The 112547-nt window shown below is 64.2% G+C and carries 110 protein-coding genes, 1 tRNA gene and 3 pseudogenes (1 of these 114 running past the window's edge); 50 read left to right on the top strand and 64 right to left on the bottom strand.

Going from position 1 to position 112547, the window contains the following annotated elements; translation table 11 throughout:
* Nucleotides 1-723 carry the 5' portion of a hypothetical protein gene (locus tag CP556_RS00550; protein WP_098723833.1) on the bottom strand. 48 nt of this gene lie to the left of the window's left edge, so the window shows 723 of its 771 coding nt (coding positions 1-723); it begins with the start codon at nucleotides 721-723; its stop codon lies off the left edge, out of view.
* Between the two features lie 100 nt (nucleotides 724-823).
* Complete coding sequence (locus CP556_RS00545) at nucleotides 824-1807, bottom strand: PLP-dependent cysteine synthase family protein (RefSeq protein ID WP_098723832.1); 984 nt, start codon at nucleotides 1805-1807, stop codon at nucleotides 824-826.
* A 410-nt stretch (nucleotides 1808-2217) separates the two neighbouring features.
* Here CP556_RS00545 and CP556_RS00540 point away from each other — a divergent pair, with 410 nt between their 5' ends.
* Nucleotides 2218-2598 (top strand): TlpA family protein disulfide reductase, encoded by a 381-nt coding sequence (locus tag CP556_RS00540; protein WP_098723831.1) that lies wholly within the window; start codon nucleotides 2218-2220, stop codon nucleotides 2596-2598.
* A 54-nt stretch (nucleotides 2599-2652) separates the two neighbouring features.
* On the opposite strand, the gene CP556_RS00535 is transcribed toward CP556_RS00540, so the two are convergent.
* The 8 genes from CP556_RS00535 to thyA form a co-directional block, all read right to left on the bottom strand.
* Nucleotides 2653-4218: an acyl-CoA carboxylase subunit beta gene (locus CP556_RS00535; protein WP_098723830.1), complete on the bottom strand. Its 1566-nt coding sequence runs from the start codon at nucleotides 4216-4218 to the stop codon at nucleotides 2653-2655.
* The gene (locus tag CP556_RS25695) at nucleotides 4215-4385 is read right to left on the bottom strand and encodes a hypothetical protein (RefSeq protein WP_176548077.1); all 171 of its coding nucleotides are present in this window, start codon (nucleotides 4383-4385) and stop codon (nucleotides 4215-4217) included. Before CP556_RS25695 ends, CP556_RS00535 begins: the two co-directional genes overlap by 4 nt.
* Before the next feature lie 199 nt (nucleotides 4386-4584).
* A complete protein-coding gene (locus tag CP556_RS00530; protein WP_098723829.1) occupies nucleotides 4585-6813 on the bottom strand; it encodes a thioredoxin domain-containing protein in 2229 nt (742 codons plus the stop codon).
* Between the two features lie 159 nt (nucleotides 6814-6972).
* Entirely contained in the window at nucleotides 6973-9699 is a 2727-nt protein-coding gene (gene acnA, locus CP556_RS00525) for an aconitate hydratase AcnA (protein ID WP_098723828.1), read from the bottom strand.
* A gap of 242 nt (nucleotides 9700-9941) precedes the next feature.
* On the bottom strand, nucleotides 9942-10379 hold the full coding sequence (locus CP556_RS00520; RefSeq protein ID WP_098723827.1) for a calcium-binding protein: 438 nt from the start codon (nucleotides 10377-10379) through the stop codon (nucleotides 9942-9944).
* A gap of 373 nt (nucleotides 10380-10752) precedes the next feature.
* Nucleotides 10753-11361: a calcium-binding protein gene (locus tag CP556_RS00515; RefSeq protein WP_176548076.1), complete on the bottom strand. Its 609-nt coding sequence runs from the start codon at nucleotides 11359-11361 to the stop codon at nucleotides 10753-10755.
* Nucleotides 11362-11988: 627 nt separating this feature from the next.
* Nucleotides 11989-12546 carry a dihydrofolate reductase gene (locus CP556_RS00510; RefSeq protein WP_098723826.1) on the bottom strand — a complete coding sequence of 186 codons (558 nt, stop codon included), beginning with the start codon at nucleotides 12544-12546 and terminating at the stop codon, nucleotides 11989-11991.
* Nucleotides 12543-13559: a thymidylate synthase gene (gene thyA, locus CP556_RS00505; protein WP_098723825.1), complete on the bottom strand. Its 1017-nt coding sequence runs from the start codon at nucleotides 13557-13559 to the stop codon at nucleotides 12543-12545. Before thyA ends, CP556_RS00510 begins: the two co-directional genes overlap by 4 nt.
* 141 nt (nucleotides 13560-13700) lie before the next feature.
* Between thyA and purD the strand changes: the two genes are divergently transcribed.
* Complete coding sequence (purD, locus tag CP556_RS00500; protein ID WP_098723824.1) at nucleotides 13701-14993, top strand: phosphoribosylamine--glycine ligase; 1293 nt, start codon at nucleotides 13701-13703, stop codon at nucleotides 14991-14993.
* Nucleotides 14994-15033: 40 nt separating this feature from the next.
* On the opposite strand, the gene CP556_RS00495 is transcribed toward purD, so the two are convergent.
* From CP556_RS00495 to CP556_RS00470, 7 genes are all read right to left on the bottom strand, one after another.
* Nucleotides 15034-15462, bottom strand: a complete 429-nt coding sequence (locus tag CP556_RS00495) for a type II toxin-antitoxin system VapC family toxin (protein WP_098723823.1) — start codon at nucleotides 15460-15462, stop codon at nucleotides 15034-15036.
* Nucleotides 15462-15710 carry an AbrB/MazE/SpoVT family DNA-binding domain-containing protein gene (locus tag CP556_RS00490; protein ID WP_098723822.1) on the bottom strand — a complete coding sequence of 83 codons (249 nt, stop codon included), beginning with the start codon at nucleotides 15708-15710 and terminating at the stop codon, nucleotides 15462-15464. The genes CP556_RS00495 and CP556_RS00490 overlap by 1 nt, the downstream gene beginning before the upstream one ends.
* A 103-nt stretch (nucleotides 15711-15813) precedes the next feature.
* A complete protein-coding gene (locus CP556_RS00485; RefSeq protein ID WP_098723821.1) occupies nucleotides 15814-17178 on the bottom strand; it encodes an aminotransferase class III-fold pyridoxal phosphate-dependent enzyme in 1365 nt (454 codons plus the stop codon).
* A gap of 61 nt (nucleotides 17179-17239) precedes the next feature.
* Nucleotides 17240-18538, bottom strand: a complete 1299-nt coding sequence (locus CP556_RS00480) for an MgtC/SapB family protein (protein WP_098723820.1) — start codon at nucleotides 18536-18538, stop codon at nucleotides 17240-17242.
* Between the two features lie 243 nt (nucleotides 18539-18781).
* The gene (locus tag CP556_RS00475; RefSeq protein WP_098723819.1) at nucleotides 18782-19057 is read right to left on the bottom strand and encodes a PadR family transcriptional regulator; all 276 of its coding nucleotides are present in this window, start codon (nucleotides 19055-19057) and stop codon (nucleotides 18782-18784) included.
* A 499-nt stretch (nucleotides 19058-19556) separates the two neighbouring features.
* Nucleotides 19557-19703 (bottom strand): hypothetical protein, encoded by a 147-nt coding sequence (locus tag CP556_RS25690; protein WP_176548075.1) that lies wholly within the window; start codon nucleotides 19701-19703, stop codon nucleotides 19557-19559.
* 398 nt (nucleotides 19704-20101) lie between these two features.
* Nucleotides 20102-20773, bottom strand: a complete 672-nt coding sequence (locus CP556_RS00470) for a hypothetical protein (protein ID WP_098723818.1) — start codon at nucleotides 20771-20773, stop codon at nucleotides 20102-20104.
* Between the two features lie 364 nt (nucleotides 20774-21137).
* On the opposite strand from CP556_RS00470, the gene CP556_RS00465 reads away from it, so the two are divergent.
* On the top strand, nucleotides 21138-21863 hold the full coding sequence (locus tag CP556_RS00465; RefSeq protein ID WP_098723817.1) for a DUF7117 family protein: 726 nt from the start codon (nucleotides 21138-21140) through the stop codon (nucleotides 21861-21863).
* An 85-nt stretch (nucleotides 21864-21948) separates the two neighbouring features.
* On the opposite strand, the gene CP556_RS00460 is transcribed toward CP556_RS00465, so the two are convergent.
* The 4 genes from CP556_RS00460 to CP556_RS00445 form a co-directional block, all read right to left on the bottom strand.
* Nucleotides 21949-22842 carry a bifunctional methylenetetrahydrofolate dehydrogenase/methenyltetrahydrofolate cyclohydrolase gene (locus CP556_RS00460; protein WP_098723816.1) on the bottom strand — a complete coding sequence of 298 codons (894 nt, stop codon included), beginning with the start codon at nucleotides 22840-22842 and terminating at the stop codon, nucleotides 21949-21951.
* Between the two features lie 99 nt (nucleotides 22843-22941).
* Complete coding sequence (locus CP556_RS00455; protein WP_098723815.1) at nucleotides 22942-23754, bottom strand: alpha/beta fold hydrolase; 813 nt, start codon at nucleotides 23752-23754, stop codon at nucleotides 22942-22944.
* A 154-nt stretch (nucleotides 23755-23908) separates the two neighbouring features.
* The gene (locus CP556_RS00450; protein WP_098723814.1) at nucleotides 23909-24196 is read right to left on the bottom strand and encodes a hypothetical protein; all 288 of its coding nucleotides are present in this window, start codon (nucleotides 24194-24196) and stop codon (nucleotides 23909-23911) included.
* Between the two features lie 99 nt (nucleotides 24197-24295).
* Nucleotides 24296-25234 (bottom strand): hypothetical protein, encoded by a 939-nt coding sequence (locus CP556_RS00445; protein WP_098723813.1) that lies wholly within the window; start codon nucleotides 25232-25234, stop codon nucleotides 24296-24298.
* Between the two features lie 133 nt (nucleotides 25235-25367).
* On the opposite strand from CP556_RS00445, the gene CP556_RS26495 reads away from it, so the two are divergent.
* Nucleotides 25368-25499: a hypothetical protein gene (locus tag CP556_RS26495; RefSeq protein ID WP_255291378.1), complete on the top strand. Its 132-nt coding sequence runs from the start codon at nucleotides 25368-25370 to the stop codon at nucleotides 25497-25499.
* 135 nt (nucleotides 25500-25634) lie between these two features.
* Here CP556_RS26495 and glyA read toward each other — a convergent pair whose 3' ends face one another.
* Entirely contained in the window at nucleotides 25635-26882 is a 1248-nt protein-coding gene (gene glyA / locus CP556_RS00435; RefSeq protein ID WP_098723811.1) for a serine hydroxymethyltransferase, read from the bottom strand.
* A gap of 165 nt (nucleotides 26883-27047) precedes the next feature.
* On the opposite strand from glyA, the gene CP556_RS00430 reads away from it, so the two are divergent.
* The 7 genes from CP556_RS00430 (at nucleotide 27048) to CP556_RS00400 (ending at nucleotide 34274) form a co-directional block, all read left to right on the top strand.
* Nucleotides 27048-29195 (top strand): hypothetical protein, encoded by a 2148-nt coding sequence (locus CP556_RS00430; protein ID WP_098723810.1) that lies wholly within the window; start codon nucleotides 27048-27050, stop codon nucleotides 29193-29195.
* A gap of 400 nt (nucleotides 29196-29595) precedes the next feature.
* The gene (gene tbsP, locus CP556_RS00425; RefSeq protein ID WP_098723809.1) at nucleotides 29596-30414 is read left to right on the top strand and encodes a transcriptional regulator TbsP; all 819 of its coding nucleotides are present in this window, start codon (nucleotides 29596-29598) and stop codon (nucleotides 30412-30414) included.
* 345 nt (nucleotides 30415-30759) lie between these two features.
* Nucleotides 30760-31464 (top strand): RNase P subunit p30 family protein, encoded by a 705-nt coding sequence (locus CP556_RS00420; RefSeq protein WP_098723808.1) that lies wholly within the window; start codon nucleotides 30760-30762, stop codon nucleotides 31462-31464.
* Complete coding sequence (locus tag CP556_RS00415) at nucleotides 31448-32080, top strand: class I SAM-dependent methyltransferase (protein ID WP_098723807.1); 633 nt, start codon at nucleotides 31448-31450, stop codon at nucleotides 32078-32080. The genes CP556_RS00420 and CP556_RS00415 overlap by 17 nt, the downstream gene beginning before the upstream one ends.
* A 1-nt stretch (nucleotide 32081) precedes the next feature.
* Entirely contained in the window at nucleotides 32082-32567 is a 486-nt protein-coding gene (locus tag CP556_RS00410) for an Rpp14/Pop5 family protein (RefSeq protein WP_098723806.1), read from the top strand.
* Nucleotides 32568-32571: 4 nt separating this feature from the next.
* The gene (gene psmA, locus CP556_RS00405) at nucleotides 32572-33348 is read left to right on the top strand and encodes an archaeal proteasome endopeptidase complex subunit alpha (RefSeq protein WP_098723805.1); all 777 of its coding nucleotides are present in this window, start codon (nucleotides 32572-32574) and stop codon (nucleotides 33346-33348) included.
* Between the two features lie 200 nt (nucleotides 33349-33548).
* Nucleotides 33549-34274 carry a ribosome assembly factor SBDS gene (locus CP556_RS00400; RefSeq protein WP_098727228.1) on the top strand — a complete coding sequence of 242 codons (726 nt, stop codon included), beginning with the start codon at nucleotides 33549-33551 and terminating at the stop codon, nucleotides 34272-34274.
* A 51-nt stretch (nucleotides 34275-34325) separates the two neighbouring features.
* Here the strand turns inward: CP556_RS00400 and CP556_RS00395 are convergent, their stop codons facing one another.
* On the bottom strand, nucleotides 34326-34640 hold the full coding sequence (locus CP556_RS00395; RefSeq protein ID WP_098727227.1) for an FUN14 domain-containing protein: 315 nt from the start codon (nucleotides 34638-34640) through the stop codon (nucleotides 34326-34328).
* Nucleotides 34641-35162: 522 nt separating this feature from the next.
* Here CP556_RS00395 and hflX point away from each other — a divergent pair.
* Entirely contained in the window at nucleotides 35163-36464 is a 1302-nt protein-coding gene (gene hflX / locus CP556_RS00390) for a GTPase HflX (RefSeq protein WP_098723804.1), read from the top strand.
* A gap of 56 nt (nucleotides 36465-36520) precedes the next feature.
* On the opposite strand, the gene CP556_RS00385 is transcribed toward hflX, so the two are convergent.
* Nucleotides 36521-36706: a hypothetical protein gene (locus tag CP556_RS00385; RefSeq protein WP_098723803.1), complete on the bottom strand. Its 186-nt coding sequence runs from the start codon at nucleotides 36704-36706 to the stop codon at nucleotides 36521-36523.
* A gap of 141 nt (nucleotides 36707-36847) precedes the next feature.
* Between CP556_RS00385 and CP556_RS00380 the strand changes: the two genes are divergently transcribed.
* Nucleotides 36848-38008, top strand: a complete 1161-nt coding sequence (locus CP556_RS00380) for a thiolase family protein (RefSeq protein ID WP_098723802.1) — start codon at nucleotides 36848-36850, stop codon at nucleotides 38006-38008.
* Entirely contained in the window at nucleotides 38005-38364 is a 360-nt protein-coding gene (locus CP556_RS00375) for a nucleic acid-binding protein (RefSeq protein ID WP_098723801.1), read from the top strand. Before CP556_RS00380 ends, CP556_RS00375 begins: the two co-directional genes overlap by 4 nt.
* 37 nt (nucleotides 38365-38401) lie before the next feature.
* Here CP556_RS00375 and CP556_RS00370 read toward each other — a convergent pair whose 3' ends face one another.
* Nucleotides 38402-39163: a DUF7547 family protein gene (locus CP556_RS00370; protein WP_098723800.1), complete on the bottom strand. Its 762-nt coding sequence runs from the start codon at nucleotides 39161-39163 to the stop codon at nucleotides 38402-38404.
* A 135-nt stretch (nucleotides 39164-39298) separates the two neighbouring features.
* Here CP556_RS00370 and CP556_RS00365 point away from each other — a divergent pair, with 135 nt between their 5' ends.
* The 4 genes from CP556_RS00365 (at nucleotide 39299) to CP556_RS00350 (ending at nucleotide 43324) form a co-directional block, all read left to right on the top strand.
* Nucleotides 39299-39976, top strand: coding sequence for a DUF7504 family protein (locus tag CP556_RS00365; protein WP_098723799.1), 678 nt, complete (start codon nucleotides 39299-39301; stop codon nucleotides 39974-39976).
* Nucleotides 39977-40235: 259 nt separating this feature from the next.
* Nucleotides 40236-41990 carry a prolipoprotein diacylglyceryl transferase gene (locus CP556_RS00360; RefSeq protein ID WP_098723798.1) on the top strand — a complete coding sequence of 585 codons (1755 nt, stop codon included), beginning with the start codon at nucleotides 40236-40238 and terminating at the stop codon, nucleotides 41988-41990.
* 75 nt (nucleotides 41991-42065) lie between these two features.
* Nucleotides 42066-42818: a ribonuclease H-like domain-containing protein gene (locus CP556_RS00355; protein WP_098723797.1), complete on the top strand. Its 753-nt coding sequence runs from the start codon at nucleotides 42066-42068 to the stop codon at nucleotides 42816-42818.
* Between the two features lie 110 nt (nucleotides 42819-42928).
* Complete coding sequence (locus CP556_RS00350) at nucleotides 42929-43324, top strand: acyl-CoA thioesterase (RefSeq protein WP_098723796.1); 396 nt, start codon at nucleotides 42929-42931, stop codon at nucleotides 43322-43324.
* Nucleotides 43325-43419: 95 nt separating this feature from the next.
* Here the strand turns inward: CP556_RS00350 and ddfA are convergent, their stop codons facing one another.
* Nucleotides 43420-43701: a DdfA family disk-determining factor gene (gene ddfA / locus CP556_RS00345; RefSeq protein WP_098723795.1), complete on the bottom strand. Its 282-nt coding sequence runs from the start codon at nucleotides 43699-43701 to the stop codon at nucleotides 43420-43422.
* 248 nt (nucleotides 43702-43949) lie between these two features.
* Between ddfA and CP556_RS00340 the strand changes: the two genes are divergently transcribed.
* Nucleotides 43950-44573 (top strand): DUF7998 family protein, encoded by a 624-nt coding sequence (locus CP556_RS00340; protein ID WP_098723794.1) that lies wholly within the window; start codon nucleotides 43950-43952, stop codon nucleotides 44571-44573.
* A gap of 7 nt (nucleotides 44574-44580) precedes the next feature.
* A complete protein-coding gene (locus CP556_RS00335; protein WP_098723793.1) occupies nucleotides 44581-45786 on the top strand; it encodes a hypothetical protein in 1206 nt (401 codons plus the stop codon).
* A 29-nt stretch (nucleotides 45787-45815) separates the two neighbouring features.
* Here the strand turns inward: CP556_RS00335 and CP556_RS00330 are convergent, their stop codons facing one another.
* Nucleotides 45816-47078: a cation:proton antiporter gene (locus tag CP556_RS00330; RefSeq protein ID WP_098723792.1), complete on the bottom strand. Its 1263-nt coding sequence runs from the start codon at nucleotides 47076-47078 to the stop codon at nucleotides 45816-45818.
* Nucleotides 47079-47174: 96 nt separating this feature from the next.
* On the opposite strand from CP556_RS00330, the pseudogene CP556_RS00325 reads away from it, so the two are divergent.
* Nucleotides 47175-47778, top strand: a pseudogene (locus CP556_RS00325) (DUF8159 domain-containing protein).
* A 20-nt stretch (nucleotides 47779-47798) separates the two neighbouring features.
* On the opposite strand, the gene CP556_RS00320 reads toward CP556_RS00325, so the two are convergent.
* Nucleotides 47799-49181, bottom strand: coding sequence for a hypothetical protein (locus CP556_RS00320; protein ID WP_176548252.1), 1383 nt, complete (start codon nucleotides 49179-49181; stop codon nucleotides 47799-47801).
* Nucleotides 49182-49272: 91 nt separating this feature from the next.
* Here CP556_RS00320 and CP556_RS00315 point away from each other — a divergent pair, with 91 nt between their 5' ends.
* From CP556_RS00315 to CP556_RS27490, 3 genes are all read left to right on the top strand, one after another.
* Entirely contained in the window at nucleotides 49273-49746 is a 474-nt protein-coding gene (locus CP556_RS00315; RefSeq protein WP_098723790.1) for a MoaD/ThiS family protein, read from the top strand.
* Between the two features lie 90 nt (nucleotides 49747-49836).
* Nucleotides 49837-50142, top strand: a complete 306-nt coding sequence (locus CP556_RS00310) for a CGCGG family putative rSAM-modified RiPP protein (RefSeq protein WP_098723789.1) — start codon at nucleotides 49837-49839, stop codon at nucleotides 50140-50142.
* 106 nt (nucleotides 50143-50248) lie between these two features.
* The gene (locus tag CP556_RS27490) at nucleotides 50249-50380 is read left to right on the top strand and encodes a DUF7577 domain-containing protein (protein WP_486187767.1); all 132 of its coding nucleotides are present in this window, start codon (nucleotides 50249-50251) and stop codon (nucleotides 50378-50380) included.
* A gap of 87 nt (nucleotides 50381-50467) precedes the next feature.
* Here CP556_RS27490 and CP556_RS00305 read toward each other — a convergent pair whose 3' ends face one another.
* Together CP556_RS00305 and CP556_RS00300 are read right to left on the bottom strand one after the other, a co-directional pair.
* Nucleotides 50468-51685, bottom strand: a complete 1218-nt coding sequence (locus CP556_RS00305) for a TIGR04347 family pseudo-SAM/SPASM protein (RefSeq protein WP_098723788.1) — start codon at nucleotides 51683-51685, stop codon at nucleotides 50468-50470.
* Entirely contained in the window at nucleotides 51682-52062 is a 381-nt protein-coding gene (locus tag CP556_RS00300) for an Htur_1727 family rSAM-partnered candidate RiPP (RefSeq protein WP_098723787.1), read from the bottom strand. Before CP556_RS00300 ends, CP556_RS00305 begins: the two co-directional genes overlap by 4 nt.
* 147 nt (nucleotides 52063-52209) lie before the next feature.
* On the opposite strand from CP556_RS00300, the gene CP556_RS00295 reads away from it, so the two are divergent.
* On the top strand, nucleotides 52210-53349 hold the full coding sequence (locus CP556_RS00295) for a TIGR04053 family radical SAM/SPASM domain-containing protein (RefSeq protein ID WP_098723786.1): 1140 nt from the start codon (nucleotides 52210-52212) through the stop codon (nucleotides 53347-53349).
* Between the two features lie 145 nt (nucleotides 53350-53494).
* Here CP556_RS00295 and CP556_RS00290 read toward each other — a convergent pair whose 3' ends face one another.
* A complete protein-coding gene (locus CP556_RS00290) occupies nucleotides 53495-55333 on the bottom strand; it encodes an acetyl-CoA carboxylase biotin carboxylase subunit (RefSeq protein WP_098723785.1) in 1839 nt (612 codons plus the stop codon).
* A gap of 269 nt (nucleotides 55334-55602) precedes the next feature.
* Between CP556_RS00290 and CP556_RS00285 the strand changes: the two genes are divergently transcribed.
* Entirely contained in the window at nucleotides 55603-56763 is a 1161-nt protein-coding gene (locus tag CP556_RS00285; protein ID WP_098723784.1) for an SPFH domain-containing protein, read from the top strand.
* A 174-nt stretch (nucleotides 56764-56937) separates the two neighbouring features.
* Nucleotides 56938-57270, top strand: a complete 333-nt coding sequence (locus tag CP556_RS00280) for a hypothetical protein (protein WP_098723783.1) — start codon at nucleotides 56938-56940, stop codon at nucleotides 57268-57270.
* A gap of 65 nt (nucleotides 57271-57335) precedes the next feature.
* Here CP556_RS00280 and CP556_RS00275 read toward each other — a convergent pair whose 3' ends face one another.
* Together CP556_RS00275 and CP556_RS00270 are read right to left on the bottom strand one after the other, a co-directional pair.
* On the bottom strand, nucleotides 57336-57704 hold the full coding sequence (locus tag CP556_RS00275) for a DUF8022 family protein (RefSeq protein ID WP_098723782.1): 369 nt from the start codon (nucleotides 57702-57704) through the stop codon (nucleotides 57336-57338).
* Between the two features lie 4 nt (nucleotides 57705-57708).
* Entirely contained in the window at nucleotides 57709-59253 is a 1545-nt protein-coding gene (locus tag CP556_RS00270; protein WP_098727226.1) for an acyl-CoA carboxylase subunit beta, read from the bottom strand.
* 442 nt (nucleotides 59254-59695) lie between these two features.
* Between CP556_RS00270 and CP556_RS00265 the strand changes: the two genes are divergently transcribed.
* On the top strand, nucleotides 59696-61048 hold the full coding sequence (locus CP556_RS00265; RefSeq protein WP_098723781.1) for a sodium-dependent transporter: 1353 nt from the start codon (nucleotides 59696-59698) through the stop codon (nucleotides 61046-61048).
* 64 nt (nucleotides 61049-61112) lie between these two features.
* Here CP556_RS00265 and CP556_RS00260 read toward each other — a convergent pair whose 3' ends face one another.
* Together CP556_RS00260 and CP556_RS00255 are read right to left on the bottom strand one after the other, a co-directional pair.
* The gene (locus CP556_RS00260) at nucleotides 61113-61847 is read right to left on the bottom strand and encodes an SDR family oxidoreductase (protein WP_098727225.1); all 735 of its coding nucleotides are present in this window, start codon (nucleotides 61845-61847) and stop codon (nucleotides 61113-61115) included.
* A 76-nt stretch (nucleotides 61848-61923) separates the two neighbouring features.
* Entirely contained in the window at nucleotides 61924-62370 is a 447-nt protein-coding gene (locus CP556_RS00255; protein WP_098723780.1) for a response regulator, read from the bottom strand.
* 183 nt (nucleotides 62371-62553) lie between these two features.
* Between CP556_RS00255 and CP556_RS00250 the strand changes: the two genes are divergently transcribed.
* Nucleotides 62554-63219 carry a glycerophosphodiester phosphodiesterase gene (locus CP556_RS00250; protein WP_098723779.1) on the top strand — a complete coding sequence of 222 codons (666 nt, stop codon included), beginning with the start codon at nucleotides 62554-62556 and terminating at the stop codon, nucleotides 63217-63219.
* Nucleotides 63220-63317: 98 nt separating this feature from the next.
* Here the strand turns inward: CP556_RS00250 and CP556_RS00245 are convergent, their stop codons facing one another.
* From CP556_RS00245 to CP556_RS00215, 7 genes are all read right to left on the bottom strand, one after another.
* Nucleotides 63318-63707: a secondary thiamine-phosphate synthase enzyme YjbQ gene (locus tag CP556_RS00245; RefSeq protein WP_098723778.1), complete on the bottom strand. Its 390-nt coding sequence runs from the start codon at nucleotides 63705-63707 to the stop codon at nucleotides 63318-63320.
* 62 nt (nucleotides 63708-63769) lie between these two features.
* Nucleotides 63770-64795 carry a HEAT repeat domain-containing protein gene (locus CP556_RS00240; protein WP_098727224.1) on the bottom strand — a complete coding sequence of 342 codons (1026 nt, stop codon included), beginning with the start codon at nucleotides 64793-64795 and terminating at the stop codon, nucleotides 63770-63772.
* Between the two features lie 210 nt (nucleotides 64796-65005).
* Nucleotides 65006-67024 (bottom strand): SpoVR family protein, encoded by a 2019-nt coding sequence (locus tag CP556_RS00235; RefSeq protein WP_098723777.1) that lies wholly within the window; start codon nucleotides 67022-67024, stop codon nucleotides 65006-65008.
* Nucleotides 67017-68345, bottom strand: a complete 1329-nt coding sequence (locus tag CP556_RS00230) for a YeaH/YhbH family protein (protein WP_098723776.1) — start codon at nucleotides 68343-68345, stop codon at nucleotides 67017-67019. The genes CP556_RS00235 and CP556_RS00230 overlap by 8 nt, the downstream gene beginning before the upstream one ends.
* Nucleotides 68336-70624 carry a PrkA family serine protein kinase gene (locus tag CP556_RS00225; RefSeq protein WP_098723775.1) on the bottom strand — a complete coding sequence of 763 codons (2289 nt, stop codon included), beginning with the start codon at nucleotides 70622-70624 and terminating at the stop codon, nucleotides 68336-68338. Before CP556_RS00225 ends, CP556_RS00230 begins: the two co-directional genes overlap by 10 nt.
* 1 nt (nucleotide 70625) lies before the next feature.
* Entirely contained in the window at nucleotides 70626-72698 is a 2073-nt protein-coding gene (locus CP556_RS00220; protein WP_098723774.1) for a PrkA family serine protein kinase, read from the bottom strand.
* A complete protein-coding gene (locus CP556_RS00215) occupies nucleotides 72695-72922 on the bottom strand; it encodes a hypothetical protein (protein ID WP_255291376.1) in 228 nt (75 codons plus the stop codon). Before CP556_RS00215 ends, CP556_RS00220 begins: the two co-directional genes overlap by 4 nt.
* A gap of 448 nt (nucleotides 72923-73370) precedes the next feature.
* Here CP556_RS00215 and CP556_RS00210 point away from each other — a divergent pair, with 448 nt between their 5' ends.
* Both CP556_RS00210 and CP556_RS00205 read left to right on the top strand, forming a co-directional pair.
* Entirely contained in the window at nucleotides 73371-73802 is a 432-nt protein-coding gene (locus tag CP556_RS00210) for a DUF5820 family protein (protein ID WP_098723773.1), read from the top strand.
* Between the two features lie 426 nt (nucleotides 73803-74228).
* On the top strand, nucleotides 74229-74675 hold the full coding sequence (locus CP556_RS00205; protein ID WP_098723772.1) for a UPF0179 family protein: 447 nt from the start codon (nucleotides 74229-74231) through the stop codon (nucleotides 74673-74675).
* 78 nt (nucleotides 74676-74753) lie between these two features.
* On the opposite strand, the gene CP556_RS00200 is transcribed toward CP556_RS00205, so the two are convergent.
* The gene (locus CP556_RS00200; protein ID WP_098723771.1) at nucleotides 74754-75107 is read right to left on the bottom strand and encodes a winged helix-turn-helix transcriptional regulator; all 354 of its coding nucleotides are present in this window, start codon (nucleotides 75105-75107) and stop codon (nucleotides 74754-74756) included.
* Between the two features lie 132 nt (nucleotides 75108-75239).
* Here CP556_RS00200 and CP556_RS00195 point away from each other — a divergent pair, with 132 nt between their 5' ends.
* On the top strand, nucleotides 75240-75869 hold the full coding sequence (locus CP556_RS00195) for a flavin reductase family protein (RefSeq protein WP_098723770.1): 630 nt from the start codon (nucleotides 75240-75242) through the stop codon (nucleotides 75867-75869).
* Nucleotides 75870-76325: 456 nt separating this feature from the next.
* On the opposite strand, the gene CP556_RS00190 is transcribed toward CP556_RS00195, so the two are convergent.
* Nucleotides 76326-76748, bottom strand: coding sequence for an SRPBCC family protein (locus CP556_RS00190; RefSeq protein ID WP_098723769.1), 423 nt, complete (start codon nucleotides 76746-76748; stop codon nucleotides 76326-76328).
* A gap of 142 nt (nucleotides 76749-76890) precedes the next feature.
* On the opposite strand from CP556_RS00190, the gene CP556_RS00185 reads away from it, so the two are divergent.
* From CP556_RS00185 to CP556_RS00165, 5 genes are all read left to right on the top strand, one after another.
* Nucleotides 76891-77808 (top strand): ABC transporter ATP-binding protein, encoded by a 918-nt coding sequence (locus CP556_RS00185; RefSeq protein ID WP_098723768.1) that lies wholly within the window; start codon nucleotides 76891-76893, stop codon nucleotides 77806-77808.
* A complete protein-coding gene (locus CP556_RS00180; protein WP_098723767.1) occupies nucleotides 77805-79703 on the top strand; it encodes a PrsW family glutamic-type intramembrane protease in 1899 nt (632 codons plus the stop codon). The genes CP556_RS00185 and CP556_RS00180 overlap by 4 nt, the downstream gene beginning before the upstream one ends.
* Before the next feature lie 70 nt (nucleotides 79704-79773).
* Nucleotides 79774-80970 carry an ABC transporter permease gene (locus CP556_RS00175; RefSeq protein ID WP_098727223.1) on the top strand — a complete coding sequence of 399 codons (1197 nt, stop codon included), beginning with the start codon at nucleotides 79774-79776 and terminating at the stop codon, nucleotides 80968-80970.
* 95 nt (nucleotides 80971-81065) lie between these two features.
* A complete protein-coding gene (locus CP556_RS00170) occupies nucleotides 81066-82937 on the top strand; it encodes a formate/nitrite transporter family protein (protein ID WP_098723766.1) in 1872 nt (623 codons plus the stop codon).
* A 392-nt stretch (nucleotides 82938-83329) separates the two neighbouring features.
* Nucleotides 83330-84304: an aldo/keto reductase gene (locus CP556_RS00165; RefSeq protein ID WP_098723765.1), complete on the top strand. Its 975-nt coding sequence runs from the start codon at nucleotides 83330-83332 to the stop codon at nucleotides 84302-84304.
* A 115-nt stretch (nucleotides 84305-84419) separates the two neighbouring features.
* Here the strand turns inward: CP556_RS00165 and CP556_RS00160 are convergent, their stop codons facing one another.
* Together CP556_RS00160 and CP556_RS00155 are read right to left on the bottom strand one after the other, a co-directional pair.
* Nucleotides 84420-85025, bottom strand: a complete 606-nt coding sequence (locus CP556_RS00160; RefSeq protein ID WP_176548074.1) for a hypothetical protein — start codon at nucleotides 85023-85025, stop codon at nucleotides 84420-84422.
* Nucleotides 85026-85294: 269 nt separating this feature from the next.
* Nucleotides 85295-85843, bottom strand: coding sequence for a DUF8170 family protein (locus CP556_RS00155; protein WP_098723764.1), 549 nt, complete (start codon nucleotides 85841-85843; stop codon nucleotides 85295-85297).
* 143 nt (nucleotides 85844-85986) lie between these two features.
* Between CP556_RS00155 and CP556_RS00150 the strand changes: the two genes are divergently transcribed.
* On the top strand, nucleotides 85987-86400 hold the full coding sequence (locus CP556_RS00150) for a MarR family winged helix-turn-helix transcriptional regulator (RefSeq protein WP_098723763.1): 414 nt from the start codon (nucleotides 85987-85989) through the stop codon (nucleotides 86398-86400).
* A gap of 65 nt (nucleotides 86401-86465) precedes the next feature.
* On the opposite strand, the gene CP556_RS00145 is transcribed toward CP556_RS00150, so the two are convergent.
* Together CP556_RS00145 and CP556_RS00140 are read right to left on the bottom strand one after the other, a co-directional pair.
* Complete coding sequence (locus CP556_RS00145) at nucleotides 86466-87005, bottom strand: CBS domain-containing protein (RefSeq protein WP_098723762.1); 540 nt, start codon at nucleotides 87003-87005, stop codon at nucleotides 86466-86468.
* Nucleotides 87006-87075: 70 nt separating this feature from the next.
* Nucleotides 87076-87432, bottom strand: a complete 357-nt coding sequence (locus tag CP556_RS00140; RefSeq protein WP_098723761.1) for a DUF555 domain-containing protein — start codon at nucleotides 87430-87432, stop codon at nucleotides 87076-87078.
* 330 nt (nucleotides 87433-87762) lie between these two features.
* On the opposite strand from CP556_RS00140, the gene CP556_RS25685 reads away from it, so the two are divergent.
* Both CP556_RS25685 and psmB read left to right on the top strand, forming a co-directional pair.
* Complete coding sequence (locus CP556_RS25685; protein WP_176548073.1) at nucleotides 87763-87933, top strand: hypothetical protein; 171 nt, start codon at nucleotides 87763-87765, stop codon at nucleotides 87931-87933.
* 206 nt (nucleotides 87934-88139) lie between these two features.
* The gene (gene psmB / locus CP556_RS00135) at nucleotides 88140-88871 is read left to right on the top strand and encodes an archaeal proteasome endopeptidase complex subunit beta (RefSeq protein ID WP_098723760.1); all 732 of its coding nucleotides are present in this window, start codon (nucleotides 88140-88142) and stop codon (nucleotides 88869-88871) included.
* A 180-nt stretch (nucleotides 88872-89051) separates the two neighbouring features.
* Here psmB and CP556_RS00130 read toward each other — a convergent pair whose 3' ends face one another.
* Entirely contained in the window at nucleotides 89052-89450 is a 399-nt protein-coding gene (locus CP556_RS00130) for a hypothetical protein (RefSeq protein ID WP_098723759.1), read from the bottom strand.
* A gap of 184 nt (nucleotides 89451-89634) precedes the next feature.
* Nucleotides 89635-90759 carry a Gfo/Idh/MocA family protein gene (locus CP556_RS00125; RefSeq protein ID WP_098723758.1) on the bottom strand — a complete coding sequence of 375 codons (1125 nt, stop codon included), beginning with the start codon at nucleotides 90757-90759 and terminating at the stop codon, nucleotides 89635-89637.
* Nucleotides 90760-91130: 371 nt separating this feature from the next.
* Here CP556_RS00125 and CP556_RS00120 point away from each other — a divergent pair, with 371 nt between their 5' ends.
* Nucleotides 91131-91826: a ThuA domain-containing protein gene (locus CP556_RS00120; RefSeq protein WP_098723757.1), complete on the top strand. Its 696-nt coding sequence runs from the start codon at nucleotides 91131-91133 to the stop codon at nucleotides 91824-91826.
* 13 nt (nucleotides 91827-91839) lie between these two features.
* Here the strand turns inward: CP556_RS00120 and CP556_RS00115 are convergent, their stop codons facing one another.
* The 3 genes from CP556_RS00115 to CP556_RS00105 form a co-directional block, all read right to left on the bottom strand.
* A complete protein-coding gene (locus CP556_RS00115) occupies nucleotides 91840-93132 on the bottom strand; it encodes a TIGR00341 family protein (RefSeq protein WP_098723756.1) in 1293 nt (430 codons plus the stop codon).
* Between the two features lie 143 nt (nucleotides 93133-93275).
* On the bottom strand, nucleotides 93276-94127 hold the full coding sequence (locus CP556_RS00110; RefSeq protein WP_098723755.1) for an eIF2B alpha/beta/delta subunit family protein: 852 nt from the start codon (nucleotides 94125-94127) through the stop codon (nucleotides 93276-93278).
* An 81-nt stretch (nucleotides 94128-94208) separates the two neighbouring features.
* Entirely contained in the window at nucleotides 94209-94586 is a 378-nt protein-coding gene (locus CP556_RS00105) for a DUF5783 family protein (protein ID WP_098723754.1), read from the bottom strand.
* Between the two features lie 127 nt (nucleotides 94587-94713).
* On the opposite strand from CP556_RS00105, the gene CP556_RS00100 reads away from it, so the two are divergent.
* Nucleotides 94714-95037 carry a DUF7969 family protein gene (locus tag CP556_RS00100; RefSeq protein WP_098723753.1) on the top strand — a complete coding sequence of 108 codons (324 nt, stop codon included), beginning with the start codon at nucleotides 94714-94716 and terminating at the stop codon, nucleotides 95035-95037.
* Nucleotides 95038-95134: 97 nt separating this feature from the next.
* Here the strand turns inward: CP556_RS00100 and CP556_RS27210 are convergent.
* Nucleotides 95135-95496, bottom strand: a pseudogene (locus CP556_RS27210) (hypothetical protein); the annotation flags it as partial.
* A gap of 442 nt (nucleotides 95497-95938) precedes the next feature.
* On the opposite strand from CP556_RS27210, the gene CP556_RS00090 reads away from it, so the two are divergent.
* From CP556_RS00090 to CP556_RS00075, 4 genes are all read left to right on the top strand, one after another.
* Nucleotides 95939-97201 carry an Nramp family divalent metal transporter gene (locus CP556_RS00090; RefSeq protein ID WP_098723752.1) on the top strand — a complete coding sequence of 421 codons (1263 nt, stop codon included), beginning with the start codon at nucleotides 95939-95941 and terminating at the stop codon, nucleotides 97199-97201.
* Between the two features lie 386 nt (nucleotides 97202-97587).
* Nucleotides 97588-98664 (top strand): Mrp/NBP35 family ATP-binding protein, encoded by a 1077-nt coding sequence (locus tag CP556_RS00085; RefSeq protein WP_098723751.1) that lies wholly within the window; start codon nucleotides 97588-97590, stop codon nucleotides 98662-98664.
* Entirely contained in the window at nucleotides 98661-98951 is a 291-nt protein-coding gene (locus CP556_RS00080) for a DUF7976 family protein (RefSeq protein WP_098723750.1), read from the top strand. The genes CP556_RS00085 and CP556_RS00080 overlap by 4 nt, the downstream gene beginning before the upstream one ends.
* 116 nt (nucleotides 98952-99067) lie before the next feature.
* A complete protein-coding gene (locus tag CP556_RS00075; protein WP_098723749.1) occupies nucleotides 99068-99670 on the top strand; it encodes a uracil-DNA glycosylase in 603 nt (200 codons plus the stop codon).
* 43 nt (nucleotides 99671-99713) lie between these two features.
* Here the strand turns inward: CP556_RS00075 and CP556_RS00070 are convergent, their stop codons facing one another.
* Nucleotides 99714-99932: a hypothetical protein gene (locus tag CP556_RS00070; RefSeq protein ID WP_098723748.1), complete on the bottom strand. Its 219-nt coding sequence runs from the start codon at nucleotides 99930-99932 to the stop codon at nucleotides 99714-99716.
* 110 nt (nucleotides 99933-100042) lie between these two features.
* Here CP556_RS00070 and CP556_RS00065 point away from each other — a divergent pair, with 110 nt between their 5' ends.
* Both CP556_RS00065 and CP556_RS00060 read left to right on the top strand, forming a co-directional pair.
* Nucleotides 100043-100783, top strand: a complete 741-nt coding sequence (locus CP556_RS00065; RefSeq protein WP_098723747.1) for a glycosyltransferase family protein — start codon at nucleotides 100043-100045, stop codon at nucleotides 100781-100783.
* 41 nt (nucleotides 100784-100824) lie between these two features.
* Nucleotides 100825-100908 (top strand) — tRNA-Ser (locus tag CP556_RS00060).
* Nucleotides 100909-101207: 299 nt separating this feature from the next.
* Here the strand turns inward: CP556_RS00060 and CP556_RS00055 are convergent.
* From CP556_RS00055 to glmS, 7 genes are all read right to left on the bottom strand, one after another.
* Nucleotides 101208-101477: a DUF7571 family protein gene (locus CP556_RS00055; RefSeq protein WP_098723746.1), complete on the bottom strand. Its 270-nt coding sequence runs from the start codon at nucleotides 101475-101477 to the stop codon at nucleotides 101208-101210.
* A 199-nt stretch (nucleotides 101478-101676) separates the two neighbouring features.
* A complete protein-coding gene (locus tag CP556_RS00050) occupies nucleotides 101677-103089 on the bottom strand; it encodes a GntP family permease (protein WP_098723745.1) in 1413 nt (470 codons plus the stop codon).
* Nucleotides 103090-103297: 208 nt separating this feature from the next.
* Nucleotides 103298-104341, bottom strand: coding sequence for an L-malyl-CoA/beta-methylmalyl-CoA lyase (citE, locus tag CP556_RS00045; protein WP_098723744.1), 1044 nt, complete (start codon nucleotides 104339-104341; stop codon nucleotides 103298-103300).
* A 44-nt stretch (nucleotides 104342-104385) separates the two neighbouring features.
* On the bottom strand, nucleotides 104386-105504 hold the full coding sequence (gene mch / locus CP556_RS00040; RefSeq protein WP_098723743.1) for a 2-methylfumaryl-CoA hydratase: 1119 nt from the start codon (nucleotides 105502-105504) through the stop codon (nucleotides 104386-104388).
* Nucleotides 105497-106780, bottom strand: a complete 1284-nt coding sequence (locus tag CP556_RS00035; RefSeq protein ID WP_098723742.1) for a methylaspartate ammonia-lyase — start codon at nucleotides 106778-106780, stop codon at nucleotides 105497-105499. The genes mch and CP556_RS00035 overlap by 8 nt, the downstream gene beginning before the upstream one ends.
* A complete protein-coding gene (locus CP556_RS00030; protein ID WP_098723741.1) occupies nucleotides 106777-108216 on the bottom strand; it encodes a methylaspartate mutase subunit E in 1440 nt (479 codons plus the stop codon). Before CP556_RS00030 ends, CP556_RS00035 begins: the two co-directional genes overlap by 4 nt.
* 8 nt (nucleotides 108217-108224) lie before the next feature.
* Complete coding sequence (gene glmS / locus CP556_RS00025) at nucleotides 108225-108680, bottom strand: methylaspartate mutase subunit S (protein ID WP_098723740.1); 456 nt, start codon at nucleotides 108678-108680, stop codon at nucleotides 108225-108227.
* Nucleotides 108681-108843: 163 nt separating this feature from the next.
* Here glmS and mct point away from each other — a divergent pair, with 163 nt between their 5' ends.
* Nucleotides 108844-110013, top strand: a complete 1170-nt coding sequence (gene mct, locus CP556_RS00020) for a succinyl-CoA:mesaconate CoA-transferase (RefSeq protein ID WP_098723739.1) — start codon at nucleotides 108844-108846, stop codon at nucleotides 110011-110013.
* Nucleotides 110014-110224: 211 nt separating this feature from the next.
* Here the strand turns inward: mct and CP556_RS00015 are convergent, their stop codons facing one another.
* Complete coding sequence (locus CP556_RS00015; RefSeq protein ID WP_098727222.1) at nucleotides 110225-110779, bottom strand: DoxX family protein; 555 nt, start codon at nucleotides 110777-110779, stop codon at nucleotides 110225-110227.
* A gap of 229 nt (nucleotides 110780-111008) precedes the next feature.
* On the opposite strand from CP556_RS00015, the pseudogene CP556_RS00010 reads away from it, so the two are divergent.
* A pseudogene (locus CP556_RS00010) lies at nucleotides 111009-111176 on the top strand (restriction endonuclease); the annotation flags it as partial.
* 24 nt (nucleotides 111177-111200) lie between these two features.
* Here the strand turns inward: CP556_RS00010 and CP556_RS00005 are convergent.
* Nucleotides 111201-112547 (bottom strand): hypothetical protein (locus tag CP556_RS00005; protein ID WP_098723737.1); only part of this gene is annotated, 1347 nt, incomplete at its 5' end.

The raw sequence follows: 112547 nt of genomic DNA, 5'->3' as shown, positions 1-112547 counted from the left end.
GGATGCTGATGCACTGTCGCTGGCCATCGAGACGCTCGAGGTACTGCCGTCGTGACCGACGATGGTCGCCGAGATGGTCGTCAGCGGTTCCGTCTCGAACGTCACCCGAACCAGGCGGCCGACGGTCGCGATCGACTGGGCACAGACCTCGTCCTCGGCCGACGTGTCCCGAACCGCCGCCTCGAGGACGAGTTCGTCGGTACCGTCGTCGTCACCTCCCCCCTCGCTTTCGTCGTCGCCGTCGGTACCGGTGTCGTCCTCACCGTCGCTTTCGACGACGTCGATGGACTCGAGGTCTATCTCGTAACACGGAGTGGGCGTAGTAGACTCGAGCGAGACGAGGATTGATGTCTCGAAATCGGTCTCGTCGACGAACTCGTCGAGCGACTCGGTGTCGGACGGGGATCGTTCCTCGAGCCAGTTCGCAGCGTCGTCGGCGTCCCGGAGGAGCCCCACGTCGGACTCCGTCGACGACGAACCGTACTGATAGGCTAGCGTCCGGTAACCGGCCACTCCGTTCGGGAGATCCTCGATGTCTCCGTCCTCGCCGACCGACTTTGGGTCGCTCTCGTTACTGTCAGGGGCCGGCGAGCCTTCATCGGCATCGTCCCGGTCATCATCGTCGTCGGTCGGACTTCCGGTGCCGTCGGCGATACAGCCAGCCGAGAGACCGATCAGCGTCGCAGTGCTACCTAACAATGTCCGTCTGGAGGGACGTGTCATCGTAACTGACCGTACGAACGGGGAGGTAAAGGCGGTTCGGCTAGGTGAAAGGACTCTTTTCGTTAGATACGATTCCTCGAGCGCCTCGCTCGCTCCCCGCTCAGTCGAAGAGGCCGGTCGAGAGATACCGTTCGCCGCTGTCCCAGAAGACGGTGACGACCAGCGGGCAGTCCTCGGCCGCCTGACCGCCGTCGGTTTCCGGCGATGCCGCCTCGCTCGCCTCGTCGAACGCGGTCGGCACCTCGGGACAGTCGACGCTGGGATCGGCGATCTCTCGAGCGACGCGCTGGGAGGCGAGACTCGTCGCACCGCTGGACTGGCCCACGAGGACGCCCTCTTCGCGCGCGAGGCGACGACACTCGTCCTCGGCGTCCTCGAGTTTGACGGTCTCGACCCGGTCGAGCAGGTCGAGGTCGAGGTTGTCACTGATGAACCCGGGCCCCATGCCCTGGAACTCGTCTTTGCCGGCCTCGCCCGTCGAGAGGACGGCGTTTCTGGCCGGCTCGACGGCGACGATATCCATCTCGGGGAACGCCTCACGGAGTCGGCGGCCGGTGCCCGAGATCGTGCCGCCGGTGCCGACGCCGGCCACGAAGGCGTCGATCTCGCGGTCGCCGACCTGCTCGATGATCTCCTCGCCGGTCGTCTTGTAGTGCGCATCGGGGTTGGCCGGGTTCTCGAACTGGCCGAGTTGAATCGCGCCCTCGGCCTCGAGTTCGTCGGCGCGAGCGCGGGCGTCGGCCATTTCGCCGTCGACCAGTTCGAGGTCGGCCCCGTAGGCGGCCATGATCTGCCGGCGTTCCTTCGACTTGTCCGACGGCATGACGATCGTCAGGTCGTAGCCGCGGGCGGCGGCGACGAGCGCGAGGCCGATCCCGGTGTTGCCGCTGGTCGGTTCGACGAGCGAGTCGCCGGGTTCGATCAGGCCGTCGCGCTCGGCTGCCCGGATCATCTCGCGGGCCGGCCGGTCCTTGGCCGAGCCGCCGGGGTTGAACGATTCGATCTTCGCGGCGACCGTCACGCCCTCCGGCGAATCGACCTGGACGAGCGGCGAGCCGATGGTGTCCAGGATACTCCCTTTCATTGGCACGGTCTATGGAATCGAGACGTATACTGTTTGCTGTAACGAGTTACACGGATTCGCCAGCGTCGGCGAATCCGTTCACTGACTCACAGCAAACAGGAGAAACTAGTGCTGGACTCAGACGGAACGTGTCGGCTAGTCGTCAGTCGCGTTTCCTCTCACGACGCGCGTTTCGGAACCGCAATTACCCAGAAAGCCCCTGACGGGGTCGACTCGAGGGGCTCGCTGCGCGCTGTCCTCACTCCGTTCGGACAGTGCTTTCGTCGCCCGTCTTCCCCGACCCCGTCAGCCCCTTTCAGTCCCACCCAGCGGAGGTCGGTCGGCCGAGTACAAGCAATGCCGGACGGACGTTCGAGCGGAGACCTGCCAGAAACACCGCGGTTAAGCCGTCCGAGCCGTAAACCGTGGGTATGAGTCTCGAGACTATGCGGCCGAACCCCACGTGGGACGCGGCGTCCTACGAGGAGGCGGTCGAGACGCTCGAAGCGCACAACGACGAACTGGTGTACAAAATCTGGGGCGGCGACTGGTGCAAGGACTGTCGCGCCCTGCTGCCCGATTTCGGCGCGGCGCTCGAGGCCGCCGCGGTCCCCGAGGAGCGCATCGAGGAGTTCAGTCTGGACAAGGACAAGCAGGGGCCCGGCGTCGACGAGTACGATATCGAGTACATTCCGACGATCGTGGTCGAGAACGACGATGGCGAGGAAATTACGCGGTTCGTCGAAGAGGAGGACGTGACGCCTGCGGTCTGGCTCGCCGAGGAAATCGAGGCCGCGCCCGAGTCGGCGTAGTTCCAGTTCGATCGGACTGATCAACGAAAACGGGCAACAGGAAACCCGAGGCGCTCAGATCGGGTTGATCGGCCGTTTCTTCGGCGGCCAGTCGTCCTCGTGTGGTTCGTCCGCTCGAGCGAACGCGCGCAAGACCCGGTCGCGGGTGTCTTCGGGCTGGACGACGCCGTCGGTTCCGACGCGGGAGGCCGCTCGGACGGCGTCGGTTCTGTCCTTGAACTTCTCGATCAGTTCCGAACGTCGGGCCTCGGGGTCGTCCGCGGACTCGATCTCTCGGCGGTACGCGATGTCGACGGCCCCCTCGATGCCCATGGCGGCGACTTCGGCCGTGGGCCACAGCACCGTCAGTTCCGAGTCGATCGAGCGGCCGCCACCCATCGCCACGTAGCCGAAGCCGTAGCCGCGTCTGAGGACGACGTTAGCGATCGGGACCGTCGCACGCGCGAGTTCGAACGGGAGCTTCGCGGAGTGGCGAGCGATCCCCTCGCGCTCCGAGTCCGGGCCGGGCAGGATTCCGGGTACGTCGGCCAGCGTGAGGATCGGGAGCCCGTAGGCGTCGCAGATCGCCGCGAAGTGGGCCGCCTTCTCCGATGCGCCGGTATCGATGGTTCCGGCCTTGATCCGGGGGTTGTTGGCGATGACGCCGATCGGCTCCCCCTCGAGGCGAGCGAAGGCGGTAACGATGTTCCGCGCGTAGGTCGGCTTCAGTTCGAACACCGAGTCCCGGTCGACGATCCCCTCGACGATCGCGTCGATGTCGTACGCCTTTCGCGGGCTCGAGGGGATGATATCTCGCAACCGCTCGCCGTCGACGGCCGGCGGTCGCGAGTCGGCCGACGGCGGCTCCCGGCGAGCGTTTCGCGGCAGGTACGAGAGGAACGTCCGGATCGCGTCGAGGCAGGCCTCGTCGTCCTCGCAGGCGAGGTCTGCCATGCCGGTCTCGGTCGTCTGAAACCGCGCGCTGCCGAGTTCCTCCTTGGTGCCGTCGACGCCGAGCGCGGCTTCGACCAGCGACGGGCCGGCGACGCCCATCGTTCCCGTCCCCTCGACGATCGGCACGAAGTCCGACAGCGCCGCGAAGTTGGTCGGCGCGGCGAAGGCCGGCCCCATCATCGCCGAGACGACCGGGACCCACCCGGAGAGGGCGGTCTGGCGCTTCGAAAAGCCGTTGTCGCCGCGAGCGAAGGGAGCGGCGTCGAGCCCCTCCTGGATGCGGTGACCGCCGCCGTCGTGGAGCATGAGCAGCGGCAGCCCGCGATCGAGGGCGCGCTCGGTGACCCGCGACATCTTTCGGCCGCCGGCGTGGCCGATCGAGCCACCCTTGACCGTGAAATCGGTGGCGATCAGCGCGACCGAGCGGCCGTCGATCTCTCCGTAGCCCGTCACGACGCCGTCGGACGGTGCATCCTCGCGCTCCCAGTCGGTCGTTTCGGGCGTCGTCGGCATCGGCGACGCGAGGCGGCCGATCTCCTCGAACGTCCCCTCATCGAGCAAGTAATCGACGCGCTCTCTGGCGGTTAGCTTACCGAGGTCGCGCTGGCGTGCGGCGGCCTCCTCGCGCGCCTCGTCGGAGAGTGACCGCTTCGCGTCGGCGACTTCCTCGAACGGATCGTCGCTCATTCGAGACACGCCTCCCGGAATTCGAACGTCCGCATCTCGTTCGTTCCCGTCTGTAATCCGTCTCTACCGATCATCTCGTCGACTTGTACGAGGTCGGGGAGTCGAATCGGGAAGTGATTGTCCGTCGCGCTCTCCTCGATCGGCCGATCGTCGAACGTGATTGCCATTGTCTCTCTCGGACTTGGCTAACTACGTACAAGAATCTCCGAGATGCGGTAACATTGTTCTCGAACGTCAGGTCGAGTGCTAACAATAGACGTGGCACGTCGAGAACGCGTGAGACCGCCGCATCACGTGGCAGCTGGAACGTTCCGTCTCGAGATGAACGCCGGCGGCTCCGCGGACTGGGGCAGTTCTGCCGCAGGTTCAGAACGGCGCGTCAGACTCGCCTTCCGTGTTCTCGCCCGAATCGCCGAGCCACTCGAGCGCGTCCGCCACCTCGTGCGTCGGCGGCGAACACGTCCGATCGCGACAGACGTACAGCGTCGGCTCGCCGTCGCGGGCCTCGCGGCCCGCCCAGATCGGGGGTGCGTCCTCGAGCCCCAGCGTCTCGAGCCACGCCTCGAGTCCGTCCGCGGTCGGCGGTCGCAGCGCGAAGAGCCGGTCCGGGAAGTACCGCGACGCGAACCCGTCGCGCCACGCTTCGGGGAGTTCCTCGGCGGCGATCGTCACCTCGAGTGGACCCGACTCGAGTCGGTCGGCGGCGAGACAGAGCGTCGCGTGCTCGAGCGCGTTCGCCTCGATGGTGTTCGCGTGGGTCTCGAGGACCGTGGCCGCGATCCCCTCGAAGTCTTCGTCGACGGCTTCGCCGTCTTCCCGAGGGATCTTTGATCCCTCGCTATCCGCGAACTCGTCGAGCGCGAGCAGCGTCTCGAGCGCCACGCCGGTCGCGGAGGGCGTCGACTGGTCGCCCAGCTCCTGCGGTCGCGTGACGAGCGACTCGCCGCTCTCGGGGGTGAAGTAGAGCGTGCCGCGCTCGGCGTCCCAGAACTCGACCTCGATGACGCGGGCCAGTTCGAGCGCGAACGCGAGATGGTCGACGTCGCCGGTGGCCTGGTAGCAATCGAACGCGCCACGAGCGAGGAACGCGTAGTCCTCGAGGTAGCCGTCGACCTTGACGTCCCCATCTTTATAGCGCCGTGACAGTCGTCGCTCGTCTTCGTCCCAGAGTCGATCCCGTACGAACTCGAGGGCGTCGACCGCGGTCTCGGCGTACTCGTCCTCGCCGAGCACCAGCGCGGCCTCGGCGAAGGTGGAGATCAGTAGCCCGTTCCAGCCCGCGAGTACCTTCTCGTCGCGGTTGGGACGGGGCCGCTCCTCGCGGGCCTCGAATAGCTGTTGGCGAGCCGACTCGAGTCGCTTCAGAATCTCGTGCTCTTCGAGATCGAACTGTCCGGCGAGTTCGGACACCCGCGCGACGCGATTGGGCTGGTTCCGTCCCTCGAAGTTGCCCGATTCCGTAATGTCGTAGCGCGCACAGAAGAGGGCGGCGTCGGTCTCGTTCTCGAGTACGTCTCTCACTTCCTCGGGCGTCCAGACGTAGAACGCGCCCTCCTCGCGCTCGCCGGTCTCGGGGGACTCGCTCTGGGCGTCGAGCGTGCTGAAGAAACCGCCTTCGTCGTGGGTCAGCTCCCGAGTGACGAACGTCAGCGTGTCCGCGACGATTTCGGCGTAGCGGTCCTCACCCGTCAGCTGGTAGCCCGCGAGAAAGGCCCGCGGAATCTCGGCATTGTCGTACAGCATCTTCTCGAAGTGAGGGACCGTCCAGTCTCGATCGACGCAGTAGCGATGGAAGCCGCCGCCGACGTGGTCGTAGAGCCCACCCACGGACATCGCGTCGAGGGCTTCCTCGAGCACCTCGAGATACTCCTCGCGACCGGTTCGGTCGTACGCTCGAGCGAGCACGCGCAGGCGCGAGGGCTGGGGGAACTTCTGACCGGAGCCGAAGCCGCCGTGCTGGCGGTCGGCGCTTCGCAGCGTCGCGTCCGCGGCCGTCTCGAGGACGTCGCTCGATGGCGGCTCCGGGCTGGTACCGGCCTCGGTGCCGGCTCCCGCCGCGTCCGGGGTCTCCTCGAGCCGGTCTTTCGCCGCGTCGGTCCACTGCTGTGCGCGGTGTTCCATCTCCTCGCGGTCGTCCTCGCTCTCCCAGGAGTCGGCGATGCGCTCGCAGAGGTCGAGAAAGCCGGGCTGTCCCTGCTGTCCCTCTCGGGGAAAGTACGTTCCGACGAAGAAGGGCTTCCCCTCGGGGGTGAGCCACGCCGAGAGCGGCCAGCCGCCCCGTCCGGTCACGAGCTGGCAGACGGTCATGTAGATGCTGTCGACGTCCGGACGCTCCTCGCGGTCGACCTTGATCGGGACGAAGTTCTCGTTGAGCACCTCGGCGACCGACTCGTCCTCGAAACTCTCCGCTTCCATGACGTGACACCAGTGACACGCCGAGTAGCCGATCGAGAGGAAGATCGGCACGTCGCGTTCTTTGGCGGCCTCGAGGGCCTGCTCATCCCAGGGCTGCCAGTTGACGGGGTTGTCCGCGTGCTGGCGCAGATAGGGGCTTTCCTCCTCCTCGAGCCGGTTGCGCCGGGTCGGATCGTTCATGGGCGGTTCTACGACCGACGCGGCTAAAAGCAACGGGTGATCCGGAGGCGACCGCTCTCGCGTGTATCTGTCGAGACGCCGATCGCACCTCGGAAAAGAACTGCAGTGATCGAGTTAGCCGAGATCGGTCTGACGAGGGGTTGGAGTCCCCCTGTTTCCCTATTCTGTGAGCAGGCGGCGGAGCACGAGGTGGAGCACACCGCCGTTCTCGACGTACTCGACCGCCGCGGGCGTGCCGACCTGTGCGGTCACGTCGAACTCGGTCGTCTCGCCCGCATCGTCTTCCGCGACGACGGTGAGTTCGGCGTTGGGCTCGAGTCCGTCGTCGAGCCCGCGGATATCGAACGTCTCGGTCCCGTCAAGGCCGAGTTCCTCCCAGCCCTCGCCGTCTTCGAACTGCAGGGGCAGGACGCCCATGCCGAGGAGGTTGTCGCGGTAGATGCGCTCGTAGCTCTGGCCGATCGTGGCGCGGATGCCCAGCAGGTCGGTCCCCTTGGCCGCCCAGTCGCGACTCGAGCCGGTCCCTAGCTCCTCGCCGGCCATGACGATGAGCGGGGTGTCGTCCTCGCGGTAGCGCTCGGAGGCCTCGAAGACGGTCGTCTCCTCACCGGTCGGGTGATGAATCGTGTAGCCACCCTCCTTCCCGTCGAGCAGCTGGTTTTCGATGCGGACGTTCGCGAAGGTGCCACGCATCATGACCTCGTGATTCCCGCGGCGAGAGCCGTAGGTGTTGAACTCGTAGGGTTCGACGCCGCGTTCGCTCAGCCACTGGCCGGCGGGCAGGTCCTCGCTGAACGGCCCCGCCGGGCTGATGTGGTCGGTCGTCACGGTGTCGCCGAGCGTGAGCAGACAGCGCGCGTCCGCGATGTCGGAGACGCCGGGTTCCTCGAGCGGGAAGTCCTGGAAGAACGGTGGCTCGCGGATGTACGTCGACTCGTCGTCCCAGTCGTAGACTTCGCCCGTGGGCGCGTCGAGGGCCTCCCAGCGCTCGTCGCCCTCGAAGACGCTCGCGTACTTGTCTCTGAACAACTCGGCGGAGACGTTCTCGTGGATCGTCTCCGTGACCTCCTGTGGGTCCGGCCAGACGTCCTCGAGGAAGACGTCTTCGCCGTCGTCGTTCGTGCCGATCGGTTCGTTCTCGAGGTCGATGTCCATCTTGCCCGCGAGGCCGTAGGCGACGACCAGCGGCGGACTGGCGAGGTAGTTCGCGCGGATCTTCGGATGGATGCGGGCTTCGAAGTTGCGGTTGCCCGAGAGGACGCTGGTCGTCCAGAGGTCGTGCTCGTCGATCGCGGCCTCGATGGGGTCCGCCAGCGGGCCGGCGTTCCCGATACAGGTCGTACAGCCGTAGCCGACGACGTTGTAGCCCAGGCCCTCGAGGTCGTCGAGCAGGTCGGCCTGCTTCAGGTACTCCGTGACGACCCGGCTCCCGGGTGCGAGACTGGTCTTGACGTAGTCGGGCACGTCGAGGCCCTGCTCGAGCGCGTTGCGTGCGAGTAGGCCCGCGGCGACCATCACCGACGGGTTCGAGGTGTTCGTACAGGACGTGATCGCGCTGACGAGGACCGAACCGTGGCCGATCTCGACCTCGGTGTCGTCCTCGAGCGTGACGGGGATCTTCTCGTCGAGGCCGGGTTGGTCCGTGGCGACGAGTCCGCCGTCGCCCTCCGCAGCGCCCGAGTCAATGACACCTTCCTCCGCGAGCAGCGTCGGGAAGTGCTCGTCGAGGTCGCCCATCGGAATGCGGGCGTGGGGCTTCTTGTGACCGGCGAGGCTGGGCTCGACGGAGCTGAGGTCGAACTCGACTTCCTCGGTGAACTCCGGATCGTGCTCGCCGAAGAGACCTTGCGCCTCGAGATACTCCTTGGTCAGTTCGATGTGGTCGTCGTCGCGGCCGGTCAACTCGAGGTAGTCGAGCGTTGCGTCGTCGACCGGGAACATGCTGATCGTCGATCCCTGCTCGGGGGCCATGTTGGCGATCGTCGCGCGGTCGGCGACCGAAAGCTGGGAGACACCAGGGCCGTAGAACTCGACGAACTTGTCGACGACGCCGACCTGGCGAAGCTTCTCGGTGATGTGGAGCACGAGGTCGGTCGCGGTCGCGCCCTCCGGCAACTCACCGGTGAGTTTGACGCCGACGACTTCGGGTAGCGTCATTGTGATGGGCTGCCCCAGAAGGGCTGCCTCGGCCTCGATGCCACCAACACCCCAGCCGACGACGCCGATCCCGCCGATCATGGGGGTGTGGCTGTCGGTACCGACTAGCGTGTCGGGCAGGAGCCACTGTTCACCGTCTTCCTCGCGTGCGTGAACGACCTTGCCAAGGTGCTCGAGGTTGACCTGATGGACGATGCCCGTTCCCGGCGGGACGACGTTGAAGTCCTCGAAGGCCTGCTGGGCCCACTTGATCGCACGATATCGCTCCTCGTTTCGCTCGTACTCGAGTTCGACGTTCTGTTCGTAGGCGTCCTCGCTGCCGAAGTAATCGACCTGAACGCTGTGGTCGATCACGAGGTCGCACGGGACTTCGGGTTCGACGATCGAGGGCTCCTTGCCCGCGCGATCCGCGGCCGAGCGCAGCGCCGCGAGGTCCACGACTGCGGGAACGCCGGTCAGATCCTGAAGAACGACGCGCGAGGGCTGGAAGGGGACCTCGACGTCGGGGACGTCCGGTTCCCACGAGGCCGCGTTTTCGACGTCCTCGGCCGAAATCATCTCGCCGTCGGCATTTCGGAGGACGGACTCGAGCAGCACCCGAATGCTCACGGGCAGTTTCTCGAGGTCACAGAGCCCCTGCTCCTCGAGGACCGTGAGATCGGCCATCTTGTAGGTCTCGCCGTCGTGTTCGAACTCCCGGATTGCGTCCGAGAACTGGTCGATTGCCATACGTCGCCTTCGAACCGGGGGGTATTCAAGTCCCCGAGAATTGTCTGAAGGATCATTATATTCCTTGTATGAGTGCCTATGGCACGAACTAGAGAGGCAATCGACTCGAAAAAACGAGCCAACGCCGATAGCTGTCGAGTGGCGACTCTCGAACGGCTTGTGAGTCGGTGATCGACCCACGGCGGGCCGACCGATCGCGTGACGGCTACGTCGAGACAGGGAACTGTCGTCTCTCTACGAGGTCAGTCGAGGTTGACCTCGACCGCGCTCAATCTCGAGTTTCGGAACCCCGCGTCTTCGGACATCGTCTCGCTGTCGCCGACGCTCAGTTCGACCTCCTCCGTGAAGAGGACCGCGAGGATACCGGCGTCGGCGTCGATGTCGTACTGGATGATGTAGCTGTCCCAGTCCGACGGATCGTCGACGACTGTCTCCTCGGTGACGTCGAAGGACTGCAGAATGTCGATCGTCGATCCCTGCTCGAGTTCACCCACGACATCGAAGTCGGCGCCGGGTATGTAGTCCTCAGTGAATATCACCACCTCTTCCTCATCGTCCTGTGTGGCCGCAGTCCCCGCGAGCGCGCCTGTCCCGAGCGCCAGCGCCCCGGCGGCGACCGTCCCTCGCTTCGCGAGCGATCGTCTCGAATCGTCGGTTAAGTCATATGGGTCGTTTGTCATGTCTCTCGTGAGCTGCCGGTAGCTATCCGCGACTGACCCGGATAAGTTACCGCGGCCGTTTCCCTGAACCAACGCGATCAATTTCTAGGTAACTGATCGTAGATCCGCTGCGCCGGTCGTTCGCCGGCGTTTCAGCGGCGGGGCCGAAATGGGCGTTGAAATAGACCGTTTTCCGTGCAACGACACGTGCTGTGTCTGACGCGGTCGTGCTCGTCGCGAGCGATCAAGGGATCGTCTGTGACGATCTGTCTGGTCGACTTGTACTCCAGTGGCGTTTGCCAGTTACTTCCGATGGATTCCCTGACAGGATCGTCAACGGGGACTCGCCACTACCGGTACGCAAAAAACGGAAGGAGAAACGAAAACGGCCGGATCAGTTGCCGCCGGCACCGCCGCCGCCACCGCCATCTCCGCCGGCAGAATCGTTGTCAGCGCCGTTTCCTGCCGTGTCACCACCATCGCCGCCGTCACCACCATCGCCGCCGTCACCACCATCGTCGCCGTCATCACCATCGCCGCCGTCACTGTCCTCAGCGCTGTTGCCGGTGGCGCCGAGCGTCGCTTCGACCATCGCCAGTTCGGTGTTACGGAACTGGCCGTCCGTGCCCATCGTCTCGCTGTCGCCCTGACTGATGTCGGCTTCCTCCGTCATCAGGATGCCCATCGACGGGGAAGTTCCACCGAAGTCGTAGGTGATGATGTATGCGTCCCAGTCGTCGGGGCTGTCGAACTCGTCGGCCGCACCGGTCTCCTCGAGCAGGTCGTCTCTCGTCTGGTTGTTCAGCGCCGCCGCGACGGTGAAATCCGCACCGGGGAAGTAGTTGTCCGCGTGGACGAGCACTTCGCCGTCGCCACCGTCCTGAGCGGCTGCGGTTCCAGCACCTGCAGTTCCGAGCGCCACTGCGCCTGCAGTGAGGGCTCCTTTCTTCATGAACGATCGCCGCGAGTCGTCGAATAGTCCGCTATCAGTTTCTTCTGTCATGTCTCTCACTCTGAGGCCCCTATTCGGGGTAGACGGTTCTTGGCCCAATTTTCGCATAAGTCGGGGCCATCGTTTCACCCTCTAATTCAAATTGTAAGCAACCAATTCGGCTACTGTGGCTTCTCGTGGCCTAATTCGGCGTTTTACGGGGCGGGGCGTAGACCTGTCAGCAATGATTGTTTATCGATCGCAACCGAATTCAGCGATCGGAGTTCGCTTTCGTTAAAACCCACCGCGTGTAATGTAATGAGTGACAGTTCCCAGACGATACTCACTGATGGCGGTTCCGAAATTCCAACTCGATAGCTCCGTACTCGTGCGGTTTCCTGATTGGAAGTAACGGTCCGGAACTAACTGTACAGCGAAACAAACACTTTCCTCGGACTGTCCAACGGGAAGTCAGCACCGGAAAGCCGTCACGTTCCGTGACTGTCTGCGATTCCGACCACCGGCCCCTGACGGTTCGAACGGCGCCCCGTCCCGGTCGAGCGTGACTGCAATCGATCGGTCTCGTCGCTACTGCGGACCGCTCTGCTACACGACCACCATCCCCTTTCAAACCGCGATTACGGTGCTACGAATGCGTCAGAAACCCCGTTGCGAACTGGTTTCGTGGAGCGGTGTCGCTCACTCGCGACGGACGTACTCGAGGAAGGCGAACCCGTCCCGCTCGTCTCGGGAGACGAGTTTCCACTCGGCCCGGTCCCACTCCGGAAACGACGTGTCGCCGTCGGGGTCGTCATGAACCTCCGTCGCGATCAGCCGGTCGACCACGGGCAGAAACTGTTCGTAGACGGTCGCACCGCCAGCGACGAATATTCGATCGGTTCCGCCGTGGCGCTCGATCGCGGCCGCCTCCGCCGTCTCGAGGGCATCCTCGAGCCCGTGGGCAACGACGGCTCCCTCGGGCGTCTCGAGGTCTCGACTCGTCAGCACGACCGTCGTTCGGCCGGGAAGCGGTTCGCCCAGCGTCTCGAGAATGCCCTCGTACGTCACTCGTCCCATGATGACGGGGTGGTCCATCGTCGTCTCCTTGAAGTGGCGGAGGTCCTCGGGGATATGCCACGGCATGTCTCCGTCCTTGCCGATGACACCGTTGTCGGCGACGGCGACGATGCCGACGAGTTCGCGGTCCGTCTCGAGGTCCTGCGTCGCGTCTGCCGCCGCGTCCCGGTCCCCGCTCATTCGGCCACCGAGAACTCGAGTCCGTCGTGTGACTCGTAGCCTCGAAGCTCGACGTCCTCGTAGGACAGTTCGTCGATCGAGACGTCGGCGACCTCGAGCATCGGGCGCTCGAGTGGCTCCCGCGAGAGTTGCTCGAGCAGGCCGGGGACGTGATCGAGCCGTTCGTCGCCCTCGGCCTCGGCCGGCGCTTCGGACTCGAGCCAGTCCGTGATCTCGAGGTAGTCCGCCCGCTCGTCGGCGTCGGCCAGCCGCGACTGGAGGGACTCGAGGTTGTCTGCGTACCAGTCGCCGCGCGCGCCGCGGCCGCAGTAGACGTGGGTGTCGACGACGGTGTGGGCGAACGTGCCCGGTTCGAAGCCCGTCTGCTGGGCGATAACTTTGGTCAGAAGCGCGTACGCTGCGATGTTGAACGGAATCCCGAGCGCGGTGTCGCCCGAGCGCTGCGTGAGATGGCAGTTCAGCCGGTCACCCTGCACGTTGAAGACGAACGAGTAGTGACAGGGCGGCAGCGTCGAGACGGCCGCGTTGGCGGGATGCCACGCGTTGACCACGAGCCGCCGCGAGTTCGGCGAGTCCGAGAGAGTATCGATGACGTACTGCAGTTGATCGAACGTCTTCCGGCCGTCCGTCTCCTCCGTGACCCACTGGTGGCCCGCGTCGGGCCAGGACTCGCCCTCGAGTTGCGCGTCCCCGTCTGGGACCGGAAACCGACGCCAGAAGCGGCCGTAGGCCGTATCCAGCTTTCCGTCCTCGTCGGCCCACGCGTCCCAGATCTTGGTCTCCTCGCGGAGGTCGCGGATGTGTTCCTCGCCGGAGAGATACCAGCAGACCTCGTGCAGCATCGAGTTCCAGCGGTAACCGTCCATCTCCTTGGTCGTCAACAGCGGATACCCTTCCTGAAGGTCGACCTCGTAGTGTTCGCTGAACGACGAAATCGTGTCGACGCCGGTCCGGTTGGGCTTGTGGGTTCCCGTCGAAAGCACGGTGTCGACGAGCTCGAGGTACTGTTGCATTATCATCCTCATTCGGACGCGTATTTATCATCGTTACGTCCCGTCGATCGACCCGGGCCGCTACGCTAGCCACCACGAACGTGCATATTTCCGCTCGAGGAAAGAGCAACGCTTACAGGTTCGTGCGTTCCGCTTTCGACCATGCGAGAGAACGTGCTCCTGATCGGGGGTGGCGGCCGCGAACACGCCATCGCCCGCGCGCTCGAGGACAGCGAGGCAGACCTGTACGCCTGTGCCAGCAACCGAAACCCTGGTATCGCGCGAATTGCGGCCGGGTTCGAAACGCTCGAGACGACGAATCCGGAGGCCGTCGTCGACTACGCCGAGGCGGTCGACGCGACCATCGCCGTCATCGGCCCCGAAGCACCCCTCGAAGTCGGCCTCGCGGACGCACTCGAGGCCGCGGGAGTCTACCCGTTCGGCCCGAAAGAAGCCGACGCACGCATCGAGACGGACAAGGCCTTCCAGCGGGAGTTCATGCAGGAGAACGACATTCCGGGCTGTCCGGACTTCGAGACGTTCGACGACATGGAGGCAGCCTGCGACTACATCGACGAGTACGACGGCGACCTCGCGATCAAACCGGTCGGCCTCACCGGCGGCAAGGGCGTCAAAGTCATCGGCGATCAGGTCACTGCCGAGGAGGGCAAAGAGTACATCCGCGACGCCGGCTACGACCGGATCGTTCTCGAGGAACGACTGATCGGCGAGGAGTTCACCGTCCAGGCGTTCGTCGCCAACGGCGAGTTCCACACCGCACCCGCGGTGCAGGACCACAAGCGCGCCTACGAGGGCGACGAAGGGCCGAACACTGGCGGCATGGGGAGCTACACCGACGCGACGGACGAACTGCCGTTCATGACCGAAGGCGACTACGACGAGGCGGTCTCGATCATCGAAGCCACCGTCGACGCCCTCGACGACTACCGCGGGATCCTCTACGGCCAGTTCATGCTGACCACCACCGGTCCCCGCGTCGTCGAGTTCAACGCCCGCTTTGGCGACCCCGAGGCAATGAACACGCTGCCGGTGCTCGAGACCGACTTCCTCGAGGTTCTGACCGCCGCCCGGAACGGCGACGCGCCGCCGGAGCTGGATTTTGCCGAACAGGCGACGGTCTGCAAGTACGCTGTCCCGGACGGCTACCCGACGGACCCCGAGGCCGGCGCGAAGGTGCAGGTCGACGAGGAGAGCGCGGGCGACGCCCTGCTGTACTACGCCAGTGTAGACGAGCGCGACGACGGGATCTACACGACTACCTCCCGATCGTTCGCGCTGGTCGGCGTCGCCGACTCGATCAGCGAGGCCGAGGAGATCGCCGAAGACGCGCTCGCAGTCGCCGGCGAGGAGGGACTGCGCGTTCGCCACGACATCGGCAAAGCCGACCTCATCCAGCGCCGGATCGATCACATGACCGAACTCCGCGGCGAGTGAGGTGCCTGTTCGAAGGAGCAGACACCGCGACACAAACGAGCTATTCGAACGGGTTGGCCGGCGTCGTCAGTCGAGTAATACCATCGACAGCATCGAACCCGTCGTCGAGCGAATAGAGATACTCGAGTTCTTGCCGTCGCATCGAAGCCGCAATAACGGCGTCCGTCAGCGAGAGCGATTCGTACTTCCGGAACAGTGACCGTCCGGAATCGACATCGCGTTTCGGTGTGTGGACGATTTTGAATCCGCTGCTCTCGATGAGCGCATCGAGCGTCTGTACGGCGACATCGTGCGTACTCCTCGCTTGGAGATAGTTGATACTCTCCTCGAGGACATCGCTCAACACGTATGCGGTCGGAAGAGCACCTCGGTCGAACGCTTCCAAGATGGCAGCGGCGCGTTCGTGATTTTGATCCCGCGATAACCGAGCGCCAATGAAAACGTTCGCATCAACTACGGCGCGGGCCATCAGCAGTCACCGGCGACGAGATCGTGATCGTCGGCCGCGTTCGTCTCTTCACCGATATCGACCGGCTCGAGTTCGGAGAACGCACCATACCGTTGCGTAACGACCTCGATTGACAGGGTCCCATCCTCGTCGACACGCCAGCGGATTTTGTCACCGGACTCGATATCGAGCTCATTCCGGACGGCTGCGGGCACTGTTACCGAGTAGCTGTCGTTTACTGTCGTTTCGTCTTCGACCCGGTGTGACATACTCGACTCTAGACGGTCCGCCGAAAAATAATTTGGGCCCTAATTTTCCTACGATCGGCGGCCGACCTCGGTACCCGCGTCGATAGTGGACCGAGATGAGAAGTCATCTCGCTTCACCGACGGTCCCGTCTACGTCAGCAATCGCCTCGAGCAACAGTCCCGCACCCAGTTCGATCTCCCGCTCGGTGACGTCGAGCGGGGGCAGCAATCGCAGCGTCTTGTAGCCACAGCCGAGGGTCAACAGCCCGCGTTTGAACGCGCCCTCGAGCACCGCGTCCCGCCGTTCCTTCGTCTCGAACTCGACGGCGAGCATCAGCCCGCGGCCGCGCACGTCGATCGCGCCGGGTGCGTCGCCGTCGGTGATTGCGTCCTCGAGTCGCGTCCGGAACTGCGCGCCTCGCTCGCGGACGTTCGCGAGGAGGTCGTCCTCGTGGATGACATCAATCGTGAGCACGCCCTGCATGGCGGCGACGAGATCCCCCGCGCCCCACGTCGAGGAGAGCCGACTCTTTTCGGTGGGGAAGACGTCCGAGCGCGAGATCGTCGCGCCCACGCGCAGGCCCTTCCCGCTCGTGATGACGTCCGGCGTGAGATCGAGGTGATCGACGGCCCACAGTTCGCCCGTCCGTCCGAGTCCGGACTGGATCTCGTCGGCGACGATCCGGAGGCCGTACTTCTCGCGCAGCACCTCGAGGTCGCGGGCGAACGCAGGATGGGCCACTCGATAGCCGCCCTCGCCCTGAATCGGCTCGAGGATGAGGTAGGCGACTTCCGCGGGATCGACGACACCGCGCTCGGGGTGGAGCGCGTCGGCGACGACGTTCCCGCCGGGGCCGTCGGTCCGCCAGCGGGTTTCGTATGCCTCGTCGGTGTCGGGATACGGGACGCTGACGACGCCGGGGATTTCGGGAAAGCCGCTCCGGTGGACGGCCTTCGAGCGGTTGAGCGAGAGCGCGCCGAGCGTTCGGCCGTGGAATGCGCCGTCGAACGTGATCGCGCGGTGGCCGCCCGCGGCGTAGCAGATTTTGATGGCGTTTTCGACGGCCTCCGCGCCGGAGTTCGAGAGAAAGACCCGGTCCATGTCGTAGTGGTCGGTCATCGCGACCAGTCGATCCATCAATTGCGTCGGCCCGGGAAAGTCAGGGTTGTCGGGTCGGCCGCCGCCGCTGACGTAGAAGTCCTGACCCGCGATTTTGAGCGGATCGACGGGATCGAACGCGCGGAGTTTCTCGCGGATCGTCGGATTGTTGTAGCCAAGCGGCGCGGCGGCGACGTGACTCGTGAAATCGAGCAGGACGTTACCGTCGACGTCGGTGCAGAACGGGCCGATGGCCTCGCCGCCCGCGTCCCAGACGAACTCGTAGACGTACGTGCTCGGGGCGGCGAACCGATGGTGGTAGTCGACCCATTCGCGGGCCCGGTCGCCGGGAATGGTCTCTACCTGCGGTTCGACCGTTGCTCGGTCCATACGACACCTACGACCGGCATCGGGTAAAGTTACTGACCGCTATACGACGATGGACGAATCGTTATACGACGACGAGCACCGACGCGAGCGCGCCGCCGATCAGCAGGATCGTACTGTAGATGGCGACCCGGTTCCGGAAGCCGTCGTTCGTCGACGTCGCCGCTAGCAGTGCCTTGACCACGATGCTCGAGACCGTCGCGAGCAAAATAGCGATCGTCGCCTCGGCGGCACCCAGTTGCCCGCCACGGTAGAGGACGACCGCCGACGTGGTCGCGCCGGCACTCGAGACGAAGCCGCTCGCGACCGCGGTCGCGTAGAAGCCCAGCGTGCCGAACCACGTTTCTGCCAGCGAGCCGAACACGAGGACGACGAGGAAGACGGCCCCGAAGCCGAGCGCGTTTTGCAGCGAAAACGGACTCTCGAGGTCCATCGGACCGGACTCGCTCCAGTCGGCAGTGAGTGCGGCGATGGCGAACGCGAGGACGATGACGGCCCCGAGCGGAACGATCGCCTCGAGGAGGATCTCGGAGCCGCTCCCGGCGGTAAAGCCGACCGCGATCGCGAGGTTTCGCGCGGCCATCGCAGCGTTCGCGAGCAAGATGGCAGCGACGGCGTAGGAGGACGCCTCGGGCCGCTGATTGACGTGATCGAGCATCGTCCCGACGACCGCCGTCGAGGAGGCCAGCCCGCCGAAGAAGCCGGTGATTGCGATCCCGCGACCGCCGTAGGTGGAGACGATCGCGTAGTTGGCGATCCCGATTCCCGCCACGGCCACGACCATCAGCCAGATGACCTGCGGCTCGAGCGGGATCGCCAGCCCGGCGAACTCGACGGTCGTTTCGGCAGGGAGAATCGGGTAGATGACGAACGCGAGGATGGCGAACTCGGTCGTCGAGCGCATCTCCTGATGGGAGAGCCCCCACGCGAACTCGTGGAGCTCTCGCTTCAAGACGAGCAACAGCGACGAGAGGACGGCGACGGTGACTCCCTCGAGAATGAAGCCGACGGTGACCAGCGCGCCGACCCCGTAGGCGACGAGCATCGAGACCGACGTCGTCAGCGAGAGCCCGGCGTCGTCCTCGCTCATGAGACCCTGGATTGCGAGTAACACGCCCTGGACGATCACGAGCACGCCGCCGAGCACCAGAAGGCTCTCCCCGATGACGCCCTCGGTTTCGACGACGAGGACGGTAAAGACGGCGGCGAGCAGGCTGATCAGCGAGAACGTTCGGATCCCGGCGGACTTCTGGGACCACTCGCGTTCGAGCCCGAGAAACATCCCCAGCGCGCCGGCCAGCGCGATCCGAACGACCGTCTCCTCGAGCGGCGCGTCGGCAACCTGCAGCGCGACCTCGTTCACTCCTGATGGTTCACCGTGATCGTATATAAGCGACCTGCCGACTGTGGCACGTGTCAACCGGTGGATCCGACGCCGTGAACCAACGGGGAGCGACGCGGCGACGGTGTCGTCAATCGGACGATCCCAGAACAGACGAGGGACGACAATACGATACTGATGGCTATCTGTTATATCATCGGACGTTTCGGACGGCGATCATGGTAGCGATCGAACGGGGCGACCGCGATACAGCTCGACGTACTGCTATAGCTCGACGTACTGTGTCTCCCACTCGCGGCGGGCTTCGAGTTCGCGGCGACCGCGGCGGGTGAGCGTGTAGAAGTTCGTTCGACGATCTCGGCGGCCCTTTTCGACGAGACCCTTGTCGACGAGGGTGTCGAGATTGGGATAGAGCCGACCGTGATGGATCTCCTTCTCGTAGTACTGTTCGAGTTCATCTTTGATCGCCAGTCCGTGAGGTTCGTCCTCGCCAGCGATGACATAGAGCAAGTCACGCTGAAATCCTGTCAGGTCGTACATTGGGAAAGTACCAATCGTACTTACTGTCGAATTTTAATAAGGCTATCGGGTTGTTACGAGCGAAAGCAGGCTATTACCAGCGAGACGCGTCGTTTCGTGCGAGAGATATCCATAACGCCCGTGACGAATCATCCGATGAATCTCCCATAATTCGGGGTTCATGTTTACAGTACATGCATTTTGTTTCGGTACGATTATACTGCACACAGACGTTGGTATCAGGCTCCAGTGAGTGCGATTAGAACGAAGTTTCGCCACTACGTGCTACGGTATCTGAAACAGGAAAGCAGATCGCGTGACGGAAAAATGTCACGCGATCGCTTGCCGCCCTGAATTGGTCCCCGCTGACGCTTCGGCCCTCCAAGCGAAGCGTCACGTAGAAGATTTTGTTGTGTGTACTTAAATGTAACGACAACGATTGGCATCCTCCCTGCCCTGAATGAGGGGATTTCTCCTCGATTATCCGTCTTTGCGGTCAGATCTCCCGGCTCCGATGCCTTCAGATGTGTTCCTCTTCCAGTACCCAACCCAGCGCCCGTTTATAGTAGGTAAACATCTGTTCGACGCCGTCGTGGCGCATCTCGTCGCTCTCGAGGTGCTCTTTGATGAACTCGTATTGCTCTCGGACTTCTTCTTCGTCGCGCATACCCGTCACTATCGGCCGGCGAGACAAAAAACCGCCACACGTCGTCCGGTGGTATCTCGAGTGGCTCGAGGCGTTCCACAGCGGGTGGGCCGGGTGACCGCACTGTTTCGTCACGAAACCGAGCGTTCCGTTGCGAAACGGTTGCAAACGGGTTGCAGTCAGCGGGAACCGTCGCTCGGTGTGTCGTCAGTCGGGATCCGGAGATCGCTCGAGTGCGTTGTAGCGATCGTCGGCAACCGAATCGAGCGACCGTTGTAATCGATACACGAACCGCGGCGACCGACGGTATCACCGACGCAGAGGGGGATTTCGGCAGCGTTCGTTCGTGGCACTGGTCGACACGACGGGTCGCGACGGGACGGGACACGGTTCCCGCGACAGAGACCAGCGGAAACCGGTTAGTTGCCGGTCCCGTTCGTCTCGTTGTCTCCGGTGTCGGTCTCGTTGCCCGACTCGGATTCGTTGCCGGTCGTGTCGCCCTCGCCGAACGTCAACGTAACTTCCTCGTCGTCGCCGTCGATTTCGACGTCGTCTTCGGTCTCCTCGCCCTCGTTTTCTGCGGTGACGGTGTACTCGCCGTCCTCGAGTTCCTCGAATTCGACCTCGCCGTTCTCGTCGGTCTCGTCTTCCATCGGGAAGCTCTGACCGATGTCCGTCGCACCACCGTCGGTCGTGGTTTCGTTCTCCGATTCGTTACCGGTTCCGCCGTCGGACTCGTTGTCCGATTCGTTGCCGATTCCGCCATCGGACTCGTTGCCGATTCCGTCGGTCGATGTCTCGTTGTCCGATTCGTTACCGGTGGTGCCCTCACCTCCGCCGGTCATCCCGGCTTGCTCGAGGGTGACGGTCGCGCCTTCGACCGGTCCCTGGTCGTTTTCGACGGTCACGGTCAGCGCGTACGTTTCGTCGTCGCCGGTTTCGTCCCCCGACTCGTTCTCGGATCCGTCTTCCGGGTCGTCCTCCGATTCGTTCCCACCGGGACCGCTGTCGGCACAGCCGGCCAGTGCAATCGCACTCGCTGTTCCTGCCGCGGTCACGAACGATCGTCGGGTTAGTCTGTTGCGAGACATAGATCTGGATAGAACGTTCCGGCTGGTTTCGATGTGGTCTGCTCCTGCAGCCCGTTAATACCCCATTGAGAGACGCTATATTGTCGATTACAGTCATCTATATCGGGACCGTCACGGTGCAAACAACAACCGAGATACACGGCGCTCAGGAGCGAGACCGGACGGTCGGCCGGCCGATTGCGAAGCCCAACAGCGAATTATGGTTTAAAACTGCCAATTCGAGCGAACGGCGTCACTGTCTCGTATTCACCGAGTGCCATCTCCGTCGGCTCGAGGCGGACGATCGAGGCCTCGGTCGACGCGGTGATGTCGTCACCGGTTCGGGTTCGGTGACCCTTTTTGTGCGCCGGTCGTAGCGACACGCATGAAAATCCGGGGCGAGCGCGAGTGCACGGAGTGTGAGACTCGCTGGTCGTACTACGAGACCGGCAGCGTGGGCTGTCCTGCCTGCGGGAGTCTGCGCAGCGTCGGGGTCGACGAACGTACCGAACACACCGACATGCAGGTGGCGTTCGATCTCACACCCGTTCGGAACGCGATCGACGAGATCGGAACCGACGACCTCGCCGAGCGGGCCCGAGATCGCTGTCGCGAGTACGTGCGCCGCCGCGGATTCGTCAACGCCGGCACCCTTCGGGAGCTCGACGACACCTATCTCGCCGCGATCGAACTGCTCCACGTCGCCGACATCGTCGCGCGCGAGATTCGCCTCGAGGACCGCGAGGAACTGTACTTCCTCTCGCTGCTCCGAGACGCCGATCAGAGCGAGCGCCCGCCCGCCGAGGACGTCCCGCGATCACTGCGGGCGGCCCGCGGGCTCGCGTACGCGAACGCCGTCCGGGAGTACCGCCGCGACGTCCGGACCTGGGCCGACGACCGGGAACTGACCGCGAGCGAACGGAGCGCGCTCGAGACCCTCGGCGAACACGTCACGCGCATCCGGATGCTCGACGGCGACGTCGATCCGCGGACCGCCGAGCGGCTCGTCGCGGCGACGCGCAACCTAGCGAACGGCCTCCGCGGCGACGAATTCGCGTTCTCGCAGGCACAAGAACGACTGGACGGCCTCGAGTTCGGCTCGATCGACTGATCGGCGGGGAGCGAGCGATCCAGTCGACGACCGGTGAAATCAGAGACGACGAACAGACTGCAGGATGTCGGGGGATTCCAGAAACTCAGGGAAGTTCGACGGCGACGTCTTCCTGCAGGCTCGCGGCTTTGACCGTGTTATAGAGCAACATCGCGCGGGTCATCGGACCCACGCCGCCGGGGACGGGCGTGATCGCGCTCGCCTTCTCCTTGGCGCTCTCGAACTCGACGTCGCCGACGAGTTCGTACCCCTTCTCCGTATCCGCGTCGACCCGGTTGACGCCGACGTCGATGATGACCGTCCCGTCCTCGAGCATCGAGCCGTCGATGAGTTCGGGGACGCCCACCGCCGCGACCACGATGTCCGCACTGCGCGTCTTCGCGGCGAGGTCGTCTGTTCGGGAGTGACAGACCGTCACCGTCGCGTTGCCGTCCTCGGCCTTCTGGATCAACAGATTGGCGAGGGGCTTGCCGACGATGTCCGAGCGGCCGACGATGGTCACGTCTTTTCCCTCGGGATCGATGTTGGCGGACTCGAGCAACTTCTGTACCCCGTGTGGCGTACAGGGCCGGAACCGAGCGTCACCGGCGACCAGTCGGCCGACGTTCTCCGGGTGAAAGCCGTCGACGTCTTTGATTGGGTCGACGCGACGGATCACGTTGCGGTAGTCGACGTGGTCCGGGACGGGTGCCTGGACGATGTAGCCGTGGATGTCGTCGTTGTCGTTGAGATCGGAGATGGTGTCGAACAGTTCCTCTGGCGGCGCGTCGCCGGCGACATCGACGTGGTGGCTCTCGATGCCGACCTCCTCGCAGTCGCGCTGTTTCATGTTCACGTAGGTCTGGCTCGCGGGGTCGTCGCCCATCAGCACGGTCGCCAGCCCCGGCCGCGAACCCGCGTCCGCGAGGGTCTCGATCGCATCGGTCAGATCGTCCCGAATCTCGCTCGCGACGGCGTTGCCGTCGATGATCTCGGTCATTACTCGAGTGGGCGACCGCGAGGCCCATTAATCCCCGGATTCGTGCGCAGAATCGGTCAAGAAACGGAACCAATATACATGTTCGTGTATATATCGGTCTCAGAACCGGTCGTCGAGGAACGCCCTGATCGCGTCGTTGACTGGCCCTGCTTGCTCGAGGTTCGAAGAATGACCCGCCGCCGGAACCCGCTCCATCTCGGCGTCGGGTAGCTCCTCGAGCATCGGCTCGGCCCGCGATGGCGGGAGCGTCGAATCCTCTTCGCCGTGGACGATGAGCGTCGGGACGTCGATCTCCGAGAGTCGATCGGTCAGGTCCTCGCGACCGAGCCACGAGTTGAGCTCGTGGTAGACGGCCTTCCCGGGATAGGTCGCCCAGCGATCGACCCACGTCTCGACGAGGTCGGGGTTCTCCTCGAGCGTCGTCTCGCCGAACAGTTCGGCCGTCGACCCCTCCGCGATCTCGCGGGGCATCGGCTCGAGCACGTCCTCGTAGGGCTCCACGAGCGCGCTGTACTCCGCGCGCTCTTCGTCGGGATGGGGGGTAGCTATCGAGTCGATCAGGACGAGGCCGTCGACGCGCTCCGGGTACTCGAGGGCGAATCGCAGCCCCATGAAGCCGCCCATCGACATGCCGGCGATGACGGCGCTTTCCTCGCCGATTCCGTCGAGCAGCGCGTCGCAGTCGTCGACCAGATCCCACAGGTCGTAGCCCGGCGCGTACCGATCCGTTCGCGCCCGCAGATCGTAGGCGACGGCCCGATACTCGTCTCGCAGAGCCTCGAGTTGGGGCGCGAACATCGTCCGATCCATCAGCGTTCCGTGCGCGAAGACGACGGGTTGGCCCTCGCCAACGTCGGTCGTCAGCGCGTCGGTTCTGGTCCGGTACATCTCCGTGGCCGTCTCGTTTCCCATGCGAACTGCTAACGAGCAGCTCCCTGAAAAGGATACGTCATTCTACTGGACGAACTGTTCTCGTCTCTCTCGCGGAGCCGGTGCAAAAACGCAGCTGCCGATCAGTGTGAACTACTCTCCCTCGAGGCATTCGGCCTGTTCGGCCTGCAGGCTATTACTCGTCGTCGACTGGTTTCGTTCGGATGTAGTATGGCCCCTCCCAGTTCTGGACCCAATCCGGAGCCGTAGCGTGAGATTGTAACTGATTCGCTTCGTACGATTTGTCCGGAAAGACGGTTCCCTCCTCGTCAGTTCCGTCTGCCCACGGCACGACGTACGTCACCGAGTCGCGCTCTTCGGCGGGAGTCAGTTGTTTCTCTGCCCCGTCGTGGACGTGGCCCGGTGAGTCGGCCCATTCCTGCGGATTGAACGTAACGGCTATTTCCGATTGCGTGTTTGTCATAGTAATGCAGCGGGCATCTAATTTGTTCGTGGGAGGCGTATAAAGAGCGAGGAGAATTCCTGAATCGTTAGACGCAGGCGGATGTCGAAAACCCAACCGTTAGCGGTTCATCCCCGGTTCGGCGACGTCCCACTCCGTCGTGTCTCGCGCGTTGGTCACGACCAGCGCGTACTCGTCCACGACCCCCTCGTACTCGGTCGTCTCGGCCGCGTCGATCAACGCTCGAGCCTGTCGGTCGTGTGTCTCTCGGGCGACCGCCAGCGCGTCCGTAGTGACATCGACGCCCTCGGCCTCGAGTTCTGGCCCCAATCGCTCCGTCCAGACGTCCTCGGGCAGCAGGCAGACGGCTCGCTCGTCGACCGACAGCGGCGGGACGCCGGCGACGTGGTCGCCCGTCCCGACGAGGTCGTGGGTCTCGACGGCCTCGAGGATCCCGATCACGTCGGCCTCGGAGCTGTCGTCGGCCTCGGCGAGGGTCGACTCGAGCACGTCGGGATCGATCGGCGCGTCCATCGTCTCCGGACGGGGCGTCGGATCGCCGCGGTCCTCGCGTTCGATGACTTCCTCCGCGACGGGGTCGCTGTCGTCCGCCACGTCCGGCAGCGGTTCGGGGCGGTAGGCTTCCCCATCGTCGAAGCGGATCGGAATTAATCCGATCGTCTCGCCGACCGTGATGGCGTCGAACAGCAGCGGTCGACCTGCGTCGTACACCTCGAGCGCGATCCCCAGCCCCGCGGGCGGCTCGGCGCGCACCAGCGGGTCGGGGACGGGTGCCACGATCTCGCCGTTTTCCTCGCGGAGCTCCCGTGGGTAGGGTGCGTCGGCGGTCGCCGCGTCCTCGATCCCGCTGAAGACGAGCATCGGCTGGTCCTCGTGCTGGTCGACGTCCCAGTCGATCTGATCGCCGCTCGAGGCACCCATGAACTCGGCCACCGGCGTCACCTCGACCGCCAGCTCCGAGGCCGCCGTCTCGTCGGTTTCCCGGAGCTCGAGCAACCGGTCGTCGTCCAGAATGGTTCCGGTCGGACGCGTGGACATTGGCGGCGGTACGGCCAGCCGGATGAAAAAGCGCGTGCCGGCGAGTGACAGGCGACGGGGCACGCGCTCGGAGTCCGAATCGAACACTGAGTCGAAGCGTACGTTCTTGCCGTCCGCGCTCTACGAAACGACCATGGCTTCGAGATCGACGACACGCGATTCGGTGGCCTCCCTCTCGCCGGTCGTCGGTTTCGGTCTCGTCGTCGCGATCACGCTGGCCGCGGTGATCGCTGTCGGTTTACTTGCAGTCGTATTAGTCGGCTAGGAACCACCCGGGATCCCCGAAGTCTGACGCGACCGACTGCTCCGAACGGCCCCCGACCGCGATGGAGACAGACGAACGAGTCGGTGACCGGATCCGACGGAACGCGTCGAGCCGCCCTCGTGTCCGCCGGCTCTTCTATTCGTACAGCGGATTTTCGTCGCACAGCGTCGCGACGTCCGCGCGAACGTCCTCGATAACGGCCTCGTCCTCGGGTTCGTCGACGACGCGAGCGATCAGGTCGCCGACCATGCGGCAGTCCTCCTCGTCGAAACCGCGCGTGGTCAGCGCCGGGGTGCCGGCGCGAATTCCGCTCGGGTTGAACGGCGAGCGGGTCTCGCCGGGAACCGTGTTCCCGTTGAGGACGATGCCGGCGTCCTCGAGCGCTTCTTCGGCGTCGCCGCCGGTGGTATCGGGGTGGCTGTCGCGCAGGTCGACGAGCACGAGGTGGTTGTCGGTGCCCTCCGAGACCAGCGAGAGGCCATTCTCGGAGAGACTCTCGCCGAGCGCTTTCGCGTTCGCGACCGTCTGCTCGGCGTAGTCCTCGAACTCGGGCTCGAGGGCTTCCTTGAAGCCGACAGCCTTGCCGGCGATGTTGTGCATGAGCGGACCGCCCTGCCCGCCGGGGAAGACGGCGGCGTCGATGTCGTCGGCGTACGCCTCGTCGCACATGACGATGCCGCCGCGACCCGAGCGGATGGTCTTGTGGGTCGAGCCGGTGACGAAGTCGGCGATGCCGACCGGCGACGGGTGGACGCCGGCGGCCACGAGACCGGTGATGTGGGCGATATCCGCGAGGTGGAGCGCATCGACGTCGTCGGCGGCGTCCTGAATGCGTTCCCACTCGATCTCGCGGGGGTACGCGGAGTAGCCCGAGACGATGATGTCGGGATCGAACTCGGTGGCGTGCTCGGCGAGGTCGTCGTAGTCGATGTAGCCCGTTTCGGGGTCGACCTCGTACTGCTCGACCTCGTAGAGCTGGCCCGTGAAGTTCGCCGGGTGCCCGTGGCTGAGGTGACCGCCGTGATTGAGATCCAGCGAGAGGATCTTGTCGCCGGGCTCGAGCATTGCAAAGTAGACGGCCTGGTTGGCCTGAGTGCCCGAGTGGGGCTGGACGTTGACGTGTTCCGCGCCGAACAGCTCCGTCGCGCGGTCGATGGCCAACTCCTCGACCTCGTCGGCGAACTCGCAGCCGCCGTAGTAACGCTCGCCGGGATAGCCCTCGGCGTACTTGTTCGTCAGGGCGCTTCCCTGCGCGTCGATGACAGCCTCGCTGGCGTGGTTCTCACTGGCGATCATCTGTAACGTCTCTCGCTGACGGTCTACCTCGCCCTCGAGCGCGTCGGCGACGGCGGGATCGACGTCCCGAACCTGGTCGTGGTCCATGTTCGAAGTGCGGTCTGGCGGCTGTATAAGTGTACCCTTCCCCGGCAAATCGAGCCACTACCGGCGGCCCGCGACACGACGGATCCGAACGGTTATTGGCAATAGTTTGGTACTCGGTGACACCCCGATACAACTAACTTACCGGAGTGACATTCAGCCAACCGAATGATCGAGTGGGCGGTCAACGGCGACACCCTCCACGCCACCGACGCCGACAACGCGGAGCTGACGGTCGACGGATCCGATCTCAGCGTCGATACCGCCGACGTCGATATCCCGCGCCCGGTCGACGAGACGGTCGTCGTGACGACCGACGAACTTCGGTTCCCGCACGCGGTGGTGTACGCGTTCTCGCTTGGTCTCGACGAACAGTACGAACTCGATCCCGCCGGCGAACCGCTCGCGTTGTCGCCCGACGAGTACGTCGTCGATGTCGATACGGAGATCAAAGCGTACCTGCGTTTTTCCGGCGCGGTGCGGATCGAGAAGACCGACGACTACGAGGAGATCGTCGTCTCCTTTCCGAACCGAACCCGCGTTATTCTCGGCTTCCGCTGTCGTCACGAGTTTCCCGCGGGGACGATCACCGTCCCCGACTCCCCGTCGGCCGTCGCCGACGCGATCACGCACATGGCCGCTTCACAGAAGACGGACAATCCAGACCGTTCGTACCCGACGCTTCGGGGCCACCCGTCCCTGATCGAACGCGGCGATACCCTCGAGATTTCCGACTGCATCCGGTCTGACACGCCCGATCACGGGATCGAACTGGTTGTCCCTCCCGACTACGAGTCGCTGTTCGTCACCGCCCCGCTGGCGTACTACCTCCAAGCGACAGTCCGCACGACCGATGACGCGCTCGGCCGCCGAACAGGTTCGGGCACCGTCCGACCGCGTCTCCGACTCGTCGACCACGCGATCGAGACGGAGCTCTCGCCGATGCCCGACCTCGAGCGCGACGTCGAGCGGCTGCTCCGGAAGACGTTCTTTCTCGACTGTCTCGTCCGCAACGCCGGCCCCTACGCGACGACCCTCTCGGAGCTCAGCCTGCTCGAAGCCCTCGAGATCGACGCCGAGACGCTGTACGAGGCGTCGCCACAGGATCGGCTGGCGACCTACCTCGACGTGCCCTACGCGGCGATCAAGCATCGGCTCCCGGAGTGGCACCTCTCGACGTACGTCGCACCCGAGTACCAGAGCGTCGAAACGATCCCGTTCTTGCTCGATCGACTGAGCATGATCTATACCCCCCGGACATCCGAACTCGAGGGGCGAGAGCTGGTCGAACGCTCGCTCGAGGATTTCTATCGGGGCGACAATTCGGACTGCGAGTGGACGAAACGCCGTTACGGATCCGATGCGACCAGAGCGAGCACTGGGCGGGTCGCGTCGGTGGAGATCGTCAAACCCGACCTCCGGAGCGGTCGAACCCACGGCTGGCTCGCCGACGGCGTTCCGATCGACGTCTTCAAATCCGCGCCAGCAGCCTACCGCAACCGCCTCGAGTTCCTCGAGCGAGAGAGTGATTCGACCTCCATCTGCGTCGTCCTCAACGATCCGGAGATGGCCGGCGAACACGACCACGTCGCCGAGATCTATCGACAACGCTCCGAGGAGTTGACGATGGACATCACCGTCGAGGAATCTCTCGAGACGGCCGCCCTCGCCCGCCTCCTCGAGGACGATCACGACTTCGTCCACTACATCGGCCACTGCGAAACCGGCGGGCTGTGCTGTCCGGACGGGACGCTCGCGGCCTCGAGCCTCGATCGCTGTCGCGCGCAAACGTTTTTCCTCAATGCCTGTGGCTCCTTCTACGAGGGGCGAGCACTGATCGAGAAGGGCAGCGTCGCCGGCGCGGTCACGGTCACCAAGGTTCTGAACGACCACGCCGTCAAGGTCGGCTCGACGTTCGCCAAACTGCTGGTCCACGGCTTCAGCATCGAACGGGCGATGGGACTCGCACGCCGGCGTATCATGATGGGCAAGGACTACGCCGTCGTCGGCGACGGCACGCACTCGCTCACGCAAGGCGAACACGAGCCACCGACGACCGTGACGCTCGAGGAACTCGCGGACGAGGGCGACGAGGAGTATCTGCTGGGCGTCGACTGTTACTCGACGCGAGCGACCGGGTCGTACTACTACCCGCACACCGAGACCAACGAGTACGCCTATCTCTGCGGCAACGAATCGACATTCAGGCTGACCGCGTCGGAACTCGTAACGATGCTCAAAGAGACCGAAGCGTCCGTGATATACGACGGAGACATCTACTGGTCGAAAGAGCTGTGGCCCCGGTTCGATCAGTGAGTGATCCTACGGTCCGCCGTACGTACTGACACGTTTCGCCCGCATCGTGACGTTCTGCGACGATCCGTCGGTTTGTAGTCCGGTTCGTGCCCAGTCGGCTAGCTCGCGTGCGATCGACCGCGGTTGGCTGTCTCGAACACCCATACGATATCGTAATAACACGTTCCCGGTATATAATTATTGTTAGAACCCGAATATTTCTTCCCCCGCCCGTACTATCATCTCACTGTCTCGTCCATCGCTGACCGAGTCTCCAACGCTGTAAGTGTCATCGGGATCCTATCGGCGAACTAATGGGTTATGAGACAAAAATTACCGGTTTATGGGGGAGACGAGAAGTTCTGCTGTGCGAACGGCCACCAAAATTAAGTGCTACGGTCCCGATTACTTCTGTATAGGCATGACTTCGAATTTACTCAACCACCAGATTGACGATATCCTCGAGTCGGTTCTCGAGGAGGCAAGCGGCGACGTATACATGGTCAACCCGTCTCGTGAAGCGATCGAAGAGTTCGTTTCCGTCGCGACGGCGTTCGACAGCGACCTGCCGTCGGTACACATGCTCGCCGATGAACGGACACTGAAAGAGATCATGGACGACTTCATCGTCGCCTCGAACGCGGCCGACCTCATCAGCGAGGGCGCGCTCTCGCTGCGGACGCTCGAGCAGGCTCCCGAGAACTCGCTACTTGTCACCGACGACCGCGTCGTCGCCGTCGTCCACGCCGGCGACCGCGTCGGCGGGCTCATCACCGACGACGAGAGCTTCGTCACAGACACCTACGACACCTATGCGGGCCGCTGGGAGGACGCATCCGACTTCAACCTCCGGACGCCCCCGATCACGGACGTCCGCGAAACCCTCGCTGACGAGATCAGTCCGGAAGCCGAGGCCGACTTCGCGTCGATCCTCGACTCGCTCGAGACCGCTCGCGGCGACGGCGACGGCCTCGACGAGGTCACCATTTCGCTGCTCGTTGCGGCCAAGAACGAGGCGCTGCTCTACGACATCAGCAAGTGGGGCGAGGATGTCGGAATCGCCTCCAAGGCGACGTTCTCCCGAACGAAGACCAAGCTCGAGGACATGGGCCTGATCGACACCGAGAAGGTCCCGATCGATGTCGGCCGACCGCGTCTGCGCCTCAAGATCGGCGACGAGCGACTCAGCGAGGCCGACAACGGCCAGCTGGCTACTGTGGCACAGTCCATTCTTAACTAGAACCGAAGTTTTGCTCTGCGGGCGCGGCTTTGCCGCGCCCTCGGCAAAATCTTCAAAAGAGCGCTTCGCGCTCTTTTGGACCTCGCGGAGCTTCGATCCGCTCAGATTCGATTAAAAGCACTCCTCCTTCCGTTCCGACTCGCGTTGCGAGTCTCCACATCAGTCGTCGGCCCGCTCGCTCGTTTCACTCGCTCGCGGTCGTAACGGGAAACGGCCTGCCCTCCCCCGGGTTACGCGATTCTCACTATCGTTCGAACCGCGTTCCCGGCCACCGCGTTTTCTATTCGCTTTGACCGCGAGTTCCATGGCGCAAACCCCAAGTCACCGCCGCGAGAGGGTTCGAGTATGTACGAAGCCGTCTACGCCCACCCCGACGGGAAGAGCACGGTCGCCAGATTCGCAAAAACGGCGGCCGACTACGGCTTCGAAGGCGTGGTCGTGCGCAATCACGCTGACACACCAGCGGCGTACGATCCCGAACGGATCCGTGAGGAGTACGGCATCGACGTGGTCGAGGGGGTCGAGATCCGCGCCGACGATCGACAACAGGCCAGCGGCGCGGTCGGAAATCATCGGACATCTGAAACCATCGTCGCGATCCACGGCGGCACGAACGCGCTGAACCGCTTCGCCGTCGAACAGTCGAAGGTCGACGTGCTCGCGCATCCGATGGCCGGCAACGGGGATGTCAACCACGTGCTCGTGAAGGCCGCCGTCGAGAACGGCGTTCGCCTCGAGTTCGACCTCTCCGGCGTGCTCCGAGAGAGCGGCGGCCGCCGAGTCCGAATCATTCAATCCCTGCGGAAGCTCCGGGAGATCGTCAATCACTACGACGCACCATACGTCGTCAGCGCCGACCCGACCTCACACCTCGAGTTGCGGGCCCCCCGCGAACTGAAAGCGCTCGGCGAGGAGATCGGGTTTGCGCGAGAATTCATCGAGGACGGCCTCGCCGAGTGGGGGCGGCTGGCCGAGCGGAATCGCCACATCAACTCCGAGTCGTTCATTGAGCCGGGGGTCGAACGAGGTAGGTATGAAGAAGACTCTTGAGGAACACGCCGCCCGGTTCGACGAGAAGGCCGGCGAGTACGACGACTCGAAATCCGACGAGTACCGCGCCTGCGCAAACCTCGTCGTGGAACACGCCGCGCCCGAGTCCGACGACATCGTCCTCGACCTCGGGACCGGGACGGGCGCGATCGCACTGGCGCTCGCCCCCGACGCCGACCAGGTCGTCGGTCGCGATATCAGCGAGGAGATGCTGGCCGAAGCCGAGCGGAAGGCCGACGATGATGGTCTCACGAACCTCGAGTTCGACCGTGGAACCTTTCGCGAACCGAACTACGACGGCCAACTCGATCTGGTCACCTCGAACTTCGCCCTGCACCACCTCTCGGACGCCGAAAAGCGCGAGGCGATCGCGGTCATCGCCGACCTCGAACCCCGCAAATTCGTCCTCGGGGACGTGATGTTCTTCGGCGAGTCGGATCCGGACGACCCATTCTACTCGCCCGAAGTCGACGATCCGGCGACGGTTGGAATGCTCGCGGACGCCTTCACAGACGCGGGCTTCTCGCTGACGGCGGTCGAGCGCGTTCACGAGCAGGTCGGTGTGCTGGTCGCCGAGCGGAGTCCGACTGCGGTCGACGCGACGGCCGAAGAGTAACATGAAACACCTTCCGAAACACCTTCGCCCGCGCTGGCGGTATCTCGCTATCGAACTCGAAACGTGGCCGGACGAACGAATCGGCCGTCGGTCACTCCAGCGTGAACTGTGGTATGCGGGCCAGAACCTGCTGGGCGATCCGGGTAGCGCCGACGCCGATCTGAGCGTCGTCAGGTTCGAATTCGGCGACGGAACGGGGAAAGCGATCGTCAAAGTCCGCCGCGGAGAGACCGACCCCGCTCGGGCGGCACTCGCCTGTATCGACGAGATCGACGGCGCTCCCGTCGGAATTCGAGTCTGCGGTATCAGTGGCACGATCCGGGCCGCTGAAGAAAACTATTTAGGACGCGACGGGCAAGAATCCGAAGAGAGAAACGTCGTGTTCGGGAACGAAGAGCGAGTCGCCGTCCTGCGGGACGGCAGTGGGGACGTGCGACTCGATGAGGCGTTCGTGGGCGCGACAGACCTCGATTACGATTTAGTGTGATACTATGCAGGGACAACAACAACAGCAGGCGTACGACCGCGGCATCACGATCTTCTCGCCCGACGGCCGACTCTACCAGGTCGAGTACGCTCGCGAGGCGGTCAAGCGAGGCACAGCCAGTATCGGCGTCCGGACGAACGACGGCGTCGTACTCGCCGTCGACAAACGAGTTCCCTCCCCGCTGCTCGAGGACTCGAGCGTCGAGAAGATCCACAAGGCCGACGACCACGTCGGCATCGCCAGCGCGGGCCACGTCGCCGACGCCCGCCAGCTGATCGACTTCGCCCGCCGCCAGACGCAGGTCAACCAGCTGCGCTACGGCGAGCCCATCGGCGTCGAGACGCTGACCAAGGAAGTCACCGACCACATCCAGCAGTACACCCAGGTCGGCGGCGCTCGACCGTTCGGCGTCGCGCTGATCGTCGGCGGCATCCAGAACGGCGAGCCGCGCCTGTTCGAGACCGATCCGTCGGGGACGCCCTACGAGTGGAAGGCCCTGGCCGTCGGTTCCGACCGCGGCGAACTCCAAACCTACCTCGAGGAGAACTACGATGACGAGGCCGACCTCGACGGCGGTATCCAGCTCGCCCTCGACGCGCTCGCATCGGTCAACGACGGCTCCCTGCTCCCCAGCGAAGTGGGACTGGCGACCATCGACGCCGAAACCGAGTCCTTCGAGCAGTTCGACCAGGACCGGATCGCAGACCACCTCGAGGAGAACGACCTCCTCGATACGGGCGAGGACGACGAGGACGAGCCCGGCGACGAATCTGCCGAGTAATCGAGACGCCGATTTCGGTTTTCGACTCCCGTTTTTCCGACTCACCGGGCTGAGTACGGCCCCCTCGCACCGAATCGCCGATTATCCACGTCTCAGCCGCGCTGAAACGGATCGAACTCGAGATACCATGACGTGATCCGATCGAGATCATCGGTACAGTTCGGGAAACACTCTTTTAATTGGCGGCGGAACTGTCACTCATGATTTCGCTTGACGAGGCCGTGACGGCGCGACTCGAGTCACATGGAGCGCGCTTCGAAGTGCTAGTCGATCCGGACGCAGCGCTGGAGATCAAACGCGACGAGTTCGACGGCGAACTCGAGGACGTAATCGCCGCCGAGGACGTCTTCGAGGACGCTTCCCGCGGCGATCGGCCCGCGGAAAGCGATCTCGAGAAGGTCTTCGAGACGACCGAGCCCCTCGAGATCATCCCCGAAGTGATCAAGCGCGGCGAGATTCAGATTACGGCCGATCAGCGCCGCGAGATGCAAGAACAAAAGCGCAGGCAGCTGATCGACACCATCACGCGCAACGCGGTCAACCCGCAGATGGACAATGCGCCCCATCCGCCCGAACGAATCGAGAACGCCCTCGAGGAGGCCGGCTTCACGGTCGATCCGATGGAGCCCGTCCAAGAGCAGGTCGACGACGCCCTGGACGCACTGCGGCCGGTGATTCCGATCCGATTCGAGGAGGTCACGGTCGCTGTGCAGGTGCCGGCCGACCACGCCGGCAGCGCGCAGGCGAAGATCCGCCAGTTCGGCGACCTCGAGCGCGAAGAGTGGCAAAACGACGGCTCGTGGATCGGCGTGCTGACGTTCCCGGCGGGACTGCAAAACGAGTTCTACGACACCGTCAACGAACACACCAGCGGCAACGCGGAGACGGAGATCGTCAAGGATAAGGACGATCTGAAGACGCGATAATCTGAGGATTTGATAGGGATTCGAGCGGGTTCACAGCGGCCGGCACACGGACTAGCCGCGCTGAAAGCCGATCAGGAATCCACCGGTAAAGCCCGCGCCGATCGACAGCGTCGAGAGGACCGACTGAACCCAGTGAATGTCTGCGCCCTGCGCACGCTCTTGGGTCTTGAGGATGCCGGCCGAAAGCCGATTCCAGTCCACGACGACGATTCCCTGCGACTCGAGGTAGCGAAAGGCCATCAGCTGGACGCCGACGATGACCGCGAGCAGCTTCGCGATCTTTTTCGTGGCGAACCCGATGATACCGCCGATAAGCGCGCCGCCCCCGAACTCGAGGCCGAGTGTCGTTAGATCGAGATCGATCATATCCGCTCCCATTCGAGTCGGTTCCTATGACTGTTGTGGTCGAGCGAATTCCGTCCGTATTCAGTCGGGTGGTTTTGTCGGCCGGTTTCGGTAAATTCGGCAGACACATCATCCGCTGATAGTGTTTCTCGACGACTGAGACGGCCTATCGCCAGACAGGTCCGGAGCATCTGTAACCCATCGTGCTGTTGTGCCGGGATATCGGTACGGCAGACAATCTGAGCGCTCTGTGGCTCGTCGTGGGTCGAGTAGCACGGTCGGTGACCCGCGCAGTGGCGACGAACGAATCGGGTGCCGGCGTTGGGCACTGGATTCAAGACGGTTCGCCGCGTACCAGTCGCTATGAGACGCGTCCGTCCAACAGAGGTGTTCGACCGGCATCGTTAGCGTTATCGACTCACTGCGACGGTGGTCGCCCCGTCGGCGCCAGCGCCGCGTTCGAACGGCGATCCGTCGGATCGATGAGCGACGCAGCTCGAACGAACACGACCGAACGCGCCTGGGGGACGCACACCGTTTCGCATGAACACGATCATCGTCAAACGCGTCGATTCAGGCACCGCCGATACGAGCGAGATCCGCGACCTGGCGCGGGCGGCGGGCTATTCCGTCGTCGGCGAACTCACGCAGTCCCGACGGGCCGACGCGGCTCTCCAGATCGGCGAAGGGAAAGCGGAGGAACTGGCCGAACTGGTCGCGGAGAGCGACGCCACGACCGTCATTTTCGACAACCGGCTCGGCCCCTACCAAATGTACAACCTCGGGCAACTCCTGCCCGACGGCGTCGAAGTCGTCGACCGATTCACGCTGATCCTCGAGATCTTCGGCCAACGCGCCCAGACCCGGAAGGCACAGCTCCAGGTCGAACTGGCGGAGCTCCGGTACGAACTGCCCCGAGCGGAGGCGAAGACGAGCCTCGCCAAGCGCGAGGAACACCCCGGGTTCATGGGGCTGGGCGAGTACGACGAGAGTCGCGAGCGGGACATCAAGTCCCAGATCAGCCGGATCAACGACGAACTCGAGCGGATCGAGCAGACCGAACAGCAGCGCCGGCAGCGCCGTCGCGACTCCGGGTTCGATCTGGTCGCGCTCGCGGGCTACACTAACGCGGGCAAGTCGACCCTGCTGCGCCAGCTCGCGACCGATCTCGAGGTCGAGGAGAACGAGGAGCTCCACCCCGATCTGGACCCGACGGCCGAGTCTCAGGACAAGTTGTTCACGACGCTAGGAACGACGACCCGCCGCGCGGATATCGACCGCCGGGACGTGCTGGTGACCGACACCGTCGGGTTCATCAGCGATCTCCCCCACTGGCTGGTCGAGTCGTTCAAGTCGACGCTGGACTCGGTGTACCGGGCGGATCTGGTCTTGCTCGTCGTCGACGTCAGCGAGCCCATCGACGAGATCCACGAGAAGCTGGTCACCTCCCACGACACCCTCTACGAGCGCAACGAGGCCCCGATCGTGACCGTGCTGAACAAGATCGATCAGGTGACCGACGAGGAACTCGCGGAAAAGCGCAACGCCCTCTCGTCGCTCGCGCCGAACCCGGCGACTGTCAGCGCCAAAGAGGGGCTCAACGTCGACGGCCTGCTCGAGCGGATCGACCGCGAACTGCCGGACTGGGTGGAAGAACGGCTCGTGTTACCGATGACCGAGGACACCATGAGCGTCGTCTCGTGGATCCACGACAACGCGAACGTCGACGATGTCACCTACGGCGACGAGGATGTCGTCGTCTCCTTCGAGGCCCGAGAGGCAATCATTTCACAGGCGCGCTCGCGCGCGAGCGAGCTGCGGACGGCTGCGGCCGAATCGGCATAGATCATCGAGACTCTTCTCTCGACGAAGCTCACAAAACGGGGTTTGTTCAACACTCGTCACTGCTGATTTCCGTTGTCCGTCGTATCGTCGCGTGCGGAATCCGGGAGGACGAATTCACCGCTCTTTGAATCGACAAACTCCTGTCCGAAGAACGCGCGCAGTGCCATCTTGCCGCCAATATACGATCCAGCGATGACGATGCTCAACGCACCAACCAAGATAAGTATTGCTTCCCAGATCATATCCACCGATCGTCCCCTGTCGGTAAAGCCATTACTTGCTTGGTTGATATAAATACTCTTTTTAGCTAATCAAATATATTTCGTAAACCAGACACTGTCGTAACCCCTGCTTATAAATTCTTGATTCGAGTCCCGTAGGATATGGAACGTGTTGCAATCATTGGCGCCTCGATGACCCAGTTCGGGCAACGGGAGGGGGAGTGGATCCAGGACCTCCTCGCGGAGGCGGGAATCGAGTGCCTCGAGGACGCGAGCGTCGAGGCCGACGAAGTCGAACACCTGTACGTCTCGAACATGGCGAGCGGCGAGTTCGAGGGACAGACGGGCGTGCCGAACGCCCTGGCCCACGACCTCGACGCGATGCCGGCGTACACCCAGCGAGTCGACCAGACGAGTTCGAGCGGCGGCGCGGGAATCTTCGCCGCCTGGCAGTCGGTCGCCAGCGGGGCCAGCGACATGACCCTGCTCGTTGGCGGCGAGAAGATGACCCACAAGACGACCGGGGAGGCCACCGACGTCATCGCGTCGCTGACCCACCCCGTCGAGTACAAGACCGGTGTCACGCTGCCGTCGTTCGCGGGTCTCACGGCGCGCCACTACCTCGAGCGCTTCGACGCGCCCCGCGAGAGCCTCGGAAAGGTCGCGGTCAAGAATCACAGGAACGGCGTCGACAATCCTCACGCCCAGTTCCAGAAGGAGGTGGATCTGGAGACGATCCTCGAGTCACCGATCGTGGCCGACCCGCTACGGCTGTACGACTTCTGTCCGATTACGGACGGCTCGGCGGCGCTCATGCTCTGTCCGGAGTCCGTCGCCGACGAATACGCCGACGACTACGTCGTCATCTCGGGGATCGACGGGGCGACGGACACCCACGTCGTCCACGAGCGCGAGGATCCGACCGTGATGGGCGGCGTCGTCGAGAGCGGGAAGGGTGCCTACGAGATGAGCGGCCGCGGCCCCGACGACATCGACGTGGCCGAACTCCACGATATGTTCACCATCCTCGAGTTCCTCCAGATGGAGGGGCTGGGCTTCGCCGAACAGGGCGAGGCCTGGAAACTCGTCGAGGAAGGCTACACCGAGCGAGACACCGGCGAGTTGCCGATCAACACGTCGGGCGGACTCAAGTCGAAGGGGCACCCGCTGGGTGCCAGCGGGGTCGCACAGGGCGTCGAGATTTACGAACAACTCGTCGGCGAGGCCGGCCCGCGACAGGTCGATGCGGACGTCGGGCTCTGCTGTAACGTCGGCGGCTTCGGCAATTGCGTGATCACCACCATCATGGAGGCAGCACAATGACGATGGACGCGACGCGATACGATGACGGTTCGATCAGCTACCCCGGTCACCCGCGCGGCCCGGGCGGAACAGAGCCGGTCGAGACGATCGATCTCAGCGAGTACACCGCGGAGGTCGTGACGTGGACGACAAGCACCGCGACGCCGCCGGGCGTCCGCGAGCCAAACCATCTCGCGATCGTCGAGTTCGATATCGACGGCGAGTCGGTCCGCGCAATCGGTCAGCTAACCACCGGTAACGTCGAAACTGGTGACGAGGTCCAGCCGGTCTACGTCGACGAGCTCCGCGAACCAGGTGCGGGCATCAGAGAGCCCGAGAGCCAAGAGTGGGACGGGTACCGGTTCGAGCCGGTCTAAACGGATCCCGGCTATCCCCGAGCCCAGTACAGCGAATTCAGTTTTCGTCGCTTTCGTCGCTTTCGTCGCTTTCGTCGCTTCCGTTTTCGGTGCCACCAGCCCCGGCACCGGAGCCATCCGCGTCCGATCCGTCGTCATCGTTCTCGCTCGAGTCGTCGCCGTCCTCGCCGTACTGATCTCGCAGCGTCTCGAGTTCGGCGTCGACGTCGACGGCAGTATCGGGTTCGTCGTCGGATGCGCTCGCATCACCGTCGCCGAGGGGTCCGTCCTCGATGTCGATCGTAACCGCGCCGTCGGCGCGCGTTCGATCGAAACCCGCCGGTTCCGCGTCCGAGTCCCGCTCGGTGGCCGCTCGGAGACGACTGTCCACGTCGTCGCGGAGTTCGCGGGCCTCCGTGAGGAGGTCGCTCGCCTCTTCGTTGGCGGGAAGCCCGCCCTCCGAAGCGGCTCGCTGGAGTTCAGTGAGGACGGTATCGAGCTGAGAGAGCGTCGTCCGCCGGAGTTCGTTTGCGCGCTCGCTCGCTGCATCGGCGGTCGCCGACGTTCGGTCTCGAGCCTTCCGCTCGGTTCGGACGACTTGCAGGCTCCGCTGAAACGCCTCGAGCGCACGGACGCTGGTCTCGAGGACTGCGAGCGCGGCGGGGAGGGCTACCTCATCGGTAAACCGGAGGAGCTCTCGCGGCGTCGGCGGCCGCAGTAGCGGCCGGCGGCGTGACCCGTCGAGTTCCGTTCGAAGCGCGTCGATCGTTCGCGTGAGTTCGCGAACGGCGTCGACGAGTTCGTCGTCGTGGTCGGCCATACGTGATCTACGACCGCCGGGCTCAAAAACCGGCCGATCGGTCCGATACGAACCGCGCCGAGGAGCGCGAGTCACTATTCGGATCGCATGTCAGGCACAATTTTTATTGCAGGGCCACCGCTCCGATAGAACGAAATGGAAGACGAGCGAGGTGCTCTCGTGCCGGACAGTGCCACGTTTGCACGGGCCCTCGATGCGCTCAAACGGGACGGGAGCAACATTTTGCTCGTCGGCGAGGAGACGGAAGCGGCACACGAAACGGTCTGCCAGCGATTGTTCGGACCACCGGAGCGCGAGTCCGTGTATCGACTGCAGGTCTCGGGCGAGGGGACTCGAGTCGCGTGCGAGAGTGCGTGCCACGCCCCCGAAGCGAACCGGCTCCGAACGATCGAGTACTCGGGTCTGGCGACCGAAGGAGGAGCGGATTCGACGGTCCGCGGCGGTCCGGAGTCGCCGAGGGAACTCGGGATCGAACTCGTCGAAGCCGTCGACGAGCTCGCCGGCGCCGCCGACGGATTCGAACCGGCCGAACTGCGCGTCTGCGTCGACTCGCTGGTTCCCCTCTGTCGCGAGTACGGGATCGAAACGGTGTTTCGACTGCTTCACCTGACGACATCACGAGTCGATCGGGCTCGTGGAATGGGACACGTTCACGTGCCGCTCGCGCGAGATCACGATGTGGTCTCCCTCATCGAGCCGCTGTTCGACGCCGTCGTTACGGTCCGATCCCGCGACGGGATTGCCGAACAGCGGTGGTCGCTCCGCGATCCGGCGCTGTCCACCGACTGGCTCGAGCTCTCCCATCCCGACTGACGATTGAGTAACTGCCCCCATAGCTGTCGCGCGGTTGGGTGTGTCGTGTCGTTCGGTAGCGACGATACCCTGATGGAACCCTCCGTCGACAGCTGTCAGGATACCGAATAGGTCCGCAATCCTGACGGAGTGTGGGGGGCCGAAAGTGGTCACAGAACGCTGTGTTCGACGCTTTACTAGTGCTCTCTCTCCAGTGCCATCGGTGTTACGGCATAAGGTCTATATATCGAACGACCTATCGGTTCACAGAGTAGCATATATGGTCGAAGCCAACACGCAGCTTCTCGGCGGAGCCGCCGTTACCGTTTTCCTCGCGCTCCTGTTTTTCGGCGTCGTCGTCCTCTGGGACGTGGCCCTCGCTCTGCGAAGCGTCGGCGACAAGATCGACAAGCTCGAGGACAACATCGACGACGATCTGACGGATATCGCTCACCACCTCGACGGAATGTCCAACGCGCGGGGCGGTGGTGGAGGAACGCAACTGCATCTCAGCGGCGGCACGATTAGCTCCGGTCCGGGCCCGAATCAGCCCCAACAGGCACCGCAGGCGGGACCGCAGCAAGCGCCACAGGCCGGACCCCAGCAGGCACCACAGGCCGGCCACCAACAGGGACAACCGACGGCCGATCCGCCGGACGGAGTCGGTCCACAGCCACAGTCCTCTTCCCAGCAGGCCGAACGGCAGTCGGCTGCGGCTCGCCGTGCGGAGGAACCGGACGAGGAGACGGCCTCGAGCGAGAGGGCAGACCCCACCGAATCGCCGGGATCGGACGCGGACGATCCGCAGTCGGACGACCGGGCCGACGGGGCGGCTGACGACGAGCGCTCCGCTGACGAATCGGCAACGGACGCCGACTCCGACGCCGACGACGAACCGTCCGGACACCCGCGAGCCGAGCGTAGTCGCGGTCGGTTCATCACGTCGCCGGATCGAACCGCCTGGTACGCCACGCCACTGGATCGCGAGGCGATCGCGGCGGCCCGGCCGACGATCGCCGGCGCACTCACGGATGGATCTGACGACGGAATCGACGACTCCGACGTGATCGCAGCGGGACCGGTCGGCTCGAGCACGGGGGCCGAGACGCACGTCGCTGCTGGCGAGACAGTACCGAGAGACACGGCCGACGGAGAAACGGACGATGCGGCCGACGGTCGGGAGGCCTCGGACGCGGCGTCCGAGACGGCCGAGCGAGCGGACTCCGAACCGCGCGAATCGGGCGAGGGAGAAGACGGAGATGCGGTCGACGACGAAGCCGATGGGGGGCTCGACACCGTCGCCGAGTCCTCGGACCCACCTGATGACCTCGATTCGCTTTCGTTTGACGATCTGACCGAGGACGCCGACGTCCCAGCGGAGGGAGCGAAACCGGCAGCCGTCGACGACGAATCCGCTGACGCCGAATCCGCTGACGATGAGTTCGCTGACGCCGAATCCGAGATCGCGAACCCGGACGATCCGGATCGCTCCGATGTCCCCGACATCGTCGACGATTCGACCGAGCCCGCGCCGGCGGACGAGGAGCCCTCGCTCGAGGACGACGCGGCGTCCGACTCCGGTGGGGCGGCTGTCACGGAATCCGACGCGGACGGCGCGGCTACCGCGGACGCGCTGTCGCCGTTCGAGTTCGACGAGGACGAATTCGAGGCCGAGGACGTGTCCGTCGAGGACGCCGTCGACACGATGAACGAGAACGCGCCAGCACCGGAGCTCTCGAGCCACCGCTTCGACGTGACGGCCGAGGAAACCGGCGGCGGCGGGGCGATGGTGACGCTCGCGTTCGAGCCCGATACGATCGAAATCGAGGGGTCGACGAAGCGACTCCTGCAGTATCAGCTACAGAGCTTCGCGGACCGGGAGTCGACGCCGGCGGCCGACGTGACGATCGGTCGGGACCGGATCGTCATCGAAATCGCCGACTCCGAGGGCACCGCGATTCAGCGGTGGGGCGAAGCGGCCGTCAGCATCGTCGATCGGACGCTGTACCTCTCGGATAACAGCCCCGACAGCTAGCGAATCGACCGCCGACGGTACCGCGGACGGCGACCGATCCATACGTTTTTCCCTCCCCCGTCCCCCTGAACGGGTGTGCGAATCGAGAACAGCTTCATACCCGTCCGCGGGGTCGGCGAAACCACCGAACGACGCCTCTGGGAGAACGGCGTCACCCACTGGGACGAGTTCGACGGCAGCGTCGTCGGCTCGACGCTCGCCGACCGGATCGAGACCTTCATCGACGAGGGGCGGACCCACCTCGAGCGCGGGGATGTCTCCGTCTTTGCGGAGGCGCTCCCGGCATCGAGTCGCTGGCGGTGCTACGAGAACGTCAGCGCGGAGACCTGCTTTCTGGACATCGAGACGACTGGACTGAGTGCCGACACGAACAACGTGACGACCGTCAGCCTCCACCAGGACGGGGAGACGAAGACGTTCGTCAGGGACCGCGATCTGTCGAGCGACCGCCTCGAGCGCGAACTCACTGACGCCGCCCTGCTCGTCACTTTCAACGGGCAGCGCTTCGACGTTCCGTTCCTCGAGACGTGTTTCGACGTCGACATCGACGTTCCCCACGTCGATCTCATGTATCCCTGCAAAAAGCTGGGGCTCGACGGCGGACTGAAGGCGATCGAACGGGAACTCGGCATCGACCGGGACATGCCGGAGATCAGCGGGCGCGATGCCGTCCGTCTCTGGCACGAGTACGAACGCGGCGACGACGGGGCCCTCGAGACGCTCGTCGAGTACAACCGTGCTGACACCCGCAACATGGAGCCGCTGATGGAAATCGTCGCGGATCGGCTCCACGAGACCGTTTTCGAGGCCGCGATAGCGGACGAGTGAGCGGACGGGTCCAGTCGATCTCCTCGAGCGTTTTTCGTCGGAACCGTGCCGGCCGTACAGTGCGACGGCGACGAGTAGATATATATGGGAATCGTCCCGACTGGATCGCAATGACCGATTTTAGCTACGAGGCGTCCGTCGACGTGCGACTCCGCGATATCGATTTCATGGGTCATGTTAACAATGCAACGTATGCCACCTACCTCGAGCAGGCGCGGGAGGCCTACTTCAGGGACGTACTCGACGTTTCGCTGGCCGAGACCGACACCGTCCTCGTGAGCCTCGAGCTCGAGTACGCACGGCCGATCGAGGCGGGCGACGACGTCACGGTCGCGCTCCGCGTCGGGGATCTGGGAACGTCGAGTCTGCCGATGGAGTACGAGATCCGCGCGGGCGGATCGCGTGCGGCGACGGCGACTACCGTCCAGGTGCTCATCGACCCGGAAACGGGGGAGTCGCGACCGCTCCCGACCGAGTGGCGAACGCGAATCGAGCAGCGAGAGTAGCCGCCGAACGAGTGAGAGGGGCTGCTGTAACTATGCACCGGCGCACCCGCGACCCGCCGGGCGGGTGCACCGGAGCTGACGGAGAGTAGTCCGTCTTACTCGAGGTCGGAAACCTTGACCTCGCCGTCGCTCGCGACGGTAATATGATAGCCACAGAAGGGGAATTCGACGCAGCCGGTCGGTCGCTGTCGGCCGTTTTCTCGGGTCGCAAAGAGCGAATCGAGCGCTTCGGGATTGATAACGTCGTAGAGGGCTTCGTACTCGGGCGGCTCGAGATCGAGGGGATCGATACCTTCACGCTCGGCAACAGCTGCGATAACGTCGAAACATACTGACTGCGAGACTGTCGCGTCCGAGCGATCAACTGAGAGTAGCATTGGCCGGACTCTTACATCGATCAGGTATAAATCCTCTGGCCTCAACCAGGTCTTGGACCTCACATTCAACCATCAGTGGATAAATACACTCTCTATTGCATATATTGGGCCCTAATTATAGTCTAAATTTATTGTATTCATATATTCTAAAACTATTCAGGGACTGATAGTCAGTGCACAATCACTGGTTATCGATTCGGAACATCGGCAATCTATCGGTTCCGAATGTCGATTCCGGATTTCGTTACATGTTCGGCAATATCTATTGGCGGAACGGGATCGTACCCGCATTCACGATGAACCCTTTTTCCAGCGGACGTGCGACGGATGACGACGCCGGCTTCGACGAACCCGATGCGTTCGTCTCTGAGCACGTTCCGGAGCCGGGCCCGTTCCTCGAGGGCCACGACGTTCTCGAGGGCGAGGCGCACGTCGCCGTTCACGAGATCGCTCGCGATCTGTTCGAGGAGCGTGGCGTCTACGACGCGACGTTCGGCTACAACCTCGCGCGGCTCAACCTCGACCGACGCCATCCCGACGCGGGCTACCGGTACGCGGTCGACGCCGATGATCCGTCCGTTCTGCGCGCCGAGTTCAGCCCCACCACGGAGTTCTGTCCGCAAGCGGGCGCGCTCATCAAGGGGTCGTTCCGCGCGTGGAACGGACTGAGCGATCGTCACGAGTACGACCTCGTGTCCGTCCGCGTCCGGCCGACCCACCACCAGTCCGAATCGCTCAACGAATCCCTCGAGGAGCTCGAAATGCGATATCGCGAGTCCGGCGACGTCCCGGGCGAGTCGACTGGACCGGGGTCGACCGCCTCCCTCGAGCGCGAGGGGGACAACGAGACGAACGACCCCTCCCCTTTCTGATCAATCGATGAGAGAAGGGACTGGAACGGCGACGATTTCACGCTGGTCCCGAGCGTTCGTCGCGGCCGGCATCGGCTTTTTCGTCGCGTGGCAGGTCGCGGTCGCGGTCGGGATTCTGCGAGCGGCTACCGTCCCGCTCGGCGTTTCCGGGTTCGTCTTCCACGTCGTCTTCGGGAAGGCATACACGCTCGTCCCGTCGTACTTCGCGCGGGAACTGGCCGTTCCGTACGCGCCAGCGATTCACCTCCCGCTCGCGCTGATCGGCACGTTCGGGGCGTTCGCCGCCGGTGCCGGGCTCGGGCCGCCGATCGTCGCTGCTGTCAGTGCGACGAGCTGGTTCGTCGGGTGTCTCGTCTTCGTTGCCACGCTCTCATGGACCGTCCGGGACAACCTGACCGGGCGGGAAACCGGTACCGGTGAGGCCAACGCCCACCGTCGGCGAGTCGACCGACTCGCGAACGCTGCGATCCCGGTCGTCTTCACCTACCTGCTCGTCGGCTCGGCGCTCCCCCTGGCAGTAGCACTCGGCCTCGAGCCGTCCCCCGTTCCACCGGGACCGGCGACGACCCACCTGCTCGCGGCCGGGGCGGCCGGCTTGCTGGTCTTCGCCGTCGGGTTTCGTCTGTTACCGCGATTGCTGGTCGTCTCGATTCGGCCGTCTCTCGTCGGCGTCGTGTTGTTCGCCGGCGTCACCGGCCCTGCACTGCTCGCTGTCGACTTCCGCGGGGGATCGCTCTTTCGCCTCGGCGCCGCGCTTCAGGCGATCGCGTTGCTCGGATTCGCGGTCGCCATCGCTGACCTCGTTCGACGGAGCGACCGCCGCCGGGTCGGCTGGCGAGCGATCCTCGGTGCCGCAGCCTGTGCCGCGCTGGTCGCCCTGCTGGGACTGGCGTTCGCGTTTGCGCCCGCCTCGAGCGTTCCGCCGACCGCCTTCGACGCGCACTATCGGCTCGCGATCGGCGGCTTCGTCGGGCTGACGATCGTCGGCGTCACGTACCACTTCTACCCGCCGGCCATCGCCTCGACCGCCGGGATCGGCGATCGGACCGCGCGGTGGTCGGTCACGGCGCTACTGGGCGGGCTGGCCCTCGAGGTCGGCGGGTCGCTCGCATCGGCATCGCCGCTCGTCGGGGCCGGTCGCTGGCTCTCCGTCCTCGGCGCGGTGTTGTACGCGGCCGTCCTGTGGACGATCTTTCTCGAACGAGCAAAATAGCGCGATGAACGGGTTGGACGGCGGTCCCGTTACCGGGCTCGTGCCTCGAGCCAGCGGACGGCGGGCGTCGCGGTGATCCCGTGGACGACGATGGAGACGAGCACGACCGCGCCGACGACCGCCCACAGGAGACCGGAATCGGGGAACGCGGCGTGATTCAGCCCGTATGCGAGGTAGTAGAACGAGCCGATCCCTCGGATGCCGAAGAAGGCGATCGTGGCCCGCTCGGCGGGGTCGCGGTCGAAGCCGAGAAAGCCGACGAGCCCGGCGAGCGGGCGGACGACGAACACGATCGCGACCGCCGCGACGATCGCCTCGAGGGTGAGCGGCTCGAGTAGTCCGCCGACGATCGCCCCGCCGAAGAAGAGCATGATGAGGGCCATCATCACCTGCTCGGCGAACTCGCTCACCTCGTGGAGCGAACGGTTGTACTCGTGGGAGCGCTCGTAGTGGCGGACCATCAGCGCCGCGACGAAGACCGCGATGAAGCCGTAGCCGCCGACGAGTTCGGTCGCCCCGTAGAGGAGGAGGGTGCCGGCGACGGCCTCGAGCCCCTGGACCGACTCCGCGACGGGGGTGTCGGGCTCCGTGGCGAAGACGAGGCGGGCGGTCAGATAGCCGAGGACGACGCCGACGATGACGCCGACGACGATCCGATAGCCGACGTCGACGAGGAGCCACTCGCCGAGCCAGTTGCCGGGAACGAGTCCCACGAGCGCGGTCGCGATTGCCAGATTCGTGAACGGGAACGCGAGCCCGTCGTTCAGCCCCGCTTCGGAGGTGAGCGCGAACCGGACCTCGTCTTCCCCGCCGGCCGCCTCCTCGAGGCCTTCTTCCTCGTTGCCCATCCCCGGACCACCGACCTGAACCTCTGACGCTAACACTGGGTCGGTCGGCGCGATACACGCGCCCAGCAAAATCGCAGTCGGGATGCCGAGACCGACCCACCGACCGAACAGCGCCGCGCCGGCGATCGATAGCGGCATCGTGATCGCGAGCAACCGCCACGTCGACGCCCACGCGCGGAGCCCCGGAATTCGATCGATCTTCAGTCCGACGCCCATCAGTGCGATGATGACGCCCAGCTCGGTGAGGTGCTCCGTCGTCGTCCCCTGCTCGAGCGGATCCGGCGGCGGGAGTCCGATCGGGAGCCCGAATGCCAGCATGCCGAAGGCGACGAAAAACACCGGCATCGAGACGGCGCGATCGGCAACGAACCGCGGGAGGACGGCGACGCCGAACAGTGCGATACCGAGGACGACCAGGCCGACGTTGTACAGCTCGAGGACCATCTGGTGGCGCTTTTCCGTACGGCTAATCGCCCCTTTATCTCCATGCCGGCGTCTGCAGAACGAAGCCATTTATCCGGGGGCGGCGAGCCCACAGCCATGGATCGGAACGCCTCGGGCGACGGGAACGAGGGATCGACGCGGCGGCGGTTCCTGCAGGGCGGGACCGTCGTCGCGGCCGTTGGACTCGCCCGGCTGCATCGAAGAGATGGGAACGGAGTTCCCCGAGAACACGGAGTGGCCGGTCTCGGCGTACGTCCCCGACCTTCCGGTCGCGGAGCGACGCGCGATCCTCGAGGAGCGGATCCCGGCGCTCGCGAGCGCCGATATCGGCGATCCCGACGGGTTAGCGTCGACGCTCGAGGAGTACGAGATGACCGTCGAATCGGTCGAACGCGACCGGGACGTACTGACCCTCGAGTACGTCAACACGGATCGCGGCGACGAGGGGAATATCCACGACGTCGCCCTGCTGGCGGGCGGCTACGCGGCGCTGATCGATGCCGGCTACGACGCGGTCGCGCTGGGAGCGACGATCCTCGACGACGCCCCCGCCTCGTACGGATCGGCGACGGTCGAGACGGTCCGCGCGGCGGAGTACAACGCGGGCGAACTGACCGCCGCCGAGTACGGCGAACTGGTCGTGTCGACGATCGAGTCCCAGCGATACGAGCCGGAGGTCGGTGTCTCGCCCGAGGAGTAGCCTCGAGACGGTCGCTCTGACTACCGGTCCGGCGAAACGCCGAGATCGGACTCTCCATCGCCCGCTGTGGGCGACTCCTGCTCTGACTCGAGCGCGCTCGACAGCACGCCCGCGATTCCGTTCGGACCGTGCTGGTGGATCGTCAGCAACACGTTGATCACGAACAGGGCGACGCCGATCGTCGCGAGGACGCCGCTCGCGGTGACAGCGACCGACGGCAATCCGACGAGGGGAGCCGCGGAGAGGCCGCCGAACCCGACGAGCGTCGTCCAGAAATCCCCGCGCTCAAGTCGGTCGTCGTAGAGGTCGTCGATCATCGGAACCTGCTCGAAGCCGAGCCGATCGCTGTAGCGCTCGATCCAGATGATGAAGGGAACGATGTGGTAGAGCGAGCCGATGACGACGAAGCCGAAGACGCCAAACAGCAGGAGTCGCTGTGCGTCGGGGTGACCGAACAGCGAGCCGTACGCGATCGGCTCGGCCCACCACGTCGGTGCAGCGAGGGCGATCCACGCGAGCAGCGCCGAGACGACGACCCAGTAGCGGGCAATCATGGGCGAGCGCTCGACGGTGGCACCCGCCAGGAGGCGTCCGATTACGATCGCGAACGCGGCGAGTCCGACGAGGATGGCAACCGCACCGACTCGAGCCACCGGCTCGATAGTGAGTCCCCGTCCGAGTGCGAGCACACCGATCCCCGCGGGGAAACACAGTTGCTCGAGGGTCAGCAATCGCTCGTCGAGTCGACCCGGTTCCGCCTGCGTGAACATCTGCCCGAGCTGAAAGAGCGCGCCGACGACGGTCGCGAGCAGCGCGCCGAACAGCGCGAGCGTCGCGTGCGAGAGATGGACTTCGAACCGGGAGACGGCGACCGAATCGAACGCCGGCGTCGTGAAGTCGACCGCCAGCAAGAACCCGAACGGGGCGACGAGCCCGAAACAGGCGAGCGCGAACGCGAAGTGTCGCTCCGTAAAATCGAACGGGCGCGCACGTGTGAGCGTGCGGCCGACGTTGTAGACGAACACCCATATCCCCGCCAGCATGAGCGCCCCGCCGACCGGGAGCCACTCGAGCGCGCCCGCGAGCAGGGCCGCGGCGAAGCCGGTTAGTCCGGCCGTAACGAGCCACAGTTGAGCGACGGCCAGTCGCCTCGAGTGGATCGTCACGCCGGACCAGACGGGGACGAACTGGGTCATCGCGCCCATGATCGTCACCGCGATCCATCCGACTAACAGGAGATGGAGGTGTGCCAGCCCCGCCAGTCCCGGCAGCGTCGCAACGGTCATGACGGTGCTCCCGCCGACCCCGACGACGAGGAACCCCAACGCGAGCACGAAGTGGCGCAGCGGGATCGCCATCGGGGGCTGCTGGTCGGTTCGTAACCCGCCAGGTATTCCGTCCATAGCTTGCAGTTCGCCCCCGGCGGCCGTCCCGTTCGCCCCGAACACGTTCGGTAGTGAGCGTTTGCCCGCTCGAGCCGTACAGTGACTCACGATGGACGCCAACCCAGCGACGACAATCGACCAGCAATCGGCCGCGACGGAAAGCCGGGCGACCGAAACGCCGACCGACCGCGAGGACGACACGGCGACCGATCGCAATTCCGACACGACGACCGTCACCGTCCGCTGTACCGGTCACGTCCGCGACGCGGTCGGCACTCACGAACTCGAGTTCTCCTTCGAGGGAGACCGCCTTCGGGACTTCCTCGAGTCGTTCTTCGACGAGTACGACCTCGAGGACATGCTCATCGCCGAGACCGAAGCGGACGCGACCCACAGCGGCTGGGCACCGGTGCCCGACGACCTGCCCGGCACGTGGCGGAAGAATCCGGAGGGCGAGCAAACCCGGCCGTACGCTCGAGTCTGTATCAACGGCCGGTTCAACGAACACCTCGGCGGGTTCGAGGCGGAGCTGACGGACGGCGACCGCGTCGCCCTGCTCTACCCGTTCATATTCTGCTGTTGAACTGGCCGTTGCTTGCCCGAGACGACGATGGTGGCGGCACCGAACTCGTTCGGCTCAGCCCTTAGGCGCGTTCGGAACCGAGTCGGAACCATGACCCAAGACGTCTCCGGCGTCGAACCCGTCACGCGCAGCCAGCACGACGCCTCGTGGTCGGCGAACCTCGAGGGGCCCGAACACGCCGCGGACCGGGATCTGCTCCTCGAGCAGGCGAAAGACGCGATCGACGCGACGGCCGACGGCTTCCACGTCAACCTCGTCACACACGGCGACCACGGCCATCCCGAGACGTATCTCTGGGACGAACTCGAGGCCGCGTTCGACGGGATTCGACTCGAGTACGTCGACCGGTGTGGCTGTGGCGGGCACGTGACTCGCGTCCACGTGGGCGGTGAGTGAGGGGACACGAAAGCGGAGTCCCGCGCCGGGAAAATCGGAAGGCGGCCCGCTATTCCTTGCATTGGTCAGCCGGAGAGCTATTTGACCCCGTTCAGTAGGGACGATAATGGGCGCACGAACGCAAACGATAGACGAACCGGTTACCTGTCGGATCTGCCAAACAAAGAACGACCGGTGTTACACGTACTGTCGAGAGTGTCTCGGACAACTTCCCGCGAGACCGGACCCTCAAGGATAGACGAACCCGTGTCCGTCGATCCGAGACGGACCTGCGTCCGCCGAGCCGGTCTCGATACCTCGTTTCGAACTCGTGACTCGAGAGCGATCAGTCCGCAGCGCCGCCGCTGGCAGCCCTCCTCCCCTCGCCGCGGATTTCCTCGTCGCGAAGATAACACTGCGGATCGGGTGCGAAGAGATCCCCCGTCGTCGCGAGCGCTCGGAGCCGCGAGGCACCGCGACAGATCGACTGGTACTGACAGTCGGCACACTTGCCGTTCAGGTGTTCCTCGCGGTTCCGCAGCGCCTCGAGCAGTGGATTCGACTCGTCCTCCCAGATCTCGCCGAAGGGACGGTCTCGGACGTTCCCTAAGCTGTATCCCTGCCAGAACTGCGTCGGATGGACGTTCCCCTGATAGTCCACGTCGGCGATCCGCTCGCCCGTCGGATCGCCGCCGTTTCGCTCGAGGTAGTTGTAGACCGCTCGCGCTTTCGCCTCGCCGAACTCCTCGCGGGCGTACTCCACGAGGAAGGCGGCGTCGGCGTAGTTGCCAACCAGCAGCGTCTCGATCTCCTCTCCTCGGTCGTGGTACTCGAGCGTGAGATCCGCCACTCGCTTCACCGCCGCGCGTTTCTCACGGGGCGTGAGGTCGGCGTCGACGATCTCGGCCCCGCGACCGCCGTAATCGAGGTGGTAGAAACAGAACCGGTCGAGCCCCTTCTCGGCCAGGAGGTCGACGACCCCCTCGAGATCGGGCGCGTTGGCCTCGGTGATCGTGTATCTGAGGCCGGTCTTGAGTCCGACCTCGAGGCAGTTCTCGATGCCGCGGACGGCCGCGTCGAACGCGCCGTCCTCGCCGCGGAAGCGATCGTTGCGCTCGGGGAGGCCGTCGACCGAAATACCGGCGTACTGGAGGCCTGCGTCCCGCAGCGCCGCGGCCTTTTCGCGGGTGAGCAGGGTCCCGTTCGAGGACAGTACCGGTCGGAGGCCGAGATCGGCCGCGTCCGAGACGAGTTCGACCAGATCGTCGCGAACGAGCGGCTCGCCGCCGGAGAAGAGGACGACCGGCGCGCCGTAGTCGGCCAGTTGCTCGAGGAAAGCCCGGCCCTCGGCGGTGGAGAACTCGCCGGTCGCGGGCTGGGTCTCGGCCCCGGCGTAACAGTGCGAGCAATAGAGGTTACACCGGCGGGTCGTGTTCCAGACGACGACCGGCCGGCGCTGTTTCTCGTCGGTTATCTGGGGTTTCTCGGAGCCCTCGGCCGCGTCGTAGCGCAGCCCGTCGCCTTCGGCGTCGAGATCGCAGAGCAGTTTGCTGATCGAGATCACGCGTCCCGCACCTCCGGCGTGCCCTCGGTTTCCTCGTAGACGCGCGGCTCCTCGCTCTCACTGTCATCGTCGTCGTCCGCGTTCTCGAGGTCGGCACCGTCCCCGACGGTCTCGGTCGTCCCGTCCTCGACCGCCGCGGTGAGCCCGCGCGTCGAACGCCGTTCGATCGCGTCGGCCGGACAGAGCCAGACGTCGGCGGCGTACCAGCCGAACAGACGGCTAGCGTGTTCGTGCGCTTCCGTGGCGTTCGCGGCGGCGACGCTGCCGACGTGGCGCATCGGGTCGCCCGGTTCGTTGCGGACGAACACCTCCCACTGGGGAGTCGGATTCCCTCGCTCATCGCTCGGGACGGCTGATCGGCGTGCTTTCTCGACCATATCGACACCTTCGGGACGAGACCGAAGGCCGTTCCGTCACCTCCCAGCGGGCGGGAACACCGCACCGAACGAGCGAACATCTTCCCGTCTTCCCGACCCGCGGGAACGAGAGGGGCGTTTTCGGTCGCCCGCCGCCCAGCCTCCGCTATGCGCCCTGGCAATCTCGATACGTCCGAGCGACCGTTCGTCCTCATCTGGGAACTCACCCAGGCCTGCGGGCTCGCCTGCGATCACTGTCGGGCCGACGCCCAGCCCCGGCGCCATCCCGACGAGCTTTCGACGGCAGAGGGGAAAGCGCTGCTCGAGCAGGCCGCCGACTTCGGCGACGGCCAACTGGTCGTCCTCTCGGGCGGCGACCCGCTCGTCCGCGACGACGTCGAGGAACTGATCGCCCACGGCGACGACCTCGGGTTGCGGATGACGATCACGCCGAGCGGGACCGGCTCGCTGACCGCCGATCGGATTCAAGAGATGGTCGATGCGGGTCTCAAACGGATGGCCGTCAGTTTCGACGGTGCCTCGCCCGCCGCTCACGACGCTTTCCGCGGCGAGGACGGCAGCTTCGAGGAGACGATCCGAGCCGTTGAGGACGCTCGAGCGGCCGGCCTCCCCGTCCAGGTCAACACGACGGTGTGTCGACAGACCGTCGACGAACTCCCCGCGATTCGGGACCTGTTGGCCGAGATCGGTGTCGTCATGTGGAGCGTCTTCTTCCTCGTCCCCGTCGGTCGCGGGCGGGTCCTCGAGCCGGTCGCCCCCGATCGGGCCGACGCGGTGATGGAGTGGCTGGCCGAGGTCAGCGAGACGGAGCCATTCGGCGTGAAGACGACCGAAGCGCCCCAGTATCGGCGAGTCGCGATGCAACGACAGCGACGGCGAACGGACGCCGACGCGGACGACGGTGCGGGCGGTCCGGGGGCCGGCATCGAGCGCCGCACCGGTATCGTCGCGGGCGACGGCTTCGCGTTCGTCAGTCACACGGGCGAGGTGTTCCCCTCGGGCTTCCTCCCCGAATCCGCGGGCAACGTCCGGGACCGGTCGATCACCGAGCTCTACCGGGACTCCTCGTTGTTCCAGTCGCTGCGCGACCGTGATCAGCTCTCGGGCAAGTGCGGTGCCTGTCCATACCGCCACGTCTGCGGCGGCAGTCGCTCGCGCGCGTTTGCCCACACCGGCGACCCACTGGCGAGCGATCCGCTCTGTCCGTTCGTTCCCGAGGGGTACGACGGGCCGCTCCCCTGGGACGACACCGACGGCGAGACGCACAGCGTCTCGAGCGGGGAGTGAGTGGTCACTGTTCGAACGATCGATTTTTGCGACTCCAATGGACCGAGCAGCGGTCACTGCAGTCGCTGAAACAGTAGCTGAGCGGCGGCCACCGCTAAATACGTTCGCGGTGGGGCTCGGTCCGTACTGCAGTACCGCGACCGCGTTACTCGATGACGACCAGCGTATCGCCCATGTCGACGCTATCACCTTCTCCGATAGCGATCTGGGTGACGGTACCGCCCTGGGAGGCGACGATGTCGTTTTCCATCTTCATGGCCTCGAGGACGACCAGCACGTCACCGGCCGCGACCTCGTCGCCCTCCTCGATTTCGATGTCGAGGATCGTCCCCTGCATCTCGGCGTCGACGGTCTCGCCGTCGCCCTGAATGTCGGTCTCGCCGCCGCTGCTGGAGCCGCCCGCCGGCTCCGGTCGACTCGACTGGCCGCCGGCGGAGACGTCGCCAGTCGGGATGGCCGGCGCACCGTGTTCCTCGAGTTCGACCTCGAAGCGCTTGCCGTTGACCTCGACGGTGAACTCGCGCTCGACGGCGTCGTCCTCGTCCTCGCTCGCGCCGCCGTCGCCGATGTCGCCGCCCCACTGTTCTTGGGCCTCCTCGATGCGGCTCTCGTCGAGTTCCTCGTCGAGATACTTCGTGGTGTGCGTGCTCTGGACGAACTCCTCGTCGGTGAGCATCAGCCGGTGGAACGGGATGATCGTCGGGATCCCCCCGATCTGGTACTCGCGGAGCGCACGCAGCGAGCGCTCGATACACTCGTCGCGGTCCTCGCCCCAGACGACCAGTTTCGCGATCATCGAGTCGTAGTCGGTGACGAGCTCATCGCCCTGCCGGAGCGCATCGTCCAGGCGAACGCCGATCCCGCCCGGCGGGTCGTAGGTCTCGAGGGTACCACCGGTCGCGGGCGCGAAGTCGTTGGCCGCGTTCTCGGCGTTGATCCGGAACTCCATCGCGTGGCCGTCGATATCGACTTCGTCCTGTGCAAAGTCGAGTTCCTTGCCGGCGGCGATTTTGAGTTGTCGCTTGACGATGTCGAGGCCCGTGATTTCCTCGGTAACGGTGTGTTCGACCTGAATCCGCGTGTTGACCTCGAGGAAGTAGAAGTTCGCGTCCGGACCGAGGACGCCGTCGCGGCCGGGCTCCTCCTCGACGAGGAACTCGACGGTGCCTGCGTTGGTGTAGTCGGCCGCGGCGACGCCCCGACGGGCGGCCTCGCCGATCTTCTCGCGCAGTTCGTCCGAGAGGGCCGCGGACGGCCCCTCCTCGATGACCTTCTGGTGGCGGCGCTGGAGCGAACAATCGCGCTCGCCCAAATGGCGCACGTTGCCGTGCTGGTCGGCGACGATCTGGACCTCGATGTGACGGGGCTTCTCGAGGTAGCGCTCGAGATAGACCGAGTCGTTGTCGAAGTAGGCCTCCCCTTCGCGCTGGGCGCTCTCGAGTTGGTCTTCGACCTCGCTCTCGTCCCAGACAACCTTCATCCCGCGGCCGCCGCCGCCGCCTTCGGCCTTAATGGCGATGGGGTAGCCGTGTTTCTCGCCGAATTCTTTGACTTCCTCGGGTTGGGTGACGGGGTCCGTCGTCCCGGGAACGATCGGCACGTCGGCCTCCTGCATGATCGTCCGGGCCTTCGTCTTCTCGCCCAGCGATTCCATCGCGTCGCTGGACGGGCCGACCCACGTGATCCCCTCGACATCCTGGACCTTGCCTGCAAACTCCGCGTTCTCCGCGAGGAAGCCGTAGCCGGGATGGATCGCGTCGGCGTCGGCCTTCCGCGCGGCCTCGATGACCGCTTCGTGATCGAGATAGGAGTCGGCCGCGCGAGCCGGCCCCACGTTGTACGCCTCGTCGGCGTAGCGCACGTGTCCTGAGTCCGAGTCGGCCTCGGAGTAAACAGCGACAGTCCCGATGTTCAACTCTTCACACGCCCGCATAACACGGACCGCGATTTCCCCGCGGTTCGCCACGAGAACCTTCCTGAACATTCCTGTGGAAACAGTCGTGAGGGCCCTACCTTACTTTTTCGCAACTGATTCGAGAACGCGACAGATTTTGCCGGTCGACGTCATCGGTTCCCGGCCACGATACCAGTCCCGGACCGAACCACACGCGCGAACCGTCTACAACGGCGATCGCCGCACTGACGGCCTCGAGCAGCGCCCGGTAAATCGAGGCCGGCCCGGCGCGCATCCGAGGGACTGTCGTATGCTAGTTGTGGGCAATCGTTATCCGGTTCCGGCCGCTAGAACGCACAATGTACGAGTTCGCAGTCGGTCCGCTGCAATCCCAATCGGTGCTCGAGGAGCCGCTCCTCCTCGTCGGAGCGGTCGGGCTCCTCCTCGTCGTGATCACGGTCTGGCAGATGGTCGAGATCGTCGACGCCTACGACAGGGCCGCGCTGACCGTCTTCGGCGAGTACCGCAAACTGCTCGAGCCGGGGCTAAACATCGTCCCGCCGTTCGTGTCGCGAATATACACGTTCGACATGCGAACGCAGACGCTGGACGTCCCCCAGCAAGAAGCGATCACCCGCGACAACTCGCCGGTCACCGCCGACGCCGTCGTCTACATTCGGGTCATGAACGCCAAACGCGCCTTCCTCGAGGTCGACGACTACCAGCGCGCGGTCTCGAATCTGGCACAGACCACGCTGCGCGCCGTGATCGGAGATATGGAACTCGACGACACGCTCAGCCGGCGCGAGATGATTAATGAGCGGATCCGCACCGAACTCGACGAACCCACCGACGAGTGGGGCATTCGCGTCGAATCGGTCGAGGTCCGCGAGGTCACCCCCTCCGCCGGCGTCAAGGGTGCGATGGAGGAACAGACCTCCGCCGAACGCCGTCGCCGCGCGATGATCCTCGAGGCACAGGGTGAACGCCGCAGCGCCGTCGAGAAAGCCGAGGGTGACAAACAGTCGAACATCATCCGCGCCCAGGGGGAGAAACAGAGCCAGATTCTCGAGTCCCAGGGTGACGCGATTTCGACCGTGCTTCGTGCGCGCTCCGCCGAATCGATGGGCGAGCGCGCCGTCATCGACAAGGGGATGGAGACGCTCGCCGAGATCGGCCAGGGCGAGTCGACGACGTTCGTCATGCCCCAAGAGCTCACCTCGCTGGTCGGGCGCTACGGCAAGCACCTCTCGGGCAGCGACGTGAAAGGAAACGGAACGGACCTCGAAAGCCTCGAGTTCGACGATGAAACCCGCGAACTGATCGGCCTCGACGACATCGCGGACATCATCGGCGAGATCGATGAACAGGCCGAGATGGACGTCGAAGCGATGGAAGAACAGGCTCGAGCGATCAAGGAAGGGCAGGACGTGGGAATGGAGGCCGATACGCCGATCACGACATCGGAGACGGACGGCAACGGCGAGGCAGTGACCGATTCGGACTCGAGCTCAGAGTAACGCCCACGAGCGTTGACTTGGACACGGAAGCTGACGCGGGGTCGCCCCGGAATGGACCGGTTCAGCGTTCTCCGGATGGTTCTATTCATTATACTGGGTAGATTGTAACCTCTCCATCGATGACGATTGATTGACGGCAAAACACATATCCACCGATACCTTATTTTCAGTCACATGACTGAGATACTCTCTGTTATCGACTTGGTTTCGTTCATCTCAGCTATCGCCGGTATAATTGTCGTTCTGGGTACCATCCGTACGATCATTCGACCTAACGGGAGAATTCGAAACGATGCTGGAAAGAGATACGCACTGACGCTTTTCGTTCTTGGTATGGCATCTATTTTACTTCTTTATTCCTTTCTTCTAACCAGAACCGCGATCATTCTTCCGGATATAGGCGGCATTATCGCTTCGATTCCGTTACCAGCACTAGCAGGCCTGATAGCGATTTGTATCGGGCAAATACAAAAGCTAGATCGAGCGCACTGTCCTGGCTGCGCGTAGTTCTCTATAGCGTGTTCTCAACCGAATTGTCCCGTCCGGAAAGAGAGACGGCTGCAGATACGGTTTCAGAACTGTTTCGTTCGGCCCGCGGCCGACCACGGGTCGGTCGGCGCGTCGCGCGGGACGCGGACGGTGCGGTGTTGCTGTGTGCGAACTCGGCCGGCGAACGCCCAGCGCCTGTCGTCCCACGTTTCTTCGCCATCAGCCGCCGCCGCGGCGGCCGCGAGCGCCTGATCGTGGAGATGGGCACCGATGGCGGCCGCGATGGCCGCGGCCTCGTCCGCTGCTGCATCGTCCGGGAGCTCGAGGGAGACGTCTGCGGGCAGCGCCGCCTCGAGTCCGGTCGAATCGTCGCTGTCGGCCGTCGCTGCGGTGTGCCCGTCGCCCTCGGCCCGTCCGCCGTCGTTGGTCGTCGTCTGTTGGCTGGTAGTCATCTGGTTACAGCGGGATGTTGCCGTGTTTCTTGTCGGGGTTTTGCTCGCGTTTGGTCTCGAGCATCTCGAGGTCGTCGATGAGCCGCGGTCGGGTTTCCGTGGGGACGATGACGTCGTCGAGGAAGCCCTTGTCCGTCGCGGTGTAGGGGTTGGCGAACTCCTCGCGGTACTCGTCGATGAGCTCGTCGCGGAGTTCGTCGGGGTTGTCGGATTCGGCGAGTTCCTCGCGGTAGAGGATGTTGACCGCACCCTGTGGACCCATGACGGCAATCTCGGCGGTCGGCCAGGCGTAGTTGACGTCCGCGCCGAGGTTCTTCGAGGCCATAACGCAGTAGGCACCGCCGTAGGCTTTCCGGGTGATGACCGTCAGGAGCGGGACGCTCGCCTCCGAGTAGGCGTAGAGGAGTTTTGCGCCGTGACGGATGATGCCGCGGTGTTCCTGATCGGTGCCGGGCATGTAGCCGGGGACATCGACGAAGGTGACGATCGGGATGTTAAAGGAGTCACAGAAGCGGACGAACCGCGAGCCCTTCATCGAGGCGTCGACGGTCAGCGTGCCGGCGTTGACGCGGGGCTGGTTGGCGACGAGGCCGACCGAGCGCCCGTCCAGTCGGCCGAAGCCGACGACGAGGTTCTTCGCGAAGTTGTCCGCGACCTCGAAGAACGAGCCCTCGTCGACGACGCTGTCGATGACATTGGTCATGTCGTAGGGCTTTTGCGGACTCGGCGGAACGATGTCTTTGAGCTGGTCGTCGCGGCGGTCCGGGTCATCCCACGGCTCGACGCGCGGCGGGTCCTCAACGTTGTTCTGCGGGAGATAGGAGAGGAGCCGCTTGATATCGTCGAGCGCCTGCTCCTCGCTCTCGCAGGCGAACTGGGCGACGCCGGTCTTGTTGGAGTGGGTCATCGCACCGCCGAGTTCCTCGTGGGAGACCTCCTCGCCGGTGACGGTCTTGGTGACCCCGGGGCCGGTGATGTACATGTGGCTGGTGTCTTTGACCATGAAGATGAAGTCAGTGATCGCCGGTGAGTAGACGGAGCCACCGGCACACGGCCCCATGATCCCCGAAACCTGTGGGATGACGCCGCTGGCCTCCTGGTTCCGGCGGAAGATTTCGGTGTAGCCCGCGAGGCTCTTGACGCCCTCCTGAATGCGAGCCCCGGCGGAGTCGTTGAGTCCGATGACCGGTGCGCCGACCTCCATCGCCATGTCCATGACCTTGCAGACCTTCTCGGCGAAGACCTCGCCGAGGGAGCCGCCGAAGACGGTAAAGTCGTGGGCGAAGACGAACGTCGTTCGTCCGTTGACCTCGCCGTAGCCCGTGACGACGCCGTCGCCGGGCACCTTCTTCTCTTCCATCCCGAACTGGCTCGTCTGGTGGGTCCGGAGCTGGTCGAACTCCGTGAAGGTTCCCTCGTCGAGGAAGTAGTCGATCCGCTCGCGGGCGGTCATCTTCCCCTTGTCGTGTTGCTTTTCGATTCGCGCCTCGCCACCGCCCTTGCGGGCCTCTTCGCGGAGTTCCTCGAGTTCCTCGATACGATCTTCCATCGTCATAGGTGAACCCTCCCGTGTCGACTCATTGCCCGGGGCAACGGTCACCTGAATAAAAAACGTTCTGTAACTCGTATTATTTCCCATGAGGGTTCGACCGTTCTCATACCGCACGGTCTCGAGTCAGTTCGGTCGAAAGATAGCGGAACGGTGAGTTCCGGTTGAATCGTGGCGGTGTACAGTAGCTTTCAGTGGCTACGATAGTCGCCTCGAGCGGCACTTCGAATCTCCCGCCCCGGTACTTCTCTCATCGCAATCGGTAGCAGTGCCGACGGACATCGGACGGTCACGCGGCTTCAAACGCGGAGACGGTAATTGACGTTCGACAACAACATAGTAAATTCCACAATGGATAGTGGCAAAAATGTGTAATATGGGGAAAGAGTGGATATAGTCTCCAAATGTAAGGTTTTAAGGGGTAGAGACTGTCGTCTCAACTATGGCACAACGGGAATCATGGGCAACGAGAACAGGCTTCATCCTCGCTGCGGTCGGGAGCGCGGTGGGATTAGGAAACATCTGGCGGTTCCCCTATCAGGTGGGTGAACAGGGCGGTGCAGCGTTCCTGTTTATTTATCTCCTGTTGATCGTCGGGATCGGCTTTCCGGTAATCCTCGTTGAGTTTGTCGTCGGCCGTAATACGGAACGGAACCCCGTCGGCGCACTAAAACGGATCGGCAGCGGCGCGTGGACGAAGATCGGCTGGGTCTTCGTCACGGCCGGCTTCGTCATCCTCTCGTACTACAGCGTCGTTGCCGGCTGGACGATTCGGTACGTCCTGCTGGGACTGCAGGGTGAGTACACCGCTGACGCTGCGCCCGCACAGTTCGGCGAAGTCGCGAGCGGTCTCGACGCCGTCGTCCTGCACGCGATCTTCATGGCAGCCGTCGTCGGAATCGTTGCGCTTGGAATCGAACGCGGGATCGAACTCTCGGTCAAGGTGATGGTTCCGGCCATCATCGTCATCTCGATCGGACTCGCCGCCTACGTCTTCACGCTCGACGGAGCCGCTGACGCGTACGCGTACTATCTCTCGCCGGAATTCAGCACCATCGCGGCCAACTGGACGACGATCCTCCCAGCGGCCGCCGCACAGGCCTTCTTTACGCTCTCGCTCGGGATGGGCGTGATGATTACCTACGCGTCCTACCTCGGGGAGGACCGAAACCTCGCATCGGACGCCGGTATCATCGCTGGCCTCGACACCTTCATCGCCTTCACCGCCGGGATGATCGCGTTCCCGATCCTGTTCGCCGCGGGAATCGAGCCCGGAGCGTCCGGCCCGGCACTCATCTTCGTGAGCCTCGCCGCTGCGTTCGCCGAACTGCCGTTCGGCGGCATCCTCGGTGCAATCTTCTTCGCTACCGTCGCCATCGCCGCGCTCTCGAGTGCGATCAGTATCATGGAAGTCGTCGTCTCCTATCTGATCGACGAACGTGGCTTCGGCCGGGTTCCCGCGACTGTCGCGCTGGGCGTAGCCATGTTCCTCGTGGGAGTTCCGGCCGCGCTCGACCTCATCTTCGTCGACCTTTACGACGGCTTCGCGAACAGCATCTTACTCATGCTCGGTGGCCTCTTGCTTTCGATCTTCGTGGGCTGGGTCGTTCCCGACCTCGCGCTCGATGAAATCGGCAAAGGGATCAAAGACGTCGGATCGCTGGGTGTCGCGTGGCTCTGGTTCATCCGGATTCCGGTCGTCGTCGCGCTGATCGCCCTGGTCGCGCTGAACGCGTGGGACTACTACGGGTTCCTCACTGGCCCCTTCTCCGACTGGCTGGGTGCGAATCTCTGACCGGTCACCGACACTCGCCTCGAATCACCCACCGCCGCATTTTTGAGCCCGCTTCGAGTCGGTCTCAGGCCTCGCCGTAGACCGGGACGGCTGCCCCGCTCGTCACCGCAGCCCCGTCGCTACAGAGAAAGGCCATCACGTCCGCAATCTCGAGCGGGTCGACCCACGAGCCGTGGTCAGCGTCGGGCATCATCTCCCGGTTCATCGGCGTGTCGATCACGCTCGGCATGACGCAATTCGCGCGTACGGTCCCGCGGTTCTCCTCGGCGAGCGTCTCCGTCAGCAGCCGAATGCCGGCCTTCGTGATCCGGTAGGGCCCGTCACCCTCGCCGCCCTCGAGCGAGGACCGCGCGCTGATACTGACGATCGAACCCGTCGAGTTCTGGAGGTGGGGCAGGGCGTGTTTCGACGCGAGAAACGCCGTCTTCAGGTTGACGTCCAGCAGGAGGTCGAACTCCTCGAGATCGGTGTCCTCGACGTGATCGCCGCCACGCCACGTTCCGGCGATGTTCAGCAGGTGATCGATCCGGCCGTGGTCGTCGGCGACGGATTCCATCAGTGCAGCCACGTCGTCCTCGTCGGTCAGGTCGGCCTCGTAGAACGCGAGGTCGGATTCATCGTCGGGGTCGCGCTCGAGCAGGCTGTCCTCGTCGTCGGGCGCGATCACGTCCACGGCACAGACCGTCGCGCCCGCCTCGAGGAAGCGATCGACGGCAGCGCTGCCGAGCGCGCCGCTGGCACCGGTGATCACTGCAACGGTTCCGTCGAAGTCGACGTCGAACTCGGTTTGGACGGACATACCGAACAGTGTGCGGTCCGCTCGCATCAAAGGTGGGGGCGTTGACGATCGTCCGACGGCGGGCACCGGGCCGCCGTTACGAATGGCCCGTCGGCAGGGCCGCTCGGCGGAACCAGAACTCGGCGATCGCGTCCGCCATCTCGGCGTACTCCGTCGGCTCCGTCGGCTTCGTGAGGTACGCGTTGGCCGCGAGGTCGTAGCTCGCGCGAACGTCCGACAGGTTCGTCGATCGCGTCAACACGAGCACGGGGAGCCGTGCGAGTTCGGGCTCGGCCGTCACCGCCTCGAGGAACTCGAGACCGTCCATCTGCGGCAGGTCCAGATCCAACAGGATGAGGTCCGGAACGATCGGCGGCTCGCCGTCGCGGCCGGTGAGGAGCGAGAGCGCCTCCGCGCCGTCGCCGGCGACCCGAATCGAGGACTCGATCGACAACCCGGCGAACGCCTCACGGACGAGGCGGACATCATCGTCGTCGTCCTCGACGAGGAGCACGTCGATCGGCTCGTCGCGCCGACCGCTCATAGCGGTGATAGAACTGTAAGATACTTGACTGGTCTATCCAATTCAGTAATCAATTCACCTTTGCAAGGGTACTTGGTTAAGGCTACTCGCTACACAATTTGGGACTCGTGTAGTACCGATCGGTCCGAGGCGACGATTGCAAAGAACGTCCGAATAAAGTCGCCGAGCCCCAATCAACACTGTATGCGGCTCATCGCGCATCGTGGGTTCGCTGCGACCGCTCCCGAGAACACGATTAGTGCCGTTCGAGCCGCGGCCGACCGCGCCGACGCCGTCGAGTTTGACGTGCGACGCTGTGGCTCCGGCGAACTCGTCGTCGTCCACGACGAGACGATCGACCGCGTCACCGACGGCACCGGGACCGTCGCGGACGCCGCCCTCGCGGACCTCTCCGCTCGCTCGGTGCGCGGCTCCGGCGACGGAATTCCGACCCTCGCGGCGGTGCTCGAGGCCCTCCCGCCGACCGTCGAGGCCCACATCGAACTCAAAGAATCCGGCATCGCCGCGGACGTCCTCGTTGCTCTCGAGGACGCGGCCCTCCCCAATCGCGTCGTCCTCACCTCGTTTCTGGTTTCCGAACTGCGGGCGGTTCGCGACCGCGATCCGAGTCAACCGATCGGGCTCCTCGTCAGTCGGCACCTCGAGACGCCGATCACCACGGCGGTCGAACTCGACTGCGACGTCATCGGGGCGAGCTACTGGCGCTGTCTGGCGACACGCGTCGTGCCGCGAGCGACGGCGGTGGGACTCGAGGTCCACGCGTGGACGATCGAACGACGAGCGGTGGCGAAATTGCTCGCCCGCCGCGGCGTCGAGTACGTTTCGGCGGATCGGCCGATCGACGTGTAATCCTCGATGCAGGTGACGGACGGAGCGCTGCGGTCAGGTCCAGGGAGTGTCCCTGCGAGCGACCAGCAGCGCGGCGCGTTGCACCGCACAGCCGGCAATTAGTCGCCGACGGTCGTCACTGACACCGTCCGCGTTCGCGGGCCGTCGCACTCCACGAGCAACACCGACTGCCACGTCCCCAGCGCTAACTCCCCGTCCTCGACTGGAACCGTCACGTCCGGACCGATCAGCGCGGCCCGCAGATGTGAGTCCGCATTGCCGTCCAGTTTGTCGTGTGCGTGCCCCTCGTCCGGAACGAGATCCCGCAGGAACGACTCGAGGTCGCCGCGAAGCCGCGGTTCGTTTTCCTGAATGACGAGGCCGGCCGTCGTGTGCTCGACGAAGACCGTACAGGTCCCCGACTCGAGGTCGTCAGGAACGGCCGCCGCGATGCGATCGGTCACGTCAACGATCGTCAGCCGCGACTCGGTTTCGACGGAAAACGCCATGCGCGAGTGGTCGACCCCGAGGATAGATTGCGTTTCGGTCCGCACCGACGAACGACAGGCCCTTACGAAAGCTGTCGCGTGGCCCACGCGGCCCGGTCGCGCACGTTCGGAGCCGGGTCCTCGCTCGCGAGGGTCCGCAGATACGGGACGGCCGCGTCGACGCGACCGTGACCGAGCGCGACGCAGGCGTTCGCCCGCACGTGCGGGTGGTCGTCCGCGAGTAACTCGAGTAACTGGCCCTGAACCGGGTCGACGGCGGTTTCGACGCCGGCGACGACGCGGCTGACCGCGACCGCCGCGATCGCGCGAGTGTCGGGATCGTCGCAGGACAGCGCCGCCCCGAGGTCGGCACACACCGGCTCGACCGCGGTGGGATCGCGGCGGGCCACGTCGCCGAGACAGCCGATCGCGTCGTATCGCAACGACGCGTCGTCGTGATCCGCGAGCGCGGCGGCCTGTGCGACGAACTCGAGGGAGGGCAACGCGGCGTCGGTGCGCGCCAGTCGACCGAGCGCTCGGAGAGCTGGCGGCCCGTTTTCGACTGGGTCCGCCGCCAGCGCATCGATGAGAACCGATGCGGCCGGTTCGATCGCGGTCGGATCCTCCCGGGAGACGTGCGCGAGTATGCGAATCCCCCACCGATCGGAGCCGGTTCGCCGCTCGAGCACCTCGGTGATCGCTGCCGCGTGCTCGACCAGCACGTCCGGCCGCTCGGCCGCGACGGTGGCGAGACACCGGAGTAGGTCCGCCACCATCGGCTCGTCGGCGTTCTCGACGGCGACGGCGACGATCGATCCGGCTGACGGCGCGACATCGGTCGGCGCTTGGGCTGCCAGATCGGCGAGACAGGCGGCGATATCGTCGCGAAAATCGATCGCTGGACGCTCGAGCAGCGTCCGGAGCTTCGGAACCGTCGGGACGTACGCTGCCGCCTGGCTGCGCTCGTCGATCGCAGTGCGGATTCGGCGGACCGCAGCCCGTTGTTCGGCCGGTTCCTGCTCGTCGAGTTGTGCGAGTACCGATGGGAGGTCGATCCCGGCGGCCCCCCGGCCCCGAGGCTCGACGGCCTCTCCCCATTCCCCATCCATCGTCTCCTGCATTGGAGATGGTCTATAAAAGCATTCTGGCCGAATGACGGCGAAACACCTTTGTTCAGCCGTGACAGCGTCGAATTACGAACTATTCGAATTCGAACTATCGGCGATCGAGACCGAACGCAGGTCGTCCGGACTCGAAAAGTCGTTCGGACACGAAGTACGATCGTTCGAATCACAAAGCGGACCGGGCATCGAGCGTCCCTAGGCGAGCCACTCCTCGGGCTTGGTGTCGTAGTCGACGTCGTCGGCAGCGAGGTGTTCGACCTCCTCCCACGGCACGTCCTCGGTCGTCATCGTCTCGCCGTTGTACCGGATCAGTTTGCCCTGCTCTTCGGGTTCGGGCTCGCGGTTGCGGCGCTTGGCGACCTCGATATCGTGCTCGTCGACTTCCTTAACGATCGTCAACAGGTTCACCGGTCGCCCCCACAGCTCGAAGATCCGCTTGAGGGTCTCCTTGGCCTGCCCCAGATCGAGCATAACGCCATTGTACTGGTGGCCGAGCAGGAGTTCGTTCGCGTTGTTGTAGTTGCCGTCGTAGACCGCGATCGTCGGCTTCCCGAAGTTGGTGAACTGCAGGAGGAGCTTCTTCTTGACGTCCTCGGCCGCGTCGCTGGCGACGTGGAACTGCCCGGTCGCCTGCGAGTGCTCGTAGGTGAAGTAGTTGTTCTCCGTGATGAACTCCTGGGTCAGGAACTCGTCGAGGAAGGTCACGTCGTTGTGGCTCTCCCGCACGTCGAACAGCCGGTCCCAGCCCGCGGCGAAGTCGACGTCCTCGAGTGCCTCTGCAACCGACGAATAGCGGGCGTCGTCGAACAGGTAGCGGCCGATCCGCTCGAGTTCGTTCTGAGTGACCCGCGCGAGGAAGCCGCGGTTCTGGCGCTTGACCAGCGAGTAGTGTCGGCGAGCGACGCCCTCGTATGTCAACACCTTCCAGGGGTATTTCGACACGTCGATCTCACCGTCTCGAGCCCGCTCGAGCGCCTGTTGGTCGAGCCACTCATCGGGAACGTCCTCGAGCGAGTCGAGCGTTTCGGGGGTGATGGTCTCGATGGCTTCCGGCGGTTCGAGCCGGTCGAGCACCTCGTCGAAGTCGACGACCTCGGTGAGGTTCCGCCAGGAGACGCCCTCGACGCGCAGGAGAGCCTCGAGGACCTCCCGTCGGTTGGTCGTGTTCTCGACGTACTCCCAGAGCTCCATCCCGAGGCTGTAGGGGTTGAGCCCGCCCGACGCCAGGACTTTGGCCATGTGGTCGGCGTAGTTGAGGAACTCGTCGTCGCCGGCGAAGGCCTCGTCGGTCATCATCGTCGACTCCCAGTAGGCGGCCCAGCCCTCGTTCATCACCTTCGTCATCTTCTGAGCGGCGAAGTAGTACGCCTCCGCGCGCATCATGTCGAGGATGTCGCGTTGCCACTCCGTCATCTCGACGCCCCGGCCGGCGTCCGCGTCGTACTGCTTGCCGTGCTCGCGGACGAACGCCAGCACGTCCTTCTGTGGCTCCTCGGGGAAGTTTACCGCGACGTCCTCGCCCTCGAGCTTCTCGACCCATGCCTCGTCGAACACCTCGCCTTTGATCTCGTCGGAGAGCTCGAGTTCATCTAACTTCTCGGCCAGGTCCTCGTCGAGTTCCTCGTGGGCCGGCCCGTCGATGTCGAGCCGGCGGCTGAACACCTGATGTTGGTCGATGTTGTCCTCGAGGCTCAGGCAGTGATCGATCCACTTCTCGACCTCGGCGCGGTCGATGTCGGGGTCGGACATGTACTCGTCGATGGCTCGCGCGTGGCGCTCGAGCATGGCCGCGGCGTTGACCTGGTCCTCGTCGGCGCGGCCGCTGGTGAACATGCCGAACCAGTCGTTGTTCGCGAAGAAGTCCGAGTGGGCCTCGACGTGCGTGATGACCGCCTTCTGGTCGGCCACCGTGTTCGACTCCTGAAGGAACGCGTGGGCCGGGTTGTCGTTGTTGACGATCTCGAAGGCCTTCCCGCCGCCGTACTGGCCCTGCTTTTGCTGTTTATCGTACTGCATGCCCCACCGCCAGTGCGGGTAGCGGCTCTGAAACCCGCCGTACGCGATGAGTTCGTTCATCTCGTCGTAGTCGATGATCCAGTACTTCACCGGGTAGGGCTCGAGGCCGAGCGTCTCGGCCAGGTTTCTGGCCTCCTCGACCGGTTCCTCGAGATCGCTGGCGATCGCCTGTTTGCGGAATCTGTCCGAATTACTCATTGTCATCACTCTCCGTGGAGAGGATCTCGTAGATCGCGTCGGTCACGTCCGCCTCGTCGTTGACGTACGCCACCGCGACATCCTCGGCGTCGGTACCGAAGTGGCGCTCGAGTTCCTCCGCGTGGGTGGCGTTGATCGCGTTCCCGCTGGGCTGGGTCTCCACGTAGGCGTGGAGGTTCGCCGGGATCTCCTCCATCAGGGGGATCACGCGCTCGCCGGTGTCGTTCGAGGAGTTCTCCGAGTCGCCCGCGGCGAAGACGTACCGGTTCCAGTCGCTCCAGGGGTACTCCTCGAGCAGCTGGTCGGCGAGTTCGTACGCGCTCGAGATCTTGGTGCCGCCGCCGCTGCGGATGCCGAAGAACTCGTCGCGCTCGACCTCCCAGGCGTCGGCGTCGTGGGCGATGTAGACGAACTCGGCGTTGTCGTACTTGCCCTGCAGGTACCAGTCCAGCGGGGTAAAGGTCCGCTCGACGAGTTCGCGCTTCTTCTCGCGCATCGAGCCGGAGACGTCGCGGATGTTGACGACCACGACGTTCTTCTCCTTCTCCTCGATGATCTCGGGGTGGCGGTAGCGCTCGTCCTCGCGACGGAAGGGGACGTGTTGGATCCCCTCGCGGCGGATCTTCTGCTGGACGCTCTCGCGCTCGACCTCGTTTTCAACCTCCTCGATCGAGGTCCATTTGCCGCGTTCCTCGTCGGGGATGTTGCTGTAGGCCTCTTCGACCCACGCCATCGACACCGGCAGGCTCTCGCCGCGGGCCCACTCGAAGACGTCGCGTGGCTCGATCCCCTCGACCTTGCACAGTTCCTTCAGGAACTCTTCGTCGAAGTCCATCGCGAGCTTGCGCTTGAGCCCCTCCTTGAACATCCGCTCGAAGTCGAGCGTGCTGTTGGGGCCGCTTCGCGTGAGATCGGTGAACGGGCCTTCCTTTTCCTCGACGACTTTCTTCCCCTTCGGATCGAGGTCGAGGCCGAGCTCCTCGTCGAGCTCTTCGGCGAACTCCTCGGGGTCCATCTCGTAGTACTCGTGGTCGCCGCCCTCCTCGCCGGGGTCGCCGTCCTCGCCGTCGTCGTCGCCCGGTTGTGGCTGGGGCTGGCCGACCGGCTGGCCGGTGTCTGGCGTGCCGTCCTCGCCCTGGCCGACGCCGCCCTTGTCGCGCTGATCGTACTCGAACTCCGGCAGCGAGACGATCTTCACCGGGATGTTGATCTCCCCGGGCCGACTCTGGCCGAGGTCGCCGTACTGGATGAAGTCGGCGAGGTCCTCGCGGCGCTCCTCGCCGACTTCGCGGAATCGCTCGAGGTCGTCTCTCAGTCCCATCTGTAGCTCACCTGTCCCATGACGTGTCTGCTTGTCAGTTCGGCCGACGCCTCGGAGTAGCCGAAGAGGTCGACCATCGTTGCGATCGTGCTCTCCTTGACCGCTTCTGTCTCGGTCCCGCCGGGCGGATCGCTCCACTGTCGCGGGTCGAAGTCCTCGAAGGTCCGCTCGACGTCGTCCCAGTCGTGGCTCTCGAGGACGGTCTTGATCACCGGGATCGCCGTGAGGTCGACGTCCTCGACGGAGAAGTCCTCGTTGCGGTGCTCCCAGGCGTGGCGGTTCAGGGAGGTGATGACCTTCTCGCGCCTGAAATTCCGGACGCTCTCGCGGGGGAGGTTCCCCTCGTATTCGGACTCGGAGAACCGACCGAGGTGCTCGATCTCGAAGAGCTTCATCGTCAGCGGATCGGGCTCGACGCGCTCGCCGCGGTCGTTGTACAGCGGCTCCTCGGTCTCCCAGGCGTAGACGTGTTCGACGTACTCGGCGACGGTCTCCTCGTCGACGCGTTTGTCGTGCATGATGGCCTCGATGACGTCCGACTCCTGCTGGTCGTAGATGTAGTTCTTCACGGGGACGACGCGGTTCTCGAACTCCGAGCGTTCGCCCGTCGAGAAGACCGGCGCGTCGGCCAGCCCCTCGACCATGGCGTTCAACACGTCGCGGGGCATGACGACGTCCTCGACCGGCAGCTCCGCGTGGTGGCGCTCGAGGTCCGCCTGGAGCAGTTCGGCCAACGTGTCCCGGGTGTACGTGACGGGAATGCCGTGGTCGCCGTCGTTGCCGTCGTCGTCGAAGTCGAACTCGTCTTTCTCCCGGCGGGTGTCCCCCTCCTGGAGGTAGCCCTGATCGTAGATCCGGGCCTTGTCGACCAAATCGAGCCCGTTCGGGAGGTCCTCCTCGTCCAGTCGCGTGACGACCGCGTACAGCGCGGCCGCCTCGACGGCGTGAGGGGCGAACTCCTGGGTCCGCGTCCGGCCGTCCTGGCCTTTGACCGTCACCGTCACCGGCGCGCGGATCCGATCCTCGAGTTCGTCGTAGCTCTCGGCCTCCCAGACCGAGGTCTCGTTGGTCAGTTCGCGGCGGATCAGCTCCGTCTCGAGGCTCAGGTTCGTCAGGTAGCCAAAGCGGTGTTTGTCCAGCCGGCGCTTCAGGGCCTTGAGCGGGTCCATCCCGTTTCGATCCGAGTGCTGGTTGAGCTGGGCCTCGAGGTCGGGGTTCGAGATGATCAGCAGCTGGGAGTCGACGTCCATCCCGATCCCCTTGTCGAGTTTCACCGACTGCTCGTCGGGGACGTTCAGGAGCTTCTGGAGCAGGTCTGCGTGCTGGGCGGCGTCCTCGACGACGGTGAGGACGCCGTTGCCCTGCGAGAGCACGCCGTCGTAGCTGAACGCCTGCGGGTTCTTGCGGCCCCGCGAGTCCAGTTCCTGGAGCATGCCGTGCATCCACGAGCCGACGAGGCGCTCCTTTGGCGGGCCGTCGTCTTCCGAGTGGAGGACGCCGACGCCCTGGCCCACGTCGACGACGTAGTTCTTCACGCGGAGGTGGTCCTCGTCCGTGATCGCCGAGAACAGTTCCTCCTCGCCCTCCCGGCGGTAGCGCTCCTCGAGGAAGTCGTACGCCTCCCGGGAGAACGGGTCGAGTTGCGCGTCGACCTGCACGGGAACGTGATCGTCGAGTTCCGCGTTGAGTCGCTCGAGCAGGTCCTCGCGGACGTTCTCAGGGAACACCGACAGCGGGTGGGCCTGCACCGGGCTCTCGTACCAGTTCTGTTCGTCTCCGGCGCTGGCGTCGCCGCCGTAGCTCAGGCCGCGCTCGCCGGCGTCGGCGGTCGAGATGTTCCACTCGACGGTGTAGCGGCGGCCGTCCGGCGTCTTCGAGTACTCGCGGAGCCCGTTGACCAGACAGCGCTTGAGTTCCGACTTCCCGGTCGCCGTGGGTCCCTCGAACCAGATGATCTTCTCGTCTTTCGCCCGGCCGGCGGCGATCGACCGCAGGTCGTCGACGAACCCGTTGAGCACCTCGGTGTTGCCGAGGATCGCGTGTTCGCCGTCGTTGTGCGGATCGTCGAAGAAGCGGTAGCGCTCCTTCTCCTCGCCCTCCTCGACGACGGTCCGGGTCCCCGCGGCCTCGATCGCCTCGAGCAGGTACTTCGAGGCGTGGGAGGCGATCGAGGGGTTCTCGAAGATTCGATCGACGTACGCCGCGAGGTGCATCGGCTCCTCGTAGGTCTCCTCGAGGGCGCGGTCAGCGTCGCTGACGTAGTCGGTTCCTCGTGCCATGTTACTCTTCCATCTCTGCTTTGGCGACCTCCGCGCCGGCGAACTCGAGCACCTCCTTGGCTCCGCCCTCGGAGTAACCCTGTTCGATCAGCGCGTCGATCCACGCGGAGCGCTCGTCGTCGTCGAACTCGTTGGCGCTCACCAGCGCGGAGAAGTTGATGTTGTGCTTCTTGTCCTCCCAGAGCTTGCGCTCGAGCGCGCGGCGCAGGCGCTCGTTGTCCTGCGGGTTGAACGCCTCGCCCTCGCGGGCCCTGCGGCTGACCCAGTTCGAGACCTCCTGTCGGAAGTCCTCCTTGCGATCCTCGGGAATGTCGAGTTTCTCCTCGACGCTGCGCAGGAAGGTCTCGTCGGGCTCCTGTTCGCGGCCCGTGAGCTCGTCCTCGATGGTGTCGTCATCGATGTAGGCCATCACGTGATCCATGTACTTCTCGCCCTGGCGCTGGATCTCGTCGAGGTCGTAGGCCAGCGCGTGGCGGACGTCCTCGATGGCCCGCTCCTTGTACTCCTCGCGCACGGTCTCGAGGTAGCGGTAGTACTTCTCGAAGTTGTCCTCCGGAATCGAGCCGTGGTGCTCGAGGTTCTCCTCGAAGAAGTTAAACACCGTCAGAGGCGAGAGGAAGCCTCGCTGGCGGTGTTTGGAGTCCATGATCGCCTCGGCGATTTCGTCGCCGATGAACCGGGGAGAGACGCCGACCATGCCCTCGCCGATTTCGGCCGTCGCCTCGGCCTCTTCGCGGAGCTTCTTGATGTCGATGTCGTCGCCCTCGTCGATCTCGCCGTTGTAGGCCTTGGCCTTCGAAAGCAACTCCACGGTTTCGGTGTCGGGCTCCTCGATGCGCGTGAGGACGCCGAAGAGGCCCGCCATCTCGAGGGTGTGGGGCTCGACGTTGATGTCGGGGACGTCGGCGTTGCTCAGCATCTTGTCGTAGATGTTGGCCTCGTCCTCGTAGCTGAGGACGTACGGGAAGTCGATCCGCTTGGTGCGGTCGTTGAAGGCCTCCATCTTCTCGTCGCCCTTCTTGTCCTTGTACTCTGGCATGTTGGTACGACCCACGATCACCTGGTCGATGTCGATCCGCGGGTTGTTCTTGGGCTTGATCGTCTGCTCCTGGGTCGCGTGGAGGAAGTCGTAGAGGAACTCCCGCTGGAGTTTGAGCAGCTCTTCGCCGGAGAAGATGCCGCGATTGGCGTTACAGAAGGCACCCGAGTAATCGAACGCGCGCGGGTCGCTCTCGCCGTAAATGGCGATTTTCGAGTAGTTGACGTCTCCCGTCAGCTCCGTCTCGTCCTGGTTCTTCTTGTCCTTGGGCTCGAACGTCTCGAGACCCTGTCGCTTGTTCTCGTCCGCGACGAAGCGGACGATCTCGATGTGGTTCTCGAGGACCTGCTGGAGATCGTCGTCGTAGTACGCCAGCAGCCGATCCATGTAGAACTCGCTTTCGGGGTCCAGCGCCTGCTCGTTCTGGATCGTGTACGGCGCATCGAGGTTCTCGTTGAGGTCGTCGATGACCCGCTGGCGCTGCTCGACGGGGAGCAAGACGAGCGGATCCTGGTTCATCGGTGACCGGACGGTGTCGTCGGCCGGGTCCTGGTCCTGAATCACGTCACAGAGGTTGGTCCACTTGAAGGTGTACATCCGCCCGTCGTCGCGAAGCGTGTAGTCCTCGAAGTACCTGCGGACCTGCTTGTCGAAGTGGGACTTCCCGGAGCCGACCGGACCGAGGAGGAGCTTGATCCGGCGCTCGGGACCGAGGCGTCGAGCACCCGATTTGACCTTGTTCACGAACTCGTGGATCGACTGGTGGATGATCTTTCCGTAGAACGTGTTCTCACCGTCACCCAGCGGGTCCTCGCTCGCCAGTTGGTACTCGACTACACCCTCCGTTTCGTCGTAGGTGGTGCCGTAGTAGTCGAACATATCCGCGACGCGCTGGTGGGCGTTGCGGGCAATCTTCGGGTCCTCGTACACCGCCTCGAGGTACCAGTCGAAGGACTTGGTTTCCCGCAGGTCTGCGGGCATCGATTCCTGGTAATCCGTACTGAGCTGCTCGAGTGTCTCGATGTCACCGGTCATGGTATCATTGCCAGTTGCGGGGTTCTCCCGTCTGCAGTGCAGTCGTCCATTCGTGTGCGGACGACGTGAGTGGACGTCGTTCGACCGATCGGGACGTCTCGTGGTCGAACCGTCGGAATCCGTCGCGTCGCGTCACCCGACGTGAGCGCGTCGTACTCGTCGGACTCCTCGAGCGGATTCTCGCGGAGCGCGACTCCGTCGCGGGCGGCTATATTGCGTGTCATGTGTCGTCTCTTCCACTCGCTGTCGTGCGGTGACCCCGCTGGCCGCGGACGACGATGCGCCGGGGACGGGCGCGGAGTGGATCGGTCCGTCGAACGGATACCGATAGTATTTAATGAGTGAGTAATCCAGGTACTTAACCTTAGCCCCAAAAGATATTTGTCAGAAGTTTATTGCAGGTAAATACTGCCAGAAGTCTATATTGGTGCTCGGTATCACACCCCATATTCGGTGGTCTATCGGATAAATCACCGGCCTGCAGCGTCCACGTCGGCTCGCGCGCACTCTTCTACCGCCGGTTTGTCACGTCGATCTTGACGGGGACAATAGACCGCTGTCGACCGGCGAACCGGTGGGCCGGGCGGCCCATCGACGACCGATCGCGGTGTCGACGGGGAGGCCGTCCACCGATTCGGTGGCTACTAGAGGCGGGCAGCCCTAGCGACTCCCATGTCGGATTCGGAGACGGACGAAGGGATCGACCGCTCGCAGCTCCCAGACGGCTGGACCGTCTGGAGCCGGGGGGAAGACGGCCGGCTCGTCCTCGCGTACCGACCGGACGTCTTCAACGCCGCGGACTTCCCGGCACCCTGTCTACCGACGCTGTATCTCACCCACGGCAAGCGGACCCGCCGCCCCGGCGTCAACCCCGCCGATACTGCCGACTCCGCGGACTGGTTCGTCACCCTCTATCTCGAGCCAGATGTCTCGCTGAACGAGACGCTTCGGTTCCCGACCCGGGAGGCGGCCCTCGAGCGGACCGTCGCACTCGCCCGCCAGTTCGACGACGGCGAGATCGACTACCGATCGCTCTATCAGGTCCCTCGTGAGGAGTATTTCGACCGCCTCGACGACCTCACTGGCGACGAAAGCGCGGACTGACCGCTCTCGAGTCCGAATATATCGCCTGGCACTCCGATCAATCCCTCTCGCCGTGACACTCCGGTCGACCGCCGAGACGTGATACTTCGGTCGACCGCCGAGACGTGATACTTCGGTCGACCGCCGAGACGTGATACTTCGGTCGACCGCCGAGACGTGATACTTCGGTCGACCGCCGAGACGTGATACTTCGGTCGACCGCCGAGACGTGATACTTCGGTCGACCGCCGAGACGTGATACTTCGGTCGACCGCCGAGACGTGATACTTCGGTCGACCGCCGAGACGTGATACTTCGGTCGACCGCCGAGACGTGATACTTCGGTCGACCGCCGAGACGTGATACTTCGGTCGACCGCCGAGACGTGATACTTCGGTCGATCACCGGGACGTGACGCTTAACCGCCAGTGGCAACTACGCGTGGGTATGTCGACCGTTACACTCGTCGGTTCCCGGCTGGCCGAGCCCGGAACCGAGTTCGTCTATCAGGGCGAGGCCGACGGCTGCGCCGGCTGTCCCTACCGCAGTCAGTGTCTCAATCTCCAGCCCGGAACGAAGTATCGCATCACCTCCGTCCGCGAGAACGCCCAGACGCTCGAGTGCGCCATGCACGACGGCGGCGTTCGCGCCGTCGAGGTCGAACCCGCGCCGACGCGCGCGAACATCACGTCCAAGGGAGCGTTCGCCGGCAGCAAGACGAGCCTCCCCGGTCCCTGTCCCTACGTCGCCTGTCCGAGCCACGAGTACTGCGAGCCCGACGGCGTCGACTTCGACGAGGAGTATCGCATTCGAGAGATCATCGGCGAGCCGCCACACGATGTTTGCCATCTCGACCGGCCGCTCGAGTTAGTCGAACTCGAGACCGACGACTGATCGACTCGCGCCCGGAAAACGTCTTTTCGGCGGCTGCTCGTCCACTTTGGCTCTTTTCTTGCTGGGGACTCTCTCGGACTACTGTGCCTCGAGTTCGCCGTCCTCGAGCCACGAGCCGGCCCAGCACTCGATTTCGCCGAAGACGGGCTCCAGGGACTCGCCCTTGTCGGTGAGGCTGTAGAAGGTGGCGACGGGAGCGTCTTCCTCGAGACGCCGTTCGACGAAGCCCATCTCGCCGAGGTCGTCGAGCACGCGCGAGAGGGTCCGCGCGTTCGCGCCAGTCGAGCGCTTGAGTTCGTTGAAGCGCTGTTCACCGTCCAAGAGCTCGTGGAGCACCGCCAGCCGCCACTGGGAGCCGATCTGCTCGAGGGAGGCGATGACGGGACAGGCGTCGTCGTGTGTCTCGCGGGGTTTCGTTTGCGGGGATGACATCGGTGGTCTCTGACCACGGCTACGTCGCGAACCGTTTTAGTAGTTCGGTTCCGAACCGGATAACATCGTGTTAGTAGATTACGGGAGGACAGCTCTGACGCCGACCGGGGATCGATCGCCGGAGGAACCGCCATGACGGACGACGGGTCGAGCGCCGGTGATGGAACCGACGCCCTCGAAATCGACGTCGACGAAACCGACGGATCGCTCTACCGAATCCTCTCGAGTGCGGTCGTCCCGCGCCCCATCGCGTGGGTCAGCACCCGGAGCGAGGACGGCGTCGACAACCTCGCCCCCTACAGCTTCTTCACCGTCGCGTCGGTCGAGCCGCCCGTCCTGCTGTTCGCGCCCGTCGACGGTGCCGAGGGACTCAAGGACACCCCGCGGAACGCTCGCGGCACCGGCGAGTTCGTCGTCAACCTCGTGACCGAGGAGCTCGCCGCGGCCATGAACGAAACCAGCGCCACGCTGCCGGCCGGCGAGAGCGAGTTCGATCACGCCGCCCTCGAGCGGGCCGACTCGACGGCGGTCGATCCACCACGGGTCGCCGATGCGAGGGTGGCCTTCGAATGTACCCTTCACGACCTCGTCGATGTCGGCGGCTCGACGCTCGTCCTCGGCGAGGTTCGCCACGTCCACCTCGCGGACTCGGTGACCACCGACGGGAAGGTAGACGTGGGGAAGATCGACGCCGTCGGCAGGCTCGCGGGGAGCCACTACGCGCGGACGACCGATCGGTTTTCGCTCGAGCGGCCGCCGTAACCCGCGGTACGTGTCGTAACATCACACCGTTTCACAGCGGTAACTGTCGCTGATGGCCGCAATCCTTGTCCGCCGAGACGAACGGTCGGTTCGATGTACTCGAGTTGAGGCGGAAACGGTCGGAGAAGAGCGTGCTCCAAACGGCGCGTCCGGTTTGATCGGTGCAGGGTGTGAATGGAACGGTGTGTTTCGGAGGGACTGGGTGAGACAACGCGCCCTGCTATCGTGGCAACAGGGAATCGCCACACCCTCCCCAACCGATTCGCTCGCTCCTATCGTCGCTCGCTCATCCCTCGCGCAGCATCGTCGGCCGCCCTCACTGTGCTCACGGTTCCCTGCGGTCACCGCTCGCTTTCCGAGGCGCTCACAATGTTCGCACCTCGCGACGCTCGGTCGGCCGACAGCGCGCGCCACCGCATGCCGGTTGACCGGTCTGGAGCAATACGTTGCTCTCCTCTATCGAACGGTCGCCGCTTCGTCCTCGAGCAGCGTTTCGATGTTCTCCAGCGCTCGCAGACTGACCGGCGCGGATCCCGCGTGGTGAATCGGGAGTTCGAACGCGATCCGACAGCGGTCGCGGCCGAGGTCGTCGACGCGGTGTCCGGCGGCCGGAATCCCCGTTACGCGCCACGTCCACCGTCGCTCCGTACACTCCGTGATCCGGAAGGGGACCCAGACGCCGGGTAGTCTGACCCGCCCGGTCGTTCCGGATCGAATCCGGCGATCGGTCGACTCGACGCCGCGGACGATCGGTGACCACTCCGGCCACTGCATCGTGTCGACGAGGACCTCCCAGGCGTCGGCCGCGGGGACGGACATGACGTTCGAAACCTCGAGGCGACGGCCGTCCGACGTTCGCGTGGTCCGGACTCGAGTCATGGGGGTCGCTACGCGCTCCCGACCTATGGGGATTGCCACGAAAGCAGGTCGGGCGCGCTCACGACGGGCAGATCAGTGCCTTCGCCTGATAGTCACCGGCCGCTAGACTTTACTGGAACGGCTCCCTCCGTCGGTCTATCCAATGGCAATTCTCGAAGTGGACGACCTCCGGAAGGAGTACGGCGACTTCGTCGCCGTCGAGGGCAGCTCCTTCGACATCGAGCGCGGCGAGGTCTTCGGCGTCGTCGGCCCCAACGGCGCGGGCAAGACGACGACGCTGAAGATGCTGGCCGGGCTGATCGAACCCACCGCCGGCACCGCCGTCGTCGCCGGCCACACCCCTGGCGAGCCCGCGATGCAGCGCCGCCTGGGCTTTCTCCCCGAGGAGTCCCCGCTCTACGAGGAGATGACCGCGATCGACTACCTCGAGTTCTTCGCCGATCTCTACGACGTGCCCCGCGACGTGGCCCGCGAGCGGATCCACGACTCGCTGGACCGCCTCGACCTCGAGCACCGCGACAGGAAGATCGGCAACATGTCGAAGGGGATGCAGCGGAAGGTCGCGATCGCGCGGGCGCTGGTGAACGACCCCGACGTGCTGATCTTCGACGAGCCGGCGTCGGGGCTGGATCCGCTGACGACCAACTACATCATCGAGTTCACCGAGGAACTGAGCGACGAGGGCAAGACGATCGTCTTCAGCGCGCACAACCTCTTCCACGTCGAGAGCATCTGCGACCGGATCGTCATCATGAACGACGGCCGGATCGTCGCCCGCGGCACGCTCGAGGAGATCCGTGACGCCCACGGCGGCACCGAGTACCACGTCTACGCGACCGAAGACGGCAGCGAGGGCCTGACTGACGCCGGCTCGCCGATCGACGTGAGCCACGAGAACGGGCAGGTCCGCCACGTCGTCGGCGATATGACGGCCGTCGACGCCGTCCGAGAGACCGTCGAGGCGGCCGGTGGCCGCGTCACCGATATCCAGACGAAGACCCCAAGTCTGGAGGATATCTTCCTCGAGGTGGCGAGCGAGCCGTTGGAGGCCGAGACGTGAGCGACGGCCGTCTCCGCGGGATCGTCTCGCGCACGGCCCGGATCGCTCGCTGGGAGGTCGCCCGGAGCGCCGGTACCGTCGATCGAAAGACTGCGCTCATCCTCGTCGTGATGGTGGCCGCGATCGGGACCGCGGGGTTCTCGGTCGCCGACGAGGGACTCGGCCTCGAGCGGGAGATCTACACCGTCGGCGTCGACGAGGACAGCCGGTACTACGACGTTGCCGTCGACAGTGAGCAGTTCCGCCCCGTCCCGCTCGAGGACATCACGACCGACGCTGGTGACGGAAACACCGGCACCATCGCCGTTCGCGACGAGGCGAACGCAGACGTAGTCGTGACTCGAGACGGTCGGATCGGCCACCTCGGCGACAACGGCGCGGCCGCCTACGACGCGTTTCGCGAGTCCGTCGAGTCGTACAACGGGAAGCTGATGGACGAGGAGGCCGACCAGGCGGCCGCGTACCCGGTGCTCGTCTCGATCGAGTATCAGCAGCGCGACCTCGGCGGGTCGACCGAGTCCGGAACCGGTGACGGAGCCGGTGACGGAACCGATAGCGGAGACGGAACGAACGGCGGAAGTGGCGACGGAACCGGTGAGAACACGGACGGGAGCACCGGAGACGAATCCGGGACGGACGGATCCGGTGGAAGCGGGACCGACGGTACCGGCGGAAGCGGGACCGGCGACGGAGACGGCCGAACGCAGGTTCCCAACGTCGGCGACGGATCGACGTCGTCGACGGCGCCGGATCGTCCCGGCTCGATTTCGCCGCCGTTCCCGTTCGAATCGCTCGTGCTCGCGTTCCTCTTCGTCGTTCCGATGAACTTCGTCATTCAGGCCTACGGGAGCACGATCATGGACGAGCGGGTCAAACGCCGCGGCGAGCTCTTGTTGGTCTCACCGGCCTCGAGTCGCGAGATCGTCGCGGGGAAGACCCTTCCGTACTTACTCGGACTCGTCGGGGTCGTCGTCGCGATCGCGTGGGTGATCGAGGGCGGGCCGATAGCCGTCGCGGCGGCGCTACCGATCGCCCTGCTCTTCCTCGGGGCCACGTTCGTCGGGGCGATGCTCGCCCGCTCGTTCAAGGAACTCACCTTCGTGACGGTCACGATCAGCGTCTTCCTGACGACGTACACGTTCATTCCGGCGGTCTTCGCCGACGTGAACGCCATCGCGTTGATCTCGCCGCTGACGCTGGTCGTGATGGACCTCCAGAACGAGTCGGTCCGACTCGGCGAGTACCTGTTCTCGACCGGCCCCTTCTACCTCGGCGCGGCCGTCTGCTTCCTGCTCGGGATCGGCGTCTATCGCGAGGAGGACATGTTCGCCCAGAAACCGATCCCGAGCAAAGTCGTCGACGCGATCGCGAGCCGGATCCGCGGCCGCCGGAGCGTCTTCGTGCTGTCGATCCTGTTCATTCCGTTCGTCTTCGCGAGTCAGCTCCTCGCGGTCGCCTTGCTATTCGTCGTCCCCCAAGCGATCGCTGTGCCGCTGATCATCGTCCTCGCGGCGACGGTCGAGGAGATCGCGAAGAGCGTGCACGTCTACGCCGGCTTCGCCCGCTCGCGGTTCGAGCCATCGCTGCGGACCGCCGCCGTACTCGGCGCGCTCTCCGGAGCCGGATTCTTCGTCGGCGAGAAGCTCACCCACGTCGTCCAGTTCGTGGGCCTCCCCGATCTCCCGGTCGGCACCGCCGCGTTCGGTCCGGCCGTCTCGGACGAGCCGCTCGTTCTCGCCGTCGTCTTTCTCGCGCCGCTCGCCTTGCACGTCGTGACGGCCGTCACCTCGGCACTCGGGGCGAGCCGCAGCCGACTCGGCTACGTCGGCGGTCTCATCGCGGCGATCGTCGTTCACGCGGCCTACAATCTGGGGGTGATCACCCTTGTCGCGTGAGCGCGACCGCGCCGATGACGGTGAGATCGGTGACAGTGAGAGCGGCGGCGGTGAGAGCGACGACGGCGAGATCGGCGACGGCGAGAGCGCCCGAACCGCGCGGACCGAGTGGCGGTCCCGCTCGAGCAGGACCGACGATCCCCGAGACTCGAGCCGGCGGGGCCCGAATCCCCCGGTACGGTCGGACGGCGGGACCGACGCGGGCTCGAGCCGGGGGGCACGCTGGGCCGTCGCGCGCCGCGAACTGGCCTCGCTGCGCTCCGAGAAGACGATCCTGCTGGCGCTCGCGATTCAGCTGTTCATCGCGGCCTTCTCCTCGTTTCTGGTCGTCGGCCTCGTCTCGCTGTCCGATCCGGGGGCGGTCGACGGCTATCAGACCGAGATCGCCGTCACCGGGGACGATACCGACACGCTGCTCGCAGTCGCGAACGAACGGGACAGCGTCACCGCCCAGCGATACGACGACCGCGGGGCCGCCTACGACGCCTTCGATACCGGCGCGGTGTCGGCCGTGCTCGACGCGAACAGAAACGACGACGGGCAACTCGTCGTCAGAGCGACCGCACCCGAATCGGGGCTCCAGACGACCCTGCTCGTCGTCCAGCTTCGGGACACCCTGGAGCACGTCGAGCGCGTCGAGCGCCAGGGACACGTGGAGAACGGTCGCCTCGAGCAGTCACCGGTGCCGGTCCCGGACGAGATCGAGGCGAGCCCGTTCGTCGGCTTCACCTACACCATCCTGCTGCCGCTGCTGTGTTTCCTGCCGGTGTTCATCAGCGGCTCCATCGTCGTGGACTCGCTGATCGAGGAGCGCCAGCGGGGAACCCTCGAGTTGCTCCGCGTCGCGCCGCTCTCGCTCGCGGACGTGATCGACGCGAAGCTGCTGGCGACGGCGGCGCTGGCACCGCTGCAGGCGATCGCGTGGCTCCTCTTGCTCTCGTTCAACGGGACCGCGATCGCAAGTCCCGTGGCGCTTGTCGTCCTGGTGGCCGCGCTATCGTTGCTGGTCGTCGCCGGCGGGGTCGCGATCGCGCTGTGGGCGCCCGACAGGCGACAGGCCCAGTTGCTCTACTCGACGGCCACCGTCGGCGCGCTGGTCCTCGCGACCGTCCTGCCCGAACACCCCGCGAACACCGTCGCGAAGTTCGCGATCGGGAATCCGACGCCGACGACGTGGGGGCTGCTCGCCGCGTACGGGCTGCTCGCGATCGGCGCGTTCGCTGCCCTCGAGCGCGGTATCGATCGACTCGAGCCCGACTCGCTGTAGGGCGCGAGACGGTTCTCGCTCGAGGAAACTCGTTTCGGCAAGACAGCGATGCCAGATCCTAAACGCTTAGTCCCTCTAGGGGTGCGTATCTGGTAATGAGTAACCCCGATCCACCCGACCAGGAGCGGACGGACCGAGAGCCCCCTGATCAGGAGCGACAGGCCGGCGAGCCCCCCGAGCAAGAACAGGTCCGAGAGGCGGTCGAACGATCCAGAAGCGGTGCACCGGCGGTCGGCGCGGTCGTTCGCGATCGCTTCTCCGCCGACGAGGTCTTCCAGCGGATCGTCGCCGCGGCCGACGAGGAGGTCACTTCGGGGAGCCGCGAACTCTTCTTCAGCGGCATCGCCGCCGGCTTCGCGATCACGATCACGGTCTTGCTGTACGCCTCGCTGTACGCTTCGACCGACGGCCATCCGATACTGAGCGCGCTGCTCTATCCGCTCGGCTTCATCTACATCATCATCGGCGGCTACCAGCTCTACACCGAGAACACGCTCCCGCCGGTCGCGCTCTCCCTCGAGCGAATCGCGAGTATTCCCGCGCTCTTGCGCCACTGGACGATCGTGCTCGCCGGAAACTTCACCGGCAGCGCGATCGGTGCGGCGGCGCTCGCGTGGGCCGGCGTGTTTTCGCCCGAAGCGGCCGACGCGGCGATGTATCTCGGGACTCACGGCATGGAAACGGCGTGGCTCGATCTGTTCTTCAAGGCGACCTTCGCCGGCCTGATCGTCGCCGGCGTCGTCTGGGTGGAGTACTCCGCGCGCGAAACGATCGCACGAATCGTCATCGTCTACTTGGCGTTCCTTGCGATCCCGATCGGCAACCTGTTCCACGTCGTCACCTCGTTCACCGAGATGGCCTACGTCGTTTTCCTCGGTGAGTTCGGTCTCTTCGCTGGCCTGACTCAGTTCGTTCTCCCGGTCCTCCTCGGAAACACCATCGGCGGCATCTTGCTGGTGACCGTCGTCAACTACTTCCAGACGAGTGAACGCCGCCTCGAGTCGGCCCGATTCGAGGGGAACGAACGCCAGCTTTCGATGCGGGAGTGGCTGTTCGGGGGCTACGTCGGCCGGTCGTACGTTCCCCTGATCGACACCGCCGGCGTGTCGGAGATCGAAGAGAGCGGGACGTACCGCGTGCTCGTTCCGATCTCGAATCCGCGCACCGAGTCGCGGATCGTTGATCTGGCCTGTACGCTGGCGAACGACCACGAGAACGCGGTCGTCCACGCCGTCCACATCGTCCAGATACCCAACCGGCGGTCAATGCGCTACGGCTCCGGACGGAACGAACGGATCATCTCGGAATCCGAGAAGAAGATGGAAGGGCTCCGGGACACGATTTCGTCGTACGACATCGACTACGAAACCTCGACGGTCGTCTCCCACCGGTCGTTCGAGGACGTCTTCGACACTGCGGAGCGCGAACGGGCGGACCTCGTCGTCCTGGGCTGGGACGACAATCAACCGTGGGGAGCGGGGCCCGCCGAGAGTCGGATCAGAAAGCTGACCAACAATCTTCCCTGCGATTTCCTCGTCCTCAAGGACCGAGACCTTGACACCTCGCGGATCCTCCTGCCAACTGCCGGCGGTCCGGACTCGGACCTCAGCGCCGAAGTCACTCGAACGCTCGTGCAAGCGGACGGATCGGACGTGTCCCTCCTGCACGTCGTCGACGACGCCGAGGAGCGCGCGGAGGGGCGGACGTTCCTCGCGAACTGGGCGTCCGAGCACGACCTCGAGGACGCCGACCTCACGATCGACGACTCCGGCGATATCGAGGGGGCGATCTGTCGCGAAGCCGCCGATCACTCGCTCGTGATCATCGGCGCGACGGAAGCGGGACTCCTCTCGCGGCTCGTGAGTGACTCCCTTCACATGGACGTCGTCAACGAGGTCGACAGTTCGGTCCTGCTCGCCGAGCGACCCAGCAAACGAAACGTCATTCGCCGACTGCTGGGCTGGTAGCGGATTCGACAGTCCCGACGACAAACCAAGAGCGAGAACGGTGCGCTTCGAACCGCGTTCCCGTCGTCCGATCGGAAGTCTAGTGATTTTTGGTGGTGACTGTCGCTCGAACGGAGTCGCGGTATCCGCTCCCGTCCGAGTCGGGAAACGAGCGATTAGTCCGATAAATGACGACGTTCAATCCGTCCTCGGTGTGATTAGCTATGGGCTTCGGTAGAAACCGTTGTCTCATGGCAATACACTGGATTACGAGGGCGAAACTACTCGTGGGCAGCGGACTCATCGCGGCGGGATTACTCGCTCCGCTGTTATGGCACTAGATCGGTCCGACGTTGTCGGGCATCGATTGCCGCACCACGTACTGTTTTTGTGCCGGTTTCCGTACCGCCGCTATGGAGTACACGACGCTCGGTTCGACCGGGATGCAGGTTAGCCGACTCTGTCTGGGCTGTATGAGTTTCGGCTCGAGCGACTGGCGCGAGTGGGTGCTCGATGACGAGGAGAGCAAGGAGATCATCGACCGCGCAATCGACCTCGGGATCAACTTCTTCGATACCGCGAACCTGTACTCGCGGGGCGAGTCAGAGCGGATCCTGGGCGAGGCGCTCGAGGGCCACCGCGAGGAGTCGGTGGTTGCGACGAAGGGCTTCTTCCGGATGCGCGACGACGACCCGAACTCGGGCGGTCTCTCTCGAAAGGCGATCGAACAGGAACTCGCGGCGAGCCGCGAGCGACTGGGGATGGACACGATCGACCTCTATCAGCCCCACCGCTGGGATCGAAAGACGCCGATCGAGACGACACTCCGCGCGCTCGACGACGCCGTTCGCCGCGGACACGTCCGCTATATCGGTGCCTCCTCGATGTGGGCTCACCAGTTCGCCGACTCGCTGCACACCAGCGACCGGCTGGGCCTCGAGCGCTTCGCCACGATGCAAAACCACTACAACCTCGTCTACCGCGAAGAGGAGCGCGAAATGCTCCCGCTCTGCGACAAAGAGGACGTTGGCGTCATGCCGTGGTCGCCGCTGGCTCGTGGCTATCTGACCCGACCGCACGAGGAGATCGACGCCACGACCCGCGGCGAGACTGAAGAGTATCTGTACGAACACCCCTACCGCGAGGGCGGCGGCCAGGAGATCAACGAGCGGGTCGCGGACCTGGCGGACGATAAGGGCGCGACGATGGCCCAGATCGCCCTGTCGTGGCTGCTGCACAAGGACTGGGTCGACGCACCGATCGTCGGCACGACCAGCGTCGAACACTTAGAGCAGGCCGTCGAAGCGCTCGAGATCGATCTCTCCGAGTCGGATCTGGAGTTCCTCGAGGAGCCCTACGAGCCGGTTCCGGTGTCCGGTCACCGGTGAGTCGGCTCAACGGCTGGGGCCAACCGCCGACTAGTTCAAAAACCGGAGTTAACCGGTCTCTTCGACCCCGCTCGGACGACACCGATCTCCTTCCGTCCGACCGTCTGTCCGACGACTAGTTACCGGCCGTCGTATTGTTGCCACCGCCACCGTTCGTCGTGGTGTCACCACCGCCGTTGTTCTCCATCGGTTGCCACCAGTCGTCGTTTTCGAGAATGGACTCCGCGACCTCGTCATCCGCCGGATTGACGTTGATCGTGATGAGTTGCTGGTTGTCGCTGAACGGCGTCCACTCTTGATTCACCTCGAACACCTGCGGTCTGTTCTGTCCTTCCTCCGGTTCCGGGATGTAGCCAAGGTTTTCGTTGTACTGGCCGATTTCGGCGTCCTCGGAGACGAACAGAGAGACAACCTCACCGGTGTTGAGCCACCGTATCTGGTACGTGTTATACTCCGAGAACCAACTGTCCCGAACGTCTCCGTAGTTCGGGGTCCACTCGACGACGCCGGAGACGAACGTGAACCGCGCTTCGGGATGGAAGTTGTTGGCGAAGATGAGCGCTTCCCATCCCTCGTCGAGGATTCCGCCGTCCTGTGCCGTCGCCGTACCCGCCCCTGCGCCGACGAGTGCCAGTCCGGCCGTCGCTGTAGCGCCCTGTTTCATGAACGTCCGACGCGTCGATTCCTCGCTGTCCGTGGTTGGGAGTGACTCGTGATCCATAGTAGTAGCCTCCGGCAGTGGCGACTAGCGCATTGGTCGCCCAATAAGGACGGAGACCGTTTCACCGACCACGCGATCATAGGTCCGTCTTCGCATCGAACAGACTCGGATTGTGGAATGGAAGCGTACTACTTGGTGCGGTAACGAGCCCTTTGGTCCGTAACATCTATCCGGTCGGGTGTGCGCTGTCATCCGTTTCGTAATAGATCGAAAAGCCATCGTTGTAGTCGTTCGATATCGGGCGCAGCCGGCGGCCACCAAACCGGAGATCACGGCAGCGCGTCGGCGGCCTCGACGAGGCCCGCCTCGGTTTCCCACCGATACAGCCGTCTCTCGTCCTCGAGCAGGTCGAAAACGCTGTCCTGCATCCAGTCGAACGCACGGTCGTCGCCCGGGTACTCCCGCTTGAGGACGTGGCTCTTCTCGAAATAGTCGGACGTGCCCGCGAGCAGGCCCTGTTCGACGAGGAAGCCGCTCGGCTCCGCCTCGGCGACGCCGACGATGTGGGTGACCAGATCCGCGACGAGGCAGAACTTCTGGATGCCGTTGTCCCAGTCACCGCGAACGTCGACCATGCGAAACGCGTAGGCGTCCGAGCGGCGGTTCAGCCGATCGACGACCAGATTCAGGCGTCGGATCGGCTCGCGGTCGTAGTTTCCGAGCACGAAGTACGAACGCTCGCTCTCGTATACCGGCCGGAGTTCGCTCAGCGCGTAGAGGAGTTCCTCGTTGTCCGCGAGCGAGAGCTCCGCGGCCTCGAGTCGCTCCGTCGCGCTCGCGAGGACCTCGTCAGGGACCGGCGGATCGTCATCTGTCATACGCGGTGATTTGCTCGAATTACGGATAGTAGTTACCGTGTCGTTTCCGTTTTTCCGATACTTGGTGATCGCGCCCGGTGAGTTACGCCACAGTGATTCACTCCAGGATAAACTACTTGGTGGCGCGTTCCGTAGGTGCTCGTATGAGTACCGACGTGGGGGCTCCCGAAGGGGCGAACGCACGCGAACTCGTCCACTTCGTGACCCAGGAGACACGGTTCGCGTTGCTTGCCAACATTCTCCAACACCCCGAGGGACTGCCGTCGATGTACGAACTCGAGCGGCTGAATCCGAGCGTGAGCGAGGCGACCGTCTACAAGCACGTCCAGAAGCTGATCGACGCCGGCGTGGTCGAAGCGGTCGCGCTCCCGGACGACGAGCGCCAGCAGGGCTATCCCTGGAAGTTCTACCGGCTGACCGATGAGGGGCGTGCGTTCCTCGCAGAGCACAACCTGCTGGCGGCCGAGGAGACCCTCAAACGCATCTACGAGACGATTTCCGATAAACCCGAGAAGATGGTGAAATACGAGAACGCGCCTCGTCCCGATATCGAGTAGCTCACTCGAGGCGACGAACCGAATCGCTCGAGGCGACGGACGGGTTCGGACGCGCCAGCCGCCGCTCAGGAGAGGCGCGCGGCGATGTCGGCCTCGGTGATGATACCCACAGTTTCGCCGGCCTGCGTGATCATCACGGCTTTGTAATGCTCGAGCAGGTTGCTGATCTCGTCGAGAGTGGCGTCCTTCGAGACGGTCGGAAAGCTCTCGCTCATGTGTTCCTCGACGGGTTCGTCGCGGTCTTCGGAGTCGAGGTGGACCAGATCGGTCTGGCTGATCGAGCCGACCGGAATTCCGTCCTGAATGACCGCCAGCTGGGAGTACGCTTCCTCCTCCATCTTCCGAGCGGCCTCGCTGACGGAGTCGCCGGGAGCGACGTTGACGACCGCCTCATTCATCAGATCGTCGGCGCGAATGACGTCGCTTTCGGCCTTCTCGAGGGCGTTGACGATCCGCCGGAGCGTCGACAGACGCGGGTCGACGTCGCCGCCTTCGATCCGTGCGATCAGCGGCTGGGAGACGTCGGCCGTCTCCGCGAGTTCGCTCTGCGTGAGCCCGAGTTCGGTACGGCGCTGTCGGAGGTCCGCTGGCGTCGGGAGTTCCATACGCAACAATAACCACGGGTTATAGAAAGAGCTTTGGGTGAGTCTCCGTTCCCGCCGCTGCGCTCGTCGACTACTCGTCGTCTTCTTCGGTTTCGATGATTTCGACGACCGAGAGCGGGACGTCCCGCAGCGCGCCGCCGACCTCGCTCTTTGCGATGCGGGAGGCGTGTTCCTCGCCGTCGGCGTTGAAGACCTCCATCTCGAGTCCGAGTCCGACGAGCGCGGTGTCGGCCGCGATAAAGGCGGAGTCGAACGGTTCCCCGCAGGCCGGACAGCCCGTCGCGCCGACCTCGACCTCGACGTAGTCCATATCTTCGCTGTTGAGTCGTTTCCCGGCTTCGCTGACGGCGACGCCGATCGCGTCGTCGATCGCATCGACGTCACGAACGAGCCATGCCGCTTCCATCGCGACGAGATAGTTTCCCATACGTCATGGTCGGTCTGGGGGGTTTCCTGTCTTGCGGTTCGTCGGCGGTGGTCTTCGAGCAGGTCACTTCGACTCGCGTCCGCTCGCTTCCGTCGTCAATGGGCGGCGCGCACGCGAACAGAATCGTACCCATAAGTTACGAGAAAACACGGTGTGAACTCCCACCTGCATAGCCGTAGATCGGCTCTAATACGCTTGTAGTTGTATTCAGTTAAAGCTAATTTGAATCGCAAGCAGGCGGCGACCCAATTGACTGCCGAACGACCATGATAGCGAATGAATCACACAAAGACTTATATATTCCCTCCGATTGGGGATGGCTGAACGTCGATGATATCCCGAGCGTACCACGCGACGCTGTTCGTCCTGTATCAGCTGTGCATTGTGATCGGTATCGCCGCCATGCCACTCGCGATCGCCGCCCGTCAGGCCGGCTTCAGCCTGCCGATCCACCGTATCCTCACCAACGTCGAAACGGCCTACGAAAACGCACGGCGATAAGCAACTGAACCGAGACTGATTCTCCTGCTCGTCGACCGCGGAGCCACTGGCTCTCTCGGATTGACCTCTCGCTTGACCCGTTCAGCCGCGCTCTATAGGCGGTCCCTCAGGCATCTCGAGGCTACTGATTCTCTCGGTCGGTGGAAGCGGAAACGGCAGTGGTGACCGCCGGTGTTTTATACCGTCCCGGCCGTATCATTCCAGCAATGCATACGCCTACAGACGACTCCGACTTCTCCCGGACGGTCGACCAGTTGGCCGACGATCCGAACCCCTACGAGCCGGAGATCGGTTCGATGCCCCAGAACGATCTCACGCGAGCGGACCTGGACAACGTCAACAAGACCGGGACGACGACGATCGGCATCTCCACTGCCGACGGCGTCGTGATCGCGACGGACATGCGCGCCAGCCTTGGCGGGCGCTTCGTCTCGAACAAGAACGTCCAGAAGGTCGAACAGATTCACCCGACCGGCGCGCTCACGCTCGTCGGCAGCGTCGGCGGCGCACAGTCGTTCATCTCGAGTCTCCGCGCCGAGGTCAACCTCTACGAGGCCCGTCGAGGCGAGAACATGAGCATCGACGCGCTGGCGACGCTCGCGGGCAACTTCGCCCGCGGCGGCCCGTTCTTCGCCATCCACCCGATTCTGGGCGGCGTCGACGAGGAGGGCAGCCACGTCTACAGCATCGACCCCGCCGGCGGCGTCATGGAAGACGACTACACCGTCACCGGCAGCGGGATGCAACTCGCCTACGGTCACTTAGAGCAGGCCTACGAACCGGATATGTCCACCGAGGAAGCGAAGACGGTCGCCGCACGGAGCATCAAATCCGCCGTCGAGCGCGACACCGGCTCCGGTAACGGCGTCTTCCTCTGTGAGATCACCGACGAGGGCGTCGACATCCACGGCCATCACGACTTCGACGACGTGCTGTAAGTCGGCCGTACCGGCGGTCAGTCCGTAGCGACAGCTCGCAGATCCGTTCGAGCATCGTTTTTCGTTTTCCGATCGGGTTACGCTGCACCCAAACGAGTGGTCACAAGAGGTGGTGCTCCCACCGGTCGCTCTCGAGACGGTGACGTTCGAGCGGCCGTCGGCGGTCGCTCCGATCCCACCTCAGGCACCGTCCGGAACGCTGACGAACACGTCCCGAGCCTCGGTCGCGTATTCGAGACGAACGGTGTACGTGAGACCGGCGAGGACCGTCATACAGACTCCGGAACTGGCCTCAAGCGAGAGGTCGACCACGTCACCGTACTTACTCCGGTAGACGCCGTCGACGGCGATCCCGTGACACGGCGTCGGTGCGACCGTATAACCGGTGATCTCGACGACGCCGTCGCCCAGATACTCGACGGTGTACTCGTCGTTTCCATCTGCGCTGCTGGAATCGGTGTTCGACTCGACGGAGACGACCGTCGGGCCGTCGTTCGTATCAGCGGTCGCTGACGTCGTCAGTGCTGTTCCCGCGAGGAGCGATGCGCCAGTTGCCTTCAGTGCGTTTCGGCGGTTCATGCCGTTCGATAATTATTCGATAGGGGGACAAAAATTTATCTAGGTATTGTTGATAGTACTGTGAGATGCCACCAACTCCCGAAAGGGCGATACCGCGTCAAGTAGACCGATCGGTCCGTGTGAAATCGTCTCGAAAGGAAGGCTGCCGTTGCTGCAACAGCGGATCGGAGGACGGGGGATCGAACTACTCGAGTCGCGTCGCCTGCTCGAGTTGGTGTTCGGACACGCGGGAGTCGGCGAGTTCGGTCGCCCGTCCCGACTCGCTCGAGCGGTAGATCGCGTCGATGACTCGCTGGACGGTCAGCGCTTCCTCGACGGTGTTCGTCTCCGGCGCTGTGCCCGCAGCGATAGTCGCGAGGAACTGCTCGTCCTGTTCGCCGTAGCCGGTCACGGCGGTATCGCCCGTCATATCGATGTCGGCGTAGTGATCGACGCCGGACGTTCCGGCCTCGAGAATGTGGAGATCGGTGTCGCCGATATCGAACTGCGCGCCCGCCTGCGTGCCGCGGACTCTGAAGTCCATGCTCTGTTCGCGATTCGTCGCCCACGCGGCCTCGAGCGAGACGGTCTGACCGTCCTCACAGCGGATAAAGGCGCTGACGGAGTCGTCGACCTCGTAGGTCTCGGCCTCGGCGTCCCAGTTGTCGCCGAAGCCGTCGGGGTCGGCGTACTCCTCGCTGGTTCCGAACGTGGTCCGAGTGACGCCACTGACTTCGACGATTTCGGGGAAATCGAGCGCGTAGAGCGCGAGGTCGAGGGCGTGGACGCCGATGTCGAGCAAGGCACCGCCGCCGGCGAGTTCGGGATCGGTGAACCACGACCCGGGGCCGGGGACGCCGCGCCGTCGGACGTAGTCGGCCTCGACGTGGGTCAGATCGCCGAACCGGCCGCGCGCGTGTTGTTCGTCGAACATGGCCATCGATGCTGCGTGACGATTGTGGAACCCGACCATACAGATTCCGGGCGATTTCGCCGCCGCTTCGGCGATCCGTTCCGCACTCTCGAGGGTGTGAGCGAGCGGTTTCTCGACGAGGACGTCCAGCCCCGCCTCGAGGGCCGCGACGGCGATTGGCTCGTGGAATCGGTTGGGCGTCGTTACGATGACGGCGTCGACCGCGTCGTCGACGACGAGTTCGTCGTGCGTCTCGTAGGTCTGCGCGCCGAACTCCTGGGCGAACCGATCGCGTTGCTCCGGGACGAGGTCCGCGCCGGCAACGACGTCAGCGCCGAGTTCTCGGACGCTCCGCGCGTGGAGATTTCCCATCCCACCGAGGCCGACGATGCCGACCCCGATTCCGTCGCCAATCATGTCCAGACCTCCGAATTCGTCTCAGCAGCAATGGAGGGGCAGTGAGAAACCAACCATTTTGAGATCATTTGTGTCCGATCCTGGTCCATGGAGTGTGGCAGTCGGCTATCGAAATAAGGGTTGTGACCGATTAATACGTGCAGGCATTTCGTATTTCACGTATTACTATACTATTACGGTAGCATAGATCAGATATAGTGACTATTTCTAGTATTTTAGAATGCTGTTACCTCGCCGCTCTCCCGGCCGATACCGCCGGCCGGAAGCCGCTGTGATGACAGTCCGTCAGTCCGTTTCATCGAGATCGACCGCGACAACGGCGCGTCAGTACCACCGACAATATAAGCATCCGGACGGCGGACCGATGGGTCATGGTCGCAGTCACGATCTGGAACGAGTTCCGCCACGAACGCGAGGACGACGCGGTCGCGGCCGTCTACCCCGACGGCATTCACGAGACCATCGCCGACGCGCTCGCCGACGACCACGAGGTCCGGACCGCGACGCTCGACGAGCCCGACCACGGTCTCACCGACGACGTCCTCGAGTCGACGGACGTCCTGCTGTGGTGGGGCCACGAGGCGCACGACGAGGTCAGCGACGCGGTCGTCGATCGCGTCCGCGAGCGCGTCCTCGAGGGGATGGGGTTCATCCCGCTGCACTCGAGCCACTACGCGAAGCCCTTCAAACGCCTTATGGGAACCTCCTGTAGCCTGCAGTACCGCGAGGACGGCGGCACCGAGCGGCTCTGGGTCGTCGATCCCGGACATCCGATCGCGGACGGACTGGACGAAGCGATCGAACTCTCCGAGACGGAGATGTACGGCGAGCCGTTCGACGTGCCCGAACCCGACCGGCAGGTGTTCGTCAGCTGGTTCGAGGGCGGCGAGGTGTTCCGCAGCGGCTGTTGTTACCGGCGCGGAAGCGGACGGATATTCTACTTCCGACCGGGGCACGAGACGTATCCGATCTATGAGAACGAGGCGGTTCGGCGGGTCCTTCGGAACGCGGTCGCCTGGGCCAGCCCGACCACGGGCTCACCGCGGTCGTTCGGAGAGCGGGAGTAGCACCGCGCCCGGTTCAACCGCTCCGGAGAGTCGTCGCCAGTTCGACGATTACCTCGAGATCGACGCCGGCTGCCGACTCGAGGCGGTCGCGCACGTCGTCGGCGAAGTCGTTCGGGAGCCCCTCGCCGGGCGGTCGGTCGACGTGAACGGTGACCGTCGGCCGTCCACCGGTGTAGACGTCGATGAGTTCGTAGTCGATTGCGGTTTCCCGGAACTGCAGTTCGGAGCCGGCCGCGAGTTCCGCCTCGCTCATCGTCTCGAGTTCCGTTTTGACGTCGTGTTCGACCGCGGCGGTGCGGTACGTACCGTAGGTGATGCCGCCGAGGACGACCGAGAGGACGAGGATCGCGACGAGGAGCACCGCGACGCGCGAGCGGAGCCGCCCGTACACACGTTCGACGGATTCCGTTCGTTCCGGCCGATAGCCGGACAGCCATAACAGGAGCAACGCGGTGAGATTGATCGAGAGCATATTGACGAGGACGAGCGTGCCCGCGGTGAGGACGACCGTCGGATCTCTCCAGGCGATCCCGAGGCCGGCGGTGGCTGCGGGCGGAACGAGCGCGACGGCGATCGCGACGCCGACGAGCACCGATCCGACGTTTCGCGTGAGACTGATGACCGCAGCGACGCCGGAACCCAACGCGAGAAACAGGGCGAGAAAGTCGGGTGTGATCCGCTCGCGGATCTGCGGGACCGTCGTGATCTCGAATCCCGGCGGGAGCAACACGGTCCCCCTGAGCGCCCATCCCATCACCGCTGCCGTGAGGACGGCGGCCGCGAGGCCGATCGCCTGTAACGTGATTCCGCGCGTCGCGAGCGCCTCGTCGTCGACGATCACCCCCACACTGGCCGCCAGCGCCGGTCCCATCAGCGGCGCGACGACCATCGCACCGATGATTGTCGCCGCCGAGTCGAGCAACAACCCGGCCGTCGCGATCGCCGTACTCACGATCAGCAGGCCGAAATAGGTCGACGCTGCCGGTGCGAGATCGGCCGCTCGTGCCCGGAGCTCCTCGCGGGAGATTCTGGTTCCCGAAAACCGGCTAGTCAATTCGTCGGTTCGCTTCGAGACGATCGTTTCCGCGGCCGTGACGACCGTGTACGATCGCTCGTCGAGACCTGCGTCTCGGAGGGCTTCCAACAGCGGCTCGACGGCCGGCGGCGGGACGGGGATCGAAACGAGTGCCTCGAACTCGCCGCGCTCCGTGTCTCGGGAGACGGTGTAGTCGACGCCAGCTTCCTCCGCCGTCTCGATGACGAGGTCCAGTTCGTCTCGGGGAACGAACACCTGTACGAGACGCATACGTCCGATACGGACGCGACGTGGATAGATCGTTGCCACCCGCGACGGACTGTCTCGAAGCCGCGACCGTTCGGATTATCCCGATCACCGCCCCGAGCCGTATCGACGGAGCGGTACCGAAGGGAGCAGGGCCGATCGACCGCTCAGAACTGTTCCCGTCCCTCGTCCGTAATGACGCTCTCGAGCAACTCGACCGGCGTCGCGTCGTAGGCGGGGTTTTCCACGTCGAAGCCGTCGGCGGGTTCGGCCATGACCTCGCTGCCGGGCCGAAACTCGTTTTCGAAGACGAACCCTTCGCTGACGATCTTCGAGGCCGAGCCGAGGACGGTCACCGGCACGTCCAGTCGGGCGGCCGTCGACGCGATCGGAAAGGTGCCAACGCGATTGTACAGCGTCTCGTCGACGATGCAGTCCATGCCGACGATAACCCGGTCGCACTCCTCGAGGTAGACCCCGTGGGCACTGTCGGTGAGCAGCGTCGTTTCAACGCGGTCCATCTCGGCGAGCGTCCGTGCGGTCTTGCGCCCGAGATAGCGCGGTCGGGCCTCGGTGACGTAGACCTCGAACGTCTTGCCGGCCGCGGTCGCCTGCTCGAGGGCCTGGATCACCGTCGAAGAGTAGTCGTGGGTTAGCAGCGTCGCGCCGTCCGCGAGGTGTTCGACGGCGTTTTCGGCGGCCAGCCGCTTGCCGGACTCGATCCGCGAGACGACCTCGTCGATCTTCTTGCTCGTGAGTCGGTGAGCGTCCTCGACGCTGTCGGGCTCGGCGTCGGCCACGTCGTCGACGACCTCCCGGACGGCGTTTTGCAGCGAGGCGTGTGAGGGGTTCGCCCGTCGCAACACGGAGCCGTTGCGCTCGAGCGCGCGGACGTACTCCTCGACGGTCGCGAATTCGCGCTCGACAAGCTCCTCGAGGGCCTGGACCGCGTGGACAGCAACCACCGAGGAACTGTGCGTCTGCATCTCCCGAATTTCCTCGGCCGTCTCGTCGATCATACTCGCATGGTTTCCCGTCAGCGCAAAAGGTGTTCCGGGTGCCCGCAACCGTCCCGTCGCCCGTCGTTCGAGAGGGTGCCGTCACGCGGTCTCGTCGAACTCGAAAATTCGCTGAAGTTCGCCCTCGATTCGGTCGACGAACGCCTCGAGGACGGGCTCGAACTGTTCGTGGTCAGCCACCGCGCCGACCCGGTCTCGCGGATTTTCCGGGAGTTCGACGCGGAACTCGCCATCATGTTCTCGCGGGCTGTGCCCGCTCGAATCGGTCGCGAAGCGATGCTCCGCGCTCCCTTCGTAGAACGGTTCGCTCTCGCTCAGCACCTGCCGGTCGATGGCACGGAGTACCGCCGAATCGTATTGGCCGTGCAACTGCTGATACGCCGCGGAGTACGCCTCCTCGAGTTCTGCAAAATAGTGGACGTACTTCTCCTCGAACTTCTCGGGGTCGAACTCGGTCATAGCCGTCCGTGCGGATGCCATCGGGTAAACGGTTCGGGACCTCGTACGGGGATCGACCCTGCGGTCGAGTACCCGAACACCCACCGATGCCCGCAGGCTTACGTCCTCGAGGCCCCTAGAGCCGCCGATGACTGTCACCGTCCGATACACCTGTCCGCACTGCAACGCCATGGTCAACCTCGAGCGGCCGCCGGATCTGGCGGACCGATCGGTCACGACGGTCCCCCAGCCGGGCTGGGAGTACGCGAGCCCGGACGATCCCGACCGGGAGTCGGCCGACGGGATCGAGTTCCTCTGCGGCGAGGACGGCCCCGTCACCGATCTCGAGGGAGAGCCTATCGAGGGCTGTGGCCGCCCGTTCTATCTCAATTTCGTGCGCTACGAGCAGGGAGTGGAACTCGAGCCGGATCCGCCAATGTACGGTGGGCCGCGATTCGATTTCAACGCGTGACAACCTCCTCGCCGTAAACGGAGCGGGAGCGACGCTGCCTCACACAGTCGGGTGGAACCCGACGACGGCGAGGCTTCCCACAGATGGTGAATACCAGTCAGTCGTCGTCTCCAGAACGTTCGGTTCTGGCGGGCTGCACGAGACCGACGGTTTCGTGAACGCTGGCAGAGAGTTCCGACTCTCGAACTGTCGTGAGCGACATCATCGCTGGGACGCTCTTCTCACGGTGTCGTTCGAAAGACGCTTTGCGTCTTTCGTGACCCCGAGACGGCGCAGCCGTCTCGGACGGAGTCGTGGCCGTGTCACCGCGACTCCGATTGCGAGGCGAGTCATCGCGCTTCGCCTCGTCAGGCGGGACGCTCTCTCATCACGGGCAACCCGTCGTGCGATATTCGCGGAAGCGTTGATATCAGCCTGAAACGTCGAAACGTGGCAGTCGTCGTTCGGACACCGGAACCTGGGAGCGTCCGTTTGCCGGTCACTCGAGTTCCACGTCGACGACCGCAACGAACCGATCGAAACTATCGGTGAGATGTCGACGTGGTAGCCGTTGTTCAGGATACGTTCTCAGATGGAATCCGTTTCACCACTTGCCAAGGCTTATCCCTCTTCTTTAGCTAGTAATGCTGTATTCCAATCCCGTTTTAGTCGGTATTCGGGCCGTCTAGTGGTCGAACAGTATGCAGTACGAGTAGCTACTATAGCGCCGTGGCAGCAGACGCGCTCAGTAGCGCCAGAGACGCTGTTGTCGCGACCGAAATAGGCGGGATAGTTGATCGAATTGCAGTAGTATGATAGACACAATCAGATCACAGAGCGTACGATTTCGAGGAAGAACGTGGGCGTGTATCGGATTCCACTCGTTATTGCGTATTGACCGGCGGAAAACCAGTAGCTGCAGATGAGTACGAAGAACTTCACTCCGTTGCAGGACGTGACCGGATTCACGCAGAAGTACGGGCTGGCGTTCGTGATGGTCGCCAGTTACTTCGGCTCTGGTTCGGTATTCATCGCCAGCCAAGCAGGCGTTATGCACGGATACACGCTGCTCTGGGCCGCCGTGGGTGCAGCAGTACTCGGATTTATTGCCCAGGACATGAGCGCTCGGTTGGGCATCCACGGAACGTCACTGATGGTGTTCACTCGCGAAAAACTGGGTCGACCACTGGCGACAGTGATCGCACTCTTCCTGTCGATTGGCTGTATCGCCTGGACGCTCGGGTTGGTCGCCGCTGTCGGCGCTGGTCTCTCCTTCCTGCTCGGGGGCGCCGTCGCCTGGCAGCCCATCGCCATACTCACGACGTTCGCTGCGATCGGTGTCGGGCTGTTGCGGTACGACACCGTCGAGAACATGATGATCGCGATGATGCTCTCGCTGATGGTCATCTTCGTGATCGTCGCCCTGCCGAGCGGCGCTGACCCGAGCAGTGTTGCGACCGGGTTCGTACCGGGAACGGACACACTGGGTGCGCTGGCGATGGCCGCGGGACTGCTCGGGACGACCGCACTGTGGCCAAACTTCTTCCTGGAATCGATTCTCGTCCATACCAAGGGCTGGACCGACGAGAGCGACCTCCCGGAGGTCCGGACGGATCTGGCGATCGGCTACGCCGTCGGCGGGATCACGACGGTCGCGATCCTGATCGCCGCAGCGGCACTACTGCGTCCGATGGGGTACACCGAACTCGAGTCGTTCATCACGCCGGGCGAGGCGCTGGTTGAAGTACTCGGAACGTGGGCGATGGTGCTGTTCGTCGGCGGCGTGATCGCCGCGGCGTTCAACAGTATCATCCCGATCATGTGGACGCCAGCGTACATCATTCCGCAGGCTGCAGGCTACTCGGTTCAGAAGGGGGATCGATTGTTCAACGTCCTGTTCGCGGGACTGACTGGGGTCGGCGTCTTCTCGCCACTGGTGAGCTGGTGGCTAGATCTGTCGGTCGTCGACATGGTGATCCTGTTTCCGATGTACAACGGAATCTTCGCACTACCGATCGCAGCCATCCTGCTGTTCTGGGCGGTTAACGACCGCGAGACGATGGGCGAGCATACCAATTCTAGACGGCTAAACAGCGTCAATGCACTGCTTGTACTACTCGCGGTTGTCCTCGCGATCCTGTCCTTCCGAGACTTTATGACACTCATCACTGGCGGAGGGTTCTGACGGTGTGCCCGCTTGTTGCTCTCTTGGGCCTGATACCTAAATTCTCGAACTGAAACGTTGTTCACATCGTTGCTCAGAGTCTCTCAATCAGCGTTTCTACACAGAAACGTCTTCGTCTATACGTCCCGTTTTCTCGTCAGGTTCGCTCGCGTCGCTCGCTCACCGCTCTCTACTCACGGGAACTTCGCGCCCGTTCGTATGGTCAGCGGGACCAAAGGTCCCGCTCAACTCCAAAAATCTACGCGACAAAGGCCGCTCGCTCCCTGACTCACGGGCATGAGCCCGTAAGTCGGGTGCAAATGACCGTCCGCCTCTTTTCGAACAACGCGAGCGAAGCAAAAAGGTGGGAACACAACCCTTTTCGACGCTGGGAAGTACCTATCGTCATGGACGAATCCGCCGTTCGCGACCGCCTCCGGACGGTCGAAGATCCGGAACTCGGCGACGATATCGTGTCGCTCGGGCTGGTCAACGACATCACCGTCGACGGCGATCAGGTCGATATCGATCTCGCACTGGGTGCTCCTTACTCGCCAAGCGAGAGCGACATCGCTGCGGAGGTACGCGAGGTGCTCACCGCCGAGGGCCTCGAGGCGGACCTCACCGCGAGCGTGCCCGATCGCGACGATCTCACCAGCGAGGAACAGGTACTGCCGAACGTCAAGAACGTCATCGCCGTCGCCTCCGGAAAGGGCGGCGTCGGCAAGTCGACCGTCGCGGTCAACCTCGCCGCCGGGCTCTCGCAGCTCGGTGCCCGCGTCGGCCTCTTCGACGCCGACGTCTACGGGCCGAACGTGCCGCGGATGGTCGACGCGGACGAGCCGCCGATGGCCACCGAAGACGAGACCCTCGTGCCGCCCGAGAAGTACGGCGTGAAGCTGATGAGCATGGCGTTCCTCACCGGCGAGGACGATCCCGTCATCTGGCGCGGTCCGATGGTCCACAAGGTCATCACCCAGTTGACGGAGGACGTCGAGTGGGGCCACCTCGACTACCTCGTCGTCGACCTCCCGCCGGGGACTGGCGACACCCAGCTAACGATGCTCCAGACCATGCCCGTCACCGGCGCGGTCATCGTCACGACCCCACAGGACGTCGCGCTGGACGACGCCCGGAAGGGCCTCGAGATGTTCGCCAAACACGACACCGTCGTGCTCGGCATCGCCGAGAACATGTCGACGTTCGCCTGCCCCGATTGTGGCGGCGAACACGATATCTTCGGCTCCGGCGGCGGCGAGGACTTCGCCGATGAACACGAACTCCCCTTCCTCGGCTCGATCCCGCTCGATCCGGCCGTCCGCGAGGGCGGCGACGGCGGGAAGCCAACGGTGCTCAAAGACGGCGACGGCACTAGCGACGCCCTGCGGACGATCACCGAGAACGTCGCCAACAATACTGGGATCGTCCACCGCCAGGCTATCTCCCAGAGCCGACGCAACGAGGCAGCCTCGCCCGATCGATGACAGTCGGCGGTGACGACGGGAGTGGAGAGGAGACTGCCCCTGCCGACGAGAGTGAGGCAGACACTGCGCCTGTCGACGAGTTCGACCCCGATCCCGAGCGCGTCGAGTTCCTCCGCGAGGTCGCCGACGACGTTCGCGGCGAGACGAGCGAGCGCAAACAGCTCGCGAACATCCTCTATCGGACCAGCGACCTCTACGACGAGGGCGAGGAGACCTCTCCCGAAGAGATCGTTCGGAACGTGAAGTTCATCCTCGAGGTCAACGACCGCGGCGGCCTCGGTCGCTAAACCGTCTCGACTCACGGCTCGCTCCGAACGACGGATGTCAGCGCGTCGTTTTTGGTCCCGCCGCTCGAGACACGAGTGTGGACGCGAATAAACGGTCTCGAGCGAACCCGTACGGCATGGACGAGGAGTGTCGGAACTGTCCGGCGCTCTGTGAGACGCGCACGCAGGTCGTCCACGGCTACGGCGACGTCGGCGCTGACTTCCTCTTCGTGGGGGAGCGGCCGACGGCCCACGCGGACGAGACGGGCGTTCCGTTCGCCGGCGAGGGCGGCAGCGACGGTGACGGCGAACTGCGACGGATTCTCGAGCGGCTGGGCCTTTGTGCCATCGACTCGCCCGCGGACGAACCCGAACTCGAGAACGTCTATCTGACGAACCTGACTCGCTGTCGCGACCCCGATCGTCGCCCGACCGACGAGGAGACCGGTAACTGCGAGCCCTATCTCAACGCGGAAATTCGGATGATCAACCCCGAAATACTCGTTCCCGTTGGCGACCGAGCGCTGACGGAACTCGGCGTCGAATACACGACGACCCCAGCTGACGAGCTCGTGCTCCCCGACGATCACGCGACGCGGATTCGCGGTCGCGGCTTCGAACTGGTCCCGATGATTGATCCGCGCGAGCAGACCGACGAGCAGACGCAGGCGTGGCTCGAGACCTTCGCGGAGCTGATGGCGTCGGACTATCGGCAGACGAAGGGGCGGCAGGGACGATAAGCGGGGAGAACGGGAGCGGTGCTATCCGTGTCGACGGCGTTCGCTACCAGTACGGATTTTCGCGCCAGCGCCTCGAGCCGACGCCCAGAGCGATCAGCGTCCCCACGGTGAGAACGCCGACGACGAGCGCGCCGATCGTCGATGCGAAGTACTGGCCAGCGGTGTTGGTCAGGTAGCCGTTTCCGAATCCGAGGAGGCCGAGGACTGCCAGTGCCGCGATCACGAGCGTCCCGACCAGTCCGGCGATCGATCGTTCGTCCATACCGGGTCGAAAACGCTCCGACACTATAATTCGTCTCCATTGCGGAGCCGACTACGGACGCGATCGACGGAAGCGCCGCGTTCAAGGACCGCGCGCCCGGAGTACGACACATGATAGTCGTCGTCCCGGTCGATCCGCCGCGGGAGGGACTCGTCCTCTCGTCGCTCGTCGAGGAGTCGCCGCTCTCCGACGCGGAAGCGGTCTCGCTCTACGAGGCCGCCGTCGCCGATGTCTGCTGGAGCGTCACCTCGAGCGGCGGCGACCTCCTGCTCAACTACCGCGACGAAGCAACCCTGCCCGAGGCGCACGCCGGCGGTGACCCCGAAGCGGAGGTCCGGGCACTCGCCCTCGATGCGCTTGGGGAGGACGCGGCGGTCCGGTTCGAGCGCCAGGTCGGCTCGAGCCGATCGGCCCGGATCGGTAACACCGTCACGCACCTCCTCGAGCGCGAAGAGGTTCAGAGCGTGGGGGTGCTCGAGCCGACGGTGCCGCTGGTCACTCGGACGGAGATCGACGGGGCGGCGATGTCGTTGCGCCGTCACGATGTGGTACTCGGGCCGTCCGATGAGGGCAGCACCTACTTCGCGGGCTTTTCAGAGCCGATCGACTTCACCGACGCGTACGCGACGCCCGAACTGTCGACGTTGGCCCGACGCGCGGCCGACGACGGACTCAGCGTCGGGTTCGCCCCGATGCTTCCCACCGTGGCGACGGCTGCCGGATTTCGGGCGACCGTTGCGGGGCTCGAGGCCCGATCCGCTGCCGAGCGGCCGGGTGCCGAGGCGACGGCAGCGATCGTGAACGAACTGGGGATTCGAGTTGGGGAGGACGGCGGACTCGAGCGCGAATAGACCGACAACCCTTTTGGAACGTGCGGCAAAGCGGAGAGCGAGGTGGGGTGGCAGAGCGGCCTAACGCGCCTGCCTTGAGAGCAGGTGGCCTCCAAGCCTCATGGGTTCAAATCCCATCCCCACCGTTACTGTCGCGAACAATTTCGTGAGCGACAGCGAGGCCGATGGGATTTGAACTAGACCGAGGTTCTGCGCTCTGCGCAGGTTCTCGGGCGTAGTTCAAAATCCCATCCCCACCGTTGCTATCACGAACAATTCTGTGAGCGACAGCGAGCCGATGGGGATTGAATCCGGTTTCCGAGAGGATCGTCGCAAATTTTGGTGGGGCTACTTTCAGACGGTAGTCGAGTACATTTCTCGAGACCGATGGCTGTCTGCTGAACGACTGTACCGAAGAAATATCGTTTGAGAGGTGGGGTACCGTTCAGGGAGACGTCAGGTCGCAATTCCAGCCGGGATCGTGGCCGGTGCGGTCGATGAGATCGGCGCGACACGCTGGGCAGTAATCGGGGATGTCGGATTCGCTTCGAGGGACGTACACCGCGCTGCCACATTTCACGCACGCATCCGCAACGATGGTCGCACAGTCCGCACAGACGTTGAAGTCGTCAACTGTGAGGTCGCGCAGGGGTTCGAGTTGTTTATCTAAGAGGTACTCGTCGATGACCGCCTGACAGCTGTGGCACGATTTCATAGCGATACGCATCGTTCCATGTTACCAAACCATAAATATCTGTCTCCGTGAGCGACGGATGCACTGGAGTCTCGGTGAACGTACTGGGGTCGGGGACGCACTCGGGCCAGGGTGAATACCGCCGCTTTCGAACTGTTGGCGAGCCCTGGCTGGCGCGTTCCAGCTCCCCGGTGACGAAATTCCAGAACCCGCTCCGGAGTTACGCGAACGGGAAGATCGTCGAGAGTAGCAGGCTCGTGAGTAGCCCGGAGATGGAGATGATCGTCGTCAGGACGGTCCACGTCCGGAGCGTCTCGCCCTGCGTGAGCCCGCCGATCTCCTTCACCAGCCAGAAGCCGGAGTCGTTGTACCACGAGAAGATGTTAGCACCGGCGCCGATCACCATCACGAGGTAGGCGGTGTGGACCTCGAGCTGGCCGGTAAGGGGAGCCATGATCCCGGCGGCCGTCAGCATCGCGGCCGTCGCCGAGCCCTGTGCGATGCGAACGATCGCGGCGATGAGCCAGGCAGTGACCAGCAGGCCGATACCGATGTCCTGGAGGCCACCTGCGAGGTAGCTCCCGATCCCCGAGGCCGCGAGGAGGGCCCCGAACGCGCCGCCGGCGGCGGTGATGGCCGCGATGTTCCCGCCGCTTTTCAGCGCCTCCGTGAGTTCGTCGGTCCACTCGTCACGGGAGAGGTCGTTGTGTCGCCTGAAGGAGTACGCAGCGGCGAGGGCAGCGATCGTGAGCGCGACGTTCTTGTTCCCGAGGAAGGCGGCGACCGGTCGAAAGGTTTCGAGCGACGGGACGACGTCCCCGAACCCGTCGACGACGGTCAGCGACGCGATGAGGACGACCGCCAGCACGACCGGCGCCGAGGCCTCGAGCATGCCTGGCAAGGCGCTGGTCGGCTTGGCGGCGACGTCCTCGAGCTCCTCGGTCGTCGTCGACATTGTGTCGCGAAGCGGGATGTCGAGCCTGGCGTTGATCCACCGGCCGTAGACGAGGCCGGCGAGGATCGCTGCCGGGATCGCGGTCACGATTCCGATGGCGATCGTCGCTCCCAGGTCCGTCCCCAACTCCGCTGCAACAGCCAGCGGTCCCGGTGTCGGGGGGACGAAGACGTGCGTCGTCGCCGCACCGGCCCCCACAACGACGATGAATAGGGTGTAGTCTCGCCCCACGCGGGCGCGCATCGACCGTGCGAGGGGTGCCATGAGGTAGAAGACGCTGTCGAAGAAGACGGGCACGGCCAGGAAGGAACTACTCCCGAGCAGGGAGATGTCCGAGTTGGACTCGCCGAGGACGTTCTGGAAGCCCCGGATGATCCGCTGGGCCGCTCCGCTCTCGAGCATCGACTTGCCGATGACTGCGGCCATCAGGATCGGGATCCCGATCCCGGCCATGTTCTCTCCGAACGCGGTCGCGACCAGAGAGCCGGCATCGGCCGCGCTGAAGTCAGCGACGAAGACCGCGTTGACGACGCCGACGGTGAACGCCGCCATAATCAATCCGATGAACGCCGGGAGGTCGAGCCACACAAGCAACGCGACGACTGCGACGAGACCGACGATGAACGTAATTAATGGACTATGCGCGAACTCGACCGCCTGTAGCGGCACGTACGCCATAGGTGTGGCTTGTACGGAATATATTACCATTATTAATACTTACGAAGATAGTAAATAATTATCGGCGAATTGCCACCAATAACTGAACACCACGTGTGGTAATCGATGCGTCGGGGAGACGGTCTCCCGGCGAGCTCAGTGTTCGCCGGAAGCTACTCGAGACGGGTCGCAACCGAAAAATTCGAGAACGCACGTGAACGGCGACTGCTCAGCGGTAGGACAGCTCGAGGTCGCGCGCTCGGTCGAGCAGCGCTGCGTCGTAGTACTCTTCGGTCTGTTCGGGTCGGATGTCGTCGATTGCACGGACCTGCTGGACCGTGTTGCGGAAGTTCTTGAAGGTGGCCTCGTCGACCATCTGACCGTCGATGGTGACCGCGCCGGTTCCCTCGCGCTTGGCCTCGTTGAAGCGCTCGATCTTGTGGACGTCGCGCTCGAGTTCCTCGGGCGTCGGCATGTGGACGGTGTTGGCCTGAATCGTCTGCTTGGGGTACAGCGACCAGGAACCGTCGAGACCGAGTTGCGCTTCGTGTTCGACCTGATCCGCGTAGGCGTCCGCGTTGTAGTAGGTCAGGCCGGCGCGCTCTTTGAACAGGTCGTCGAAGGGACCGCCGATCGAGAGCAGGCCCGCGGCGCTGGACTCGTTCGAGAGGGCCTCGAGCAGGCCGTCCCAGCGTGGCATGCCGTCGCCGAGGTCGCGGCCGCCGAGTTCGGCGGCGTAGTCGACGGGCCCGAAGACGAGCGCAGTGAGTCGGGAGTCCTCGCCGAACTTGGAAATCTCGCGCAGGTCGGAGCGGGCGCGGCCGGTCTCGATGATGATCGAGAGGCCGATCGAGCCGTCGTCGTAGCCGTGTTCGGCCTCGGCTTCGGCGACGACCTCGGCGGCGCGTTTCACGTCCTCGAGGCGGCCGACCTTGGGGACGACGACGCCGTCGATCTCGTCGCCGATTTCGCCGACGAGGCGGTCGATCTGGTTGCGCCCCTTGTCGCAGTACTCCTCGTCCTCGTAGCTCCACTCGACGCGGGGCCAGATCTCGCCGGGGAAGTCGTACTCGGGAACCTTCTCGATGGTGTTCTCGAGGCCCTCGGCTTTCATGTCCGGTGCCGTCCCGTCTTCCATGTCGGGGACGAGCCAGTCGGGTGCCTGGAACCCCTCCGCCTCGAGGGCGGAGACGAGGTACTTCGCCGAGTCGTCTTTCGGAACGGCGGCCGGTGCGGTCTGGAACGTACGGCAGAGTCGGATGTCGTCAGTCATGTGTATCTGTCTGAATTCGCGGTCGTCTGTGATGGTCGTTCGTGTTAGTTAGAACGCTTTCGAATCTCCGCGGTTCGGGTTCCGGAGTAGACGGGTTCGTCGTCCTGGTTGAACGCGATGTGTTCGAAGGTGACCGTTCCCGCCTCCTCGCTCGAGGCGTCCGCTTCGGCCTCGAGCACGCGCGTGAATGCGTAGACGGTGTCGCCGACGGCGACGAACGTGTGGAACGATTCGTCGTCGAAGCCGACCTCGCGCCACGTTTCTTCGTCCGAGCGGGCGTGGCCCAGCGCGGTCGACCGAGTTACGTCGCCGTAGGTGACGATACTGCCCGACGGCGAGTCGCTCATCACGTCGACGTTATGGTGCTGTTTGGCCGTGTTGAGCGTCGAAAGCGGTAGCGAAGCGACGGTCACGTCGTCTTGTGTGCGGCCGCGCTCGTGGCGGTAGGCGACGGCGGCGTTCTCGTCGTCAGCTTCCTCGAGCGCGCCGACGAAGTCCTCGAAGTAGCCGCCCTCGGGCGCGATGAACTCCTCGGGGAGTTCGGGGCCGTCGTCGCCGTCGTCCTCGGCGGTTGCGGCACCACCGTCGGAGCGCAGCTCCGACGAGGATCGCGAACCGTCGGTTCGCTCACCGCTTCCGTCCGTCGCCATCGGCTCGCGGCGCGGGATCATGTTCGTCCGCTCGTACGAACAGAGCACGTCGCCAGTTTCGGCGTCCTTGCCGCGGGTGCGCCAGGAGACGATGCCGTACTCGGGTCGGGAACTCGAGGTCGCGCGGTTGACAACCTCGCTCTCGACGTGGAGTTCGGTGCCCGTATAGACCGGTGCGGTGGGGAACCGGACGTCGGTGCGGCCGAGGAAGTAGCCTCCCTTCTCGCTCAAGTCCTCGACGGTGATGCCGAGGGTGGCTGCGGTGAGATAGTCGGGGTGAACCGGCGGTTCGTCGAAGCCGCGTTCCGCGGCAGCGTCGCTCCGCCAGTAGGCGGGGTCGTGGTTCAGGGTCTGACTCATCCAGGACTCGTTGCCGAACTGGGTGAGCGTAAGGCCGGGGTCGTGTTCGATGACGTCCCCCTCCTCGAAGTCCTCGAAGCAATTGCCCTTCTCTTTGGTCTCGACGTGCTCGAGCACCTGTGCGAACGTGTCCGGATCGGTCCAGTCAGTCATCTGCAGTCACCTCGTCCGTCTCTGCATCAGTTGGTAACTGTTTTCGTTTCCGTCGGGCGACCGTCCGTCGCATCTCGTTTTCGACGATCATGTACCCCTCGTCGAAGCCCATACCGGGCTTTGCGAGCACCTGCGCGGCGTTCGTCGCGAGCGCGACGTGGGCGCAGGCACGTGCGGAGGTCTCCGTCTCGTTACAGGTACCCCCGAGGTAGGCGCGGGTGTCTGTCCCATCGCAGTAGCGGACCGCCTGTCCGCTTCGGTGGATCCCGCCCAGGTCGGGCGTCTTGACCTGCACGAGGTCGGCCGCGCCCGCGTCGACGAACGCCTGCACGTCCTCGAAGGTGTTACACCACTCGTCGGCTACGATATCGACGTCGACGTTGGCAGCGTCGAGCCCCTCGCGGAGCTCGACCATCGCATCGATCTGGTCGGCCCGGTCGCCGACGTCCATCGGCCCTTCGATCTGAATCGGGTAGGGGGCTGCGGCTTCCTCGAGCGCAGCGAAGTAGTCGACCACTTCGTCGCGGTCGTAGGGCGCGCCGAAGATCTCGCCGATCATGCCGTAGACGTCGATGTGGAAGCGAGGGTCGTACCCCTCGGGGCCCAGCTCCTGGGAGCGCTCGACGAGCCACTCCACGTACTCGAGGAGGACCTCGCCGTTCTCGCCGATCTTCTCGACGCTGTTGATGAGCGCGTGGGGCAAAACGGGGACGCCCTTGACGAACATCTTCTCGGTGTTGTTGTAGCGGTCGTCGCCGGACTGGCCGAAGACCGGCACCGGCTCCGTCGCGGGCTCAGTGCCCAGCGCATCTGCCATGACGTCCGTCTGCGTCGTCTTCTCGGCTTCAGCAGCCGCGGCGAGCAGCGCCTGCGAGACGCCGTAGCGGATCGCCGTGTGGAGTCGGTCGCCGTCAACTTCCATCTCCTCGAGCAATTCGGCGTTGTCGAGGAACTCGGTCGCATCTCGGCCCTCGAGTTCGTCGGCGACGGGGCCCTCGATGACGGGGGCGTACTCCTCGGCTTTGAACAGCGGGTCGCGCCCGCCGGCACCGGAGTACTGGACCGCGGCGCAGTCGCCCCGGACCACGGTGCCGTCGGCGAGTTCGATGTCGACGATGATCGACTCGCCGGCCTGGCGAATCTCGTCGAAGCCGTCGGTGACCGGCTCGCCCTCGTAGGTGAAGCCGTCGTGTTCCGCTCCCTGCTTGATCGCGCGCTGGTCGTCGAAGAAAAACCCGGAGTAGCCGGGCGTTGCGTAAATTCCTGTAATATTCATGGTGAGGCGTCACCCTGCGGTCGGCCGATGAGTTTGCCGTCGCTGATCGCGTCCACGTCGTCCGCGACCATCCGGAACGACTGCTCGCGCCCTTCGGTGTCCGCGCGTTGGGACAGTCGGGCGCGGTGAATCTCCTTGATGTCCTCGTCCATCTCGAGGTCGGCCCACTCGAAGATGCGGACGCGACCGTCGTCGTCCCGCGCGGGCAGGACGGCACCTGCCGCGCTGTCGCTGGGTGCGAAGGGGACGTCGAGCGCACCGGAGTCGAAGGCCTTGAGCGTCCCCTGGACGACGTCGCCGTCGCCGTGGTCGAAGATGGTGTCCATCAGACAGCGGGTTTCGCGCTCGATGAGGTCCTGTTCCTCCTCGATGCCGTCGATGTCGATCTGCTGTTCGATCGCCATGTCGATGACCTGACGCGTCGTGCGCAGCCCGGCCGAGTTGGCCTCCATAGTCGGCACCCCCTGGAACTCCTGGGGTGACTTGGTGATGACCTTGTCCGGTTGTGCGATGGCGGCGGTCATGCCGCCGAAGCTGATGACGCCGTTCGCGCGGGCCTCATCCGGCGGGAAGCCGCCCATCCACTCGTGGAAGACGGTGGTGACGACGACCTCGTCGGGCAGATACTCGTTGCCTAACTTCTTGAGCGCGTGTAGGGCGGCCACGTCCTGAACGATGTTGCCGACCTGACCGTAGCCGAGCGTGATCGAGCGCACGCCCTGCGTCGCCGCCAACTTCCCCTCGACGATCATGATCGCGATCGCGATCGACGGCGGGACGAGGGTGCCGGTGAGCGGTCCGAACGGCTCGCGGTTGATCCGCACACCGCGTTCGGTGTAGGCTCCCGCCAGCCGGTCGACGAACTGCCACTTCTCGATGGTCTCCTCGAGCCCGTGGCGTTTCGTGTACGGAATGTTGTAGGAGATCGGACCCCCCTCGAAGCTCTGGAAACCGCCGGCGAAGGTGATCGCCGCGAGCAGCCGAGCGTCCGGGGTGCCGTGGCGCACTTCGATCGGCGCGTCGACCGCGTCGATCAGTTCGCGACAGCCGTCTACCCCGTGGTTGACGGCCGGGAAGCCGTTCAGGGTGTCGTCGCCCGTCTCGAGGGCCTTGTCGAGACCCTGCTGGGCCTTCTCGTACTCATTGTCACGCGTGTACGAGTCGATAGTCGTCGGGAGGAGATCCGCCTGGCCCTCCTCGAGGAGGTATCGAAGGAGTTCGATCTGATCGTCGAGCCGGGGGACGCCGGCTCGCGGCTGCAGGAGGGGCTTGTCGGCCGACTCGAGGACGTCGGCGAATCGCTTGTGGTCGGGCAGCGACTCGTGGTACGCGATGGCGTCCTCGAAGTCGACGTCTTCGCCCGTGTGCCAGTCAGATCGGATCTCTTCGTCGATACGCCGTAGCTCGTCGGATGGAATGCGTTCGTCTCGTATCATCTAGACATCTACGAACTGATAGTCGCCCGTTCCGACTCCGTCGGTTTAATCTGGAGGTCTTCGTGGAGCGCGGCGATCGCGTCTTCGGGATCGGTTTCGGAATCGAAGACGCGGTCGAATCCGAGCTCTCGGAACGTTTTCCGGGTCTGCTCGAACTCGTCCTGTCCGACGGCGAGGTTGCCGCCGATATAGCTGACCGCGTCGACGCCCGCGTCCTCGAGGACACTGTGGAATCCCTGACAGTCCTGCTCGGCGTGGCCGTAGAGCGAGGAGACCAGTACGGCCTCCGCGTCGTGCGCTACTGCGGCCTCGGCGAAGTCCTCCTGGGAGGTCTGGACGCCGAGGTTCACGACATCGAAGCCGGCTGCACTGAAGGCTTGCTCTAAGATTGTGATGCCAACGACGTGGGCATCTGAGCCGATCACGCCGAGGACGACCGTTTGGGACATCGTAGTCGCAACCATGAGAGACCGGCCTATAAACCTAATGATCTTCCATGATAATATTCCTTAAGGATCCTAACAGCGTCTCTATGGCGGATATTAACATGAGGGATGGTACCGGGAAACAACTACATGATCGATGGTAAGGGTTTTGGTACTGGTTTGGAAAGGGGGGCGTACAGACATGGGAGCACTCTCGAACCTTCGCGTCGTGGATCTGACCCAGGTGCTCGCCGGGCCGTACTGTACGATGCTGCTCGCAGACCTGGGCGCGGACGTCGTCAAGATCGAACGACCCGGTGGCGACATGATCCGGTCGAACCCGCCGTTCGTCGACGACCCCGGAGAAGAAGCCTACGGGGGCTACTTCCAGAGCGTCAACCGCGGCAAGAAGAGCATCGAACTGAACCTCGGCGACGACGAGGACCGCGCGGACTTCCTCTCGCTCATCGAGGAGGCCGACGTCGTCGTCGAGAACTACCGCTCGGGGACGATGGAGAAGTACGATCTGGGCTACGAGACGCTGAAAGAGCACAACCCCGATCTCATCTACTCCTCGATTCGGGGCTTTGGCGACCCGCGAACCGGCGAGACGGAACGGCAGGGCCAGCCCTCTTTCGACCTCATCGCCCAGGCGCTGGGCGGCGTCATGGAGACCACCGGACAGCCCGACGGCCCGCCGACGAAGACCGGGCCCGGCGTCGGCGACCTCTTTACGGCGACGCTGAACTGCATCGGCATTCTGGCGGCAGTCAACCACCGCGAGCAGACCGGTGAGGGCCAGTACGTCGACACCGCCATGTACGACTCGATGCTCAGCTTCACCGAGCGCGCCGTCTACCAGCAGTCGTACACGGGCGAGGCCCCCACTCGTCGGGGCAACTCCCACCCCACGCTCTTTCCCTACAACGCTTTCGAGACTGACGACGGCTACACCGTCATCGCCGCGTTCAACAACAACCACTGGGCGGAACTCTGCGACGTGATGGACCGCGAAGACCTCGCCGAGGCGTATCCGACGACGCCGGAGCGACTCGAGAACCGCGACGCGCTCCGAGCCGAACTCGCCGAGTGGGCCGCCGACCTGACCAACGACGAACTCGTCGGCAAACTCGAGGGGCGCGTCCCCGCCGCGCCGGTGCAGACGACCGAAGAAATCTTCGACGATCCGCACGTCTACGCGCGGGATATGCTCGTGCCGGTCGAACAGCCCGGAGCCGACAGGGACGTCGAAATCGCGGGCAATCCGATCAAGATGAGCGAGACGAACCCCGAGCCCCGCGGTCGCGCGCCGCTGCTCGACGAGCACCGCGAGGAACTACTGGGTGAGGACGCCGAGACGGCCGACGACTGAGGACCGACGACCCTTCGATTCTACTTCTACCGGCGTTGACTGTCTCGAGAAGGGACTCGGCGAGCAGCGATCGATCGAAACCGCGACAGCATCCACGTTCGGCGATCCGGCAACCCGGCGCGGCGTCGCGTCGCTGTCCTCGCCACGCGGCGCATCGGGTCGGAGCCGCGATAGCGGTCGGCGGCGACGACGATTCGCAGTTCGGGACGGCTCACCCGAGGAAATACCGAGCCCACGGGTACCGCTCGACGAGGGGCTGCCCGTCGATTTCGTACGATTCGATGTATCGATCGAGTCCGAATATTCGGCCGGCACCGAAGGCGGCAACGGAGAGGAATACGAGCATGTACGCGAAGTCGCCGTTGATATAGCCGTGGGCGACGTCCCAGTTCCCGAGGTAGAAGAGCAGCATCATGAACGCGCCGAAGAACGCTGCGAGCCGGGTCATCGCGCCGAGGAGTACCCCGAGTCCGATGAGGACCTCTCCCCACGGCACGGCGATGTTTACGAAGTCGACGAACCAGGGCGTGTTCCCCATCGAAACGAAGAGGTCCGCGACGGGACTGCCGTTCGCCGGCGGTGCGTTCTGTAGATAGCCGCTCGCGGAGAACTCGCCCGAGAGGACCTTGTCGACGCCGCTCTGGAGGAACGCGAGCCCGATCATCAACCGGAGCGCGAGAATGAACCACACGCTCAACGTGTGGAGTTTCCCTTTCGCCGTGAGCCCGCCAACCGTACTTTCGAGTTCGACTTCTCGAGTTGACATCAGTTTCATATCACGGGAACCACTGGTAAACCTCCCACCCGTTACAGATCCTGAGTCGTGAGCCGTCGTCGGGTGGCGGTCGTGGCTCCACCGCCCCGAACGCTGCGGTGACGCTCGAGCGTCGGCTCCCGGAATCCAGTCGGGGTCGACTCCGTCGTCGGGAGGCGGTGCCTCGAGCGGCCCCGCTACCAGCAGTTTCTTCACGTGACAATTCGAGGTGGCAGGTATCATGAGTCAGGCGACGCTGTCGGATCGTCCGTACACGAATTCGAACCTCTTCTCCGGTCACTATCTCGACGAGCGAATTCAGGAACGAGACGAGTGGGAGTGCGACGCGGCCGCCAGCGACGCGCTGGCCGAACTGCAGTCGCTGTACGAACTCGAGTCCGGTCTACTACAGAAAACGACAACCCGAGCGACGCTATAGGATCTCACGTAGCACAACCGCTAACTGATCTTCCAACTCATCTGCTTGAAGAATCGTGACTGGGTTTTCGGACTGGGATTCGAGCGATGCAGTATCGTCCTCGAGATCTTGGACGACCAGCAGTCCGTTCCACCCCGAGCCGAAGTAGCTCCCGTCGTCACGACCGAAGACGTAGTCTTCGTTAACCCGAAGAAACGCGAGGTACTCCAGCGTTTCCTTGATTCCGCGACGAATCGTGTCCGTGTTGGTACTATTCTTCACTTCCACGATCAGATACTCGTGCTGATCATCTGCTTCGGAGATGATCTCGAGGACGATAACGTCGGGACGACCCGTCTGATTTCGAAAGTCACGATCGAAGTAATCGCTCGCGATATCCTTTGCTGTAAGCTGTACTTCGTCTGTTCGAGAGAGTTCCTCCTGATCTTCATCCGGAACCGCGACGAACGACAGGTTTCGGTCGGATGCGGAATTGTCGTGATAGAGGGCAATCTCTTTGTCACCATCGAAACGGGCCACCTCTTGGCGACCCGTTGCAATCGTCTTGAACTCGGGCTGGCTCTCTTGGAGTCGCTCGAGTGTCGAGACGAACCGAAAGAGGACGTACAGTTCGAAGAGTGAATCCTGATCGTCGGGCGCAATTGCCGTTTCATCGAGCAGCTTCCTGATCTCGTCCGGGTCACCCTCGTAGAGCCGTTCTCGAGATTTGAGCAGCGACGCAGCCTCGCGGTAGACCGCCTGTCGCGAATCGGCAGCAGTCGTAAGCATCCGTTCGGTCGGCTCGTAGGTGTCCGGGTCTCGAATCCGACGGACGTGGACGTTTCGTTCGACGATTTGCTGTAATTCGTCGATGAGGTTCTCGTTGCCTTTCCATGTCTCTTGGACCCACTCGTACTCGCCCCGGAGATACTCTTCTGCTTCTCGGATCGTCGTGTGAATGACTGAGATCAGCCGTTTGAGAACGATATTTTCGGGGATATCGTAGTCCACCGATCGGTTGTCACAGACGAAGATCGACGCGTCTCGAGGATGTTCGGAGTAGCGTTTCTTGATGGTCGCTCCCCAGTTGATTCTCCCGTCAACAGTGCCACGCCGCGTTCGTGATGTCGTTTGCGTCTCCGTTCGAATGCTTCGAAGATGCTTCGAGAGATCCCTCACGAACGAGACCACATCCGATTTGAGAATGAAATGGAGGTCGAGTAGCAGTTCGTACTCCTCGAATCGATCGTCCAACTGCTCCGGTTTAATCGACTGCGCCAGTTCACGCTCGGGAAACGACCCGCGCATCACATGGGCGAGGATGTCTTCGGTAAGCTGATCGAGGAGTTCGTTTCTATTCAT

This window comes from Natrinema sp. CBA1119 (assembly GCF_002572525.1).
GTDB lineage: Archaea > Halobacteriota > Halobacteria > Halobacteriales > Natrialbaceae > Natrinema.
Note: the sequence above shows the minus strand (reverse complement) of the source record. Positions and strands in the feature narration are given on the sequence as shown.

Coding starts and splice junctions, on each gene's coding strand:
- CP556_RS00545 (WP_098723832.1), bottom strand. CDS start 1,807: ATGAAAGGGAGTATCCTGGACACCATCGGCTCGCCGCTCGTCCAGGTC.
- CP556_RS00540 (WP_098723831.1), top strand. CDS start 2,218: ATGAGTCTCGAGACTATGCGGCCGAACCCCACGTGGGACGCGGCGTCC.
- CP556_RS00535 (WP_098723830.1), bottom strand. CDS start 4,218: ATGAGCGACGATCCGTTCGAGGAAGTCGCCGACGCGAAGCGGTCACTC.
- CP556_RS25695 (WP_176548077.1), bottom strand. CDS start 4,385: ATGGCAATCACGTTCGACGATCGGCCGATCGAGGAGAGCGCGACGGAC.
- CP556_RS00530 (WP_098723829.1), bottom strand. CDS start 6,813: ATGAACGATCCGACCCGGCGCAACCGGCTCGAGGAGGAGGAAAGCCCC.
- acnA (WP_098723828.1), bottom strand. CDS start 9,699: ATGGCAATCGACCAGTTCTCGGACGCAATCCGGGAGTTCGAACACGAC.
- CP556_RS00520 (WP_098723827.1), bottom strand. CDS start 10,379: ATGACAAACGACCCATATGACTTAACCGACGATTCGAGACGATCGCTC.
- CP556_RS00515 (WP_176548076.1), bottom strand. CDS start 11,361: ATGACAGAAGAAACTGATAGCGGACTATTCGACGACTCGCGGCGATCG.
- CP556_RS00510 (WP_098723826.1), bottom strand. CDS start 12,546: ATGAGCGGGGACCGGGACGCGGCGGCAGACGCGACGCAGGACCTCGAG.
- thyA (WP_098723825.1), bottom strand. CDS start 13,559: ATGCAACAGTACCTCGAGCTCGTCGACACCGTGCTTTCGACGGGAACC.
- purD (WP_098723824.1), top strand. CDS start 13,701: ATGCGAGAGAACGTGCTCCTGATCGGGGGTGGCGGCCGCGAACACGCC.
- CP556_RS00495 (WP_098723823.1), bottom strand. CDS start 15,462: ATGGCCCGCGCCGTAGTTGATGCGAACGTTTTCATTGGCGCTCGGTTA.
- CP556_RS00490 (WP_098723822.1), bottom strand. CDS start 15,710: ATGTCACACCGGGTCGAAGACGAAACGACAGTAAACGACAGCTACTCG.
- CP556_RS00485 (WP_098723821.1), bottom strand. CDS start 17,178: ATGGACCGAGCAACGGTCGAACCGCAGGTAGAGACCATTCCCGGCGAC.
- CP556_RS00475 (WP_098723819.1), bottom strand. CDS start 19,057: ATGTACGACCTGACAGGATTTCAGCGTGACTTGCTCTATGTCATCGCT.
- CP556_RS25690 (WP_176548075.1), bottom strand. CDS start 19,703: ATGCGCGACGAAGAAGAAGTCCGAGAGCAATACGAGTTCATCAAAGAG.
- CP556_RS00470 (WP_098723818.1), bottom strand. CDS start 20,773: ATGTCTCGCAACAGACTAACCCGACGATCGTTCGTGACCGCGGCAGGA.
- CP556_RS00465 (WP_098723817.1), top strand. CDS start 21,138: ATGAAAATCCGGGGCGAGCGCGAGTGCACGGAGTGTGAGACTCGCTGG.
- CP556_RS00460 (WP_098723816.1), bottom strand. CDS start 22,842: ATGACCGAGATCATCGACGGCAACGCCGTCGCGAGCGAGATTCGGGAC.
- CP556_RS00455 (WP_098723815.1), bottom strand. CDS start 23,754: ATGGGAAACGAGACGGCCACGGAGATGTACCGGACCAGAACCGACGCG.
- CP556_RS00450 (WP_098723814.1), bottom strand. CDS start 24,196: ATGACAAACACGCAATCGGAAATAGCCGTTACGTTCAATCCGCAGGAA.
- CP556_RS00445 (WP_098723813.1), bottom strand. CDS start 25,234: ATGTCCACGCGTCCGACCGGAACCATTCTGGACGACGACCGGTTGCTC.
- CP556_RS26495 (WP_255291378.1), top strand. CDS start 25,368: ATGGCTTCGAGATCGACGACACGCGATTCGGTGGCCTCCCTCTCGCCG.
- glyA (WP_098723811.1), bottom strand. CDS start 26,882: ATGGACCACGACCAGGTTCGGGACGTCGATCCCGCCGTCGCCGACGCG.
- CP556_RS00430 (WP_098723810.1), top strand. CDS start 27,048: ATGATCGAGTGGGCGGTCAACGGCGACACCCTCCACGCCACCGACGCC.
- tbsP (WP_098723809.1), top strand. CDS start 29,596: ATGACTTCGAATTTACTCAACCACCAGATTGACGATATCCTCGAGTCG.
- CP556_RS00420 (WP_098723808.1), top strand. CDS start 30,760: ATGTACGAAGCCGTCTACGCCCACCCCGACGGGAAGAGCACGGTCGCC.
- CP556_RS00415 (WP_098723807.1), top strand. CDS start 31,448: ATGAAGAAGACTCTTGAGGAACACGCCGCCCGGTTCGACGAGAAGGCC.
- CP556_RS00410 (WP_098723806.1), top strand. CDS start 32,082: ATGAAACACCTTCCGAAACACCTTCGCCCGCGCTGGCGGTATCTCGCT.
- psmA (WP_098723805.1), top strand. CDS start 32,572: ATGCAGGGACAACAACAACAGCAGGCGTACGACCGCGGCATCACGATC.
- CP556_RS00400 (WP_098727228.1), top strand. CDS start 33,549: ATGATTTCGCTTGACGAGGCCGTGACGGCGCGACTCGAGTCACATGGA.
- CP556_RS00395 (WP_098727227.1), bottom strand. CDS start 34,640: ATGATCGATCTCGATCTAACGACACTCGGCCTCGAGTTCGGGGGCGGC.
- hflX (WP_098723804.1), top strand. CDS start 35,163: ATGAACACGATCATCGTCAAACGCGTCGATTCAGGCACCGCCGATACG.
- CP556_RS00385 (WP_098723803.1), bottom strand. CDS start 36,706: ATGATCTGGGAAGCAATACTTATCTTGGTTGGTGCGTTGAGCATCGTC.
- CP556_RS00380 (WP_098723802.1), top strand. CDS start 36,848: ATGGAACGTGTTGCAATCATTGGCGCCTCGATGACCCAGTTCGGGCAA.
- CP556_RS00375 (WP_098723801.1), top strand. CDS start 38,005: ATGACGATGGACGCGACGCGATACGATGACGGTTCGATCAGCTACCCC.
- CP556_RS00370 (WP_098723800.1), bottom strand. CDS start 39,163: ATGGCCGACCACGACGACGAACTCGTCGACGCCGTTCGCGAACTCACG.
- CP556_RS00365 (WP_098723799.1), top strand. CDS start 39,299: ATGGAAGACGAGCGAGGTGCTCTCGTGCCGGACAGTGCCACGTTTGCA.
- CP556_RS00360 (WP_098723798.1), top strand. CDS start 40,236: ATGGTCGAAGCCAACACGCAGCTTCTCGGCGGAGCCGCCGTTACCGTT.
- CP556_RS00350 (WP_098723796.1), top strand. CDS start 42,929: ATGACCGATTTTAGCTACGAGGCGTCCGTCGACGTGCGACTCCGCGAT.
- ddfA (WP_098723795.1), bottom strand. CDS start 43,701: ATGCTACTCTCAGTTGATCGCTCGGACGCGACAGTCTCGCAGTCAGTA.
- CP556_RS00340 (WP_098723794.1), top strand. CDS start 43,950: ATGTTCGGCAATATCTATTGGCGGAACGGGATCGTACCCGCATTCACG.
- CP556_RS00335 (WP_098723793.1), top strand. CDS start 44,581: ATGAGAGAAGGGACTGGAACGGCGACGATTTCACGCTGGTCCCGAGCG.
- CP556_RS00330 (WP_098723792.1), bottom strand. CDS start 47,078: ATGGTCCTCGAGCTGTACAACGTCGGCCTGGTCGTCCTCGGTATCGCA.
- CP556_RS00320 (WP_176548252.1), bottom strand. CDS start 49,181: ATGGACGGAATACCTGGCGGGTTACGAACCGACCAGCAGCCCCCGATG.
- CP556_RS00315 (WP_098723790.1), top strand. CDS start 49,273: ATGGACGCCAACCCAGCGACGACAATCGACCAGCAATCGGCCGCGACG.
- CP556_RS00310 (WP_098723789.1), top strand. CDS start 49,837: ATGACCCAAGACGTCTCCGGCGTCGAACCCGTCACGCGCAGCCAGCAC.
- CP556_RS27490 (WP_486187767.1), top strand. CDS start 50,249: ATGGGCGCACGAACGCAAACGATAGACGAACCGGTTACCTGTCGGATC.
- CP556_RS00300 (WP_098723787.1), bottom strand. CDS start 52,062: ATGGTCGAGAAAGCACGCCGATCAGCCGTCCCGAGCGATGAGCGAGGG.
- CP556_RS00295 (WP_098723786.1), top strand. CDS start 52,210: ATGCGCCCTGGCAATCTCGATACGTCCGAGCGACCGTTCGTCCTCATC.
- CP556_RS00290 (WP_098723785.1), bottom strand. CDS start 55,333: ATGTTCAGGAAGGTTCTCGTGGCGAACCGCGGGGAAATCGCGGTCCGT.
- CP556_RS00285 (WP_098723784.1), top strand. CDS start 55,603: ATGTACGAGTTCGCAGTCGGTCCGCTGCAATCCCAATCGGTGCTCGAG.
- CP556_RS00280 (WP_098723783.1), top strand. CDS start 56,938: ATGACTGAGATACTCTCTGTTATCGACTTGGTTTCGTTCATCTCAGCT.
- CP556_RS00275 (WP_098723782.1), bottom strand. CDS start 57,704: ATGACTACCAGCCAACAGACGACGACCAACGACGGCGGACGGGCCGAG.
- CP556_RS00270 (WP_098727226.1), bottom strand. CDS start 59,253: ATGGAAGATCGTATCGAGGAACTCGAGGAACTCCGCGAAGAGGCCCGC.
- CP556_RS00265 (WP_098723781.1), top strand. CDS start 59,696: ATGGCACAACGGGAATCATGGGCAACGAGAACAGGCTTCATCCTCGCT.
- CP556_RS00260 (WP_098727225.1), bottom strand. CDS start 61,847: ATGTCCGTCCAAACCGAGTTCGACGTCGACTTCGACGGAACCGTTGCA.
- CP556_RS00255 (WP_098723780.1), bottom strand. CDS start 62,370: ATGAGCGGTCGGCGCGACGAGCCGATCGACGTGCTCCTCGTCGAGGAC.
- CP556_RS00250 (WP_098723779.1), top strand. CDS start 62,554: ATGCGGCTCATCGCGCATCGTGGGTTCGCTGCGACCGCTCCCGAGAAC.
- CP556_RS00245 (WP_098723778.1), bottom strand. CDS start 63,707: ATGGCGTTTTCCGTCGAAACCGAGTCGCGGCTGACGATCGTTGACGTG.
- CP556_RS00240 (WP_098727224.1), bottom strand. CDS start 64,795: ATGGATGGGGAATGGGGAGAGGCCGTCGAGCCTCGGGGCCGGGGGGCC.
- CP556_RS00235 (WP_098723777.1), bottom strand. CDS start 67,024: ATGAGTAATTCGGACAGATTCCGCAAACAGGCGATCGCCAGCGATCTC.
- CP556_RS00230 (WP_098723776.1), bottom strand. CDS start 68,345: ATGGGACTGAGAGACGACCTCGAGCGATTCCGCGAAGTCGGCGAGGAG.
- CP556_RS00225 (WP_098723775.1), bottom strand. CDS start 70,624: ATGGCACGAGGAACCGACTACGTCAGCGACGCTGACCGCGCCCTCGAG.
- CP556_RS00220 (WP_098723774.1), bottom strand. CDS start 72,698: ATGACCGGTGACATCGAGACACTCGAGCAGCTCAGTACGGATTACCAG.
- CP556_RS00215 (WP_255291376.1), bottom strand. CDS start 72,922: ATGACACGCAATATAGCCGCCCGCGACGGAGTCGCGCTCCGCGAGAAT.
- CP556_RS00210 (WP_098723773.1), top strand. CDS start 73,371: ATGTCGGATTCGGAGACGGACGAAGGGATCGACCGCTCGCAGCTCCCA.
- CP556_RS00205 (WP_098723772.1), top strand. CDS start 74,229: ATGTCGACCGTTACACTCGTCGGTTCCCGGCTGGCCGAGCCCGGAACC.
- CP556_RS00200 (WP_098723771.1), bottom strand. CDS start 75,107: ATGTCATCCCCGCAAACGAAACCCCGCGAGACACACGACGACGCCTGT.
- CP556_RS00195 (WP_098723770.1), top strand. CDS start 75,240: ATGACGGACGACGGGTCGAGCGCCGGTGATGGAACCGACGCCCTCGAA.
- CP556_RS00190 (WP_098723769.1), bottom strand. CDS start 76,748: ATGACTCGAGTCCGGACCACGCGAACGTCGGACGGCCGTCGCCTCGAG.
- CP556_RS00185 (WP_098723768.1), top strand. CDS start 76,891: ATGGCAATTCTCGAAGTGGACGACCTCCGGAAGGAGTACGGCGACTTC.
- CP556_RS00170 (WP_098723766.1), top strand. CDS start 81,066: ATGAGTAACCCCGATCCACCCGACCAGGAGCGGACGGACCGAGAGCCC.
- CP556_RS00165 (WP_098723765.1), top strand. CDS start 83,330: ATGGAGTACACGACGCTCGGTTCGACCGGGATGCAGGTTAGCCGACTC.
- CP556_RS00160 (WP_176548074.1), bottom strand. CDS start 85,025: ATGGATCACGAGTCACTCCCAACCACGGACAGCGAGGAATCGACGCGT.
- CP556_RS00155 (WP_098723764.1), bottom strand. CDS start 85,843: ATGACAGATGACGATCCGCCGGTCCCTGACGAGGTCCTCGCGAGCGCG.
- CP556_RS00150 (WP_098723763.1), top strand. CDS start 85,987: ATGAGTACCGACGTGGGGGCTCCCGAAGGGGCGAACGCACGCGAACTC.
- CP556_RS00145 (WP_098723762.1), bottom strand. CDS start 87,005: ATGGAACTCCCGACGCCAGCGGACCTCCGACAGCGCCGTACCGAACTC.
- CP556_RS00140 (WP_098723761.1), bottom strand. CDS start 87,432: ATGGGAAACTATCTCGTCGCGATGGAAGCGGCATGGCTCGTTCGTGAC.
- CP556_RS25685 (WP_176548073.1), top strand. CDS start 87,763: ATGATATCCCGAGCGTACCACGCGACGCTGTTCGTCCTGTATCAGCTG.
- psmB (WP_098723760.1), top strand. CDS start 88,140: ATGCATACGCCTACAGACGACTCCGACTTCTCCCGGACGGTCGACCAG.
- CP556_RS00130 (WP_098723759.1), bottom strand. CDS start 89,450: ATGAACCGCCGAAACGCACTGAAGGCAACTGGCGCATCGCTCCTCGCG.
- CP556_RS00125 (WP_098723758.1), bottom strand. CDS start 90,759: ATGATTGGCGACGGAATCGGGGTCGGCATCGTCGGCCTCGGTGGGATG.
- CP556_RS00120 (WP_098723757.1), top strand. CDS start 91,131: ATGGTCGCAGTCACGATCTGGAACGAGTTCCGCCACGAACGCGAGGAC.
- CP556_RS00115 (WP_098723756.1), bottom strand. CDS start 93,132: ATGCGTCTCGTACAGGTGTTCGTTCCCCGAGACGAACTGGACCTCGTC.
- CP556_RS00110 (WP_098723755.1), bottom strand. CDS start 94,127: ATGATCGACGAGACGGCCGAGGAAATTCGGGAGATGCAGACGCACAGT.
- CP556_RS00105 (WP_098723754.1), bottom strand. CDS start 94,586: ATGACCGAGTTCGACCCCGAGAAGTTCGAGGAGAAGTACGTCCACTAT.
- CP556_RS00100 (WP_098723753.1), top strand. CDS start 94,714: ATGACTGTCACCGTCCGATACACCTGTCCGCACTGCAACGCCATGGTC.
- CP556_RS00090 (WP_098723752.1), top strand. CDS start 95,939: ATGAGTACGAAGAACTTCACTCCGTTGCAGGACGTGACCGGATTCACG.
- CP556_RS00085 (WP_098723751.1), top strand. CDS start 97,588: ATGGACGAATCCGCCGTTCGCGACCGCCTCCGGACGGTCGAAGATCCG.
- CP556_RS00080 (WP_098723750.1), top strand. CDS start 98,661: ATGACAGTCGGCGGTGACGACGGGAGTGGAGAGGAGACTGCCCCTGCC.
- CP556_RS00075 (WP_098723749.1), top strand. CDS start 99,068: ATGGACGAGGAGTGTCGGAACTGTCCGGCGCTCTGTGAGACGCGCACG.
- CP556_RS00070 (WP_098723748.1), bottom strand. CDS start 99,932: ATGGACGAACGATCGATCGCCGGACTGGTCGGGACGCTCGTGATCGCG.
- CP556_RS00065 (WP_098723747.1), top strand. CDS start 100,043: ATGATAGTCGTCGTCCCGGTCGATCCGCCGCGGGAGGGACTCGTCCTC.
- CP556_RS00055 (WP_098723746.1), bottom strand. CDS start 101,477: ATGAAATCGTGCCACAGCTGTCAGGCGGTCATCGACGAGTACCTCTTA.
- CP556_RS00050 (WP_098723745.1), bottom strand. CDS start 103,089: ATGGCGTACGTGCCGCTACAGGCGGTCGAGTTCGCGCATAGTCCATTA.
- citE (WP_098723744.1), bottom strand. CDS start 104,341: ATGACTGACGACATCCGACTCTGCCGTACGTTCCAGACCGCACCGGCC.
- mch (WP_098723743.1), bottom strand. CDS start 105,504: ATGACTGACTGGACCGATCCGGACACGTTCGCACAGGTGCTCGAGCAC.
- CP556_RS00035 (WP_098723742.1), bottom strand. CDS start 106,780: ATGAATATTACAGGAATTTACGCAACGCCCGGCTACTCCGGGTTTTTC.
- CP556_RS00030 (WP_098723741.1), bottom strand. CDS start 108,216: ATGATACGAGACGAACGCATTCCATCCGACGAGCTACGGCGTATCGAC.
- glmS (WP_098723740.1), bottom strand. CDS start 108,680: ATGGTTGCGACTACGATGTCCCAAACGGTCGTCCTCGGCGTGATCGGC.
- mct (WP_098723739.1), top strand. CDS start 108,844: ATGGGAGCACTCTCGAACCTTCGCGTCGTGGATCTGACCCAGGTGCTC.
- CP556_RS00015 (WP_098727222.1), bottom strand. CDS start 110,779: ATGTCAACTCGAGAAGTCGAACTCGAAAGTACGGTTGGCGGGCTCACG.